At 71.4% G+C, this 112,312-nt stretch carries 111 protein-coding genes and 1 pseudogene (2 of these 112 running past the window's edge); 51 read left to right on the forward strand and 61 right to left on the reverse strand.

Annotated features, from left to right (window positions below):
* Positions 1 to 206, reverse strand: the 5' end (the start) of a protein-coding gene (locus JOD64_RS11465) for an ROK family protein (RefSeq protein WP_204942213.1). The gene continues 565 nt to the left of window position 1, outside the view; only the first 206 of its 771 coding nucleotides appear in the window; it begins with the start codon at positions 204 to 206; its stop codon lies off the left edge, out of view.
* A gap of 62 nt (positions 207 to 268) precedes the next feature.
* On the opposite strand from JOD64_RS11465, the gene JOD64_RS11470 reads away from it, so the two are divergent.
* The 3 genes from JOD64_RS11470 to JOD64_RS11480 all read left to right on the forward strand — a co-directional run bounded on the left by JOD64_RS11470 (position 269) and on the right by JOD64_RS11480 (position 3,228).
* Positions 269 to 1,906 carry an ABC-F family ATP-binding cassette domain-containing protein gene (locus tag JOD64_RS11470; RefSeq protein ID WP_204942214.1) on the forward strand — a complete coding sequence of 546 codons (1,638 nt, stop codon included), beginning with the start codon at positions 269 to 271 and terminating at the stop codon, positions 1,904 to 1,906.
* Positions 1,907 to 1,944: 38 nt separating this feature from the next.
* The gene (locus tag JOD64_RS11475) at positions 1,945 to 2,253 is read left to right on the forward strand and encodes a hypothetical protein (RefSeq protein ID WP_204942215.1); all 309 of its coding nucleotides are present in this window, start codon (positions 1,945 to 1,947) and stop codon (positions 2,251 to 2,253) included.
* A gap of 249 nt (positions 2,254 to 2,502) precedes the next feature.
* Positions 2,503 to 3,228 carry a methyltransferase domain-containing protein gene (locus JOD64_RS11480; protein WP_204942216.1) on the forward strand — a complete coding sequence of 242 codons (726 nt, stop codon included), beginning with the start codon at positions 2,503 to 2,505 and terminating at the stop codon, positions 3,226 to 3,228.
* 171 nt (positions 3,229 to 3,399) lie between these two features.
* On the opposite strand, the gene JOD64_RS11485 is transcribed toward JOD64_RS11480, so the two are convergent.
* Positions 3,400 to 4,407, reverse strand: a complete 1,008-nt coding sequence (locus JOD64_RS11485) for a LacI family DNA-binding transcriptional regulator (RefSeq protein ID WP_204942217.1) — start codon at positions 4,405 to 4,407, stop codon at positions 3,400 to 3,402.
* Positions 4,408 to 4,555: 148 nt separating this feature from the next.
* Here JOD64_RS11485 and arfA point away from each other — a divergent pair, with 148 nt between their 5' ends.
* From arfA to JOD64_RS11510, 5 genes are read left to right on the forward strand one after another with little or no spacing between them, the layout of a single operon-like run.
* Positions 4,556 to 6,070: an arabinosylfuranosidase ArfA gene (arfA, locus tag JOD64_RS11490; RefSeq protein WP_204942218.1), complete on the forward strand. Its 1,515-nt coding sequence runs from the start codon at positions 4,556 to 4,558 to the stop codon at positions 6,068 to 6,070.
* A 60-nt stretch (positions 6,071 to 6,130) separates the two neighbouring features.
* Positions 6,131 to 7,465: an ABC transporter substrate-binding protein gene (locus JOD64_RS11495; protein ID WP_204942219.1), complete on the forward strand. Its 1,335-nt coding sequence runs from the start codon at positions 6,131 to 6,133 to the stop codon at positions 7,463 to 7,465.
* A 6-nt stretch (positions 7,466 to 7,471) separates the two neighbouring features.
* Positions 7,472 to 8,437 (forward strand): carbohydrate ABC transporter permease, encoded by a 966-nt coding sequence (locus JOD64_RS33760; protein ID WP_204942220.1) that lies wholly within the window; start codon positions 7,472 to 7,474, stop codon positions 8,435 to 8,437.
* A gap of 10 nt (positions 8,438 to 8,447) precedes the next feature.
* Positions 8,448 to 9,305 carry a carbohydrate ABC transporter permease gene (locus JOD64_RS11505; protein WP_204942221.1) on the forward strand — a complete coding sequence of 286 codons (858 nt, stop codon included), beginning with the start codon at positions 8,448 to 8,450 and terminating at the stop codon, positions 9,303 to 9,305.
* Positions 9,302 to 10,327: a glycoside hydrolase family 43 protein gene (locus JOD64_RS11510; RefSeq protein ID WP_204942222.1), complete on the forward strand. Its 1,026-nt coding sequence runs from the start codon at positions 9,302 to 9,304 to the stop codon at positions 10,325 to 10,327. The genes JOD64_RS11505 and JOD64_RS11510 overlap by 4 nt, the downstream gene beginning before the upstream one ends.
* A gap of 41 nt (positions 10,328 to 10,368) precedes the next feature.
* On the opposite strand, the gene JOD64_RS11515 is transcribed toward JOD64_RS11510, so the two are convergent.
* A complete protein-coding gene (locus JOD64_RS11515; protein WP_204942223.1) occupies positions 10,369 to 11,865 on the reverse strand; it encodes an amino acid permease in 1,497 nt (498 codons plus the stop codon).
* Positions 11,866 to 12,067: 202 nt separating this feature from the next.
* Between JOD64_RS11515 and JOD64_RS11520 the strand changes: the two genes are divergently transcribed.
* Positions 12,068 to 13,735 (forward strand): glycoside hydrolase family 10-like protein, encoded by a 1,668-nt coding sequence (locus JOD64_RS11520; RefSeq protein WP_204942224.1) that lies wholly within the window; start codon positions 12,068 to 12,070, stop codon positions 13,733 to 13,735.
* 186 nt (positions 13,736 to 13,921) lie between these two features.
* On the forward strand, positions 13,922 to 14,461 hold the full coding sequence (locus JOD64_RS11525) for a phospholipase (RefSeq protein WP_204942225.1): 540 nt from the start codon (positions 13,922 to 13,924) through the stop codon (positions 14,459 to 14,461).
* 125 nt (positions 14,462 to 14,586) lie between these two features.
* Here the strand turns inward: JOD64_RS11525 and JOD64_RS11530 are convergent, their stop codons facing one another.
* Together JOD64_RS11530 and JOD64_RS11535 are read right to left on the reverse strand one after the other, a co-directional pair.
* Positions 14,587 to 17,427: an ATP-binding protein gene (locus tag JOD64_RS11530; RefSeq protein ID WP_204942226.1), complete on the reverse strand. Its 2,841-nt coding sequence runs from the start codon at positions 17,425 to 17,427 to the stop codon at positions 14,587 to 14,589.
* A 152-nt stretch (positions 17,428 to 17,579) separates the two neighbouring features.
* On the reverse strand, positions 17,580 to 17,795 hold the full coding sequence (locus JOD64_RS11535) for an FmdB family zinc ribbon protein (protein ID WP_204942227.1): 216 nt from the start codon (positions 17,793 to 17,795) through the stop codon (positions 17,580 to 17,582).
* A 55-nt stretch (positions 17,796 to 17,850) separates the two neighbouring features.
* Here JOD64_RS11535 and JOD64_RS11540 point away from each other — a divergent pair, with 55 nt between their 5' ends.
* From JOD64_RS11540 to JOD64_RS11550, 3 genes are all read left to right on the forward strand, one after another.
* Positions 17,851 to 19,470 (forward strand): lytic transglycosylase domain-containing protein, encoded by a 1,620-nt coding sequence (locus tag JOD64_RS11540; RefSeq protein WP_307813337.1) that lies wholly within the window; start codon positions 17,851 to 17,853, stop codon positions 19,468 to 19,470.
* Positions 19,471 to 19,542: 72 nt separating this feature from the next.
* Positions 19,543 to 20,559: a GNAT family N-acetyltransferase gene (locus JOD64_RS11545; protein ID WP_204946018.1), complete on the forward strand. Its 1,017-nt coding sequence runs from the start codon at positions 19,543 to 19,545 to the stop codon at positions 20,557 to 20,559.
* A gap of 93 nt (positions 20,560 to 20,652) precedes the next feature.
* The gene (locus JOD64_RS11550) at positions 20,653 to 23,931 is read left to right on the forward strand and encodes a lamin tail domain-containing protein (protein WP_204942229.1); all 3,279 of its coding nucleotides are present in this window, start codon (positions 20,653 to 20,655) and stop codon (positions 23,929 to 23,931) included.
* Between the two features lie 129 nt (positions 23,932 to 24,060).
* On the opposite strand, the gene hemB is transcribed toward JOD64_RS11550, so the two are convergent.
* From hemB to JOD64_RS11575, 5 genes are read right to left on the reverse strand one after another with little or no spacing between them, the layout of a single operon-like run.
* Positions 24,061 to 25,044 (reverse strand): porphobilinogen synthase, encoded by a 984-nt coding sequence (gene hemB, locus JOD64_RS11555; protein ID WP_204942230.1) that lies wholly within the window; start codon positions 25,042 to 25,044, stop codon positions 24,061 to 24,063.
* 22 nt (positions 25,045 to 25,066) lie between these two features.
* On the reverse strand, positions 25,067 to 26,647 hold the full coding sequence (locus JOD64_RS11560) for a bifunctional uroporphyrinogen-III C-methyltransferase/uroporphyrinogen-III synthase (RefSeq protein ID WP_204942231.1): 1,581 nt from the start codon (positions 26,645 to 26,647) through the stop codon (positions 25,067 to 25,069).
* Positions 26,644 to 27,612 carry a hydroxymethylbilane synthase gene (gene hemC / locus JOD64_RS11565; RefSeq protein WP_204942232.1) on the reverse strand — a complete coding sequence of 323 codons (969 nt, stop codon included), beginning with the start codon at positions 27,610 to 27,612 and terminating at the stop codon, positions 26,644 to 26,646. Before hemC ends, JOD64_RS11560 begins: the two co-directional genes overlap by 4 nt.
* Positions 27,609 to 29,006 (reverse strand): glutamyl-tRNA reductase, encoded by a 1,398-nt coding sequence (locus JOD64_RS11570; RefSeq protein ID WP_204942233.1) that lies wholly within the window; start codon positions 29,004 to 29,006, stop codon positions 27,609 to 27,611. The genes hemC and JOD64_RS11570 overlap by 4 nt, the downstream gene beginning before the upstream one ends.
* Positions 29,003 to 29,773, reverse strand: a complete 771-nt coding sequence (locus JOD64_RS11575; RefSeq protein WP_204942234.1) for a redox-sensing transcriptional repressor Rex — start codon at positions 29,771 to 29,773, stop codon at positions 29,003 to 29,005. Before JOD64_RS11575 ends, JOD64_RS11570 begins: the two co-directional genes overlap by 4 nt.
* A 460-nt stretch (positions 29,774 to 30,233) precedes the next feature.
* Here JOD64_RS11575 and JOD64_RS11580 point away from each other — a divergent pair, with 460 nt between their 5' ends.
* Positions 30,234 to 31,538, forward strand: coding sequence for a sensor histidine kinase (locus tag JOD64_RS11580; protein WP_204942235.1), 1,305 nt, complete (start codon positions 30,234 to 30,236; stop codon positions 31,536 to 31,538).
* Between the two features lie 58 nt (positions 31,539 to 31,596).
* Positions 31,597 to 32,247: a response regulator transcription factor gene (locus JOD64_RS11585; protein ID WP_204942236.1), complete on the forward strand. Its 651-nt coding sequence runs from the start codon at positions 31,597 to 31,599 to the stop codon at positions 32,245 to 32,247.
* On the opposite strand, the gene JOD64_RS11590 is transcribed toward JOD64_RS11585, so the two are convergent.
* Both JOD64_RS11590 and JOD64_RS11595 read right to left on the reverse strand, forming a co-directional pair.
* A complete protein-coding gene (locus JOD64_RS11590; protein ID WP_204942237.1) occupies positions 32,228 to 32,890 on the reverse strand; it encodes an HAD family hydrolase in 663 nt (220 codons plus the stop codon). The genes JOD64_RS11585 and JOD64_RS11590 overlap by 20 nt on opposite strands.
* Positions 32,891 to 32,910: 20 nt before the next feature.
* On the reverse strand, positions 32,911 to 33,165 hold the full coding sequence (locus tag JOD64_RS11595) for a glutaredoxin family protein (protein WP_110563209.1): 255 nt from the start codon (positions 33,163 to 33,165) through the stop codon (positions 32,911 to 32,913).
* A 646-nt stretch (positions 33,166 to 33,811) separates the two neighbouring features.
* Here JOD64_RS11595 and JOD64_RS11600 point away from each other — a divergent pair.
* The 3 genes from JOD64_RS11600 to JOD64_RS11610 all read left to right on the forward strand — a co-directional run bounded on the left by JOD64_RS11600 (position 33,812) and on the right by JOD64_RS11610 (position 36,931).
* A complete protein-coding gene (locus JOD64_RS11600) occupies positions 33,812 to 34,768 on the forward strand; it encodes an ECF subfamily RNA polymerase sigma factor, BldN family (protein WP_204942238.1) in 957 nt (318 codons plus the stop codon).
* Between the two features lie 280 nt (positions 34,769 to 35,048).
* Entirely contained in the window at positions 35,049 to 35,936 is an 888-nt protein-coding gene (locus tag JOD64_RS11605; protein WP_204942239.1) for a DUF5667 domain-containing protein, read from the forward strand.
* Between the two features lie 125 nt (positions 35,937 to 36,061).
* Positions 36,062 to 36,931 carry an HAD family hydrolase gene (locus JOD64_RS11610; RefSeq protein WP_204942240.1) on the forward strand — a complete coding sequence of 290 codons (870 nt, stop codon included), beginning with the start codon at positions 36,062 to 36,064 and terminating at the stop codon, positions 36,929 to 36,931.
* A 9-nt stretch (positions 36,932 to 36,940) separates the two neighbouring features.
* On the opposite strand, the gene JOD64_RS11615 is transcribed toward JOD64_RS11610, so the two are convergent.
* The 12 genes from JOD64_RS11615 to JOD64_RS11670 form a co-directional block, all read right to left on the reverse strand.
* Positions 36,941 to 37,798, reverse strand: coding sequence for a lysophospholipid acyltransferase family protein (locus JOD64_RS11615; RefSeq protein WP_204946019.1), 858 nt, complete (start codon positions 37,796 to 37,798; stop codon positions 36,941 to 36,943).
* Positions 37,799 to 38,112: 314 nt separating this feature from the next.
* Positions 38,113 to 39,189, reverse strand: coding sequence for an NAD-dependent epimerase/dehydratase family protein (locus JOD64_RS11620; protein WP_204942241.1), 1,077 nt, complete (start codon positions 39,187 to 39,189; stop codon positions 38,113 to 38,115).
* Positions 39,190 to 39,311: 122 nt separating this feature from the next.
* Complete coding sequence (locus JOD64_RS11625; protein WP_007465623.1) at positions 39,312 to 39,413, reverse strand: 30S ribosomal protein bS22; 102 nt, start codon at positions 39,411 to 39,413, stop codon at positions 39,312 to 39,314.
* 217 nt (positions 39,414 to 39,630) lie between these two features.
* Positions 39,631 to 39,840 carry a helix-turn-helix domain-containing protein gene (locus tag JOD64_RS11630; RefSeq protein WP_110563213.1) on the reverse strand — a complete coding sequence of 70 codons (210 nt, stop codon included), beginning with the start codon at positions 39,838 to 39,840 and terminating at the stop codon, positions 39,631 to 39,633.
* A 209-nt stretch (positions 39,841 to 40,049) separates the two neighbouring features.
* Positions 40,050 to 41,234, reverse strand: a complete 1,185-nt coding sequence (locus JOD64_RS11635; RefSeq protein WP_204942242.1) for an ABC transporter permease — start codon at positions 41,232 to 41,234, stop codon at positions 40,050 to 40,052.
* Entirely contained in the window at positions 41,231 to 42,127 is an 897-nt protein-coding gene (locus JOD64_RS11640) for an ABC transporter ATP-binding protein (RefSeq protein ID WP_204942243.1), read from the reverse strand. The genes JOD64_RS11635 and JOD64_RS11640 overlap by 4 nt, the downstream gene beginning before the upstream one ends.
* Positions 42,124 to 43,515 carry an efflux RND transporter periplasmic adaptor subunit gene (locus JOD64_RS11645; protein ID WP_204942244.1) on the reverse strand — a complete coding sequence of 464 codons (1,392 nt, stop codon included), beginning with the start codon at positions 43,513 to 43,515 and terminating at the stop codon, positions 42,124 to 42,126. Before JOD64_RS11645 ends, JOD64_RS11640 begins: the two co-directional genes overlap by 4 nt.
* Positions 43,516 to 43,557: 42 nt before the next feature.
* The gene (locus tag JOD64_RS11650; protein ID WP_204942245.1) at positions 43,558 to 44,847 is read right to left on the reverse strand and encodes a hypothetical protein; all 1,290 of its coding nucleotides are present in this window, start codon (positions 44,845 to 44,847) and stop codon (positions 43,558 to 43,560) included.
* A 107-nt stretch (positions 44,848 to 44,954) separates the two neighbouring features.
* Positions 44,955 to 45,293, reverse strand: a complete 339-nt coding sequence (locus tag JOD64_RS11655) for a YrdB family protein (RefSeq protein WP_204942246.1) — start codon at positions 45,291 to 45,293, stop codon at positions 44,955 to 44,957.
* Positions 45,290 to 45,889 carry a TetR/AcrR family transcriptional regulator gene (locus JOD64_RS11660; RefSeq protein ID WP_204942247.1) on the reverse strand — a complete coding sequence of 200 codons (600 nt, stop codon included), beginning with the start codon at positions 45,887 to 45,889 and terminating at the stop codon, positions 45,290 to 45,292. Before JOD64_RS11660 ends, JOD64_RS11655 begins: the two co-directional genes overlap by 4 nt.
* Entirely contained in the window at positions 45,882 to 46,682 is an 801-nt protein-coding gene (locus tag JOD64_RS11665; protein WP_204942248.1) for an alpha/beta fold hydrolase, read from the reverse strand. Before JOD64_RS11665 ends, JOD64_RS11660 begins: the two co-directional genes overlap by 8 nt.
* Positions 46,683 to 46,788: 106 nt before the next feature.
* Positions 46,789 to 47,709, reverse strand: coding sequence for a proline dehydrogenase family protein (locus tag JOD64_RS11670; RefSeq protein ID WP_204942249.1), 921 nt, complete (start codon positions 47,707 to 47,709; stop codon positions 46,789 to 46,791).
* Positions 47,710 to 47,881: 172 nt separating this feature from the next.
* On the opposite strand from JOD64_RS11670, the gene JOD64_RS11675 reads away from it, so the two are divergent.
* Positions 47,882 to 48,469 carry a CGNR zinc finger domain-containing protein gene (locus tag JOD64_RS11675; protein WP_204942250.1) on the forward strand — a complete coding sequence of 196 codons (588 nt, stop codon included), beginning with the start codon at positions 47,882 to 47,884 and terminating at the stop codon, positions 48,467 to 48,469.
* 40 nt (positions 48,470 to 48,509) lie between these two features.
* On the opposite strand, the gene JOD64_RS11680 is transcribed toward JOD64_RS11675, so the two are convergent.
* Together JOD64_RS11680 and JOD64_RS11685 are read right to left on the reverse strand one after the other, a co-directional pair.
* The gene (locus JOD64_RS11680; RefSeq protein ID WP_204942251.1) at positions 48,510 to 49,316 is read right to left on the reverse strand and encodes a sugar phosphate isomerase/epimerase family protein; all 807 of its coding nucleotides are present in this window, start codon (positions 49,314 to 49,316) and stop codon (positions 48,510 to 48,512) included.
* Positions 49,317 to 49,391: 75 nt separating this feature from the next.
* Positions 49,392 to 50,336: a Ppx/GppA phosphatase family protein gene (locus tag JOD64_RS11685; RefSeq protein ID WP_204942252.1), complete on the reverse strand. Its 945-nt coding sequence runs from the start codon at positions 50,334 to 50,336 to the stop codon at positions 49,392 to 49,394.
* Positions 50,337 to 50,416: 80 nt separating this feature from the next.
* On the opposite strand from JOD64_RS11685, the gene JOD64_RS11690 reads away from it, so the two are divergent.
* Positions 50,417 to 51,214, forward strand: a complete 798-nt coding sequence (locus JOD64_RS11690; protein ID WP_204946020.1) for a DUF3109 family protein — start codon at positions 50,417 to 50,419, stop codon at positions 51,212 to 51,214.
* A 7-nt stretch (positions 51,215 to 51,221) separates the two neighbouring features.
* On the opposite strand, the gene JOD64_RS11695 is transcribed toward JOD64_RS11690, so the two are convergent.
* Complete coding sequence (locus tag JOD64_RS11695; protein WP_204942253.1) at positions 51,222 to 51,800, reverse strand: TetR/AcrR family transcriptional regulator; 579 nt, start codon at positions 51,798 to 51,800, stop codon at positions 51,222 to 51,224.
* 755 nt (positions 51,801 to 52,555) lie between these two features.
* Between JOD64_RS11695 and JOD64_RS11700 the strand changes: the two genes are divergently transcribed.
* Positions 52,556 to 53,209 carry an NADPH-dependent F420 reductase gene (locus JOD64_RS11700; protein ID WP_204942254.1) on the forward strand — a complete coding sequence of 218 codons (654 nt, stop codon included), beginning with the start codon at positions 52,556 to 52,558 and terminating at the stop codon, positions 53,207 to 53,209.
* Between the two features lie 61 nt (positions 53,210 to 53,270).
* Here the strand turns inward: JOD64_RS11700 and JOD64_RS11705 are convergent, their stop codons facing one another.
* Both JOD64_RS11705 and JOD64_RS11710 read right to left on the reverse strand, forming a co-directional pair.
* A complete protein-coding gene (locus JOD64_RS11705) occupies positions 53,271 to 53,954 on the reverse strand; it encodes a response regulator (RefSeq protein WP_030329696.1) in 684 nt (227 codons plus the stop codon).
* 24 nt (positions 53,955 to 53,978) lie between these two features.
* Entirely contained in the window at positions 53,979 to 55,262 is a 1,284-nt protein-coding gene (locus tag JOD64_RS11710) for a sensor histidine kinase (RefSeq protein WP_204942255.1), read from the reverse strand.
* 205 nt (positions 55,263 to 55,467) lie between these two features.
* Between JOD64_RS11710 and phoU the strand changes: the two genes are divergently transcribed.
* Positions 55,468 to 56,121 (forward strand): phosphate signaling complex protein PhoU, encoded by a 654-nt coding sequence (gene phoU / locus JOD64_RS11715; RefSeq protein WP_204942256.1) that lies wholly within the window; start codon positions 55,468 to 55,470, stop codon positions 56,119 to 56,121.
* Between the two features lie 66 nt (positions 56,122 to 56,187).
* On the opposite strand, the gene JOD64_RS11720 is transcribed toward phoU, so the two are convergent.
* Positions 56,188 to 56,955 (reverse strand): phosphoglyceromutase, encoded by a 768-nt coding sequence (locus JOD64_RS11720; protein ID WP_204942257.1) that lies wholly within the window; start codon positions 56,953 to 56,955, stop codon positions 56,188 to 56,190.
* Positions 56,956 to 57,107: 152 nt separating this feature from the next.
* On the opposite strand from JOD64_RS11720, the gene JOD64_RS11725 reads away from it, so the two are divergent.
* Complete coding sequence (locus JOD64_RS11725) at positions 57,108 to 58,391, forward strand: MDR family MFS transporter (protein ID WP_204942258.1); 1,284 nt, start codon at positions 57,108 to 57,110, stop codon at positions 58,389 to 58,391.
* A 97-nt stretch (positions 58,392 to 58,488) separates the two neighbouring features.
* Positions 58,489 to 59,787 (forward strand): MFS transporter, encoded by a 1,299-nt coding sequence (locus JOD64_RS11730; protein WP_204942259.1) that lies wholly within the window; start codon positions 58,489 to 58,491, stop codon positions 59,785 to 59,787.
* Between the two features lie 402 nt (positions 59,788 to 60,189).
* On the opposite strand, the gene JOD64_RS33765 is transcribed toward JOD64_RS11730, so the two are convergent.
* The 3 genes from JOD64_RS33765 to mshA all read right to left on the reverse strand — a co-directional run bounded on the left by JOD64_RS33765 (position 60,190) and on the right by mshA (position 63,484).
* On the reverse strand, positions 60,190 to 61,080 hold the full coding sequence (locus JOD64_RS33765) for a hypothetical protein (RefSeq protein WP_372434240.1): 891 nt from the start codon (positions 61,078 to 61,080) through the stop codon (positions 60,190 to 60,192).
* A 465-nt stretch (positions 61,081 to 61,545) separates the two neighbouring features.
* On the reverse strand, positions 61,546 to 62,061 hold the full coding sequence (locus JOD64_RS11740; RefSeq protein WP_204942261.1) for a type III secretion system chaperone family protein: 516 nt from the start codon (positions 62,059 to 62,061) through the stop codon (positions 61,546 to 61,548).
* 58 nt (positions 62,062 to 62,119) lie between these two features.
* Positions 62,120 to 63,484, reverse strand: a complete 1,365-nt coding sequence (gene mshA / locus JOD64_RS11745; RefSeq protein WP_204942262.1) for a D-inositol-3-phosphate glycosyltransferase — start codon at positions 63,482 to 63,484, stop codon at positions 62,120 to 62,122.
* A 205-nt stretch (positions 63,485 to 63,689) separates the two neighbouring features.
* Here mshA and JOD64_RS11750 point away from each other — a divergent pair, with 205 nt between their 5' ends.
* Entirely contained in the window at positions 63,690 to 64,451 is a 762-nt protein-coding gene (locus tag JOD64_RS11750; RefSeq protein ID WP_184179006.1) for an SDR family oxidoreductase, read from the forward strand.
* 84 nt (positions 64,452 to 64,535) lie between these two features.
* Positions 64,536 to 65,324, forward strand: coding sequence for a class I SAM-dependent methyltransferase (locus tag JOD64_RS11755; RefSeq protein ID WP_204942263.1), 789 nt, complete (start codon positions 64,536 to 64,538; stop codon positions 65,322 to 65,324).
* 114 nt (positions 65,325 to 65,438) lie between these two features.
* Here the strand turns inward: JOD64_RS11755 and JOD64_RS11760 are convergent, their stop codons facing one another.
* A complete protein-coding gene (locus JOD64_RS11760) occupies positions 65,439 to 66,521 on the reverse strand; it encodes a UDP-N-acetylmuramate dehydrogenase (protein WP_204942264.1) in 1,083 nt (360 codons plus the stop codon).
* Positions 66,522 to 66,590: 69 nt separating this feature from the next.
* Between JOD64_RS11760 and JOD64_RS11765 the strand changes: the two genes are divergently transcribed.
* The 3 genes and pseudogenes from JOD64_RS11765 (at position 66,591) to JOD64_RS11775 (ending at position 68,767) form a co-directional block, all read left to right on the forward strand.
* Positions 66,591 to 67,349 (forward strand): maleylpyruvate isomerase family mycothiol-dependent enzyme, encoded by a 759-nt coding sequence (locus JOD64_RS11765; protein WP_204942265.1) that lies wholly within the window; start codon positions 66,591 to 66,593, stop codon positions 67,347 to 67,349.
* Between the two features lie 163 nt (positions 67,350 to 67,512).
* A pseudogene (locus JOD64_RS11770) lies at positions 67,513 to 67,737 on the forward strand (family 1 glycosylhydrolase); the annotation flags it as partial.
* A gap of 22 nt (positions 67,738 to 67,759) precedes the next feature.
* Complete coding sequence (locus JOD64_RS11775) at positions 67,760 to 68,767, forward strand: LacI family DNA-binding transcriptional regulator (RefSeq protein WP_204942266.1); 1,008 nt, start codon at positions 67,760 to 67,762, stop codon at positions 68,765 to 68,767.
* Between the two features lie 74 nt (positions 68,768 to 68,841).
* Here JOD64_RS11775 and JOD64_RS11780 read toward each other — a convergent pair whose 3' ends face one another.
* Complete coding sequence (locus JOD64_RS11780; protein ID WP_204942267.1) at positions 68,842 to 69,570, reverse strand: hypothetical protein; 729 nt, start codon at positions 69,568 to 69,570, stop codon at positions 68,842 to 68,844.
* Positions 69,571 to 69,738: 168 nt separating this feature from the next.
* Here JOD64_RS11780 and JOD64_RS11785 point away from each other — a divergent pair, with 168 nt between their 5' ends.
* Together JOD64_RS11785 and JOD64_RS11790 are read left to right on the forward strand one after the other, a co-directional pair.
* Positions 69,739 to 70,152 carry a RidA family protein gene (locus JOD64_RS11785; protein ID WP_204942268.1) on the forward strand — a complete coding sequence of 138 codons (414 nt, stop codon included), beginning with the start codon at positions 69,739 to 69,741 and terminating at the stop codon, positions 70,150 to 70,152.
* A 1-nt stretch (position 70,153) separates the two neighbouring features.
* Complete coding sequence (locus JOD64_RS11790) at positions 70,154 to 71,050, forward strand: GNAT family N-acetyltransferase (RefSeq protein WP_204942269.1); 897 nt, start codon at positions 70,154 to 70,156, stop codon at positions 71,048 to 71,050.
* Positions 71,051 to 71,079: 29 nt separating this feature from the next.
* Here the strand turns inward: JOD64_RS11790 and JOD64_RS11795 are convergent, their stop codons facing one another.
* Both JOD64_RS11795 and JOD64_RS11800 read right to left on the reverse strand, forming a co-directional pair.
* Complete coding sequence (locus tag JOD64_RS11795) at positions 71,080 to 71,601, reverse strand: O-acetyl-ADP-ribose deacetylase (RefSeq protein WP_204942270.1); 522 nt, start codon at positions 71,599 to 71,601, stop codon at positions 71,080 to 71,082.
* A 1-nt stretch (position 71,602) separates the two neighbouring features.
* Positions 71,603 to 72,394 (reverse strand): EI24 domain-containing protein, encoded by a 792-nt coding sequence (locus JOD64_RS11800; protein ID WP_204942271.1) that lies wholly within the window; start codon positions 72,392 to 72,394, stop codon positions 71,603 to 71,605.
* Between the two features lie 198 nt (positions 72,395 to 72,592).
* Here JOD64_RS11800 and JOD64_RS11805 point away from each other — a divergent pair, with 198 nt between their 5' ends.
* Genes JOD64_RS11805 through JOD64_RS11825 form a run of 5 tightly spaced genes read left to right on the forward strand, consistent with a single transcriptional unit; the run spans position 72,593 to position 77,159 of the window.
* Complete coding sequence (locus tag JOD64_RS11805; protein ID WP_204942272.1) at positions 72,593 to 73,501, forward strand: ABC transporter ATP-binding protein; 909 nt, start codon at positions 72,593 to 72,595, stop codon at positions 73,499 to 73,501.
* Positions 73,502 to 73,513: 12 nt separating this feature from the next.
* Positions 73,514 to 74,248: an ABC transporter permease gene (locus JOD64_RS11810; protein ID WP_204942273.1), complete on the forward strand. Its 735-nt coding sequence runs from the start codon at positions 73,514 to 73,516 to the stop codon at positions 74,246 to 74,248.
* 11 nt (positions 74,249 to 74,259) lie between these two features.
* Entirely contained in the window at positions 74,260 to 75,528 is a 1,269-nt protein-coding gene (locus tag JOD64_RS11815) for a sensor histidine kinase (RefSeq protein WP_239559482.1), read from the forward strand.
* Positions 75,525 to 76,166: a response regulator gene (locus JOD64_RS11820; protein WP_204942275.1), complete on the forward strand. Its 642-nt coding sequence runs from the start codon at positions 75,525 to 75,527 to the stop codon at positions 76,164 to 76,166. The genes JOD64_RS11815 and JOD64_RS11820 overlap by 4 nt, the downstream gene beginning before the upstream one ends.
* A 24-nt stretch (positions 76,167 to 76,190) precedes the next feature.
* Positions 76,191 to 77,159, forward strand: a complete 969-nt coding sequence (locus JOD64_RS11825; protein ID WP_204942276.1) for a helix-turn-helix transcriptional regulator — start codon at positions 76,191 to 76,193, stop codon at positions 77,157 to 77,159.
* Here the strand turns inward: JOD64_RS11825 and JOD64_RS11830 are convergent.
* The 6 genes from JOD64_RS11830 to JOD64_RS11855 form a co-directional block, all read right to left on the reverse strand.
* On the reverse strand, positions 77,150 to 78,064 hold the full coding sequence (locus tag JOD64_RS11830) for an SDR family oxidoreductase (RefSeq protein ID WP_204942277.1): 915 nt from the start codon (positions 78,062 to 78,064) through the stop codon (positions 77,150 to 77,152). The two genes, JOD64_RS11825 and JOD64_RS11830, sit on opposite strands and share 10 nt — an antisense overlap.
* Positions 78,065 to 78,186: 122 nt before the next feature.
* Complete coding sequence (locus JOD64_RS11835) at positions 78,187 to 78,924, reverse strand: alanyl-tRNA editing protein (protein WP_204942278.1); 738 nt, start codon at positions 78,922 to 78,924, stop codon at positions 78,187 to 78,189.
* A gap of 11 nt (positions 78,925 to 78,935) precedes the next feature.
* Positions 78,936 to 79,823 carry an alpha/beta fold hydrolase gene (locus JOD64_RS11840; protein WP_204942279.1) on the reverse strand — a complete coding sequence of 296 codons (888 nt, stop codon included), beginning with the start codon at positions 79,821 to 79,823 and terminating at the stop codon, positions 78,936 to 78,938.
* Complete coding sequence (locus JOD64_RS11845; RefSeq protein ID WP_088950380.1) at positions 79,820 to 80,134, reverse strand: DUF2516 family protein; 315 nt, start codon at positions 80,132 to 80,134, stop codon at positions 79,820 to 79,822. Before JOD64_RS11845 ends, JOD64_RS11840 begins: the two co-directional genes overlap by 4 nt.
* A gap of 71 nt (positions 80,135 to 80,205) precedes the next feature.
* The gene (locus JOD64_RS11850) at positions 80,206 to 80,958 is read right to left on the reverse strand and encodes a hypothetical protein (RefSeq protein ID WP_204942280.1); all 753 of its coding nucleotides are present in this window, start codon (positions 80,956 to 80,958) and stop codon (positions 80,206 to 80,208) included.
* A complete protein-coding gene (locus JOD64_RS11855) occupies positions 80,955 to 81,620 on the reverse strand; it encodes a helix-turn-helix domain-containing protein (RefSeq protein ID WP_204942281.1) in 666 nt (221 codons plus the stop codon). The genes JOD64_RS11850 and JOD64_RS11855 overlap by 4 nt, the downstream gene beginning before the upstream one ends.
* 111 nt (positions 81,621 to 81,731) lie before the next feature.
* Here JOD64_RS11855 and JOD64_RS11860 point away from each other — a divergent pair, with 111 nt between their 5' ends.
* On the forward strand, positions 81,732 to 82,529 hold the full coding sequence (locus tag JOD64_RS11860) for an alpha/beta fold hydrolase (RefSeq protein WP_204942282.1): 798 nt from the start codon (positions 81,732 to 81,734) through the stop codon (positions 82,527 to 82,529).
* Between the two features lie 165 nt (positions 82,530 to 82,694).
* On the opposite strand, the gene JOD64_RS11865 is transcribed toward JOD64_RS11860, so the two are convergent.
* The 4 genes from JOD64_RS11865 to JOD64_RS11880 form a co-directional block, all read right to left on the reverse strand.
* Entirely contained in the window at positions 82,695 to 83,654 is a 960-nt protein-coding gene (locus JOD64_RS11865) for an asparaginase (protein WP_204942283.1), read from the reverse strand.
* A 94-nt stretch (positions 83,655 to 83,748) separates the two neighbouring features.
* Positions 83,749 to 84,576, reverse strand: a complete 828-nt coding sequence (locus JOD64_RS11870) for a beta-keto acid cleavage family enzyme (protein WP_204942284.1) — start codon at positions 84,574 to 84,576, stop codon at positions 83,749 to 83,751.
* A gap of 23 nt (positions 84,577 to 84,599) precedes the next feature.
* On the reverse strand, positions 84,600 to 85,712 hold the full coding sequence (gene ygfZ / locus JOD64_RS11875) for a CAF17-like 4Fe-4S cluster assembly/insertion protein YgfZ (protein ID WP_204942285.1): 1,113 nt from the start codon (positions 85,710 to 85,712) through the stop codon (positions 84,600 to 84,602).
* Positions 85,709 to 86,137, reverse strand: coding sequence for a Fur family transcriptional regulator (locus JOD64_RS11880; RefSeq protein ID WP_204942286.1), 429 nt, complete (start codon positions 86,135 to 86,137; stop codon positions 85,709 to 85,711). Before JOD64_RS11880 ends, ygfZ begins: the two co-directional genes overlap by 4 nt.
* 69 nt (positions 86,138 to 86,206) lie before the next feature.
* Here JOD64_RS11880 and JOD64_RS11885 point away from each other — a divergent pair, with 69 nt between their 5' ends.
* Positions 86,207 to 87,085: an aminotransferase class IV gene (locus JOD64_RS11885; protein WP_239559483.1), complete on the forward strand. Its 879-nt coding sequence runs from the start codon at positions 86,207 to 86,209 to the stop codon at positions 87,083 to 87,085.
* On the opposite strand, the gene JOD64_RS11890 is transcribed toward JOD64_RS11885, so the two are convergent.
* Together JOD64_RS11890 and mtfM are read right to left on the reverse strand one after the other, a co-directional pair.
* Positions 87,086 to 87,676, reverse strand: a complete 591-nt coding sequence (locus JOD64_RS11890) for a heme-binding beta-barrel domain-containing protein (RefSeq protein WP_204946022.1) — start codon at positions 87,674 to 87,676, stop codon at positions 87,086 to 87,088. It abuts the gene before it with no gap.
* Between the two features lie 2 nt (positions 87,677 to 87,678).
* Positions 87,679 to 87,783, reverse strand: coding sequence for a small membrane protein MtfM (gene mtfM / locus JOD64_RS33465; RefSeq protein ID WP_030327764.1), 105 nt, complete (start codon positions 87,781 to 87,783; stop codon positions 87,679 to 87,681).
* Between the two features lie 12 nt (positions 87,784 to 87,795).
* Here mtfM and JOD64_RS11895 point away from each other — a divergent pair, with 12 nt between their 5' ends.
* The 3 genes from JOD64_RS11895 to JOD64_RS11905 all read left to right on the forward strand — a co-directional run bounded on the left by JOD64_RS11895 (position 87,796) and on the right by JOD64_RS11905 (position 90,680).
* Positions 87,796 to 88,170, forward strand: coding sequence for a DsrE family protein (locus JOD64_RS11895; RefSeq protein WP_204942287.1), 375 nt, complete (start codon positions 87,796 to 87,798; stop codon positions 88,168 to 88,170).
* Between the two features lie 78 nt (positions 88,171 to 88,248).
* The gene (locus JOD64_RS11900) at positions 88,249 to 88,629 is read left to right on the forward strand and encodes an SCP2 sterol-binding domain-containing protein (protein WP_204942288.1); all 381 of its coding nucleotides are present in this window, start codon (positions 88,249 to 88,251) and stop codon (positions 88,627 to 88,629) included.
* Positions 88,626 to 90,680, forward strand: coding sequence for an amylo-alpha-1,6-glucosidase (locus JOD64_RS11905; RefSeq protein WP_204942289.1), 2,055 nt, complete (start codon positions 88,626 to 88,628; stop codon positions 90,678 to 90,680). Before JOD64_RS11900 ends, JOD64_RS11905 begins: the two co-directional genes overlap by 4 nt.
* An 18-nt stretch (positions 90,681 to 90,698) precedes the next feature.
* On the opposite strand, the gene JOD64_RS11910 is transcribed toward JOD64_RS11905, so the two are convergent.
* The 7 genes from JOD64_RS11910 to JOD64_RS11935 form a co-directional block, all read right to left on the reverse strand.
* Positions 90,699 to 91,562, reverse strand: a complete 864-nt coding sequence (locus tag JOD64_RS11910) for a hypothetical protein (protein WP_239559484.1) — start codon at positions 91,560 to 91,562, stop codon at positions 90,699 to 90,701.
* 93 nt (positions 91,563 to 91,655) lie between these two features.
* Positions 91,656 to 92,195, reverse strand: a complete 540-nt coding sequence (locus JOD64_RS11915) for a winged helix-turn-helix domain-containing protein (protein WP_372434136.1) — start codon at positions 92,193 to 92,195, stop codon at positions 91,656 to 91,658.
* 136 nt (positions 92,196 to 92,331) lie between these two features.
* Positions 92,332 to 92,652 carry a DUF1416 domain-containing protein gene (locus tag JOD64_RS11920; protein ID WP_204942291.1) on the reverse strand — a complete coding sequence of 107 codons (321 nt, stop codon included), beginning with the start codon at positions 92,650 to 92,652 and terminating at the stop codon, positions 92,332 to 92,334.
* Between the two features lie 2 nt (positions 92,653 to 92,654).
* Positions 92,655 to 93,503 carry a sulfurtransferase gene (locus JOD64_RS11925; RefSeq protein ID WP_204942292.1) on the reverse strand — a complete coding sequence of 283 codons (849 nt, stop codon included), beginning with the start codon at positions 93,501 to 93,503 and terminating at the stop codon, positions 92,655 to 92,657.
* 206 nt (positions 93,504 to 93,709) lie between these two features.
* Positions 93,710 to 93,787 carry an Ms5788A family Cys-rich leader peptide gene (locus tag JOD64_RS33925; protein ID WP_310503780.1) on the reverse strand — a complete coding sequence of 26 codons (78 nt, stop codon included), beginning with the start codon at positions 93,785 to 93,787 and terminating at the stop codon, positions 93,710 to 93,712.
* Positions 93,788 to 93,869: 82 nt separating this feature from the next.
* The gene (locus tag JOD64_RS11930; protein ID WP_204942293.1) at positions 93,870 to 94,658 is read right to left on the reverse strand and encodes an LmeA family phospholipid-binding protein; all 789 of its coding nucleotides are present in this window, start codon (positions 94,656 to 94,658) and stop codon (positions 93,870 to 93,872) included.
* Between the two features lie 104 nt (positions 94,659 to 94,762).
* A complete protein-coding gene (locus JOD64_RS11935; RefSeq protein ID WP_204942294.1) occupies positions 94,763 to 95,821 on the reverse strand; it encodes a hypothetical protein in 1,059 nt (352 codons plus the stop codon).
* A 241-nt stretch (positions 95,822 to 96,062) separates the two neighbouring features.
* Here JOD64_RS11935 and JOD64_RS11940 point away from each other — a divergent pair, with 241 nt between their 5' ends.
* The 7 genes from JOD64_RS11940 to pstB all read left to right on the forward strand — a co-directional run bounded on the left by JOD64_RS11940 (position 96,063) and on the right by pstB (position 103,314).
* A complete protein-coding gene (locus JOD64_RS11940; RefSeq protein ID WP_184188346.1) occupies positions 96,063 to 96,782 on the forward strand; it encodes a winged helix-turn-helix transcriptional regulator in 720 nt (239 codons plus the stop codon).
* A gap of 194 nt (positions 96,783 to 96,976) precedes the next feature.
* Positions 96,977 to 97,810 carry a polysaccharide deacetylase family protein gene (locus JOD64_RS11945; protein WP_307813343.1) on the forward strand — a complete coding sequence of 278 codons (834 nt, stop codon included), beginning with the start codon at positions 96,977 to 96,979 and terminating at the stop codon, positions 97,808 to 97,810.
* 154 nt (positions 97,811 to 97,964) lie between these two features.
* On the forward strand, positions 97,965 to 98,891 hold the full coding sequence (mshD, locus tag JOD64_RS11950; RefSeq protein WP_204942296.1) for a mycothiol synthase: 927 nt from the start codon (positions 97,965 to 97,967) through the stop codon (positions 98,889 to 98,891).
* Positions 98,892 to 99,197: 306 nt separating this feature from the next.
* The gene (gene pstS, locus JOD64_RS11955; protein ID WP_204942297.1) at positions 99,198 to 100,304 is read left to right on the forward strand and encodes a phosphate ABC transporter substrate-binding protein PstS; all 1,107 of its coding nucleotides are present in this window, start codon (positions 99,198 to 99,200) and stop codon (positions 100,302 to 100,304) included.
* 39 nt (positions 100,305 to 100,343) lie between these two features.
* Positions 100,344 to 101,435 (forward strand): phosphate ABC transporter permease subunit PstC, encoded by a 1,092-nt coding sequence (pstC, locus tag JOD64_RS11960; protein WP_204942298.1) that lies wholly within the window; start codon positions 100,344 to 100,346, stop codon positions 101,433 to 101,435.
* Positions 101,432 to 102,520, forward strand: coding sequence for a phosphate ABC transporter permease PstA (pstA, locus tag JOD64_RS11965; protein WP_204942299.1), 1,089 nt, complete (start codon positions 101,432 to 101,434; stop codon positions 102,518 to 102,520). Before pstC ends, pstA begins: the two co-directional genes overlap by 4 nt.
* A 17-nt stretch (positions 102,521 to 102,537) precedes the next feature.
* Complete coding sequence (gene pstB, locus JOD64_RS11970; RefSeq protein ID WP_204942300.1) at positions 102,538 to 103,314, forward strand: phosphate ABC transporter ATP-binding protein PstB; 777 nt, start codon at positions 102,538 to 102,540, stop codon at positions 103,312 to 103,314.
* Between the two features lie 367 nt (positions 103,315 to 103,681).
* On the opposite strand, the gene JOD64_RS11975 is transcribed toward pstB, so the two are convergent.
* A complete protein-coding gene (locus tag JOD64_RS11975; protein ID WP_204942301.1) occupies positions 103,682 to 104,515 on the reverse strand; it encodes an NUDIX hydrolase in 834 nt (277 codons plus the stop codon).
* 322 nt (positions 104,516 to 104,837) lie between these two features.
* On the opposite strand from JOD64_RS11975, the gene JOD64_RS11980 reads away from it, so the two are divergent.
* Complete coding sequence (locus JOD64_RS11980; RefSeq protein WP_204942302.1) at positions 104,838 to 105,806, forward strand: Gfo/Idh/MocA family protein; 969 nt, start codon at positions 104,838 to 104,840, stop codon at positions 105,804 to 105,806.
* 44 nt (positions 105,807 to 105,850) lie between these two features.
* Here JOD64_RS11980 and JOD64_RS11985 read toward each other — a convergent pair whose 3' ends face one another.
* The 3 genes from JOD64_RS11985 to JOD64_RS11995 all read right to left on the reverse strand — a co-directional run bounded on the left by JOD64_RS11985 (position 105,851) and on the right by JOD64_RS11995 (position 108,563).
* Positions 105,851 to 106,864, reverse strand: coding sequence for an inorganic phosphate transporter (locus JOD64_RS11985; RefSeq protein WP_204942303.1), 1,014 nt, complete (start codon positions 106,862 to 106,864; stop codon positions 105,851 to 105,853).
* Between the two features lie 4 nt (positions 106,865 to 106,868).
* Positions 106,869 to 107,495, reverse strand: a complete 627-nt coding sequence (locus JOD64_RS11990) for a DUF47 domain-containing protein (RefSeq protein ID WP_053655020.1) — start codon at positions 107,493 to 107,495, stop codon at positions 106,869 to 106,871.
* A gap of 126 nt (positions 107,496 to 107,621) precedes the next feature.
* A complete protein-coding gene (locus JOD64_RS11995; RefSeq protein WP_204942304.1) occupies positions 107,622 to 108,563 on the reverse strand; it encodes a PPK2 family polyphosphate kinase in 942 nt (313 codons plus the stop codon).
* 168 nt (positions 108,564 to 108,731) lie between these two features.
* Here JOD64_RS11995 and sigJ point away from each other — a divergent pair, with 168 nt between their 5' ends.
* Positions 108,732 to 109,697 carry an RNA polymerase sigma factor SigJ gene (gene sigJ, locus JOD64_RS12000; RefSeq protein WP_204942305.1) on the forward strand — a complete coding sequence of 322 codons (966 nt, stop codon included), beginning with the start codon at positions 108,732 to 108,734 and terminating at the stop codon, positions 109,695 to 109,697.
* A gap of 24 nt (positions 109,698 to 109,721) precedes the next feature.
* Here sigJ and JOD64_RS12005 read toward each other — a convergent pair whose 3' ends face one another.
* Entirely contained in the window at positions 109,722 to 110,228 is a 507-nt protein-coding gene (locus JOD64_RS12005) for a DUF402 domain-containing protein (protein WP_204942306.1), read from the reverse strand.
* 103 nt (positions 110,229 to 110,331) lie between these two features.
* Between JOD64_RS12005 and JOD64_RS12010 the strand changes: the two genes are divergently transcribed.
* On the forward strand, positions 110,332 to 112,312 hold the 5' portion of the coding sequence (locus JOD64_RS12010; RefSeq protein ID WP_204942307.1) for an ATP-dependent DNA helicase. Its footprint extends 224 nt past the window's final position; only the first 1,981 of its 2,205 coding nucleotides appear in the window; the start codon lies at positions 110,332 to 110,334; its stop codon lies beyond the right edge, outside the window.

Consider the following 112,312-nt stretch of genomic DNA (forward strand, 5'->3'; position numbering starts at 1 on the left):
CGGATCATCCCCGGTACGCCGACCGTCAGCCGGTCCGCCGCCGGCAGGCGCCCGCCCAGATCCAGCAGGGTCCGGACGAACAGCGCAGGCGGCAAAGGGTACGGGGTCGGCACCCGCAGCGGCCGGGCCCGCATCGTCCCCGCCTCGTCGAGCACGGACGCCTTGATGCCTCCGCCGCCACAGTCGATCGCCAGTGTGGTCACCACGCCGTTGAGTCTGCCCGCTGCCGTCTGGTCGTATGCCAGCAGCCGGATAGGCTGCCGTTCTGATGAGCGCCACGATGATCGTCAAGGACCTGGCCGCCGGGCACGGGGACCGCCCACTCTTCGCCGGATTGGACCTGGTGGTCGCCCCCGGTGACGTGGTCGGCCTGGTCGGGCCGAACGGGGCCGGCAAGTCGACGCTGCTGCGTACCCTCGCCGGGTTGTTGCCGGTCGAGGCCGGCACCGTGCGGCTCACCCCGCCCACCGCGAGCGTCGGGCACCTGCCCCAGGAGCCGGAACGGCGGCCGGGTGAGACGGTACGGGACTTCCTGGCCCGGCGGACCGGGGTGACCGCCGCGCAGGCGGCGCTGGACGCGGCGACCGAAGCGCTGACCGCCGGGGCGCCGGGCGCCGACGACGCCTACGGCGACGCGCTGGAGCGTTGGCTCGCCCTCGGCGGCGCGGACCTGGACGAACGCGCCGAGCAGGTGAGCGCGGACCTGGGGCTCGCGGTCGACCTGGACCACCCGACGACCGGGTTGTCCGGCGGCCAGGCGGCCCGCGCCGGGCTGGCCTCGCTGCTGCTCAGCCGCTACGACGTGTTCCTGCTCGACGAGCCGACCAACGACCTGGACCTGGCCGGTCTGGAGCGGCTGGAGGAGTTCGTCACCGGGTTGCGGGCCGGCACGGTGTTGGTCAGCCACGACCGGGAGTTCCTCCTCCGCACGGTGACCCGGGTACTGGAGCTGGACCTGCCGCAGCAGCAGGTGCACCACTACGGCGGCGGCTACGCGGCCTACCTGGAGGAGCGCGAGGTGGCGCGCCGGCACGCCCGCGCCGACTTCGAGGAGTACGCCGACACGAAGGCAGGGCTGGAGGCACGGGCCCGCACCCAGCGCGGGTGGATGGAGAAGGGCGTGAAGAACGCCCGGCGCAAGGCCACCGACAACGACAAGATCGGCCGCAAGTTCCGGAGCGAGGCGAGCGAGAAGCAGGCCGCCAAGGCCAAGCAGACCGAACGGCTGATCGAACGGCTCGACGTGGTCGAGGAGCCCCGCAAGGAGTGGGAGCTGCGGATGGAAATCGCCGCCGCGCCCCGCGCCGGCGCCGTCGTGGCCACGCTGCGAGGTGCGGTGGTACGCCGAGGCGGCTTCACCCTCGGCCCGATCGACCTGCAGATCGACTGGGCGGACCGGGTCGCGGTGACCGGGGCGAACGGCTCGGGCAAGTCCACCCTGCTGGCCGCGCTGCTCGGGCGGCTGCCCTTGGACGCCGGCACCGCCTCGCTCGGCCCCGGAGTGGTGGTGGGCGAGGTGGACCAGGCACGCGGGCTGTTCCTCGGCGACGCGCCGCTGATCGACGCGTTCCAGGCGGCCGTACCCCACATGTCACCGGCGGACGCGCGGACCCTGCTGGCCAAGTTCGGGTTGCGAGCGGCGCACGTACCCCGGCCGGCGGCCACCCTCTCCCCCGGCGAGCGCACCCGGGCGGCGCTGGCTCTGCTCCAGGGGCGCGGAGTCAATCTGCTGGTGCTCGACGAGCCCACCAACCACCTGGACCTGCCCGCCATCGAGCAACTGGAATCGGCGCTGGCCAGCTACCCCGGAACGCTGCTGCTGGTCACCCACGACCGACGAATGCTGGCCGCCATCGAGACGAACCGCCGAATCCGGGTCGACGCCGGGCGGATCGCCGAAGATTGATCCGTGCCAGCGGGCCAGCGCGGGGTGAGAATGACGCCATGCTCAAGTGGGAGTACGCCCTGCTGGTCCGCCGCCGCCAGGCTGCGACCAACGACCTCGGCTGGGAGGTCGTCTTCGTCTGGTACGGCCCGGACGGCTCGATGGTCGACGTGACACCGTACGGCGACACCGCCCTGGCCCACCTGAACCGGGCCGGCGACCAGGGCTGGGAGTTGGTCGCGATGAGCGAGGACCCGTCCCTGCCCGGCAACAACGAGCTGCATCGCTATCACCTCAAACGGCCCAAACCCGCCGCCCCGCAACCCCGCCAGCGGATACGCGGCGGCCGCCGTACCGTCTCGGGCTGACTGAGCCACTCCGGGCGCACCCTGCGGGCGCCAAGGTCATGATCGACACAACATCGCCGACGTTGGTCTATCCCGCGCCGTTGATACCGCAAGATCGGCGATGTCGTGTCGATCATGCGACCCTGCCCGACATGCCCATTGACCGGCCACGCCCGAGCGGATTGACGAGGCCGGCGGGCGGTTGACAAGGCCGACAGGTGGGGCATACCGGGCGCGAATGCGGGTAACGCGCGGCGGGAGGTGACCCGAATGGTCGCGTTGGCACAAACTCCACCCTCGGCCGACCGGCTGCGGGCGATCGACGAATTCCTCGGCCAGGCGTGGGCGGACCAGGTCCGGCACGACGACCGACTCCGGGGCCTGGCGGTCGAGGTGCGGTTCGACCGGGGAGTGGCCCACCTGAGCGGGGAGGTCGCCGAACCCGCCCAGTTGCGCCTCGTACGGGACCTGGTGGGACGACTGGCCGGCGTCTACGGCGTGTGGTGCCGGGTTGGCATCGACGGGCGGGCGCCGGTGGTCGTGGACCTCGGCTGCGGGCCGACCAAGCAGTGGTCGAGCAACCTGGGGCTGGACATCTACCCGGCGCCGGGGGTGGACGCCGTCGCGGACCTGTCCGGTTCGCTACCGCTCGCCGACAACTCGGTGGACGTCCTCTTCGCGGTACACATTCTGGAGCATTTGATCGACTTCCTGCCGCTGGTGGACGAGTGCCACCGGGTGCTCCGGCCAGGCGGTGTGCTGCACGTGATGAGCCCCTGGTGGGGGCACGTCAACGCGGTGGCCGACCCGACTCACGTCCGGCTGATGGACGTGCAGACGTTCAAGGGAATCTGTCAGCTCCGGCCGCCGGGCGCCCCGCGGTGGTACCCGCTGCACGCCGGCTGCGACGGTGCCTCGATCTTCGCGGACCTGACCCCACTCCCCCCAGACGCCAACCCCGCACCCAAGCCCCACCTAGCCCGCTTCTTCGACTAACCCCCACCCCACCCCCACCCACCCCACCCCCACCCACCCCACACCCTGGTCGATCATGAGGTTATAGCCGCGACACGCCGACATCGATGGCAATAACGTCATGATCAACGGCGGCGACGGCGACAGAGGGCCGGAGGGGGAGGGAAGGGAGGGGGGAGGGAAGGGAGGGGGCTAGGGGGCTTGGGTTGATTCGCGGAGTTCTAGGCGGTGGGGGGCCTTCAGCTCTCTGGCGGGGGCGGTGCGGTCGCCGTCCAGGCGATTGGCCAGGAGTTCGACTGCCAGGCGGGCGATCTGCTCCTTGTCGGGGGCGACGGTGCTCAGGGTGGGGATGGAGAACCGGCCGTCCTCGATGTCGTCGAAGCCGACCACCGCCACGTCCTCGGGCACCCGCAGGCCGGCCTCGTGCAGAGCGCGCAGGGCACCCAGCGCGAGCGTGTCGTTGAAGCAGAAGACGGCGTCGGGGCGTACGCCGGAGGTGAGCAGGCCCCGCATGGCGACCGCGCCGTCGGCGCGATGCCAGGCCGCCGCGGGCGCCACCAGGGCCTCGTCGTAGTCGAGCCCGGCGGCGCGCAGCGCCTCGGCGTAGCCGGCCAGTCGCAGGCGGGCGCTGGCGCCTTCGTCGGTGCGCTGCGAGCCGATGGCCGCGATCCGGCGGTGGCCGAGCTGGATCAGGTGGCTGGTGATCTCCCGTGCTGCTGTCACGTTGTCGATGACCACGCGATCCGCGGGGCCGTGTTCGACCCGCTCGCCCAGCAGCACCATGGGGGTGCCGTCCAGGCTGGCGAGGTCTTCGGCGGTGAGCGCCAGCGGGCTGAAGATGAGCCCGTCGATCAGGTGGTCGGTGATGCCGGAGGCGACGACGCGTTCCTGCTCGCGCCGACCGCCGGTCTGGTCGATGAGCACCGTCCAGCCGTAGTTGGCGGCGGCGATGACCACGTGGCGGGCCAATTCGGCGAAGTACGGGATGTCGAGTTCCGGAACGGCCAGCGCGATCACGCCGGTGCGGCCCTTGCGCAGGTGGCGGGCGGAGAGGTTGGGCCGGTAGTTGAGTTCGGCGATCGCCTCCTCGACCCGGGCACGGGTGTCCGGCCGAACGTGCACGTAGCCGTTGACGACGTTGGAGACGGTCTTCACCGACACGCCCGCCCGTTCGGCGACGTCTTTGAGCCTGTGTCGCATTCCGCAACCTCCCCGAGGTAACCCAGCGCACCTTACCCCGTCGGCAGCCCTTTACAACGTTGCCTACAACGTTGTAGAAACGATGGACACCGGGTGAACGGTGACTGCGCTCACCCGGGCAACAGCACTGAGGAAAGGTGGCATCCCCTTGCGGACCGCGCAGCTGACGATCGACCCGGCCTTCTCCATCGGCCCGGCCGACCGACGCCTCTTCGGCTCCTTCGTCGAGCACATGGGGCGGTGCGTCTACGGCGGCATCTACGAGCCCGGCCACCCCACCGCCGACACCCGCGGCCTACGCCGCGACGTGCTGGAACTGACCCGCGAGCTGGGCGTCTCGGTGGTCCGCTACCCGGGCGGCAACTTCGTCTCCGGCTACCGCTGGGAGGACGGCGTCGGCCCGGTCGGCAACCGGCCGCGCCGGCTCGACCTGGCCTGGAAGACGATCGAGACCAACGCGTTCGGGCTGGACGAGTTCATGACCTGGGCCGCCGAGGCCGGCGTCGAGCCGATGATGGCGGTCAACCTCGGCACCCGCGGCGTCCAGGAAGCACTGGACCTGCTGGAGTACGCCAACCACCCGGGCGGCACGGAGTTCTCCGACCTGCGGCGCAAGCACGGCGCCGAGGATCCGTACGGGGTGCGGCTGTGGTGCCTGGGCAACGAGATGGACGGCCCGTGGCAGGTCGGCCACAAGACCGCCGACGAGTACGGTCGCCTCGCCGCCGAGACCGCCCGCGCGATGAAGATGATCGACCCGTCGATCAGCCTGATCGCCTGCGGCAGCTCCAACCGGCGGATGCCCACCTTCGCCTCCTGGGAGGCGACCGTGCTGGAGCACACCTACGAGCACGTCGACTACATCTCGGCGCACACCTACTACGACCCGTCCGACGGCGACCAGGCGAGCATCCTGGCCTCGGCCGTCGACATGGACAACTTCATCACCGAGGTCGTCGCTACCGCCGACCACGTGGCCGCCAAGCAGCGGCACAAGCGCAAGCTGAAGATCTCTTTCGACGAGTGGAACGTCTGGTACGAGTCCCGCCTCCAGGCCGACCTGGACCGGCGCGGCTGGGTCGAGGCTCCCGCTCTGATCGAGGACAACTTCACGGCTGTCGACGCGGTGGTCGTCGGCGACCTGCTGATCACCCTGCTGCGGCACGCGGACCGGGTCGGTGTGGCCGCCCAGGCGCAGCTGGCCAACGTGATCGCGCCGATCCGCACCCGCAACGGCGGCCCGGCCTGGCGGCAGAGCATCTTCCACCCGTTCGCGCTGACCGCCCGGTACGCCCGGGGCACCGTGCTGCGCACCGATCCGGTGTCGCCGCGCTACGACACGAAGAAGTACGGGGACGTGCCGGTGCTCGACACGGTCGCTGTCCACGACGAGGAGACCGGCGAGCTGACCGTGTTCGCGGTCAACCGTGGTGAAACGGACCTCCCGCTGGAGATCGATCTGCGCGGCCTGCCGGCTTTGTCCGGTCTGTCGTTCCAGAGCATCGCTGCCGGGTCTGACCCGTCAGCGACGAACACCGAGGCCGAGCCCGACCGGGTGACGCCTCGGGACCTGCCCACCCCCACCCCCGACGGCGGCCGGTGCACTGTGCGCCTGCCCGCCGTGTCCTGGAACGTGCTGCGTTTCGGCCCGGCCAGCGCCTGAGGTCTCGCCGGGCTTGAGCAGGCACAATTCATACCGTCCCCCCACAAGGAGAGATAAAGCATGATCCAGAACGACATGAGCCGGCGGCGCCTGCTCGGCCTCGGTCTCGGACTCGGCGCTGCGGCCTCGCTGACCCTCGCGGGCTGCGGCGGCGGCGGCGATGACAGCGCCTCCGGGCCGGCCGCCGGAAACGGTGGCAAGGAATACACCGGTCCCAAGGTGGACCTGAAGCTCTGGAACGGCTTCACCGGCGGTGACGGCGACATCTTCAAGGCGCTCGTGAACCAGTTCAACACCGAGCACCAGAACATCGCCGTGTCGGTGGCCACGTACCAGTGGGAGGACTACTACAACAAGCTCCCCGGTGCGGCCTCCAGCGGCAACGGCCCGGACATCGCGGTCATGCACATGGATCAGCTCGCCACCTTCGCCGCCCGCGGCGTGATCAGCGAGTTGGACGACGTGGCCAAGAACCTGGAGCTCTCCGAGGCGGACTTCGCCCCCACGGTGTGGCAGGGCGGGCTCTACAACAACAAGCGGTACGGCATCCCGCTGGACATGCACCCGCTGGGCTTCTACTACAACAAGGCCGTCATGCAGCGGGCCGGCCTGGACCCGAACAAGCCGCCGACCACCAAGGACGACTTCACGGCGGCGCTCGTCGAGTTCAAGAAGTCCGGCGTGCAGGGCTTCTGGATCAGCCCGTTCCAGTTCACCGGCGGCATGACGTTCTACTCCCTGCTCAACCAGTGGGGCGGCACGCTCTTCGACGCCGACGTGGCCAAGGCCACGTTCAACTCCGACCCGGCGGTCGAGGCCTGCACCTGGCTGGTCGACATGATCAAGCAGGGCCACTCGCCGGCCAACGTCGGCCAGGACGCCGAGTACCTGGCGTTCAAGAGCGGCAAGAACGCCTTCACGTTCAACGGCATCTGGCAGATCAACGATCTGTTGAAGAGCCCTGAGGTGCAGTGGGGCGTCGCACCGCTTCCCCAGATCGGCAGCAAGCCGGCGGCCTGGGCCAACTCGCACAACTTCACGATCGTGAAGCAGCGGGCCAACAACGCCAACAAGGTCTCCGGCGCGAAGGTCTTCATCAACTGGCTGAGCCAGCACTCGCTGGACTGGGCCAAGGGCGGCCAGATCCCGGCCCGCAAGGCGGTCCGGGAGAGCGCCGAGTTCAAGGCGCTGCCGGAGATCTCGGCGCTCGCCCCCGAGCTGGAGTACGCGGCGTTCCCGCCGGCGACTCCGGGCCTCGGCGAGGTCATCAAGACCTTCTACGACACGTTCAACGTGGCCGCACTGGGCAAGAAGACGCCCAAGGAGGCGCTCGACGAGGGTGTGGCCAAGGCCAACAAGCAGCTCGAGGAAAACCGCAAGAAGTACGGGAGCTGATAACCAGTGGCGGACGTGATCGAGGTCGGGGCGGCGCGCGGTGACGCGCCGCCCCCGGCGGCCAACGCAGCCCGCCGGGCCGCTTCAGCGGGTCGGACCAGACGGGCGACGCCATACCTGTTCCTTGCCCCGTATCTGGTCCTGTTCGGGGTCTTCGGGCTGTTGCCGATCGTCCTCGGCCTCTGGCTGAGCGTGCACCAGTGGGACTTCCAGCTACCCAACCGCCCGTTCGTCGGGTTGGACAACTACAAGCAGCTCTTCTCCAGCGACTCCGCCATCTACGGCGACTGGTGGCAGAGCGTCCGGGCCACCGCGATCTTCACGGTGCTGTCGGTGCCGCTGCTGGTGGTCGTACCGCTGGGGTTGGCGCTGCTGCTCAACCGCTCCTTCCCGGGTCGGACCTTCTTCCGGGCGGTCTACTTCGCGCCGTACGTGCTGGGTGTCGCGGTGATCGGCCTGCTCTGGCGGTTCCTGCTCGACGCCAACCTGGGCCTGGTCAACCGGCTCCTCGGGGTGGTCGGGCTGCCGTCGGACACCCCCTGGGTGACCAACATGCCGTGGGCGTGGATCTCGCTGGTCGGGGTGACCGTCTGGTGGACCTCCGGCTTCAACGCGGTCATCTACCTGGCTGGCCTGCAGGACATCTCGCCTGAGCTGTACGAGGCCGCCCGGGTGGACGGCGCGAACGCCTGGCAGCGGTTCCGCAACGTCACCCTGCCCGGCCTGCGCCCGGTGCTGCTCTTCGTGATCACGACGACCGTGCTCGCCTCGGCGAACATGTTCGGCCAGTCCTTCCTGATCACCCAGGGAACGCCCGGCACGGAAACCCGCACGGTGGTGTGGTTCATCGTCGAGGAGGGCCTGCGGAACAACAACGCCGGTCGCGCCGCCGCGATGAGCATCGTGTTCGCCCTGCTGCTGGCGGTCGTGAGCATCGCCAACTTCCGCCTCTTCCGCTACCGGGAAGACTGAGGGGACCGCCATGACGACGCCCACGCCGACCACCGACGGCTCCGGATCGGGGCTGCGCCGGGTCGGGCTCTACACCACCCTGGTCGCGCTGGCCCTGATCTTCCTGGTCCCGCTGGTGTGGATGGTCATCACCTCGCTGAAGACCTACACCGCCGCCCAGCAGATCCCGCCGAGCTGGCTGCCGAACCCGATCGCCGGGTACGGCTACGAGCAGATCCTCAACAACTCGGCGAACCCGGTGCTGCGCTGGTTCCTCAACAGCATGGTGGCCGCCACGCTGCACGCGCTGCTGGTGCTGGTGACCGCTTCGATGGCCGCGTACTCCCTGGCTCGACTGCGGTTCCGCGGACGCGGGGTGACCTTCGCCCTGGTCGTCGGGACGCTGTTCATCCCGCCGACCTCGCTGCTCATCCCGAACTTCCTGATCGTCGATCAGCTCAACTGGATCGACACCCTCGCCGTGATCGTGGTGCCCGGCGCCGCCAGCGCATTCGGGGTGTTCTTCCTGCGGCAGTTCTTCCTCTCGTTGCCGAACGAGTTGGAGGAGGCCGCCACGCTCGACGGCGCCAACCAGTGGCAGATCTTCTACAAGGTGGTCCTGCCGCTGTCCAAGCCGGCGCTGGCCACCCTGGCCGTGCTGTCGTTCCTCACCAACTGGAACGACTTCCTCTGGCCGATCTTCGTGCTGTTCAGCCCGGAGAAGCTCACCCTGCCGCCGGGCCTGGGCCTGCTCCAGGGCTCGTACGTCACCGACTACCCGGTGATCATGGCGGGTGCGGTGCTGGCCAGCGTGCCGGTGCTGATCCTCTTCGTGCTCGCCCAGCGGCACATCATCCAGGGCGTCTCCCGTAGCGGCCTGAAGGGATGACGCGCACAACCGTCCGTCGACGTGGCGCGGCGGCGATCGTCCTCGCCGCCGCGTTGCTCGTTCCGGGCTGTGCCGACAGCAGCGAACCCACCCCCACGAGCAGCGGGAGCGACCCCAGCATGTTCACCAACCCCGTCGTGAAGACCGACGCCCCGGACCCGCAGGCCATTCAGGTGGGCGACACCTGGTACCTGTTCCACACCAACTCCGAGGGCCGCAACGTTCCGGTGCACACGTCGACGGACCTGGTCGACTGGACCGAGGCCGAGGACGCCCTGCCGACGCTGCCGGACTGGGCGGACCCCGGCAAGACCTGGGCACCCGAGGCGATCCAGCTGGCACCGGACAAGTTCCTGCTCTACTACACCGTCGCCGGGCGGGAGTCCGGGCGGCAGTGCGTCGGGCGGGCGGTGGCCAGCGCGCCGCAGGGGCCGTACCGGGACGACGCGAGCGGCCCGCTGATCTGCCAGGCCGACCTGGGCGGGGCGATCGACGCCAGCCCGTTCCGGGACACCGACGGCAGCCTCTGGCTGCTGTGGAAGAACGACGGCAACGCGATCGGGGTGGACACCTGGCTCTGGTCCCAGCGCCTCGCCGACGACGGCCTGACCCTCGTCGGCGAGCCGACGAAGCTGCTCAAGCAGACCGAGCCGTGGGAGGGCACCCTGATCGAGGGGCCGTTCTTCCACCGGCAGGACGGTCGGCTGCTCCTGTTCTTCGCCGCCAACGCCTATGACAGGGCGGAGTACGCCGAGGGCTACGCGGTCTGCGAGAGCCCGACCGGCCCGTGTGTGAAGGCCGCCGAGAACCCGATCCTGAAGAGCAGGGACGGTGCCTCGGGCCCCGGTCACGCCTCGATGGTCGTGAAGGACGGCCGGACGTGGCTGCTGTACCACGCCTGGCCGCCCGGCCAGGAGGGCAGCACCGACCCCGGCCGGCAGGTCTGGCTCGACGAGGTGACCTGGGTCGACGGCAAACCGGTGGTCAACGGTCCCACCGCGGCGCCACAGCCCCGCCCCTGAGCTGATCGTGCGGAGGGGCGCTCGGCCCCTCCGCACATCGGTCAGGCGGTCGGCTCACGGGGGGTCGGAGCGACGGCGGGCTCGTGTCGGGCCAGCCGGTTGCGGCGGTGGCCGTAGCCGAAGTAGATCAGCCCGCCGAGCAGCATCCAGGCGAGGAACCGCAGCCAGGTTTCCACCGACAGGTTGAGCATCAGGTAGAAGCAGGCCAGCGCCGAGATGATCGGCAGCACCGGGGAGAACGGCACCCGGAATGGTCGTTCCAGGTCCGGGCGCCTGCGGCGCAGGATCGGCACCGCGATCGACACGAGCACGAACGCGCAGAGCGCGCCGATGCTGACCAGGTCGGCCAACGCGGACAGCGGCAGGAATCCGGCGAGCAGCGCTACCGCGACCGTCATGATCGCCGAGATCCGGTACGGGGTGCCCCAGCGCGGGTGCACGGTCGCGATCGAGGGCGGGATCAACCCGTCCCGGGCGATGGCGAAGCCGATCCGGCCCATCGCCACCAGGTCGACCAGGATGACGCTGGTCAGGCCCGCGACGGCGGCGATGGAGACCAGCACGGCCGCCCAGCCCGCGCCGACCGACTCGAAGGCCGACGCGATCGGGGCGCCCCGGTCGATCTCGGTGTACGGCACCATCCCGACCACCACCAGCGAGACACCGATGTAGAGCACGGTGGAGATCAGCAGCGTGCCGAGCAGACCCAGGGTGAGGTCCCGCTTGGGCTTGCGAGTCTCCTCGCCCAGGTTCGCCACCGCCTCGAAGCCGGTGTACGCGAAGAAGACGACGGCAGCGGCGCTGAGCACCCCGACGAAGCCGAAGACCGACGGTTCCAGCCCGAAGAGCGCCTGCGTGACAGGTTGCTTGATGCCGTCGTCGCCGCCGCCTGCGGGCTCGGCCGGGGGAATGAACGGCGTGAGGTTGGCGGCCCTGACGAAGAACAGGCCGGCCACCACCACGAAGATGCAGATGGCCACCTTGACCAGCACCAACAGGTTGGTGATGCGGGCGGATTCCCGAATGCCGACGATCGCCACGACGCCGAGGATCAGCACGATGGCGATGGCACCGACGTTGACCGTGCTGCCCTCCTCGCCGAACCATCGGGTCGGCAGGTCGAGCAGTTCCGCGAGGTAGCCGGACCAACCTCGCGCCACCACGGCGGCGCCGAGCGCGAACTCCAGCAGCAGGTCCCAGCCGATGATCCAGGCGACGATCTCGCCCATCGTCGCGTACGCGTAGGTGTAGGCGCTGCCGGCGGTCGGCACGCTGGACGCCAACTCGGCGTAGCAGAGCGCGGCGAGCAGGGCCACCAGGCCGGCGATGGCGAAGGAGATCACCACGCCCGGCCCGGCGCTGTCCCGGGCTTCGATGCCGGTGAGCGTGAAGATGCCGGTGCCGATCACGATGCCGATGCCGAAGCCGGTGAGGTCGACCGCGCCGAGCCGTCTCTTCAGCCCCAGCTGACCGTCGCTGCCGTCGGCCTCACCCTGGGCTATCACGTCCTTGATCGGTTTTGTCCGCAGCACGGACATGCGCTCACCCCTCCCACCGTGCGACCACCTCCGCGGCGGCCGGTGACCGGCGTTGCTACCCAGCGGCGGGAATGGTCAACCACGAGCTCTTGCGGTAACGGCCCGATTGTGAAAATTTCCTACCAGCGGTAGATAGCAATCGGCGAATCTTGCCGAGGGTGCCGCCTCATCACACGGGAGCCCCAACGGAGGGACACACCGCATGAAGCCAACTCGCCTCGCAGCCGCCGGGCTGATCACCACCCTGCTCGGCAGCCTCGTCGCCGCCACCCCCGCGAACGCGACACCCGGCCCAGCCAGCACCTCAAGCACCTCAAGCACCACCTGCACCACCGACCCGGCCACGCCGAAACGGCAGTTCCGCGCCATGTGGATCTCGTCGGTGGTCAACATCGACTGGCCCAGCAAGGCGTCCCAGACCAGCCCGGACCAGGTCGCCGCCCAGCAGACCGAGTATCGGGAACTGCTCGACCTCGCCGAGCGGCTGAACCACAACGCAGTCGTGGTGCAGGTCCGGCCCACCGCCGACGCGCTCTGGCCCTCGCCGTACGAGCCGTGGTCGGAATACCTGACCGGCATCCGTGGGAAGGACCCAGGCTGGGATCCCCTAGCCTTCCTGGTCGACGAGGCCCACCGGCGCAACCTGGAATTCCACGCCTGGTTCAACCCGTACCGTGTCTCGATGCCGGCACCCGGCGGCGCCGGCGCGGACCTCGCCCAGCTCGCCCCCAACCACCCGGCCCGGCAGCATCCGGACTGGACCTTCGCCTACCCGCCGGCCGGCGTGGCCGGCAGCCGGCTCTACTACAACCCCGGCATCCCCGAGGTCCGCGAGTTCGTGCAGACCGCGATGATGGACGCGGTCAGCCGGTACGACATCGACGGCGTGCACTTCGACGACTACTTCTACCCCTACCCCAGTGGCACCTACCAGGTGCCGGACGACGCCACCTTCGCGGCCCACAATCGGGGCTTCACCGACCGGGCGGACTGGCGGCGCGACAACATCAACCTGCTGGTCCAGGAGATGAGCGGCAAGATCAAGGCGGCGAAGCCGTGGGTGAAGTTCGGGGTCAGCCCGTTCGGCATCTGGCGCAACAAGGCCGCCGACCCGCTCGGCTCGGACACCACGGGCAGCCAGTCGTACGACATCATCTCCGCCGACACCCGTAAGTGGATCAAGCAGGAGTGGATCGACTACGTGGTGCCGCAGCTCTACTGGTACATCGGCCAGTACCCGGCGGCCGACTACGCGCGACTCGTGCCGTGGTGGGCCGAGACCGTGCGGGGCACCCACGTGCAGCTCTACATCGGCCAGGCCGACTACAAGAGCGGGGACCCGGCGTACGGGCCGTACTGGCAGAACCCGAGTGAACTCTCCGACCACCTGACGCTCAATCGGGCGTACCCGGAGGTGCAGGGCAACGTGCACTTCTCGGCCGTGCAGGTGCGGGCCAACCGGCTCGGTGCCACCGACATCTACGCGGCCGAGCACTACTCCCGCCCGGCGCTCGTACCAGCCATGCCGCAACTGCCGGCCCGCCCACTGCTCTTCCCGGTGGTCACCAAGGCAGCACGGCCGGCTGACGGAGTACGACTGACCTGGCGCCAGCCGGCTGACGGCGTCGGACCGCTCGGCACCGCCACCTCGTACGCGATCTACCGGTTCGACGGCACCGCGGTTCCCGGTCGGTGCGGCACCGCGGACGCCGCACACCTGGTCGACACCGTCCGGGCCACCCCGGGCGGCTCCCAGTCCTGGGTGGACACCTCAGCCGTTCCCGGCCGGCGCTACACCTACCAGCTGACCGCGCTGGATCGATCGGCCAACGAGAGCCCGACAAGCCCCCCGGCCTTCGTCCTGCGCTGACCCGTTCGTCCCTCGCCGAATGCCCCGGGTGCGCCGAGCACCCGGGGCATTCGTCTGTTTCGACGCCTGTCATCAATAGTTGGCGCGGCGCATACCGACCGGTTGATCAGCTGATCGACACTCATCGACATCCGGTAACCCGCCGGTAACTTACGCCCCGCCCGCTCACCCCCGCGGAGGTAACCCGTGCCCCGACGTCTCGCCACCCTGTTCGCCTCGGGCGCGCTCGCGCTGCTAGCCACCCTCGCCATCGCCTCCCCCGCCGCCGCCGTCACCCCCGCCCAGCGGCTCTCCGTGCTGTCCAGTTGGACCCAGACCAGCGCCTCCAGCTACAACTCCTGGAACAGCGCCCGGGTCAATCGGGCCCCCTGGGCCGAGTACAACTTCAACTGGTCCACCGACTACTGCTCGTCCAGCCCGGACAACCCGCTCGGGTTCACCTTCAACCTGGGCTGCTACCGGCACGACTTCGGCTACCGCAACTACAAGGCGGTCGGCCAGTTCCCCGCCAACAAGTCCCGACTGGACAGCGCCTTCTACGAGGACCTGAAGCGCGTCTGCGCCACGTACAACTCGATCGTCCGGCCGGCCTGCTACAGCCTGGCCTGGACCTACTACCAGGCGGTCAGCCTCTTCGGATCGCTGGCGGCCGTACAGCAGGCCGACATCGACCGCGCCGCCCAACTGAAGGCCACCGCCGAACGCCGCACCACCCCCCGCGCCTAACCCCCGACGCCCGCGTTGATCATGAGGTTATTGCCCGTTCACTCGGCGTGTCGCAGCAATAACCTCATGATCGACAACGGTGTGGGGGTGGGGTGGGGGGTGGGGGGTGGGGGTGGGGGTGGGGGTTAGGCGTGTTCGGTGCGGGTGGCTGGGTGGCGGTCTGGGTCGGCGGGACTGAGTGCGGCTGGCTCGGGCACGCTGGTGTTGAAGCGGGTCGAATCCGCTGCCAGGTCCGGGTGCTCCACGTCCAGTGCCAGCGCCGCGGCCTCGTCCAACCCCAACTCGGCACCCTCGCCGTACGCGTCGTCGAAGGCCGCGTCGCCCAGCACCGCGCGCAACTCCGTCTGCTGTTCGGCCCAGTAGCCGCCGTAGATGCCCGGGGTCGCTCGCATGCTCGCCCGGGTGGCCTGCGCCGCTCCGAACAGGCGAGCGGCGGTCAACCGGTCTCCGCCGATCGCGCAGCGCACCGCGATCGCGTTCAACGTGTCGCAGGCCCGGCCGTGGTAGCCATGACCCATTCGAGAACGCAGCGCCACCAACAGGTGTTCATGTGCGGCGATCACGTCACCCCGGGCCAGCGCGACCATCCCGAGCAGCATGTCCACCGAACGCCGACCCCGCTCCACCGGACGGACCGCCTCCACCGGACGGACCGCACCCAGCAGGTCCGCCGCCTCCTCCAGGGCGCCCCGCCGCCAGAGCAACTCGGCCAGGCTGAACACGGCCAACAGTGCTTCGCCGACCACGTCCTGCCCATGCGCCCAGTCGATGACCTCCCGGCACACCCGCTCGGCCTCGACGAACTGCCCCATGTCCACCAGCGGCGCGGCCCGTCCGGCGAGCACCCGGGCCAGCAACCCGGCATCACCCGCCTGTCGAGCGGCCGCCTCGGCCCGCTGGGAGTAGCGCAATTCCTCGGCGAACTCGCCGTCCGCACCGGCGTGCAGAGAATGCATGTGGTAGACCGCCGCCAGCTCCGCCTCGGGGATCCGCTCACCCGTCTCAGCGAGACGCCCGTACAACCGGAACAGCCACAGCCGCCCCTCCCGGGCCAAGCCCCGCTCAAGCCACCACTGGTCCAGGCCACCAGCCAGCCCGAGACCGGCGCGGGCGCTGCCGCCGGTGGCGCACCACCGCAGTGCGGCGCGAAGCTCCCCGGCCAGTGGGTCGAGGGCATACAGCGACAGCGTCACCGGTCGGCCGTCCTGGCCCAGGTGTGCCCGCTCCACCGCGTGCGCTGACCAGGCCACATGCCGGTCCCGGGCAGCCTGCTCCTCACCCGCCTCGACCAATCGCCGCGCCGCGTACGCCCGGATCGGATCGAGCATCCGGTAGGTGCTCCCGGCAGCACGCGGCTCGGCCAACACCATCGACTTGTCCACCAGCACCGAGAGCGGGTCCAGCGGGTCGTCACCCAGCAGCCACTCCACCGTCGCCAGGTCCACCGGCCCGGCGAAGACGGCCAGCCACCGCAGCAGGCGAGCCGCCCGAGGTCCGAGCGTCCGGTACGACCAGGTGACGGTGGCCTGCATGGTCAGGTGCCGCTCGGTGGCTGAGCGCTGCACCGCCCTGCTCGCCGGGGTGGGCGGCGACGTTCCGGCGGCCGCGGCGACCAGGTCCACGGTGTCCTGCTGGTTGCCGGACCACGCCCGCTCCACCGGCGGTGGATCCGGGTCCTCCCGGCCGGCGTCCAATGTGCCGAGAACATCGTCCAGCCGCTCGGCGAGTTGGCCGACAGAGAGCACCCGCAGGCGGGCGGCGGCCAACTCGATGGCGAGCGGCAACCCATCCAGCCGCTGCACCACCCGGCGAAGATCGGCCGACTCGGCTGGGTCCGGCTGTCGACCGCCGCGAGCCGCCGTCGTACGGTCCAGCAACAACGCCACCGCGTCGCTCTCCACACCGTCCGCCTGCGGGTCGACCGAGAGCGGCGGGATCCGCCACACCACCTCGCCCGGCAGGCTGAACGACTCACGACTGGTCGCCAGCACCCGCACGCCGCCCCCGCCGGACAGCAACCGCGCGATCACCTCCGCACAGGCGGCCGGTTGGGTGTCGCAGGTGTCGAGGACGACCAGCATGCGGCGGCCGGCCGCGTGCTCGACCAGGGTGTCCAGTATCGGCCGGCCCGGCTCGGGTCGCAGGCCGAGCACCGCGGCGATCGCGAACGCCACCAGCCCCGGGTCGGTCACCGCGGCGATGTCGACGAACCAAACCCCGTCCGGGTACGCCTCGACCACCCCGCTGGCCAACTCCACCGCGAGCCGGGTCTTGCCCGCGCCGCCCGCGCCCAGCACGGTCACGAGGCGGTGCTGCTCCAGCAACAGCCCCAGCTCGACGCGCTCGGACTGCCGACCAACGAACGAGGTCACCTGGGTCGGCAGGTTGTGCGCCACCGCGTCGGCGGTGCGGGGTCGGGGGAACTGCCGCTCCAGGCCCGGTGCGACCAGTTGGAAGAGTCGTTCCCGGTCGTCGAAGCCGCGCAACCGGTGCAGGCCCAGGTCGAGCAGGGACGCGCCGGGTGGCAACGGATCGGCCCGACGGGCGGTGGACGCCGAACAGAGCACCTGCCCGCCATGCGCCGCGGCGGCCACCCGGGCGGCGCGGTGCACCTCGGGGCTGGCGTAGTCGCCGTCGCGCGGCTCGGCGTAGCCGGTGTGCAGGCCCATCCGCACCCGGGGCGCGGCTTCGGCGGTGGGCCAGTCGTGGCTGGACAACGCACGCTGGGCGGTCAGGCATGCGGTCAGCGCCGCACCCGCGTCCTCGAAGGCCAGGAAGAACGAGTCGCCCTCGGTCAGCAACTCCGCGCCGCCCGTGCTGGCCAGGGTCCGGCGCAGCAGCCGTCGATGCTCCGCGAGCACCGGGCGGTAGTCCGGCCCGAGCAGCTGAGCCAGCCGGGTCGAGCCCTCGATATCGGTGAACACGAAGGTCACCCAACCGCTCGGAAGCTGAATCCGTGGCGACATGCGTGGAACCTCCGCCCGTGACGTCGGGTTCATGCTGCCTGAGTCCGGGGGGTCACACATCGTGAGAACGGCCGGGCAGGTCCCGCCTCAAGGTGCCACTCGGACCCGCTCCCGGCAAGACCAGCCCACCAGGTGGCTGCGAACTGGCCCGATCAACAGCCGCAGGCGCCGCCGCAGCACCCGCCACCGGTGGACGCCGGGGCACCACCGGCGGCACCAGCCCGGCCGGTGACCGCGATCGCGGAGAGCAGCTTGACCGTGTCGGCGTGGCCCTGCGGGCAGGTGGCCGGGTCAGCGGCCGCAGCCATCGAACGGTTGACCTCGAAGGTGTCGCCGCAGGCGCGGCAGCGGAACTCGTACCGGGGCATGGCACCCAGGGTACGTGGATCTGACGTTCGGCGGAGTATGGGTGATACTCGACGGGTGGTGGACGGCGAGGACGACACGCGTGTGCAACCGTTACGACCGGCCGCGCCGCTGGACGGGCCACTGGAGGGCTCGGGAGCCGCGCCCGATCCGGTGCGCGCGGTGCCCCGCCCCCGCCGGCCCTGGTTGAGCGGCCGGTCCGGGGGTGCGTCGACCACACCTGCCGCCCCGTCCAGCCCTACCGATGCCGCCGGATCCGGCCCGGATGCGAGCGTCACCGCTCCCGCCGCGAAGGGCCCAGCCGAACCCGACCCGATCGCCGACACGAAGGCCGAAGGCGCAAAGCCCGAGAGCGCGAAGACCGAAGGCGCGAAGACCGAGAGCCCGAAGGCCGAAGACCCGAAGGCCAAGAGCCCGAAGGCCGAAGACCCGAAGGGCAAGAGCCCGAACAACGAAGGCCCCAAGGTCGAGAGCGCGAACACCGAGAGCCCGAGCACCGGCAGCGCGAAGCCCGGAGGTGCGACGGCCGAGAGCGCCATCGCCGGAATCGCGAAGACTGACGGCGGCGGTGCCGGTGCTCCGGCCGCGCCGAAGTCTGCCGCCGGGTCGAGCGCAGGCGCGCCGGCTGGCGATGCGAAGACCGTGGTCGGCGCGGCAGGCCTGGCGAAAACCAGTGTGGACGAGGTGCCCGTCGTGCCGGCGTCCGCACCCACCCGGCGCCGGCGGGTGCCGTTCGCGCACGCGGTACGGCTGCCGCCGCGCCAGGCGGCAGCCTCCGCCGCCCGTGCGACCCGTGCCTGGGCTCGCCGGCCGAGTGGTCGGCTCACCCTGCCCGGCCTCTTCCTGCTGGCGCTGGTGGCCGCGACCGCTGCGGCGGGCGCGCTGCTCGTGCCGGCCACGATCCGCGCACCCCGTCCGGTCGCGGACGACTCCTCTGCCGGGCCGACCGTAGCCGCACCGCCGGGGGTGCCGTCCGGGCCGGTCCCGACCGGCCCGCTACCCAGCGGCGGGCTACCCAGCGGGCTGCCCAGCGGGCTGCCCAGCGGGCTGCCCAGCGGCGGGCTGCCGACCGGGCAGCCCACCATCGGGCAGGTGACCGGAGTCCGACCCTCGGACGCCCTGGCCGGCTGGGCTCAGCAGGTCGGCACCAAGGTGGGCATCCCGGCCGTCGCCATGCAGGCGTACGGGTACGCCGAGTTGATGCTCAACCAGACCAACCGCAGCTGTGCGCTGAGCTGGACCACGCTCGCCGCGATCGGCCAGGTCGAATCGGGGCACGGCTCGGCCAACCAAGCACGGCTCGGGCAGGACGGCAAGGCGCTGCCGAAGATCATCGGGCTGCCGCTGGACGGCAAGGACGGGCGGATGCGGATCATCGACACCGACCGCGGGCAGCTCGACGAGGACACGACCCTCGACCGGGCGATCGGGCCGATGCAGTTCATCCCGAGCACCTGGCTGGAGATCGGCGCGGACGCGGACAACGACGGGGTCAAGGACCCGCACGACCTGGACGACGCCGCCCTGGCGGCGGGGAACTACCTCTGCAAGGGCGGCCGCAACCTGAGCATCCCGACCGACTGGTGGAACGCGATCTTGTCCTACAACGACGTGCGGCGGTACGCCCAGGACGTCTACGACACCGCGAACCGGTACGGACGGGCCAGTCGCCCGTGACGTGATCGTCTCGATACGTTGGAGAACTAGACACTTCCCCCGGGCACCTGTTAGCGGCAAGCTAGACGGGTGATGGTGCGCGAGTGGGACCCGAGGACCGCGTCGTCCGCCGAGATCGCGTCGCTGCTGGCCACGCTGAACGCGGTCCTGGCGACCGATCTGCCGCACGACCCGCCGTGGCGGGAGACCTCGCTGCGGGAATACCTCGCCGAGGTGATGCCCGGCGAGCGGCGGATCTCCTGGATTGCGCAGGCCGACCCGACCGACCCCGATCATCCGGGCGCGGTGCTCGGCCAGGTCCATGTGCTGCTCCTCGGTGACATCGGCGTGCTCGAGGTGTTGGTGCACCCGTCCGTGCGGCGCAGCCACCTCGGCCGGGACCTGGTGTTGCGCGCCGCCCGCCGGGTCTACCAGGAGGGCTTCCGGTCGATCGGGGTCGAGGTGGTCGGCGACACGCCCGCAGTCGGGTTCTACGAGTCGCTCGGCTTCGCCCGGGAGTACGTGGAGACGCGCAGCGTGCTCGACCTGACCACGGTCGACTGGGCCGAGCTGGCGCAGATGGCCACCGGCGTCGCGGCGGGCTACCACCTGGAGTTCTTCCCTGGTGGGCCACCGGATGACCTGATCGAGGCGTACGCGCGGGCGAAGGCCGAGGTGCGCGACGTCGACGACGGCGAGCTGCGCCCGAGCTCCTACGACCCGGAGCGGCTGCGCGACAGCCTCGACACCCTGCACCGGCGGGGCATGAAACCGTACATCGTGCTCGCCCGGCACGAGCAGAGCGGCGAGGTGGCCGGCCTGACCGAGGTGGTGGTCCCAGCGCAGCACCCGACCCGCGCCGACCAGTACGACACGATCGTCGCGCAGGACCATCGGGGCTACGGCATCGATCGGGCGATCAAGGCTCGGATGCTGCTGGAGCTGCGCTCCTCCGAGCCGGAGCTGATCGAGGTGCAGACCTGGAACGCGCAGGCCAACGAGGCGATGCTGAAGGTCAACGCCGAGCTGGGTTACCGGCCCGACCGGGACTGGTGCGAATACAGCGTCGATGTCGCCGAGCTGGTGCACCGCCTCGACCCGCCCCGCTGAGGGAATTCACGGAACTGTCCACTTGGGGATGGACGGTGGACAGTCGCGCACCTTAACGTGCGTTGACTCCTATCCACCCATCGTGGAGGCCCTATGCGCCCGCGCCGCTCAATCGCCGCGCTCGCGACCGCCACCGCCGCCGTGACCATCACGGCACTCGGCGTCGCACCCACCGCGGCCAGCGCCGCGCCCACCGACCTGTTCATCTCGGAGTACGTCGAAGGTTCGTCGAACAACAAGGCGATCGAGCTGTTCAACGGCACCGGTGCCCCGGTCGACCTGAGCGCCGGTGGCTATCAACTCCAGCTCTACTTCAACGGCTCCACCACGGCCACCACGATCGCGTTGACCGGGAGCGTGGCCGCGGGTGACGCGTTCGTGTTCGCCAGTGCCTCGGCCGGGGCCGCCATCCTCGCCCAGGCCGACCAGACCACCGGGGCGAGCCTGTTCAACGGTGACGACGCGATCGTGTTGCGCCGGGGCACCACCGTGCTCGACTCGATCGGACAGGTGGGCGTCGATCCGGGCAGCGAGTGGGGGGCGGGCGCCACCAGCACCGCGGACAACACCCTGCGCCGGCTGTCGACTGTCACCGCTGGCGACACCGATCCGGCCGACGCGTTCGACCCCGCCGCGCAGTGGGCCGGCTTCCCGGTCGACACCTTCGACGGCCTCGGGACGCACACCGTGGACGGCGGCGGCCCGGTCGACGCGCCGGCCACGCTGACCTGTGGTGGCCCGCTGGTCACCACGGCGGGCACGGCCGCGAGCCGGGAGGTCACCGCCACCGACCCCGATGACACGATCGTCGACCTGGCGGTGACCACGGTCAGCCCGGCCCCGGCCACCGGCGCGATCACCCGCACCGCGTTCACCCCCGCCGAGGGCGTCGGCGGCACCGCCCACGCCACGGTCGGCGCGAGCGCCGACCTCGCCGCCGGGGCCTACACCGTCGCCCTGACCGCGACCGACGCGGGCGGTGGCACCGCCACCTGCACGCTGGTCGTGCAGGTGACCCGGGAGTTGACCGTCGGCGAGGTGCAGGGCCCGACCACCGACGCGGAGTCCGGTCCAACCGACCGGTCGCCGCTCGCACCGGCGAGCGGCAACGGCACGAGCAGCATCCTGTACGACGTACGCGGGGTGATCACCCAGTTGACCCTGGCCCGCACCTCGGCCGGGGCGGAGCAGCACGGCTTCTTCCTGCAGAGCCGGACCGGCGACACCGACGGCGACCCGACCAGTTCCGACGGCATCTTCGTGTTCATGGGCACGTTCACGTCGCTGATCGGCGGCTACGTCCCGACGGTGGGCGACGAGGTCGTGCTCCGGGCCCGGGTGTCCGAATACTTCAACTTCACCCAACTCTCCGGCGCGTCGCTGGTCCGCCGGATCGGCGGCGGCCTGGCCATGGACACCGCGGTCGCGGTCACCGACGCGGTACCACCGGCCGAGTTCACCGACGCGCAGCGTTTCTGGGAGCGGCACGAGGGCAGCCGGATGCGGGTACGCGCAGGCAGCGGCGCGGTGAGCGGACGGGACGTCTTCTCCTCCACCGCCGACGCCGAGCTGTGGGTGGTCGACCGGGACGACCCGCTGTTGGACCGCACCGACCCGTACGCCCGTCGGGTCTTCCGGGACTCGCACCCGCTGGACAACGACCCGACCCGCCGCTTCGACGACGGCAACGGTCAGCGGGTGCTGCTCGGCAGCATGGGCGTGAAGGCCACCGCCGGGGACAGCACCGCGCTGCTCCCGCCGGCGCACACCTTCGACACGTTACGCGCGGACGCGGCCGGCGCGGTCTACTACTCGTTCGAGAAGTACGGCGTCCAGGTCGAGCGGGCGGAGTTCGCCGCCGGGGCCGACCCGTCGAAGAACAACCCGCCCAAGCCGGCCGACCGGTCGCAGGAGGTGGCCGTGGCCACCTACAACGTGGAGAACCTGTACGACTACCGGGACGACCCGTTCGACGGCTGTGACTTCGCCGGTAACACCGGCTGCCCGGGTGTCGACCCCCCGTTCGACTACGTGCCGGGCAGCGAGGCGGACTACCGCGAGCAGTTGGCAGCGCTCGCCGACCAGATCGTCTCCGACCTGCACGCACCGGACCTGATCCTGGTGCAGGAGGCCGAGGACCAGGACATCTGCACGGTCTCGGGGGCAGCGCTGAGCTGCGGCGACACCAACAACGCCGATGGCGCTCCGGACAGCATCCAGGAGTTGGCGCTCACGGTGGCGGCGGCCGGCGGGCCCGCGTACGCCGCCGCCTATGACCGGACCGGCGCGGACGCCCGCGGTATCACCGCCGCCTTCCTGTACCGCACGGACCGGTTGTCGTTGGCGGCCGCGACGGCGAACGACCCGCTGCTCGGCTCGGCACCGACCGTTCAGTACCGCGCAGCGGGGCTGCCGGCCAACTCCGACGTGCAGAACCCGAAGGCGCTCAACGCGGTGCTGCCGTCGGACGTGGACACCTCGACCGGTCGCGACGGTAACAACGTCTTCACCCGCGCTCCCCAGTTGGGCAAGTTCAGCGTGGCCGCGTCACCCGGTTCGACCGAGCGGTTCACCCTGTACGCGCTCAGCAACCACTACTCCTCCGGCCCCGACAGCCGGATCGGGCAGCGGCGGGAGCAGGCACGTTACGGCGCGGCGATCGTCACCGCGATCGAGGCGGCCGACCAGAGCGCCCGGGTGGTCTACGGCGGGGACCTGAACGTCTTCCCCCGCCCGGACGATCCCATCGCCACCGGCGACCAGCCGACACCGTCGGACCAACTCGCACCGCTCTACGAGGCGGGGCTGCACAATCTGTGGGACAACCTCGTCGCCGACGTGCCGGCGTCCGCCTACTCGTACAGCTTCGAGGGTCAGGCGCAGACACTCGACCACCTGTTCGTCAACGACGCGTTCTACGGCGACCTGGTGCAGGTCCGGGCGGCGCACATCAACGCCGACTGGTCGGCGGAGTTCACCGGCGACGGGTCGCGCGGTTCCAGCGACCACGACCCGCAGGTGGCGAGGTTCCGGTCCCGGGCTTCGCTGACCGTCGCCGACACGACGGTGGTCGAGGGCGACAAGGGCAACCGGCAGCTCACCTTCACCGCCACCGTGTCCCGGCCGTTGTCCCAGCCGGTGCTGCTCTGCGCCGCCACCGTCGGCCTCACGGCGCAGGGCGGCTCGGACTTCGACCCGTACGCCGGTTGCAAGGTGTTGGCCGCCGGGCAGACGTCGGTCGCCTTCCCGGTGACCGTGCGTGGTGACCGGAAGCGGGAGTCGGACGAGAAGCTGACCCTGCTCGTGGCGGGCGTGCCCGGCCTACGACTGGCCGACCCGCTGGCGACGGGCACCATCGCCAACGACGACTGAGGTCCGCCCTTTGCATGATCGCGCTCGACCCAGGATGTAGTGGCCTCCGGTGACCAGGAGGCCACTACATCCTTGTTTCAGCACGATCTTGCTGAGGAGGCTCGACCCGCTCGGGCGCGGCCGCGCAGGTCAGTAGCGCTGGCGGAGCAGCTCGGCGGCCTCGACCGCCCAGTAGGTGAGGATGACCTGCGCGCCGGCCCGCTTGATCGAGGTGAGCGTCTCCAGCATCACCCGCTCCCGGTCGATCCAGCCGTTCGCGGCGGCCGCCTCGACCATCGCGTACTCGCCGGAGACCTGGTAGGCGGCGACCGGGACGTCCACCGCGGCCCGGACCGCCGACACCACGTCGAGGTAGGGCAATGCCGGCTTGACCATCACCAGGTCGGCGCCCTCGGCGACGTCGAGCGCCACCTCGCGCAGCGACTCCCGCAGGTTGGCCGGATCCTGCTGGTAGGTGCGCCGGTCGCCCTCCAGCGCCGACTCCACCGCCTCCCGGAACGGGCCGTAGAAGGCAGAGGCGTACTTCACGGCGTACGCCAGCACTGAGACATCCTGGTGCCCGGCGGCGTCGAGCGCCCGACGCACCACGCCGACCTGGCCGTCCATCATCCCGGACGGCCCGACCATGCCGACCCCGGCGGCAGCCTGGGCCACCGCCATCTCGGCGTACGCGGCCAGGGTGGAGTCGTTGTCGACCTCGCCGTCTCCGTTGAGCAGCCCGCAGTGCCCGTGCGAGGTGAACTCGTCCAGGCACAGGTCGCTCATCACCACCGTGGCGTCGCCCACCTCGGCGACCACGTCACGGATGGCGACGTTCAGGATGCCGTTCGGGTCGATGCCGCCGGAGCCGGTCGGGTCCCGCTGCTCCGGCACCCCGAAGAGCATGATCCCGCCGACCCCGGCCTGGACCGCCTCGGCCGCCGCCTTGCGCAGCGAGTCCCGGGAGTGCTGGAGCACCCCCGGGAGCGACGAGATGGCCCGGGGCTCGGTGAGCCCCTCCTTGACGAACATCGGCACGACCAGCTCGGCCGGGTCGACCCGGGTCTCGGACACCAACCGGCGGATCGCCGGGGTGCGGCGCAGACGGCGGGGCCGGATCTCGGGGTACGACATGGAAGGGCCTTCCTGAAGACGACTACCGGAAGCGCAGGGCGGTCGGCCCCTGCACCTTCGAGCCGCGGCGCTGCTTGGCCGGCATGGCGGCCAGCTTCTCGCGCAACTCGACGGCGTAGGCGGCGAGCGCCTCCACCAGGTCGGGCACCGAGGCGTGCGGCGGCTGGACGTCGACCCGCAGGCCGAACTCCGTCGCGGTCTCCGCCGTCTTGGGCCCGATGACGGCAACAACGGTACGCGCGTGCGGCTTCCCGGCGATACCGACGAGGTTCCGCACGGTCGAGGAGGACGTGAACAAGACCGCGTCGAACCCGCCCGACTTGATCGCGTCCCGGATCTCGGCGGGCGGCGGCGCGGCCCGCACCGTCCGGTACGCGGTCACGTCGTCGACCTCCCAGCCGCGCTCGGTGAGCCCGGCGGCGAGCGTCTCGGTGGCGATGTCGGCGCGCGGCAGCAGCACCCGGCCCACCGGGTCGAGGATCTCGTCGTGCGGGGAGAACTCGGCCAGCAGCCCCTCGGAGGACTGCTCCCCCGCGGGGATCAGCTCCGGTTGGATGCCGAACGCGCGGACCGCGTCCGCCGTCGCCTCACCGATGCAGGCGATCTTGACGCCGCCGAAGTGCCGGGCGTCCAGCCCGTGCTCGGCGAACTTCTCCCAGACCGCGCGGACCGCGTTCACCGACGTGAAGATCACCCAGGCGTACCGGCCGTCGACCAGGCCCTTGACCGCCCGCTCCATCTGCGCCGGGGTGCGCGGCGGCTCGACCGCGATGGTCGGCACCTCGCACGGGATCGCCCCGTACGCGCGCAGCCGGGCGCTCATCGCGCCAGCCTGCTCCTTCGTGCGGGGTACGAGCACCTTCCAGCCGTACAACGGGCGGTTCTCCCACCAGCTCAGCTTGTCGCGCTGACCCACACCGACGCCGATGGTGAGCACCACCCGGCCGGTGAAGCCGAGGGCGGCGGCCACGAAGCTGTCGACGGTCGACGTGGTCGTGTACTGGGTCTCGCCGGTGCCGTCGCCGGTCACACCGACGCCGGTGGTGCCGTCGACCCCGGCGGCGAGCAGCCCGTCCCGGACGGCGGCGAGGTCACCGGCGTCCACGGCGAGCGCGAGCGAACCCCGGCCGACGGCCGTGGCCAGCGCCTCGAAGTCCAGTGCGCTGACGTCCTCGACGTCGGCGGCCGTACGCACACCCGGCAGCGGGACACCCGCGTAGGTGGCCACACCCTCGGCCTGGCCCACGCCGGGTACCACCTCGAAGTGGGCGGCGGTGCGGGCGACGGCCTGCACCTCCTTGACCACCGAGTCGTGGCCGAACGGGTCACCGGTGACCAGGTGCACCGCGTTCAACCCGGATCGGGCCGCGGAGATCAACACCTTCGCCACGTCCCCCGGCGCGCCTTCGGCGGGGGTGAACTCGGCATCGTCTCTGGCATCGGCGCGGACGACGGCGAGCAACGACTCGGGGACTCCCCGGTCATAAATCACCTGGTCGGCGTCGACCAGGGCGTCGTGCGCCCGACGGGTCAGCAGACCTGGGTCACCGGGGCCAGCCCCGACGAACGCGATACGGCCGACGGGCTTACGGGTGCGGGTCATTCTGTGCTCCCAAATTGCTGGGTCCCCGGGCCGGTGTGTCCTTCGTGGCCGAGGATCGAGTCGGCGCCGAGTTCGAGGAGTTCGGCGGCGAGTGCCTTACCGATCTCCGCCGCGTCGGCGGGCGTTCCGGTGCGGGACAGCCGGAGGTCACGAGTGCCGTCCGGGCTGATCACCGCCCCGCGCAGGTAGATCTCATCGCCGGTATCGCCCTCGGCGAGTTCCGCATAGGCGGCGACGGGTGCGCTGCACCCGGCCTCCAGGGTTGCCAGCAACGCGCGTTCCGCGGTGACCGCGGCGTGCGACGGTGCATGGTCGAGCACCGCGAGCAGCTCGACCAGGTCCTGGTCGTCGATCCGGCACTCCACGGCCAGCGCACCCTGGGCGGGTGCGGGCAGCATCAGCATCGGATCCAGCGTCTCGGTGATCACGTCGACCCGACCTAGTCGGGCCAGCCCGGCCCGAGCCAGGACGACGGCGTCCAGGTCGGCCTCGGGCCCGAGCACCCGCGCCAGGCGGGTGTCCACGTTGCCGCGGATCGGGGTGACCTCCAGCTGCAGGCCGAGTGCGTGCAGCTGGGCGATACGGCGCAGCGCACCGGTGCCCACGGTCGCCCCGGGCGGCAGCTCGGCGAGCGTCCGGCCGCCCTGGGCGATCAGCGCGTCGCGCGGGTCCTCCCGAGCCGGCACCGCCGCGATGTGCAGCCCGCCGGCGGCAGCCGTGGGCAGATCCTTGTAGGAGTGCACCGCGAAGTCGATCGTCCTGGCGGTCAGCGCGTCGCGCAGCGCGGAGACGAACACCCCGACGCCGAGCCGGTGCACCGGCGCGTTGGAACGGTCACCCGCGGTGACCACCTCGACCAGCTCGACCGGGCGGCCGGTGGCGGCGGTCACCGCCTCGGCGATCTGGCCGGACTGGGCCATCGCCAGGGCGCTGCCCCGGGTGCCGAGACGCAGGGGGGCGGTCATCGCGCACCTCCGGTGGGTGGGGTGGGCTCGGCGACGTCAGCTCCGGACACCTGGTCGATGCCAGGGAGCCCCATGCCGAGGTCGGGGGTGAGCACGTCGGGGACGGTGTCCACCGGTGAGGTCTGCGGCACCTCAAGGTCGAACAGCTCGCGCAGCAGGGCCGCGTACTGGTCGCCGCCGGGCTCCGCGGCCAACTGGCGGACCTTGACGGTGGGTTGGTGCAACAGCCGCTGCACGACCCGGTGCACCGTACGGGCCACCTCGGCCCGCAGGTCGTCGCCGAGGTCGGGGCGACGCTGAGCCAACCGGCGGAGCTCGGCGGTGACCACGTCGTCGGCCCGGCCACGCAGCGCGGCCACGGTGGGTGCGACGTCGGCGCCGCGCAACCAGGTGAGGAATCCCTCCACCTCGCCCAGCACGATCCGTTCGACGGCAGCCGCGTCCGCAGCGGCCGGACCGTCGGCGAGCAGCGCCGCCATCCGGTCGATGTCGATCACCTCGACGCCGGGCAGCTCGGCGACGCCCTCCTCGACGTCGCGCGGGACGGCCAGGTCGAGCAGGACCAGCGGGCCCCGGGCCGGGTCCCGTTCGGCCAGCGCCGCGCTGACCACCGCTCGGGTGAGGACCGGTTCGGTGGACGCGGTGGCGGCCACTACGATGTCCACTGTGGAGAGAGTGTCGACCAGCTCGGTCATCGGCGCGGCACTTGCCCCGTACGACTCGGCGAGCCGGACGGCCCGGTCGGCGCCCCGGTTGCTGACGGTGAGCGGTCCGGCGCCCAGCCGGGACAGCGTGGCCACCCCGAGCGAGCCCATCGCGCCGGCGCCGACCACCAGGGCCGGGTGGCCGGCAAGGTCACCGTCGAGGTGCCCGGCGGCCAGCTCCAGTGCGGCGGTGACGACGCTCTGGCCGGCCCGGTCGATGCCGGTCTCGGCGTGGGCCCGCTTACCGACCCGCAGCGCCTGCTGCATCAGCTCGTGCAGCAGCCGGCCGGCCGAGTCTGCGCCGGTGGCCCAGTGGTACGCGTCACGCAACTGGCCGAGGATCTGCGCCTCGCCGACCACCATCGAGTCCAGGCCGGTGGCGACCCGGAACACGTGATCCACGGCGGCGGTGTCGTAGTGCACGTACAGGTGGCTGGCGAGCGTCGCCGGCGAACTGCCGGCCTGCTCGGCCAGGACGGCGCAGACGTCACCGAGCCCACCGTGGAAACCGGACACGGCGGCGTAGACCTCCACCCGGTTGCAGGTGGAGACGATGACCGCCTCGGCCACGTACGGCTGGGCGATCAGATGATCCAGGGTGCGGGTCAGGTCGGCGGGAGGCACGGCCAGTTGCTCCAGCGTGGCGACCGGGGCGGTCCGATAGGACGCGCCGACGACGAGCAGTTTCACGTGCCGATCGCCTCCTGGGTGTCGGTGGCCGCGAACCCGCCCGGCAGGGCGGTGAGAGCGGACCCGCCGGTGGCGGGCAGCGCGGTCAGCGACGCCTTGCGGTGCTCGTGGAAGGACAGAATCTGCAGCTCGATGGCGAGGTCGACCTTGCGCACGTCGACCCCCTCCGGAACCGAGAGTACGCACGGCGCGAAGTTGAGGATGCTTGTCACGCCGACGGCGACCAGCTGATCGGCGACCTGCTGGGCCGCGGCGGCGGGGGTGGCGATCACGCCGATCGCGAGGGATTCCTCGACCGCGACCGTCGGCAGGTCGTCGACATGCCGGACTACCAGGCCGTTGATCTCCTCGCCGACCAGGGACGGATCGGCGTCGAGCAGTGCGGCGATCCGGAAGCCTCGGCCGGCGAAGCCGTCGTAGCCAGCCAGAGCGTGACCGAGATTACCCACGCCGACCAGGGCGACCGCCCGGCGTTGGGTGAGCCCGAGCACATTCTCGATCTGCTCGATCAGCAGCGCGACGTCGTAGCCGACCCCCCGGGTGCCGTACGAGCCGAGGTGGGAGAGGTCCTTGCGGAGCTTGGCGGAGTTGACGCCGGCGGCGGCGGAGAGACCCTCGCTGGACACCGTCTCGTGGCCGGTGTCGGCGAGGTTGTGCAGCGCGCGCAGGTACTCCGGGAGCCGAGCGACGGTCGCCTCGGGCAGATCGGGGAGCGCCGGTACGGCACCGGCGCGGCCGGGCGCGCCTGGGTGACGGTGCTGACTCATGAGACTCCGTGCGGTGCGATCCTCGGCCAACTCCGCTGGTCGGCCGCTTATGGACTCCCGCTGGCGACCGAGGTTGCCGGCTGTGCTAGCAGGGCGCGTCGGAGTCACAGAGTAGGCGCTTGTGAAGACGTGCACAAATCGCGATCTTGCCGCTGCGTGACGCAACCTCACCAGCACCTCCATTCCACAAGATCGATCCGGCCGGTCCTCGCCATCGCCGCCCGGGCGATTATTGCTCAATCCCGACTTCTCTGACCAATCCCGCGCCGCACCCACCCACCCCGTGATCTTGCACTTCCTGCCCCCGCATCAGGCCCATACCGGACGAGTCGATGACCGAAAGTGCAAGATCGACGCAGCAGAGGGGCGTGCGGGGGCGGGGGGGGTAGGGACAGCACTACAGGGGAGAGGCGGGGCTTCGGGATGGGGGCGGGGAGCACGGATGCCTAGCCTTCTGGGCATGACCGCAGTTGCCGCCACCAGCGACCACCCGATGCTGGCACCGAGCATCCCCCGCCAGCTCTTCGTCGACTCCGGGTACGTGCTGCTCGGCCTGCCGCTGGCGGTGGCCAGCTTCGTCGTCCTCCTGGTCGGCCTGGCGGTCGGCATCGGCCTGGTGGTCACGGTGATCGGCCTGCCGATCCTCAGCGGCACCCTCTACGCCGCCCGTGGGCTGGCCGACATCGAGCGGTTGCGGCTGCCCGCGGTGCTCCGGCAGCCCCGGATCCGGCCGCACTACCGGCTGCCCGAGGCGGGAGCGAACGCCTGGCGGCGGATCTTCGTGCCAATGCGGGACGCCCAGTCCTGGCTCGACCTGGCGCACGGCATCCTGCGGCTGATCGCGGCGGCCGGCACCTTCGTGGTGACCCTGGCCTGGTGGGTCGCGGCCATCGCCGGCTCGCTCTACTGGGCCTACGACTGGGCCCTGCCCCGCGCCGACGGCGAGGGTGACCAGGACCTGGCACAACTGCTCGGCCTGGGCGACTCGACCACCGCCCGGATCGGTCTGTACACCGCGCTCGGTGTGTTCTTCCTGATCACCCTGCCGATCGTGGTTCGGGGTTGCGCGCTGCTCCAGGCCAGCTTCGCGAAGGCCATGCTGACCGGCGTGGCCGAGATGCGCGACCGGATCACCGTGCTGGAGGAGCAGAAACGGGCCGCCGTGTCGGCCGAGGCGTCCGCGCTGCGCCGGTTGGAACGCGACATCCACGACGGCCCCCAGCAGCGCCTGGTGCGCCTGGCGATGGACCTCAGCCGGGCCCGGATGCAGCTCGCCTCCGACCCGGAGGCCGCCGGCCGGACCATCGACGAGGCGGTCGCCCAGACCCGGGACACGCTGGCCGAGCTGCGGGCACTGTCCCGGGGCATCGCCCCGCCGATCCTGGTCGACCGGGGCCTGCCCAGCGCCCTGGCCGCGATCGCCGGACGCGGGCTGATCCCGATCGAGCTCCAGGTGGATCCACAGCTCGGCACCCCGGCAGGGCGGCTCGACCCGGCGGTGGAGAACACCGCGTACTTCGTGGTGTCCGAGGCGCTGACCAACGTCGCCAAGCACAGCCGGGCCACCGAGGCCGTGGTTGCCGTCGCCCGACAGGGCGGCCAACTCCAGGTGCGGGTCGGCGACGACGGGCAGGGCGGCGCGCACCTGGCCAAGGGGCACGGGCTGGCCGGCATCGCCGACCGGGTCCGGGCTGCCGGGGGTGAACTGATGGTGGTCAGCCCTGCCGGCGGTCCCACCGAGATTCGCGCGGAGCTACCGCTGTGACCAATCGGGCACCGCGCCGAGCCCTCGGGGCAGGCCAAGCATGGTAGATAACACAGCCATGCGAATCGTGATCGCCGACGACGCCGTCCTGCTCCGCGAGGGGCTCGTACGGCTGCTGACCGAGAGTGGGCACGAGGTGGTGGCCGCCGTCGGGGACGGCGACGCGCTCGTCGAGGCAGTGGTGCGGCACCAGCCGGACGTGTCGATCGTCGACGTGCGGATGCCGCCGTCACACACCGACGAGGGGCTGCGGGCTGCGGTCGAGGCGCGGCGGTTGGTACCGCGTAGCCCGATCCTGGTGCTCTCCCAGTACGTCGAGGTCTCGTACGCCGATGATCTGCTGGCCACCGGCGGTGCCGGCGGCGGCATCGGCTACCTGCTCAAGGACCGGGTGGCCGCGATCGACGAGTTCCTGGACACGCTGCGCAGGGTTGCGGCCGGCGGCACGGTGCTCGACCCGGAGGTGGTCGGCCAGTTGTTCGCCCGGCGCCGCCGGGACGACCCGCTGCGCGAGCTGACCCCCCGCGAGCGCGAGGTGCTCGCGCTGATGGCGGAGGGCCGCTCGAACACCGCCATCGCCCGTGCTCTGGTGGTCAGCGACGGCGCGGTGGAGAAGCACGTGCGCAACATCTTCACCAAGCTGACCCTGCCACCGGACACCGAGCAGCACCGGCGGGTGCTGGCCGTCCTCACCTATCTGCGGAACTGACCTCCCGGGCCAGCCGCACCGCGTCGGTGAGGGTGTCGGCCACCGGGTGACCGGAGGCGCGCAGGCGGGCCGGGTCGGTGAAACCACCGGTGTAGAGCACCGCACGGCCGCCCACCGCGAGCGCCGCGTCCGCGTCGTCGATGGAGTCGCCGATCAGCACCACCGAGGCGCCGTCCACGTCCAGCTCCGCCAGGTGCAGCTGAAGCGATTCGGCCTTACGGCCGCCCCCGACCGTTTCCCGCAACCCGTCGACCCGGGTGAAGTGGCCGGTCAACCCGTACGTGTGCACCGTCGGCACCAACTCCTCGTGGAACCACATGGAGAGCAGGCTCTGGCTGCCCGGCCAGGCGGCCATCGCGGTGCGCGCGTCGGCGGCCAGCTCACAGGTGGTCAACCCGGTGCGGTACGCGTCGTGGAAGATCCGGTCCAGTCGGCCGAACTCGTCGTCGTCCACGGCCTGTCCGAGCACCTCGGCGTAGTACTCGGCGATCGGCCTGCGGAACCGCACCCGGTGCTCGTCGAGGGTGACCGTCGGCCCACCGAGGCTCGTGAACACGACGTTGGTGGCGGACACCACCAGACTGAGGTCGTTGAGCAGGGTGCCGTTCCAGTCCCACACGAGGTGGGGGTGCGCAGTGTTCATCACAGCACCATAGGCACCGCTCAGAGCTGAGGCGTTGTCAGGTCCCGCAGCAGCCGGTCCTCCTCGACCCGCCAGTAGCCGTGCTCCTTGCCGTCGAGCATCACCACCGGCAGCCGGTCCCCGTACTCCCGCTCCAGCCCTTCGTCGGCGGTGACGTCCCACTCGACCCACTTGTCGCCGGTGACCGCCACCACCCGGTCGAGCGCCGCCTTGGCGTCGTCGCACAGGTGACAGCCGGGTCGGGTGATCAGGGCTAGCCGGGCGTCACTGGACATCGGTTACCTCCGTGGGGTGTCGGCGATCGCCGGTGGGTCGGTCGGCATCGTCGCCGGTCGCCGCGGCGCCGGCACCACGTTACGTCGGCACAGTCTCGTCCGCGCCGGGACGGGGATGTCGCGGAGTCCCGCTGACGGGACTGTCCTGTGTGCCGCCGATGGTCCGATCGGGTCCTGTCGATGGGATGCGCGGCGGCGCCCACGGCCGGTTCGGCCGGGCCCGCGCCGTCACCCGGGGCGGCGGGTCAGCCGAACGGGCAACCCCGCCCCGACCAGGGTATCCATCCTGGAACACCGGGCCGACGGAAAGTCAATCGCACACGACGGACAACCGGTCCGCTGCCGGTACGACAGAGCGGGAAATACTTCCGCCTTGTGTAACGGACTTGCCACGCGCGGGTGACGTTGGCCCTATCATCACTCGGGTCGGGTCACCCCATTTGCCGTGAGTCGACACCCCTCAGCCCGAGGAGGCCCCCGTGCCTGTGAGCGCATTGGACCAGCACCTCCAGGGGAGCTGCCGCCCGTCGGCAACCCCCGCGACCGTCCTGCCCGACCGGCTGCCCGGTCGGTCCGCCCCGACGACACACCGATCCGCCCCGACGCACAAACCGGCCCGTCCGGCCGATCCGACGGGGGCAGGCCGGTGACCACCTTCGGTTATGCGGAACGCCCCATCGGCCTGACCGGTCAACCGGCTCGCTCCCACGTCAACGAGCGACCGGCGGCCCGTGCCCCACTGGACGATCCACACGGCCCCGCCGTGCGGGGCGACGGCGCGGCGCAACGGATCCGCAGCCGGCCACACCACAACGAGCCGCCGCCGCGGCCCGCGGTGCCCGGTGGAAATGCGAGACCGACCGGCGGACGGGTTGCCGTTCCGGCCCGACCGACCATGCCTGCGCAGGGCCGACGGGGCAGCGAGACACCGGTGGCGACCACCGACCCGGCGGCGGGCGAGACAGCGGTGCTCCCGGCGGTGCCGGCCACCACCGCCACCACCCCGACCGGCTTCCCGAGCCGCCCCGACCCGTCCGACCCGGCCACCGAGGTCTGGACGCTGATCGAGCGGGCCCAGGCCGGCGAGTCCGAGGCGTTCGGTCTGATCTACGACCGGTACGTGGACACCGTGTTCCGCTTCGTCTACTTCCGGGTCGGCAACCGCCAACTCGCCGAGGACCTGACCTCGGACACCTTCCTGCGCGCGCTGAAACGGATCGGCAGCTTCACCTGGCAGGGCCGCGACCTCGGTGCCTGGCTGGTGACGATCGCCCGCAACCTCGTCGCGGACCACTTCAAGTCGGGTCGGTACCGACTGGAGGTCACCACCGGCGACGTGCTCGACGCCGATCGGGAGGACCGGGGCCCGGAGGGCAGCCCGGAGGCCGCGGTGGTGGAGCACATCACCAACGTCGCGCTGCTCACCGCCGTGAAGCAACTCAACCCGGAGCAGCAGGAGTGCATCGTGCTCCGCTTCCTGCAGGGCTTCTCGGTCGCCGAGACGGCCCGTGCGATGGGCAAGAACGAGGGTGCCATCAAGGCCCTCCAGTACCGGGCCGTCCGCGCTCTGGCTCGACTCCTGCCTGACGGCTTCCAGCCGTAGTTTGTGCTGGCGGGACCGATGGATGTCGATCGACGTCCGTGCAGCTCAGAGTCGGTCCCGCCCGGTGACGACGATCACTTTCTGTAATTTCCGCCCCGCCAGGCCCGTAACCCGTGCCCGGTCCGCCGCGTTTCTCCGGGTGCGACCGGTGGACGTCCCGGCAGGCCCGGGTCACCGAGGTCCGACCGGCATGCCGGCGGCACCTCACCTCCGTGGTGTCACAATGCCGCCCGGTCGTCGGCAAGGACGGCGGCCGACCGGCCGTGACCAGCGAGAGGAGGTGCCTGCGGTGGACGACATCCTCTTCTCCCGCCGGCGCGCCGAGCGCTTCGCGCAGCTTCTCGACGAGGCCAACGGCGCTCGGCGACACCACGTGCGATCCGGGGTGGACGGTCAACTCGCGCCGCTCGTCGCAGTGGGCCAGCGGCTCAGCGTCGACCCCCCGGCTGTCGAGGTGGACCAGGACTTCCGGACGGGCCTGCGGGCGATGCTGCTCGCAACCGCCGAACGGGAAGGGCTGGGCACCACGCCGGCAGCCAGCGAACCGGCCGCCACGCGTCCCAGCACGACCGTCCGTGGGCGGCTACTGCCGGCGGTCACCGCCCGCCGGGCCCGAGCCCGGGGCGCGATCCTGGTCGGCATCGCCGCCGGCGCCATCGCCGTCTCCGGCATCTCCGCCGCCAGCGAGAACGCGGTGCCCGGCGACGCGCTGTACGGGATGAAGCGCTCGACCGAACGGGCTCAACTCGCCCTGGCCAGCTCCGACATCAGCCGCGGCCAACTCTTCCTGGATTTCGCCCGGACCAGACTCGGCGAGGCCGCCAAGCTGCGCGGTGACCGGATCGGCTACAGCGCGGTCCTCGACGACATGGACGCCGACACCCGGCAGGGCGTTCGCCTGCTGACCACCGCCGCGGTGCAGCGGGCCGAGTCGGGCAGCCTGGACACGCTCAACACCTTCGTCACGAGCCAACGCCGGGCGGTGAGCGGCCTGGTCGACGGGAGCACCCGCGCCGACCGGGACCGGACCCAACGGTCGCTGCACCTCCTGGACAGCATCCGGGAACGCTCGGACACGCTGCGCGCGGCGATTGCCTGCGGCCTCCCGGCGCCGACCGCCAGCGATGCCCTCGGCCCCGACCCGAGCACCTGCCCCGGGGTTCGCTGACCCGCGCCCCTATACCGCACGTCCGACCGGCCGCGTCGCAGTTCGCTGTGTGCCCGGCCGGTCGACTGTTCGCGGCGGCTACCCTCGCTGGAGGCATCCGTCGTACCGGTGAGGAAGGGAGTCGCGTGGCGCGCAGCCGTAAGGTGACGGTCAGTACCGACGCCGAGGGGCACACCGCAGGCTGGGCGGAGACCGACCTGGCCCGGGCCACCGCACCGGACTCGACGGCCGCGGCGTTCTTCGACGTGGACAACACGATGATGCAGGGCGCGTCGATCTACTGGTTCGCCCGTGGGCTCGCCTCCCGAAACTATTTCACCACCACCGACCTGGCCCGATTCGCCTGGCAACAGCTCCGGTTCCGGCTGCTGGCCCGGGAACACGCCGGTGACATGTCCGTGGCCAAGGAGGCCGCGCTGGCCTTCGTCGAGGGGTGGCGGGTCGACGAGGTGGAGCGCCTCGCGGAGGAGATCTTCGACGAGATGATGGCTCCGCGCATCTGGGCCGGCACCCACCAGCTCGCTCAACGTCACCTGGAAGCCGGCCAGCGGGTCTGGCTGGTCAGCGCCGCCCCGGTGGAGATCGGCCGGGTGATCGCCGCCCGGCTCGGCCTGACCGGTGCCATCGGCACGGTGGCCGAGATCCTGGACGGGGCGTACACCGGGCGGTTGGTGGGTGACCTGATGCACGGGCCGGCGAAGGCCGAGGCGGTCACCCAACTCGCCGCGGTGGAAGGGCTCGACCTGACCCGCTGCGCGGCCTACAGCGACTCGGCCAACGATCTGCCGCTGCTCTCCTCCGTGGGCAGGGCGGTGGCCGTCAACCCGGACGGCAGTCTGCTGCGGCAGGCCCGTCAGCACGGCTGGGAGGTGCGGGACTTCCGCACCGGCCGTCGGGCAGTCAAGATCGCCGTACCGTCGACCGCGGCAGCCGGGCTGGTCGCCGGCGCGGTCACCGCCGGCCTGGCACTGCAGCGCCGCCGCCGCGCCGGCTGACTCAGCCGCTCAGGGGCCGAACGGGTCGGGCCGTCGCTCCAGCAGCGTGTGCAGGGTCTGCTGGATGGTCTCCCGCACCTGGTCGGCGAGGTTGAAGACCACCAACGGGTCGTCCGCCGAGTCGGTCAGGTGGGCGGTGGGGATCGGCGGGCAGAACTCGATCAGCCACTTGCTGGGCAGCGGCACCATGCCCAGCGGGCCGAGCCACGGGAAGGTCGGCGTGACCGGGAAGTAGGGCAGCTTGAGCAGCCGTGCCAGGGGCTTGATGTCGGCGAGCATCGGGTAGATCTCCTCGCCACCGACGATGGCGACCGGCACGATCGGGGTGCCGGTGCGCAGCGCCGCCGAAACGAACCCGCCGCGCCCGAACCGTTGCAGCTTGTACCGGTCGGCATAGAGCTTGCCGATGCCCTTGAAACCCTCGGGGAACACACCGACCAGATCGCCGCCGCCGAGCAGCCGCTCGGCATCCGGGTTGCAGGCCACCGTGCCGCCGGTCTTGCGGGCGATCTCGGAGACCACCGGCATCCGGAAGACCAGGTCAGCGCCGAGCAGCCGCAGGTACCGGTGGGCGGGATGTTTGTCGTGCAGCGCCGCCGAGAGGATCAACGCGTCCAGCGCCACCGTCCCCGAGTGGTTGCCGACCACCAGGGCGGGGCCGTCGACCGGCACGTGCTCCACCCCAGTGACCTCGGTGCGGAACCAGTCGCGGTAGAGCAACCGCAGTAACGGGTGGAAGACGGCGTCGGTCAACTCCGAATCGAAGCCGAACTCGTCGACCTCGTAGTCACCGGAGAGCCGTCGACGCAGAAACGCCAGGCCATTCGCGACCTTACGGTCCCAGTGGTCCCCCGGCCGGTCCGGCACCGCCGGCTCGGCCGGCGGGACCTGCGCCGCCGGTCGATGTCCGTTGCGCCGCGCCGGCTCCGGATCCGGTGCGGGCGACCGCTGCGGTACGTCGAAACGCCCGGCCCACTGCGGGTCGCGCCCCTCCCCTGGCCCGGTCACGGCGCCATCTCGGTTCGCGACTGCGGGGCTCGCAAACCCGGCTCACTCCTCACGCTCACGGCGCTACCTCGGTTCGCGACTGCGGGGCTCGCAAACCCGGCTCACTCCTCACGCTCACGGCGCTACCTCGGTTCGCGACTGCGGGGCTCGCAAACCCGGCTCACTCCTCACGCTCACGGCCGTCGCTCCCGCACTGCGGCGCGCACCTGCCGGATGCCCTCCAGGACGAGTTGCTCGGCGGCGGCCAACTGCCCGCGCGTGACCACGACCCCGCCGTGGTGGGCACGAATGAAGTCCTCGAACGCCTCGGCGGTGGAGCGGGGCGTGAAGTCGTACTCCTGCTCAAGCCGGGTGGTGTCGACCACCCGGCCGTGCACGAAGAGGTCCACCTGGTCCAGGCCGTAACGGCCGAAGCCCATGGTGCGGGCCAGCGCGGCGGCACTGGAGAGACTCGGCTCCAGCACCGGCACGGCCACCCGACCGGCTCGCCGGATCGCCTGGGACAGCGACAACACCCCCGGGCCGGCGACGTTGTAGGTGCCGGGATGGTCCTCCACGATCGACCGGTGCAGCACCTCCAACGCATCGTCGAAGTGCAGGAACTGCAGACGGGGGTCGCGGCCGAAGACGGTCGGCACGAACGGTTGCGCGAAGTAGCGGGTCAACGTGGTGTCGGCGGTCGAACCGATGAACGGTGCGAAGCGCAGCACCGTCGCCGTGACGTCGGACCGGCGACGCCGGAAGCCACGGACGTACCCCTCGATGTCGAGGATGTCGCGGCCGAAACCGCCACGCGGCACCTCGCGGGGCTCGGTCTCCTCGGTGAAGACCGCCGGGTCCCGGAACGACACCCCGTACGCGGCGGTCGACGAGCGGACCACGAGCTTGCGCAACCGCGGTGCCCGTTGGCAGGCGGCGAGCATCTGCATGGTGCCGATGACGTTCTGGTCCTTCATGGCGGACCGGCCACCGTGCTGCGAGTCGGGGGCGCTGACCAGGGCGAGGTGCACGACCGCGTCCACGTCCAGGTCGGCGAGGAGGCCACCGATCGAGCCGGAGTCGACGCGGATCCGTTCGACCCGGTCGAGCAGGTCGGTGAACTCGGCGCCGGAGTCCGGCGCGTCGACCCCGATGACCCGTTCGATGCGCGGGTCGGCGGCCAGTCGGGCCGCCACGTGGGCACCCAGATAGCGGCCGACCCCGGTGACGAGGACGACCCCCGGAGCACCTGGGGTGCCACCGGGGGTCATCTGACGCACCTACCCCGGCAGGAAGGATCGAGCCGGGACGACCACGGCCTGATCACCTGAGCCTCCGGGGGTCGACAGTTAGGCAAGTGACGCCGAACGCCGGGCGGTGAGCCCGGCGGCGATCACTTGCCGAGACGGCGACGCTGGACGCGGGTCTTGCGCAGCAGCTTGCGGTGCTTCTTCTTAGCCATGCGCTTACGGCGCTTCTTGACCACCGAGCCCATACGACAGCCTTTCGATACAACGTGCGGGGCGGACCGGATGACACCACGCAGGTGGCGAAGACGGCGACCGCTTGCGGACAACGGACCGGACCAGTCTGGGCGGCGGGGCGCACCGGTGGGGTCTCGGTCGGGCTCCAGGGTAGCCGGAGGGCGTCAGCCGGACCAACGCGCCCCCGTCGATGCCGGTTAGGTGGCACCCGGAGGGCGGGGCGGTGGCTCAGGCGGTCTCTTGAAAAGCACCCCGGAGATATTCGTGCACCGCATGCTCAGGCACCCGGAATGACCGGCCGACCCGGACGGCGGTCAGCTCACCGCTGTGCACCAGGCGATAGACCGTCATCTTCGACACCCGCATGACCGTCGCGACCTCCGCGACGGTCAGGAACCTGACCTCCGACAACCGTCCGTCGGACTGTGACCCGGCCATGGCTCACCAACCCATCCCATGCCCGGCGCGTGCCAACCCGACGGATGCTCCGGGCCGGGCGGCGACGCGCGTGTTACCAGTACGGTAGCGGGGCGGCTGTGACCGGCGCGATCCCTTCGTACAACTGATCATGATTCTCCTCGCCGTTCACCCGATCTGTGCTTCCGGTATCTCCCCGCCTGCACCCGGCGTCCCGGTTGCCCCGCCGTTCACTCGGCGCGCAGCGCGACCACCGGGTCGAGTCGGCCGGCGCGTTGCGCGGGGACGACCCCGAAGACGATGCCCACCACCGCCGATACGCCGAAGGCGAGCGCCAACGACCACCAGGTGATCGCGGCCGGGATCGGCGACAGCGCATCGACCAGCAGGGCGGTCCCCACGCCGAGCGCCATCCCGGTGATCCCACCGATCGTGGTGAGCAGCACCGCTTCCAGCAGGAACTGCACCCCGATGTCGCGGGGGCGCGCACCGACGGCTTTGCGCAGCCCGATCTCCCTGGTCCGTTCCCGGACGCTGACCAGCATGATGTTGGAGACCCCGACGCCGCCGACGAGCAACGAGATGCCGGCGATGGCGGCCAGCACGCCGGTGAGGACTCCGAGGATGTCGCCGAGCACCCCGAGGATCTGCTGCTGGGTGACCGCGCTGAACTCGGTGTCCGGGTGGCGGCGGGTCAGCTCGGCGACGATCCGCTCGCCCAGCTCCTCGATCCGCTCGCGGTCCGGTGCCTTCACCGCGATGCCGTCCACCCGCTGGGTGCCCCAGAGCCGCTGCGCGGCGGTGACCGGCACGTGCACCTCGTCGTCCCGGTCGACCCCGAGGCTCTGCCCGAGTGGCGCGAAGACGCCGATCACCCGGAACCGCACCCCGGCCAGCGCCACTTGCTGGCCCAGCGGGTCCCGGTCGGGGAAGAGGGTGCGGGCCACCGCGTCACCGAGCACCGCCACCCGCCGGCTGGTGTCCACGTCGGTGCCGGTGAGGTAGCGGCCCCGGGCCAGCGACCGCGTGAACACCGCCGGGGTGGTCTCCAGCACCCCCTGCACCGTGGTGAAGTCGGAGTGGTTGCCGGCCCGCGCGGTCGCCCCGGAGGCGATGGTGACCGCCACCCGATCCGGGTCGCCGACCACCCGGCTGACGGCGTCGGCGTCCTTGAGGGTCAGCGGCGAGACCACCGGAGCGTTGCCCACCTCGATCCGCCCGGGGACGACCAGCAGCAGATTGGAGCCGAGGCCCTCGACCTGTTGCTCGACCTTTTGTTTGGTGCCGGTGCCGATGGCCACCAGCAGGACCACCGAGGCCACCCCGATGATCACCCCGAGCATGGTCAGCGCGCTGCGCAACCGGTTGGCCCGCAGGGCGTCCAGCGCCACCCGCCACGCCTCGGCGAGCCTCACGCCGCGCCTCCCGGCCGCTCGACCTCGGGCCGGCCCGGGTCGACCTCCCGCGGAAGGCGCCCGGTGGCTCCGGCGGCGCCACCGGAGCCACCGGACGGGTGCCCCGGACCGCTTCCGGACGCGGACCGGGGCTCCGCGCTGGGAGCGGGGACCAGTGTCGCAGGTCGACCGTGATCGACGGACGGCGGTCGATCATGCGGGTTGTCGCTGTCCGCCACGACCACTCCGTCGCGCATCGTGATCCGGCGCTGGGCCCGGGCCGCCACCTCCTGGTCATGGGTGACCATCACCAGCGCCACCCCGGACTCCACGTTCAACTGCTCCAACAGCTCCAGCACCGCCGCGCCGGTGACGCTGTCCAGGTTGCCGGTGGGTTCGTCGGCCAGCAGCACCGTCGGTTCGGTGACCAGCGCGCGGGCGATCGCCACCCGTTGCTGCTCACCGCCGGACATCTGGTTGGGCCGGTGGTCCAGGCGGTGCCCGAGGCCGACCCGGCCGAGCATCGCCGCCGCCCGCGCTCGACGCTGCCGGGCCGGCACACCCCGGTAGACCAGCGGCAGCGCCACGTTCTCCACCGCCGAGGTGCGCGGCAGCAGGTGGAACGCCTGGAAGACGAAGCCGATCGTCTCGTTGCGCAGGGTGGCCATCTCCGGCGGAGCGAGGGCGTTGACGTCCCGCCCGCCGATCACCAGCCGGCCACCGGTGGGCCGGTCCAGTCCGCCGAGCAGGTGCATGAGGGTGGACTTGCCCGAGCCGGACGGACCGACCAGGGCCACGTAGTCCCCCGCTTGCACGACCAACGACACCCCGCGCAACGCCTCGACGGACACCCCGTCCAGTTGGTACGTCCGGGACACGTCCACCGCCTCGATCGCCGGCGGCGCGTCGGTCACCGCACCTCCTGGCCGTCGCGCACCTGGTCGGTGCCGCGCACCACGATCCGGTCGCCGGGCTGCACGCCGTTGAGGATCTGCACCAGATCCGACCCCTGCACGCCCACGGTGACCGCCGCCCGGCCAGCCTTGCCGTCGTGGACCACCCAGACCGCGTCCCGGCCGTCGGCGGAGAACACCGCCGAAGCGGGGACGGTCACCGCGTCGGCGGCCTCGCGTACCCGCAGGTGCACGATCGCGTTCATGCCCGGCCGGGGGTCGGGGGCCGGCTCGTCCTCGGCCAGCTTCCCGGCGCCCAGTGCGAGGCGCACCCGGTAGGTGACGCCGCCCTGCGCGGAGTTGGTGGGCAGCACGTCCACCGAGCGGACCGTCGCGTCGTAGCTGGCACCGGTGACGGCGTCCAATTCGACGGTGGCGGTCACGCCGGCCTTGACCAGCAGCACGTCGGTTTCGTCCACCTCGGCGAGCAGCCCCAACTGCCCGGTGTCCACCACGGTCAGCACCGGTGTGCCGGCGCTGACCTGGCCGCCGACCGCGACCGCGTCGTCCACCCCGGCGGGCGACCCACCCTGGCTGGGGGCCAGCACGGACGGGTCGATGCCGGCCGCCTGGGCGCCGCCGGCCTGCTCCAGCAGCCCCGCGAGGCCACCGGTCGAGCCACCGCTGGCCCGCGTGCCACCCGGCTGCACCACCCCGGCGATCGGGGCACGCAGGGTCAGCGCGTCGACGGTCGCCTTCGCCAGGTCGTACGCCTGCTGGGCCTGCAACCGTTGCGCCGCGGAGAGCGCGCCGACGGCCGAGCTCAGCCCGCTGATCCCCCGCTGCACCGCGCGAACGGCCTGGTCGGCGCTTCGCGCGGCGGCAGCGTACTGCCGTTGCGCGGACGTCACCTGGGTCAGCAGCGCGTCCCGCAGTTGCGGGTCGGCGATCTTCTCGGCGGCCTTCCGGGCGGCGTCGAACGCCTCGTCGGCCGCCTTGTCGGTGCCGCGCCGGCTGCCGGTCAGGTCACCCGTGGAGACGCCCCGCCCGGCGCGCTTCGCCGCCTCCAACGCCTGCTTCGCCTGCCGAAGCCGCTGCTGCGCCGAGGGCGAGTCGACCACGGCGAGGACCTGACCGCGCTTCACCTGCTGTCCCGGCTGGACACGCAGGCTCACCAGGGTGCCGTCGGCGGGGGCGCTGAGCGTGGAGGCGGCCCGGGCCGTCACGGTCGCGGGCGCGTCGATCACCTCACTGACCTGGCTGCGAGCCGCTGACGCCAGCGCGAGATCGGGGTCGTCGTCGCCGCACGAGGCGGCGGTGGTGACGGTGAGGACGGCGACGGCGGTCAGGGCGGTGAGCAGGCGGGGCCGCGTGACGCTGGGCGGCCGCGGCAACTGGGGGCGGCGCACCCATCGATGGTACGGCTCACCAGCGCACCACCCAGGAGCCCGTCAGGCGGTGGCGGCGCGGACGTACGCGACGCACTCGTCGTGCAGCGTCGACCACTGCTCGCCGAACGCCTCCTCGGCGGCCACGTCGAGGGTCTTGCGCTCGTGCACCACGGCCTTGAAGAAGGTGAGCAGCCGCTGTGGCCCGTACCTGTCGACGAGGTGTCGGACCGCCAGGTAGCCGACGCCGTAGCTGCCGCTGACCTGCTCGGCGGAGGCGTCGTCGGCGGGGTTGATGCCCGCCAACTTGCCATCCCAGTTACCCCGGATCAGTTTCCGCACCTCGGCGAGCCCCTCGTACCGGTCGACCGCCTGACCGCCGGCGCCGGCGAACTCGGCCAGCCCTTCCACCAGCCACCAGGTGGCCTTGCCCGGATAGCCGCGCTCCGGCAGTGAGGCCGCGTGGGTCAACTCGTGTCGGAGCAGATCATCGGTGCCGCTGCTGGGGAGCCCGTCGGCGTTGAGCACCACCTCGTGGTGGCCGCCGCCGACGGTCACCGCGTACCCGCCGGTCCATTCCGGTCGTTCGCCGCCGTACCAGCGCTGCCACTCGGTACGGCCGGCGTAGAAGATCCGGTAGCGATCCGGTGGCGAGCCGGCAACCACGTACCCGTCGGCGATCTTGGCCGCCGCTTCGGCCTGGGCGAGCAGGCCGGGCAGCTTGCCGCGCAGCGCCGGGGTGGTGGCGACGATGGTCCGCGCGCCGATCGCGACGGCCAGGTCGCTGATCTCCCACGGCCGGGTGCCGGTCTCCACCGACTTGGACTCTTCCATCGCGACCAGGCGGGGCTGCTCGCCGTTCTCCCGCCAGCGGGTGCCGATCAGCACCGGGCTGGGCCGGCAGTTCGGTGCGACGAAGCAGTACTGGAAGCGCACGAGCAGGCGCCACTCGCCCGGCTTGCCGACGATCGGCGCGGGCAGACCGCTCGGCTCGGCCCGCCAGACGGTGACCTTGAGCGCGCGCAGCGCGGCGAAGCGGCGGCGCAGGTCGGCGTGCGTGGTCGGATCGGCGACGGCGAGGAAGCCGGCCTGGTCGCCGCCGAGCAGTGCCGTGCCCTGCCGGTCGAGCTGGGCGGTCATCCGGTCGGCCAGCCGTCGGGCCGCCGCGGTGGCCGGGTCGTCGGTCGCCGAGGCGCCGACCCGGCTGATCGTCGACCGGGCACCGCTCTCCCGTACCACTCCCACCACGAGCAGCGCCGGCATGCCGCAGCCCAGCAGGAGGACGATCACCACGAGCCCGGTCCACAGTGGCCAGAGCCGCCGTAGTGATGGCTGATGCACCCCGTCGGTCACCCGGCGAAGGGTACGACCTGCCGGCCGATCGGGCGAGGCCGGCACGCCCCCGACCCACTCCGCGGACCACGGCCAGGGACGCCGCCGGGCCCGGCCAGGGGTGCCACTCAGGCCTGGCGGCCAGCGCGGCGGAGCAGGATGGTGACGACCGCCCAGACGACGACCAGGGCGAAGCCGAGCCACGGCTGCCCGAGCAGGGCGAGCATCCCGCCGCCCAGCACGAACCAGCCGGCCTGGAAGGCGTGCTTGGCCGGTGGGCGCAGCGGGACCCGGGCACGAGGTGAGCCGAGGACACCCCAGAGCCCGGCGAGCAGCAGCGGCACACCGACAGCGGCGAGCAGTCGGACGGCCGTGGGTACGTCCAGGGACCAGCCCCACCGAGCACCGACGGCCAGGACGGCCAACTCCAGCAGGAAGACCAGGAACAGCCCGAACGCCCGGATCACGGCTGGTCCGCCTGATCGACGATGCCGCGAACGCGGGGCCAGGAGCGGAACGTGACGTCCAAGCCAGCGATGAGTTGGTGGTACGAGCGGTCGACGTCGCGGGGCAGGCCGAAGCCGCCGGCAGCCTCCAGGGAGACGAACCCGTGCAGAGCGCTGCGCAGCGCCCGGGTCGCGTCCACCGCGTCGTCGTCGGTGAGCCCGTACCCGCGCAGCACGGCGAAGATGGCGCCGACCGCGCGCTCACCCGCCTCGACGTGCTCCGGGTCGGCCGGATCGGGCACCCGCTGGGTGACCGGGTAGCGACCGGGATGCCGGTGGGCGTAGCCACGGTAGGCGTCGGCAATCGCCCGGAGGGCGTCGCCGCCGGCCCGGCCGACGGCGGCGGTGGTCATCTCCGTGGCCAGCTCGCCGGTGGCCAGCGCGGAGAGCTTCTGGTCCAGCGCGTCCGCTCCCCGCACGTGCTTGTAGAGGCTGGGCAGCGCGACGCCGAGTCGGCTGGCGAGCGCGGCGAGGGTGAGCTGCTGGTAGCCGACCTCGTCGGCCAGCCGGGCCGCCTCCCGCACCACGGTCTGCTGGTTGAGGCCGACCCTAGGCACCGGCGCACACCGCCAGAAAGCCGAGCAGCTCGTCGGCGGTGCGCTGTGGCCGGTCGGCGTGCGGGTAGTGGCCGGCCTCCTCGATCATCCGGGCTTCGGCGATGCGGAAGAGCCGGCGGGCTGCCCGCGCCTCGGCGCCCGGGTCGGGGAAATCCGGGTCCTTGGCACCCATCAGCACCAGCACCGGTTGCCGGACCTGCGGCGCGCGGGCGGTCCAGTGGGGCTCGACCGGCTCGCTCACGCCGCGCATCGCGGCCATCCGGCCGGGCTCGCGCAGGGTGGCCACCATCGACTTGCGGTACGCGACGTCGTCGGCGGGCCGGTGCACCGGGAAGAGCGTGCTGTGGAACATCCCGAACAGTCGAGGGCTGCGCAGCACGGCCGCCATCGCCACCCGCAGCAGCGGGTTGAGCTTCGCCTGACCGACGAACGCGCCGATCTGCACGATGCCAGTGACCGACTCGGGCGCGTCGGTCGCGGCGAAGACCACCGCCGCCGCGCTGGACGAGCTGCCGACCAGCACGGCCGGCCCGGCGTCGAGGTCCCGGACCACGGCCAGCAGGTCGGCGCCGACCTCCGCTGGGGCGTACGTCGGCCATCCGACGCTGGACTCGCCGTGCCCCCGAACGTCCACCGAGGCGACCCGGTGGCCGGCCGCGACCAGCAGCGGCACGAGGTGCCGGAAGCTCGCCTTGTTCTCGCCCATGCCGTGCGCGAGGACGACCAACGGCCCCTCGCCCTGCACCTCGTACGCGATGTGTCCGCCGTCCCGCCGCACCTGGCTAGTTGTCATAGCCTTTAGGCTAAGGGTATTAGCCAGAGTTGGCAAGTCGGTTACGCGAAACGGGCCGACGGTGACCCGAGGGGTCGCCGCCGGCCCGTCGACCGAACCGGAGAGATTACTTCTTGGAGATCAGGGCACGGCCGAAGAAGACCAGGTTGGCCGGGCGCTCGGCGAGACGGCGCATCAGGTAGCCGTACCACTCGTCGCCGTACGGGACGTAGGTGCGGACGGTGTAACCCTCGCCGGCCAGGCGAGCCTGCTCCTCGGGGCGGATGCCGTAGAGCATCTGGAACTCGAACCGCTCCGGCCCCCGGTCGAACCAGCGGGCCCGATCCTCGCCGATGGCGATCATCCGAGGGTCGTGGGTCGCCAGCATCGGGTAGCCGTCGCCGGACATCAGGATGTTCATGCAGCGCACGTAGGACCTGTCCACCTCGCGGGCGGACTGGTACGCCACCGACTCCGGCTCCTTGTAGGCACCCTTGCACAGCCGCACCCGCGACCCCGCCGAGGAGAGCTCCCGGCAGTCCGACTCGGTCCGGCGCAGGTACGCCTGGAGCACCGCACCTGTCGACGGGAAGTCCTTGCGCAGCCGGCCCAGCACCTCCAGCGTCGAGTCGGTGGTGGTGTGGTCCTCCATGTCCAGGGTGACCGTGGTGCCCGCCGCATCGGCCGCCACGCAGATCGCCCGGGCGTTGTCGTACGCCAACTGCTCGTCGAACATCTGGCCGAGAGCGGAGAGCTTCACGCTCACCTCGGCGGCCGGGGTGAGCCCCGCGCCGCCGAGCATCTTCAACAACTTCAGGTATTCGTCGCGCGTGGCGGTGGCCTGCTCGGGGGTGACGGTGTCCTCACCCAGGTGGTCGAGGGTGACCGCGAGACCGTCGTCGACGAGCCCGCGGGTCGCGCGCAACGCGTCGTCGGTGGCAGCGCCGGCGACGAACCGGCGAACGACGTCCCGGGTGTACGGGGCGGTCGCGACAAGCCGCTCGACCTGGGATGACCGGGAGGCGGCGAGGATGACGGAACGGAGCATGAGCCGAGCGTAACGCCCCTGCCAGGACCCCCGCCGAGGGGCGGCCGGGGCACCCCGACCTCCGGAGCGGGGGTGCGGGAGAGCGCCAGCCTGATCACCGACGGCTACCCGCGCTTTCTGCCGCACTACATCGACGCGGCACGCACCCCATGAGTCGTCTACCGTTGGGGGCGTGAACTTCGACGCGTACGCCCGGACCGGCGTTGACTTGGTCAACGCCCGTCTGGACGACCTCGACGACCTGCGGGCCCTGTTTCCCGACGACAACGCCTGGATGCGCGACGAAGTCGCCGACCGGGACGTCGCGATCTTCCGACGGGCGCAGAAGCGGTTGCGCGATGTCTTCGAATACGGCACCTCGGGTCGTGACGCCCGAGCGGTCACCGAGCTGAACGCGCTGCTCGAAGCGTTCCCGGTGCAGCCGCGAATCTCCGGGCACGACTCCAGCGACTGGCACATGCACGTGACCAGCCGGGGTGCCTCGGTCAGTGCGGAATACCTGGCCGGCGCGGTCTGGGGGCTGTCGGTCTGGCTCTGTGAGTACGGCAGCGCACGGTTCGGGGTCTGCGCCGACGAGCGGTGCGGCAACGTCTACCTGGACACGTCGTCCAACTGCTGCCGGCGGTTCTGCTCGGAGCGCTGCGCCACCCGCTCGCACGTGGCCGCGCACCGGGCCCGCAAGCGGGCGGCGGTCGGCGAGCAGGTGACGGTCGCCGCGCAGCCCACCGTGAGCGCCGACTCACTCTCGCCGGTCAGCTGACACCGCCACCGCCCTGTCTTCGAGGGCGGGACCGGCCAGGTCAGACGTCGGCCGGGGACGGCGCGGTCAGGTGCTGACGGGCGAACTCCAGTGCGGCGCGCAGGTCCGCCTCGCGCACCGCGCGGCTCTTCGCGCCCCGGGTGGCGACCTCCACCGCCACCGCCCCGGTGAAGCCACGTCCGGCCAGCGAGGAGAGCAGCTCACCACAGGGTTGCGTGCCACGGCCGGGCACCAGGTGCTCGTCGCGGCCCTCACCGGTGCCGTCGCCGAGGTGCACGTGGGCCAAACCGGCACCCATCCGGTCGGCCATCGCGAGGGGGTCGCTGTGCGAGGCCGCGCAGTGCGACAGATCCAGCGTGTACGACGGGTAGCCGGTGTCGGTGGGATCCCAACCCGGCACGTACGGAACGAACTGCCGACCTGCCATCCGCACCGGGTACATGTTCTCCACCGCGAACCGCAGCCCGGTGAACCGGGCCGCGACCGTGGCCAACCCCTCGGCGAAGTTACGTGCGTAGTCCCGTTGCCAGGTGAACGGTGGGTGCACCACGACAGTCGGCGCCTCCAGCGTCTCGGCCAGCTCGGCGGCCTTGCGCAGCCGCTCCCACGGGTCCGGGCTCCACACCCGCTGGGTGACCAGCAGGCAGGGCGCGTGCACGGAAAGCACCGGCGTGCCGTAGTGCTTGGAGAGGCCGCGCAGCGCGCCCGCGTCCTGGCTGACCACGTCGGTCCAGACCATCACCTCGACGCCGTCGTAACCGAGTGCCGCGGCCAGTTGGAACGCCGCCGCGGTCGGCTCGGGAAAGACCGACGAGCTGGACAGGAGCACGGGAACGCGGGAAGTCACATCAGTCAGCGTAGCCCGGCGACGCAGGGGGCATCGTGACGAGCGCTGGCGAATCAGCCTAAACCGCGCGTCCGATCAGATCGGTTCGAGTTGATCGAGTCGGCGGAGAATGACGCCTTCCCGCAGCGCCCACGGGCAGATGTCCAGCGAGTCCAGATCCAGGCGGCGCATCACCGCCTCGGCGACCACAGCGCCGGCCAGCAACTGGTGGGCACGGCCCGAGCTGACCCCCTCCAACTCCATCAACTGGGCCGGTGGGATGTGTCGGATGAAGCCGATGACCTGCCGTAGACCGGCGCGGGTCAGGCTGCGCCGCGCCCAGAGCCCGGCACCGGACGGTGCCGCCCCCGCCAGCCGGGCCAGGGTACGGAACGTCTTCGAAGTGGCCACCGCGCGACCCCAACCCACCTCGGTCATCTGGTCGACCACCTTGTCCAGCCGACCTTCCACGTACTCCCGCAGCTTGTCGACAGCCTCGGCGGACGGCGGCGTCGCGCTGCCCGGGTCGACGCGCAGCCGCTCCCGGGTCAGCCGCCCTGCGCCGAGCGGCAGCGAGACCGCCGCGTCCGGGTCCTCGTCGATGCCGGCGGCGATCTCCAGGGAGCCACCGCCGATGTCGAGCACCAGCAGCCGCCCCGCCGACCAGCCGAACCAACGCCGTACCGCCAGGAACGTCAGCCGCGCCTCGTCGGCCCCGGAGAGCACCGCGAGGCGTACGCCGGTCTCGTCACGGACCCGCGCCAGCACCTCGGCCGCGTTGGTGGCGTCGCGCACCGCGGACGTGGCGAACGCGATCAGGTCGTCGGCCTCCAGCCCGGTGGCGGCCGCCTTGGCCATGCCCACGGCCTTGACGAGGCCGTCCGCTCCCGCGTCGGTCAGCGCGCCGTCGGGGCCGATCTGCTCGGCCAGCCGGAGCACCACCTTCTCGGAGTGCGCCGGCCATGGGTGCGCGCCGTGGTGCGCGTCCACCACAAGGAGGTGCACCGTGTTGGAACCGACGTCGAGGACACCCAGTCGCATGGTGAAGACCCTAGGTGCAACACGTTTGCGCGGCTCGCGGGCCCGTGGACGTCACCGCGCGTACGCTGGTCCGGGTGACGATGGAGCTCCGTGTGCTGGTGGACGACCCGGGCGACCCGCGCAGTCGCGAGGTGCCGTTGGACTTCCCCCGAGAGTGGATCGAGTTCGCCGACCCGGCTGACGAGACGCACCTGATCCGCGCCGACCTGACCTGGCTGCTCTCCCGCTGGACCTGCATCTTCGGGAAGGGCTGCCACGGCATCATCGCTGGGCGGGCCGCCGACGGTTGCTGCTCGCACGGTGCGTTCTTCACCGACTCGGACGACGAGAAGCGGGTCCGCAACGCCGTCAAGCGGCTCACCCCGTCGACCTGGCAGCACTTCCAGCGTGGGTTCAAGAACTGGACCGACGAGGACACCATCGACGGCAAGAACCCAGCCCGCCGTACCGCCACCCAGGGCGCCGACGGTCCGTGTGTGTTCCTCAACGACGCCGACTTCGCCGGCGGTGGTGGCTGCGCGCTGCACGCCCAGGCGTTGCGCGACGGGGTGCACCCGTTGGAATACAAACCGGACGTCTGCTGGCAGTTGCCGATCCGCCGAGATCAGGACTGGGTCAAGCGGCCGGACAACACAAAGGTGCTGGTTTCCACGCTGTCCGAGTTCGATCGGCGGGGCTGGGGGGCCGGCGGGCACGACCTGGACTGGTGGTGCACCTCCTCGACGGACGCGCACGTCGGCACCGAACCGATGTACCTGTCGTACTCCCCGGAGCTGACCGCGCTGATCGGCGCTGCCGCTTACGAGCGGCTGGCCGAGCTGTGCGCGGCCCGAACGAAGCAGGGCATGGTCGCCCCGCACCCGGCCGACGAGTCCTGAGCGCCGCTCAGCGCAGGGCGTCGTCGACCAGTGTGCGAGCGCTGCGCCGGGCCGCGTCGGCGATCAGCGGGTCGCCATCCAGCACACCGCCGGCGAGCCCGCCGTCCAGCAGCAGGGTGAGTTGCCGGGCGAGCAGTTCCGGGTCGGCCGCGCCGGCCTGACGGGCCAGCTCGGTCACCCAGGCCCGTACCACGACTTTGTGCTCGACCGTCCGGGCGTGCACCGGGCCACCGGCGGACGATTCGGCGGCGGTGTTGATGAACGCGCAGCCGTGGTAACCCTCCCGGCGGCAGGCGCCGGCCAGTGCGTCGAACATCCCGACCAACTGGTCGCGCGGCTCGTCGCCGGCGTCCCGGGCCGCGGACCGCAGCGCGCCGAACCACGCCTGGTCGACCCGATCGAGGTACGCCAGCACGAGATCGTCCTTGCGCGGAAAGTGCTTGTAGAGCGTCGCCTTGGCCACGCCCGACTCGGCGATCACCGTGTCCACCCCCACGCCGCGCGGCCCGTGCGCGTAGAAGAGCCGGAACGCGGTGTCCAGGATCCGGTCCCTGGCCGAGCCGGCCGGAGTGCGGGGCGCGGGCATCGGTACTCCCTCAATCTGCTGGTGGCGGCACAGATCCTACAGACAGTTCCGTCTACATCTCCCGTCGCGTCAGCGGACAGGCACCACCTGGGCAGGGCCGGCTTGACGTCCCACCATCATTGACACGTCCACTGCCGGCCTCCGCTGCCAGCCTCCGGTCCACCGTCCATGGCCACCGACCCACCCTGGGGCGCCCCTGTAGAGCTGCCCCACAAATGGGGCGGTTCTCCGGACGGAGTGAGACTCGTCCGAGCAGGAGGAGGCGCGCGAGCAGGCGGAAGCGCGTCCGAGCAGGCGGAAGCGCGTCCGAGCAGGCGGAAGCGCGTCCGAGCAGGTGCCACGCTTCTCCCGCAGCAGACGAAGCTTGTCCGAACAGGCGACACGCGGCCCGCGCAGGCGGAGGCACGTCCGAACCGACGGCACCCGACCCCGCGCAGACAGAGGCACGTCGGAGCAGACGACACGCACCCTGTGCAGCAGGCGGCATGCGGCGTCCAGCCCCTTCCGAGGGCCGTGCCGGTTGAGCCGCCCCATATCTGGGGCAGCTCTACAGGCGCAGGAAGACCCCACCCCACCCACCCACCCGCCGGCCCGCCCGCCGGCCCGCCCGCCCGCCCGCCCGTCGCGCAAGCCCCAGCAGGTGACATCGGCACACACGACGCCTCTTCGAGGGGCCAGCAATAGACAGACCTGTCTGTTAGCCTGCTCGCAATCGGCACGAGCCCATTCGATGTCCCGACGGAGGATCGATCGACATGCGTATCGCAGTTCTCGGCACTGGCTCGGTCGGTCGAGCCATCGCCGCCCGCGCGGCGGAGCTGGGTCACCAGGTGACCATCGGCACCCGCGATGTCGCGGCCATTCGGTCCGGCGAACACGCCCACTGGGCGGCGCAGCACCCCGAGGTCGGCCTGGCGACCCTCGCCGAAGCCGCCGGCGCCGCCGAACTCGTGGTGAACGCCACCAACGGCAACGGCTCGCTACCCGCGCTGGCCGCGGCCGGTGCACCGAACCTGGCCGGCAAGGTTCTGCTCGACATCGCCAACCCGCTCGACTTCGGTGCGGGCTTTCCGCCCACCCTGTCGGTGCACAACACCGACTCCCTCGCTGAACGCATCCAGCGCGAGTTTCCGCAGACCATGGTGGTCAAGTCGCTCAACACGCTCACCGCCGAGCTGATGGTGCATCCGCGTCAGCTCGCCGGCGGCGAGCACAGCGTCTTCGTCTCCGGTGACGACGCGGAGGCCAAGCGGATCGTCACCGGACTGCTCATCAGCTTCGGGCACACCGACGTGATCGACCTCGGTGACCTCTCCACCGCGCGGGGCACCGAGATGCTGCTGCCACTCTGGTTACGGCTCTACGGGCGACTCGACACCGCCATCTTCAACATCAAGGTCGTCCGCTGACCAAGCCCGAACAGCCCGAAGGGGGCCTGCGCCGAACGCAGACCCCCTTCGGGTACGCCGATCACGGCTCGAACTTGTAGCCCAGGCCCCGAACGGTGACGATGAAGCGCGGCGCGGACGGCTCCGGCTCGATCTTGGAACGCAGCCGCTTGACGTGCACGTCCAACGTCTTGGTGTCACCGACGTAGTCGGCGCCCCAGACCCGGTCGATGAGCTGGCCGCGGGTGAGCACCCGGCCCGCGTTGCGCAGGAGCAGTTCCAGCAGCTCGAATTCCTTCAGCGGCAGCTGCACGGCCCCGCCATCGACGGTCACCACGTGCCGTTCGATGTCCATCCGCACAGGCCCGGCGGCAAGCGTCGGAGCGCCCGCTTCGGCCACCTCCGGGCTCTGCCGGCGCAGCACCGCCCGGATCCGGGCAACCAGTTCCCGCGGCGAGTACGGCTTGGTGACGTAGTCGTCGGCGCCGATCTCCAGCCCGACCACCTTGTCGATCTCGCTGTCCCGGGCCGTGACCATGATGATCGGCACGGCCGACCGCTGCCGCAGTTGCCGGCAGACCTCGGTCCCGGACATCTCTGGCAACATCAGGTCGAGCAGCACGATGTCGGCGCCGGTCCGGTCGAACTCGGTGAGGGCGTCAGTGCCGGTCGCAGCGACCGAAACCTCGAAGCCCTCCTTACGGAGCATGTACGACAAGGCGTCGGAGAACGACTCCTCGTCCTCGACCACCAGAACGCGGCTCAACGGGGACTTCCTTTCCATTTGCTGTCAGACCTGCCGTAGCCCAGCCGGACCGGACTCGATCCCAACCGGCGGCAGTGTCGCCAGCAGGTCATCCGGGGGACTGGCGGGCAGCCGGAGGGTGAACGTCGATCCACCACCAAGAGTGCTCGACACCTCGACCCGTCCGCCATGGTTGCTCGCGATGTGTTTCACGATCGCCAGGCCGAGCCCAGTGCCGCCGGTGGCACGCGAACGGGCCTGGTCTGCCCGGTAGAACCGCTCGAAGATGCGATCCACGTCGGTGGGGGCGATGCCGATGCCCTGGTCGGCGACCGCGATCTCGACGTGCTCGTCGTCACCGCGGAGGGTGACCCGCACAACGGTGTCCTCGCCCGAGTAGTTGATGGCGTTCTCCACGAGATTCGCCACCGCCGTGGCGAGTTGGGAGTCGCTGCCGTACGCGGTGAGGCCACGCTCACCGTCGACGCTCACCTCGACACCGCGGGCGGAAGCTGTGGTGCGGGTCCGGTCGACCACCTCGGCGATCACCCAGTCCAACGCGACCGGCTCGGGTGGCGGCTGCGGTTCGGCGCCCTGCAACCGGGTCAGCTCCAGCAACTCCTGCACCAGCCGGCCCAGCCGGGTCGACTCGTGCTGGATCCGTTCGGCGAACCGGCGGGCGGCCACCAGGTCCTCGGAGAGGTCGGGTGCCGCGGCGTCGGCCGGCTCGGTCGCGTCCAGCAGTGCCTCGGCGAGCAGTTGCAGCGCCCCGATCGGGGTCTTGAGCTCGTGGCTCACGTTGGCCACGAAATCGCGTCGTACGCGGGTCAGCCGGTGTGACTCGGTCACGTCGACCGCCTCCACCGCGATGAAGCCATTGCCGAGGCCCATTGCTCGCAGGTGCACGCCGAGCGGGTTCTCCCCCGCGCTGTCGCGACCTCGGGGCAGGTCCAGCTCGATCTCGCGCCGCACACCGGTGCGTCGTACCTGACCGGCAAGGGTGCGGATCAGCGGGTGCGCCGCGATCGAGCCGGGGCGACTGCCGGTACGCAGAAGCCCCATCGCGCGGGCGGCCGGATTGATCAGCACGGGCACGTCGTCGTTGTCCAGTACCACGACACCGGCGCGGAGTGAGTCGATCGTCCGGCGGCCGAGTCCGGCCTGCTGCTCGTCGGCTATCGCGGGCCTCCCCCTGCTCCAGCGGGAGCTCGCGCTGCCCGTCGACGTGGAGCGACCGTCCCGCGCCGGCAGGAACCGGGGCAGCACGAAACCGGCGGCCAACCCGGCCACCAACGCCACGGCCACCACGACCGCCACCGCCCACTCCACCCGGCGATCGTAGGGTCATTGTTAACCTGGCTACCACACAGACCGGGACGAATCACCCTCACTTTCAGAATTGTTCACCCCTGCGTCTGGCGTCGTTCACCGTGGTTCATCCGGGGTCCGCCCGCGCGCCCTACCGTTGGCGTCGCACCTGCTCAACCCCCCTGCGCCGGCACCCGTCGGCGGCGACCGACCACAGGACGTGATGATGCGCGACGAGTTCCGGGCCGACCTCCAGATCGTCAGCCAACTGCTGGTGGACATGGCGGAGGGCGTCCGCGCCGCCATGCGCCAGGCCACCCGGGCCCTGCTCACCGCCGACCGGCAGGCCGCCGAGACGGTCATTGAGCGGGACGCCGAGATCGACGACCTCTACCGGCACGTCGAGGAGCGGGTCTGTGACCTGCTCGCCCGACAGGCGCCGGTCGCCTCCGACCTCCGAGCAATGATCACCGCGCTGCACGTTGCCGCGGACCTGGAGCGAATGGGCGACCTCGCCGAGCACGTGGGCAAGACCGCGCTGCGCCGGCACCCCTCCCCCGCCGTCCCCGCCGAACTGCGGACGGTCTTCACCGAAATGTCCGAGATCGCCGACCGGATGGCCGTGAAGATCGGCTCGGTGCTGGCGAAGCCCGACGCCGACCTCGCTGGCGAGCTGGACAGCGACGACGATGCCATGGACGAGCTGCACAAGAACCTGTTCGCAATGCTGCTCGGCGACGAGTGGCCGTACGGGGTGGAGACCGCGATCGACGCCACCCTGCTGGGCCGCTACTACGAGCGCTTCGCCGACCACGCGGTCAACGCCGGCGAGCACGTGATCTACCTGATCACCGGGGAGAACACGCCCACCGGCAGCTGAGCCCCGATCGGGATCGGGGCCCCTCGTCAGCGCTCACGCGCTGACGAGGGGCCCCTTTTCAGCAGCTCAGCGACCCTGGTTCGCCACCGCGGCGGCGGCTTCCTTCGCGGCGGTCGGGTCGAGGTAGGTGCCACCCAGCGTGAGCGGGCGCAGGTGCGGATCGAGGTCGTAGCGCAGCGGGATGCCCGTCGGGATGTTCAGCTTGGCGATCGCCTCGTCGGAGATCTGGTCGAGGTGCTTGACCAGGGCGCGCAGCGAGTTGCCGTGCGCGGCCACCAGCACCGTCCGGCCGGCCAGGATGTCCGGCACGATCGAGTCGTACCAGTAGGGCAGCATCCGGTCGACGACGTCCTTGAGGCATTCGGTACGCGGCATCAGCTCGGTCGGCAGCAGCGCGTAGCGGGGGTCACCGACCTGCGACCACTTGTCGTTGTCGTCGATCGGCGGCGGTGGGGTGTCGTACGACCGGCGCCAGAGCATGAACTGCTCCTCGCCGTACTCATCCAGGGTCTGCTTCTTGTTCTTGCCCTGCAGGGCGCCGTAGTGCCGCTCATTGAGCCGCCACGACCGGCGCACCGCGATCCAGTGCCGGTCGGCGGCGCTGAGCGCCAACTCGGCGGTGCGGATCGCACGGCGCAGCACGCTGGTGTGCACGACGTCCGGCAGCAGGCTGTGCTCGCGCATCAGCTCGCCACCGCGCCGCGCCTCGCCCTCGCCCTTCTCGGTCAGGTCGACGTCCACCCAGCCGGTGAAGAGGTTCTTGGCATTCCAGTCGCTCTCACCGTGCCGCAGCAGGACCAGCGTCCCGACGGTGGGCCCTTCGCTCGCAGTCATGCGGATCATCCTGCCTCAACCGTCCCTGGGACACGCGGGCAGCCGTCGTGACGACCACCACGTGAAAACGCGGGTGACCAGCGGATCCACCCGCCGCTAGGGTTGTAAGGCACGACAGTCACATCGGTCATTACTTTCGAGCGGGGCGCCATATGCGGACGATGCGGAGTTGGTTCCGGGACACCACCGGCGGCCTGCCGACCACTTTCTGGTACCTGTGGTCAGGCACCCTGATCAACCGGCTCGGCTCGTTCGTCCTCGTCTTCCTCGCCATCTACCTGACCCAGGAGCGCGGTTTCTCGGCCTCCCAGGCTGGCCTGGTGATCGGCCTGTGGGGCGTCGGCGGGGCGTTCGGCACCACCGCCGGCGGCACGTTGGCAGACCGGTGGGGCCGCCGACCGACGTTGCTCACCGCACACGTGGGCGCCGCCGCCATGATGCTCGCGCTCGGGCTGGCCCGGGACCTCTGGGCGGTGGCGCTGGGCGCCCTCCTGCTCGGCATGTTCGCCGAGGCGGCCCGGCCCGCGTTCGGGGCGATGATGATCGACGTGGTCCCGGCGAAGGACCGACTACGCGCCTTCTCGCTCAACTACTGGGCGATCAACCTTGGCTTCGCCTGCGCCGCCGTGCTCGCCGGCCTCGCCGCACAGGCCGACTACCTGCTGCTGTTCGTGGTCGACGCGGGCACCATGCTGGTAACCGCGCTGATCATCTTCATGCGGGTGCCGGAGACCCGGCAGGCCGGTTCCGCCAGCACCGCAACGGCGAGTGCCCCACGCGGCGCCCTACGCACGATCCTCAGCGACCGCGTCTTCCTGGGCTTCGTGGCCCTCAACCTGTTCTCCGCGCTGGTCTTCCTCCAGCACATCTCGATGCTGCCGATCGCCATGGGTGACGACGGCCTGAGCCCGGCCACCTACGGCACGGTCATCGCGCTCAACGGCGTCCTCATCGTGGTCGGCCAGCTCTTCGTACCCCGACTGATCAGGGGTCGGAGCCGCTCGTACGTGCTCGCGCTGGCGGCCGTGGTGATGGGTGTCGGGTTCGGGCTGACCGCGTTCGCCGGCACCGCCTGGTTCTACGGGCTGACCGTGCTGATCTGGACGCTCGGCGAGATGCTGAACTCGCCGTCCAACTCCACGCTGATCGCCGAGCTTTCCCCGGCCGAGTTGCGCGGCCGCTACCAGGGCGTGTTCTCCCTCTCGTGGCAGATCGCCGGAGCCAGCGCACCGATCCTCGGCGGTCTGGTGCGCGAACACGCCGGCAACGACACCCTCTGGTACGGCTGCGCGATGCTCGGCGTTCTGACCGCGGTGGCCCACCTGGTGTCGGGGCCGGCCCGGGAACGGCGTGCCGTCGCGCTGCGCCGCTCCGGCGAAGCGCTGGCACCGGTCACCGCCCACCGGGGGCCCCAGCCCGCCGAAGCAACCGCCTGACGAAAGACCGAAGATCAAGATAACGGCTGGCGCAATGGCCCCCGACTTCCTACCGTGCACAGGAAACGGTTAGGAAACCGAACTGTCGGGAGGTCGGGTGTACGCCCTGCGGCGCTGGTGGCACGACACCGCGGGCGGTCTCCCCGCCACCTTCTGGTACCTCTGGGCCGGCCTGCTGATCAACCGGGCCGGTGCCTTCGCCATGCTGTTCCTCTCGCTCTACCTCACCGACGTACGCGGAGCGAGCGTTGGGCTGGCCGGAACGGTGGTCGGCGCGTACGGGGCCGGTGGGGCAGCCGGTGTGCTGCTCGGCGGGGTGCTGGCCGACCGGTGGGGCCGCCGGGCAACCCTCCTCGCCGCGCACCTGGTCACGGCCGGCCTGATGGTGGCGCTCGCCTTCAGCCGGCCGCTGCTCCTGATCGCGGTGCTCTCCGCGCTGATCGGCGTGGTCCACTCGATGCCCAGCCCGGCGTTCGTCGCGGCGATCGTCGACGTGGTGCCCGCCGAACGGCGTTCGCGCGCGTTCAACCTCCAGTTCTGGGCGTTCAACCTGGGAATGGCGGTCGCGTCGTTGCTCGCCGGGGTGCTGGCCGAGGCGAGCTTCACCGCGCTCTTCCTGGTCGACGCCGGTGCCACCCTGACGGCCGCCGCCGTGATCGGCTGGAAGGTGCCGGAGACTCTGCGCATTGCCGCGCCGGCCGTCGACCTTCAGCCGCCGGCACCCTCGGCGCCGACGTCCGTCCGGCCCCGCCGTCCGGGGCTGCACACCGCGCTCACGGACCGCACGTTCCTGGTCTTCGTCGGGCTCACCTTCGTGCTCGCCGTGCTCACCATGCAGACCTCCACGATCATGCCGCTGGCGATGAGCGCGGACGGCCTGGGCCCATCGGCGTACGGGTTGGTGGTGGCGCTCGGTGGCGCGCTGATCGTGGTTGGGCAACTGTTCGTGCCCCGGCTGATCGACCGGCACCGCAAGGACGTCGTGCTGGCCGTCTCCACCGCGCTGCTCGCGCTCGGTTTCGGCGTACTCGCCGTCGCCGACGGGCTGGCCATCTACCTCGGTGCCGCGGCGGTCTGGACGGTCGGTTCGATGCTCGCCGCCCCGCCCAACGCGCAGATCAACGCCGACCTGGCCCCGCCGCAGCTACGCGCCCGGTACCAGTCGGTCTTCTACCTGACGTTTCCGGCCGCGGCGTTCGTCGCTCCCACGCTCGGCGGGTTGAGCCTGCAGCACCTCGGGGACCGGCACTGGCTGATCGTGGGTGGGCTCGGCATGGTGGCCGCACTCGGGCACCTGTTCGCCGGACCACCCCGGGAGCGACACGTGGCCGCGCTCCGCCGGGCCGCCGAGCGGAAGCCGGTAACACCCGTCGACGACCGCGCGCCGATCGCATAAGGGCGTTTATCGCATAAGGGCGTTTACGGTACGCAACGTTTCACGCAAAGCGCCCACCACGTCCCTAAGGTCGTGGTGGGCGCCCGCCGGTGGGGCCGGCGGCGGCGGGCAACACTCACCCCCGTAAGCGTCGCCCGCTCAGCCGCCGGTCCAAACAGGTGGGCACCGTCCCCCAACGGTAGATCCACCCGTCCCCTCGCGCCTCGCCTGGTGCGCGGATCTGATCGATCCGCCGCTCCCCCGAACGTTTCCAAGCGTGGCGCGGTGCAATAAAGCTAGTTCGCCCGGATTCTGGATTCAACCCAGAACGCTGTCTCGCCGGTCACAACTGGCGAGTATCCGCTGCTCCGGTCTCGCTGTTTGGCAACAGCCGCGTACCCCTCAGCCATTCCCGCAAACACCTCAACCGTCTTCCCGATCGGGTGACTCGGTCCGGAAGAAGTTGCTCTGCCGGCCGTCACGCAGCTGTTCCTGATAAATCAGGTTCAGCCGGCGCAGGTCAAAGGTGTAGAACCAGTCATCCCAGGTGATCTCGCGAATTCGGCTGCTTTCCCGATATCCGGGAATGTTGAAGGTCAGAACTCCCGCCCGGCCGTCCCGCTCGGTGCCGGCGATGGTCGCCGGCTTCGCCCCGCGCTCCCGGGCCCAACGCTGAATCACCTCATGATTCGCGGTGATCAAGCTCCGGCCCGGACGCTCCGGCCGGTCCGACAGCGACGAGATCACCTGCGAGCTGCGGACCGACCGTCCGGTACTCCGTCCGGTCCGGATCCCAACAGCACCCATCCCGCTGCCGGCCGACGGTGGCGCCGCACGCTTGGCGGGCGCCGCGCGCTGGGCCGTCGTGCGCTTGGCGGGCGCCGCGCGCTTCGCCGCCGGCCGCGCTGGCGCCTTCTTGGCCGCTGCCTTCCGCGCGGGTCCGGTCGACCTGGTCGCCGCTGTCTTCCGTGCGGCGGTCGTCTTCTTCGCGGCGGTCGTCTTCTTCGCCGCCGTCGTTCTCTTGGCCGCAGTCGTTTTCTTCGCCGCCGTCGTTCTCTTGGCCGCAGTCGTCTTCTTCGCCGCCGCCGTGGTCTTCTTGGCGGCGGTCGTCTTCTTCGCCGCGGTCGTCTTCTTGGCCGCGGCCCGCTTCGCGGGAGCACTCTTGTTCGCCGGTGCGGCCTTCGCGCGACTCGGTGCCGCCTTCGACGCCGACTTCTTCGTCGCGGAGGCCCTACCGGCCGATGCCCTGGTGCCGGTGGCCCGACCAGCCGGTCCAGTGCTGCGCCGGCCCGCGCCACCGGCATCGGAAACCAGCGAGCGCACCAACTGTTTCACCAGGTCGGGCTTGCGCAGGGCGGAGATCCCAGAGACCCCACGTTTGCGCAACTGCCCGCGGATGTCGTCCACCCGCATCCGGGAAATCTCCGACTCGGAGATCCCGGGAGTACCCGGCGTCTGGTTGCCGCCCTGTCGTTTGGTCCTGGTCGCAGTCCCGCCGCGACCTGAGCTGTTCCGCTGAGCCATGGGACGCTCACGCTCCTCGACACTCCGTCCTCGGCGCGCGGGGGTCCCTTGCCGCACCGCGCGGTGCGGCATACCCGTCAGGAGCAGTCCGAACCCACCGTCAGTTCGCCATGATCGTGCTGGATCCAGGATCGAGTGGCATCAGCGTTCAACGAGGCCACTACTTCCTGGTTCGAGCGCGATCTTGGGGTGTGGGGTGTGGGGCGCGGGGCGCGCGGCACGCAGAGCGCGCAGGGCGCGCGGCGGCGCTGGGGGTCAGGTTGGATCGGGGCCGGCGCCGGAGGGCTCGAAGAGATGGGCGAACGCGGCCAGGTTGGCGGTCGACTCGCCACGCTTGACCCGCCACTCGTACTCCCGCCGGATCGAACTGCCGAAGCCGATCTCCAGCATCGTGTCGAACGACTCGTCGGCGTACGTGAGGACGGCGCCGAGTAGCCGGTCCAACTCGTCGGCGTCCACACCGGCCGGGTTGACGCGCCCGGTCAGGTACACGTCGCCGACCGCGTCGGTGGAGAAGGAGACGCCGTACATGCGGGCATTGCGCTGTAGCAGCCAGGCCCACAGCTCTTCACGGCGCTCGTCCGGTTGGCGCATCACGAACGCCTCGACCCGCAGCGCGTGCTCGCCGACGATCAGGTTGCAGACCGTCTTGAGCTTGTGGGTGCCCGGCAGGGTCACCGCGTACGAGTTGGGGCCGGTCGACTCGCAGGCCAGGTCCCGCTCGGCACAGACCGACTCGATCAGGGTCGCGAGATCGCTCTTCGGGCTCACCGGGCCTACTTTACGACCGACCTGGCCGGCGCACCGGTTGGCGACCGACGCCCCCCGGTCACCAGGAGCAGGAGAGTGCGGGGTCGGCCGCCAGGTCGGCCGCGAGCCGGGCGCGGTGCGCGGCGATCGCCTCGCCGTAGACGCCGAGCAGACCGGCGACCGTACGGTCCCAGGAGAAGTGCCGGGCGTGCTGCTCGGCGCCCCGGGCAAGCACCGCCCGGAGGGCCTGGTCCGGCAGCAGCCGGCCCAGCGCCGTGGCCCAGTCGACCGGGTCATGCCCGTCGATCAGTACGCCACTCACGTGATCCCGCACGGCAGTGACCAGACCTCCGACGGCGGCGGCCAGCACCGGCGTACCGCAGGCCTGTGCCTCCAGGGCGACCAGCCCGAACGATTCGTTGTGTGACGGCACCGCGACGAGGTCGGCCGCCCGGTACAGGGCTGGCAGGTCGTCCCCGGTGAGCGGCGGCAGGAACCGCACCCCGTCGCTGACCCCGAGCTTGGCGGCCAGCTCGATCAGCGCGGTCGGCCGGTCCAGCCCACTGCCGCTGGGCCCGCCGCAGATCACCACGGTCACCTGGGCGGCCAGCGCCGGGTCGCGCTCCCGGAGGGCGGCGATGGCGCGGATCAGCACGTCGGGGGCTTTGAGTGGTTGGATCCGGCCGACGAAGGCGACGACGTACCCATTGGTCGGCAGGCCCAGCCGGCGGCGAGCCTCGTGGGTCGCCGCGGACCGGTCGCCCGGTGCGGGCCGGAACCGGTCCAGGTCGACGCCCGGTTGCACCACGGAGACCCGGGCCGGGTCGGCGTCGTACCGATCGAGGAGGTCGCTGGCCTCGACCCGGGTGTTGGCGACCAGCCGGTCCGCCTCGGCGACCACCTGCTCCTCGCCGATCACCCGGGCCTTGGGCTCCGGCCGGTCGCCGGCCGCGAGCTGGGCGTTCTTGACCTTCGCCAGGGTGTGCGCGGTGTGCACCAGCGGCACACCCCAACGCTCCTTGGCCAGCCAACCGACCTGGCCGGACAGCCAGTAGTGGGAGTGGATCAGGTCGTAGTGCCCGGGCGGGCGGGACGCCTCGGCGCGCAGCACCCCGGCGGTGAAGGCGCAGAGCTGGCCGGGCAACTCTTCCTTGGTGAGGCCCTCCAGCGGGCCGGACGTGATGTGCCGGACCTGCACGCCGGGCGCCATCTCGACGACCGGGGGCAGGTCACCGGAGGTGGCCCGGGTGAAGATCTCCACCTCGACGTTGGCCTCGGCGAGTCGCCGGGCGACCTCGAGGATGTAGACGTTCATGCCACCGGCGTCGCCCGTGCCGGGCTGGTGCAGGGGCGAGGTGTGCACCGAAAGGGTGGCGATGCGGCGAGGCCGAGGCCACGGTCGGGCACCTCGCTGACGCCCGACACCGGTGTGCATTTCCGCCACATCCGCTCCTTTGTCACGGTTAATGCCGTCTCGCACGACCGGCGCTTCTCGGTCAACCTCTACGCCGGATGCCATCTTCCCCATCGGGCTTCGGAAATTCCCCGCCACGGCCCCCGGGCGTGACGGACCTCATCACCGCACGCCCGTCAATGACGGCACGACGCCCGGTCGGGACGGGTTGCGCGGTCGGGGTGAGAATGTCGGGATGACCTCTGTCGCCATCGTCACCGGAGCATCCAGCGGGATCGGCGCCGCCACCGCCCGCCGACTCGCCGCCGAGGGCTTCCACGTGCTCGCCGCCGCCCGCCGCGCCGAGCGGCTCGCCGACCTGGTCGCCGAAATCACCGCCGCTGGCGGGCAGGCCACCGCGGTGACCTGCGACATCACGTCGGACGAATCGGTAGCCGGGCTGGCCGAGGCCGCCGCCCAGGCACCCGGGCCGGTCACCCTGCTGGTCAACAACGCCGGCGGGGCGCGTGGGCTGGACCCGGTGGAGTCCGGCTCGGTCGCCGACTGGCAGTGGATGTACGACGTCAACGTGCTCGGCACACTGCGGGTCACCCAGGCCCTGCTACCGGCCCTGGAGGCGTCAGGCTCCGGCACCATCGTGGTGGTCTCCTCCACCGCCGGCCTGACCGTCTACGAAGGCGGGGGCGGCTACACCGCGGCAAAGCACGCGCAGACCGCCATCGCCGGCACGCTCCGCCTGGAACTGTGCGGTCGCCCCCTGCGGGTGATCGAGATCGACCCGGGCATGGTGAAGACCGACGAGTTCGGGCTGGTCCGGTTCGAGGGTGACGCGGAACGGGCGGCCGCCGTCTACGCCGGAGTGCCGGGGCCGCTGGTCGCCGAGGACGTGGCCGACTGCATCGCCTGGTGCGCCACCCGCCCCGAGCACGTCAACATCGACCGGCTGGTGGTCCGACCGCGGGCCCAGGCCGCCCAGCACAAGGTGCACCGGGTCTAGCGGTACGCGCGAAGTGAGCCGGGTCTGCGAGCCCGCAGTCGCGAACGGAGACCGGCACTGGGGTCGTCGACCGGGAGGGGCGGTATGAGCGGCGCGGCACGACACCGGCCGCTCGGCGTGGTCACGAGAGGCACCACCAACCCGAACCGGCTCCGCCGGGTGGACAACTGGATCGTCGCCACGTGCGCCGACCGGCTGTTGGCGGCGGCCGACCCCCTGGTGGTCGACCTCGGCTACGGTGCCACCCCGGTGACCGCGGTGGAATTGCGCGCCCGGCTGGCGGCGGGAGTGCGTCCAGACGTACGGCTGGTGGGGCTGGAGATCGACGCGGCCCGGGTGGCCGCGGCCACACCGGCCGCCGACCCGCCCGGCCTGACGTTCGCCCGAGGCGGGTTCGAGCTGGCCGGGCTCCGGCCGGTGCTGGTCCGCGCGTTCAACGTGCTGCGACAGTACGACGAGAGCGAGGTGCCCGACGCCTGGCGGACGATGACCACCGCGCTCGCCCCGGGTGGGGTGCTCGTCGAGGGCACGTGCGACGAGTTGGGGCGGCTCGCCAGTTGGCTGCTGATCGACGCCGACGGCCCCCGCACGCTGACCCTGGCCGCGAAGCTCACCACGCTGGGCAGCCCCGCCGAGTTGGCCGAGCGGCTACCCAAGGCGCTGATCCATCACAACGTCCCCGGCGAACCGATCCACGATCTGATCCGCGCGCTCGACGACGCCTGGCAGGCCGCCGCGCCCTACGCCACCTTCGGCCCCCGCCAACGCTGGCTGAGCGCGGTAACCCGTCTCCGCGAGACCGGCTGGCCCATCCTGAACGGCCCGAACCGCTGGCGCCAAGGAGAGCTGACCCTCCCCTGGCCCCCACCCTGACCCCACGCCCCCGCGATCTTGCAGGTCCTGTCGTTGATTTACGGCTTTACGCCCCGTATGTCGTGACAGAAGCTGCAAGATCGCCGAGGTGAGGGTGGCGCGTGGGCGGTGGGTCTAGAGGGTGCAGTTGATTAGGACCGGTTCGGGGTGGAGGGTTACGCCGAAGCGGGCGTGCACCGTGTCGCGGATGTCGCGGGCCAGGGTCAGCAGGTCGGCGGTGCGGGCTCTGCCGCTGTGGTTGGTGAGGGCCAGGGTGTGCTTGCTGGAGATGGTTACCCCGCCCGCACCGGCATGGCCCTTGCTGAAGCCGGCCTTGTCGATCAGCCAGGCCGCGCTCACCTTGACCAGGCCGTCGGCCCCTGGCCAGGCGGGCGGGTCGCCCAGCTCGGCGGCACGCTCCAGGAGCAGCTCGTACGTCGCCTGGTCGAGCACCGGGTTGGTGAAGAAGGAGCCGACCGACCGAGTGTCCGGGTCGGTGGCGTCGAGCACCATGCCCTTGCCCGCGCGCAGCCGCAGCACCGCGGCTCGGGCGTCGGCCAGAGGCACCCGGTCGCCCACCTCGACACCGAGCGCACGGGCCAGTTCGGCGTAACGCACCGGGCCGGAGATCGGGGACCGGGCAAGCCGGAAGTCGACCGCGAGCACCACCCAACGGTCCCCGTACTTGAAGATGCTGCCCCGGTAGGCGAACCCGCAGTCGGCGGCGGGGATGACGTGGCGGGTGCCCTTGGCGCGGTCGTACACCTCGACGCCGGTGATCGTCTCGGCGACCTCCTGGCCGTACGCGCCGACGTTCTGGATCGGGGTGGCACCGGTCGAGCCGGGGATGCCGGAGAGGCACTCCAGGCCAGCCCAGCCGTTGGCCACCGTGGCGGCGACCAGGTCGTCCCACGGCTCGCCGGCGTCGACCCGTACGGTGACCGATCCGGCGTCCTCGGCGAGGACGTGCAGGCCACGGGAGCGCACCAGGACGACGGTGCCGGGGAAGCCGGAGTCGCCGATCACCACGTTGCTGCCGCCGGCCAGGATCAGGAGTGGCTCCTCCGCCGCCCGGACCGCCCGAACGATCTCGTCAGCACTGCCGGCGGCCACGATCCGCTCGGCCGACCCACCCATCCGCAGAGTGGTGTGGCTGGCCAGTGGACCAGGGATGGCACGATCGGCTTCGGTTGTCGGCTGGGCGGAGGCGTCTGGCACGCCCTTCACCTTAGGCTGAGTAATAGCCGTGGCACCCACTGGTCGCCCGGCACCCCCGGGAGGATGGCGATGAGCAGACTGCAGGGCAGCAAGGATTTCTGGATCGGGGCGCTCCGGGCGGAGGGGCCGGCTTTCGCGGCGGCGGTGGCCGAGGCGCCGCCGGAGACACCGGTTCTGTCCTGTCCGGGCTGGACGGTCAACGACCTCACACTGCATCTCGCTCGGATCTACCACTGGGTTTCGTCGTTCGCCGGCGCCGGGCTGACCACCCGGCCGGAGCGCCAGGACCGGGCCGAACTGGAAGCGGGCGTGAATCCGCTCCAACTGTGGCGCCAGGGGTACGACCAGCTGATGACCGTCTTCGACGGGCTCGACCCGGAGGCACCGGCGTGGAACTGGGCTCCGCAGCCGAAGAAGGCCGGTTTCTGGCCGCGTCGAATGGCGCACGAGACGGCGGTGCACCGCTGGGACGCCCAGCTCGCCATCGCGGCCGGCGAGCCGGTGGAGGCGAAGCTCGCGGCCGACGGGGTGAGTGAGGTGCTGGACACCTGGCTGCCCGCGGGTCGGCGGCGGACGCCGGGCGGCTGGCACGGGGTGGTGCAGCTCACCGCCACGGATGCGGCTCAGGAGTGGTATCTGCGGCTGCGTGGCGAGGGGGTGGCGCTGCTCGACACCGCGACCATCTTCGACCACGACGACCACCACGCCCGGGCCCAGGTCAGCGGCACCGCGAGCGACCTGCTGTTGGCGCTCTGGGGTCGGGTGAGCTTCGAGACGCTGGACGTCGCCGGCGATCGCACCCTGCTGGAGGGTCTGCGTACCCGCTGATCGGCTCTGCCACGACGAGGGCGTCACCCCGCCGGGGGTGGCGTCCTCGATCTCCTTCGGGTTCGAGCCGACAGGTCTGGGAGAGCGCTCTCTTGACACGACACGGACCCACCCACCACCCTGACGTGAGAGCGCTCTGGTCAGTCCATCTCGGACACCTTCAGCCGCACTCCGGGCAAGGCGTACCAAGTCACTGCCGATCACCGAGGCGACTTCCCGGGGCGTGGACCTGGGCGGTTATCTCGTATGGTCAATCCTGGACAACGTCGAACAGGCGGAGGGTTACCGCAAGCGGTTCGGGATCGCGCACGTCGACCACCTGACCCAGCGGCGCACACCGAAGGCCAGCGCCCGGTGGGACCACGAAACGGTCTCCCGGAACGGGCTGCGACGAGCGGGGGGAAGGCACGATGACGACGGCGCAGCGGCCGACGCTCGAAGCAGTGGCGGCGCGGGCCGGGGTGTCCCGGGCGACGGTGTCCCGTGTGGTCAACGGCTCCACCACCGTCGCCGAGCCGATCCGCGAGGCGGTCACCCGGGCGGTCGCCGAACTGGGGTACGTCCCCAATCTCGCCGCCCGCAGCCTGGTCACCCAACGCACCGACTCGATCGCCCTGGTCATGCCGGAGGCGGCCACCCGGGTCTTCTCCGACGACCAGGTCTTCCCCGGCATCATCCGCGGTGTCAGCCAGGAGTTGGAAGCGGCCGACAAACAACTGGTGCTGATGCTCGCCGGTTCACCGGCAGGCCACCATCGGGTCGAGCGCTACACCACCGGCCGGCACGTCGACGGGGTGCTCTTCGCCTCGCTGCACGGCGCCGACCCGCTGCCCGGCACGCTCGCCCGGCTCGGCATCCCGGTGGTGGTCAGCGGCCGGCCGCTCGGCGACGTGCCCGTGCCGTACGTCGACGTCGACCACGTCGGCGGGGTGACCGCAGCCGTACGACACATGATCGACAGCGGTCGCCGCCGGATCGCCACCATCGCCGGGCCACAGGACATGGTCGCCGGGATCGAACGGCTCCGCGGCTACCGCGCCACGGTCGCCGACGCGGGGCTGCCCGAGCTGATCGCCGTCGGCGACTTCACCCGCGAGTCCGGGTCGGCGGCGATGCGACGGTTGCTCGCCGAGCACCCCGACCTGGACGGCGTCTTCGCCGCCTCCGACCTGATGGCGCACGCCGCCCTGCGTACGCTGCGCGAGGCCGGCCGTCGGGTGCCGGAGGATGTCGCCGTGGTCGGCTTCGACGACATCGAGACCGCCGCCTACACCGAGCCGCCGCTGACGACCGTCCGGCAGCCGATCGTGGAGCTGGGCCGGCGGATGACCCGACAACTGCTCCGGCTGGCCGCCGGGGAGACCATCGAGCAGGCGATCATGCTCCCCACCGAGCTGATCCGGCGCGACTCGGCGTAGCCGGGGGCCCTCCTCCACGAGGAGAGCCCCCGGGACCCGCTAGCAGTTGCGGGTCCGATGCCCGTGCTGGCCGATCAGCTCTCCGCGTCCCGGCGGCGCCGCACGGCGATCAACGTGGCGCCGAGCGCCACCGCACCGATTCCGAGGATGGCCATCGGGATCAGCCCGCTGCCCGCCGACGTGCCGGTGATCGGCAGGTGGCTCTTCGTCGGGGTCGTGGGCGGCGCGCTTGTGGGCGGCGCGCTGGTGGGCGGCTGGGTGGGCGGCGCCGTGGTGGGCGGCGCCGTGGTGGGCGGCGCCGTGGTGGGCGGTGGCGTGGTCGGCTGACCGCTGGCGGCACAGGTGTGGGTCAGCACGAAGAACTCCGCCGTACCGGTGATCACCGCGGTGGCGTCGGTCAGTGTCCAGCCGGCGGGCAGCCGGATCCATGCCTTGCTGGTGCCCATGCCGTTGACGATCGCCCCACCGTCGGTAGGGATCGTCCGGGTCACGGTGCCGTCGTTCGGGATGCTCCAGGTGCCAGTGACCGTGACGAACTGACCGGAGGTCCCCGGGTTGCCTGGCAGGTTGAACACCCACACGTCCTGGTCCGGGAACGGCCCACCGCCGAGGTTCGGCTCGCAGCTCTGCGTGAACGCGGCCGCGGTCGTGGGGACGTTGCCCGGGTTGATGTCGATGTTGCTGACCTGAGGCGGCGGCTGGGTCGGATCGGTCGGCTGGGCGAGCGCCGCGCCTCCCGCCCCGACCAGAAACGCACCGGCTGTGGCACCGGTGGCGACGAGCTTGACGAGTAAAGCTCTCACATTTCCCCCATGATCGATGTGACGATTTACGAACTTTTGAGCCGGTAAAGGAGAATAGTATGATTTGCACCTTTTGCGGGTCTTGTTCATTGCTTTCGCACCCGTGCGGGCGCGTGTGCAGCCGTTAATCCGTCGCCCGGGGACCCGATCGTCGTTAGCCTCGCCGCCATGCCGGATCCTGACGCGCTGTTGCACGTCCCCGCCCTCTCCGACGCAGCCGAGTACGCGTACGCGGCCACCGTCGATCCACCCGCCCGGCTGGTCTTCACCGCCGGCGCGTGCCCGCTGGACGCCGAGGGGCGCACGGTCGCGCCGGGCGATCACGCCGCGCAGGCCCGGCAGGTGATGACGAACCTGGCGACCGCTCTCGACGCCGCCGGCGCGCGGCTGACCGACGTCGTCAAGACCACGGTCTATGTGGCGTCCTCGCACCAGGTCGACCTGGTGACCGTCTGGGAGGTGGTGCGGGACTTCTTCGGCGACCACGACCCGCCCAGCACCCTGCTCGGGGTGACCGTGCTCGGCTACACCGACCAACTGGTCGAGGTCGAGGCCGTCGCGGCCGTACGGATGGGGGCCTGACATGCGCATTCGTGTGGCGCAGCCGGATGATGCCCCGGCCGTGGTGGCCCTGCGGGCGATGGTCTACCCGTACCAGGTGCGCGGCGTCGAGTCGACCCGGAAAATGATCGCCGAGCCGGTACCGGGCAGGGACTGGCTCGCCTTCGTGGCCGAGGTCGATGCCCAGGTCGTCGGTTGGGTGACGGCCCAACGCAACGACTCGACCTCGACGGCGAACTTCGGTGACATCACCCTCCTGCACGTCCACCCGGAGCACCGGCGGCGCGGCATCGGCACCGCGCTGCTGACGGCCGCGACAGGTCACCTCGCCCCGCTGGGGGTCCGCCGGCTCCGCACCTTCGCCCAGCCGGACGCGCTGCCGTTCGCCCGTCGGCACGGCTACGAGCCCAGTCGTGAGCTGCGCTTCTCCGCGCTCGATCTGAATCCGGCACCCGCGTTGCCCGACCCGCCGCCGGGCGTACGGCTGCTCCCGATCTCCGACCTCGACCCGCATCTGCTGTACGCGGCCGACGTGGCCGCAGCCGCCGACGAGCCGGGCGACGTGCCGGTCGACTCGATCAGTTACGAGAGCTGGCAGTACGACGTCTGGGACAACCTCGGTCTGGACAAGACGGCCAGCATCGCTGCCGAAGTCGATGGTGAGGTCGCCGCCTTCAGCCTGGTGAAGCGGGACGGGGACCGGATGTGGTCGGATTTCACCGGCAGTCTCCCGGCGTACCGGGGGCGGGGCCTCGCCCGGCTCGCCAAGACGGCCGCGCTGCACCGGGCTGCCACGAACGGTGTACGCGTCGCGTACACCTCGAACGACGAGGCGAACGGACCGATGCTCGCGATCAACACCCGGCTGGGCTACCGCCCGGTGGCAGCCGAGTGGAGCTGCCTGGCCGACCTGACCTGATCAGCGGTCAACTACTCCCACCAGAACCCCTACGCGACGGGGTTGTCGTAGACCTGGCGGGCGACGGCGTGGGTGTCGGCGCCGAAGAGCACCAGGCGGGCATCGGTGACGGTGGTCGGGGTGGCCGAGCGCAGCACGGCCAGCGCCTGACCGACCGCGTCGTCGACCGGCCAGCCGTAGATGCCGGCGGAGATCAGCGGAAAGGCCACCGTGGTCGCGCCCACCTCGTCGGCCACCCGGAGACTGTTGGCGTAGCAGTCGCGCAGCAGCGCCGACCGGTCCTCGCTGGCCGACCAGACCGGCCCCACGGTGTGGATCACCCAGCGGGCCGGTAGCTCCCCGGCCGTGGTCGCGACCGCCTGGCCGGTGGGCAGGCCCCTGCCGTAGTGGGACGCCCGCAGCGCCCGGCACTCGGCCAGGATCGCCGGCCCGCCGCGCCGGTGGATGGCACCGTCGACCCCACCGCCACCGAGCAGGGACGAGTTCGCGGCGTTCACGATGGCGTCCACCTGCTGGGTGGTGATGTCCCCCTCGACCAGGGTGATCTCCATGTCAGCTCTTCTCGATCGGCTGGCCGAGCGAGCGGCGGGCCAGCAGAGTGGCGCCGGCGACCGCAGCCGGCATGATCAGCACTGCGCCGAGCGGAATGAGGAAGCAGAGGAAGACGGCCACCCCGAAGCCGAGTGCGGCGGGTCGGTCGGCCTTCAGGATCGTCCGGCGCTGCGGCAGCCGCATACCGCGCCGGTAGAACGGTGCCCCGACCAACTCCACCGCGAGGAACCAGCCGCCCACCGCCGCCCCGATCACCGGGACGACGGTCTGGCCGACCACCGGGATGAAGCCGGCGAGGAACAGCGGGATGCCGACCAGCGCGGTGAGAGCCACCAGCCGTACCGAGTCGGCGAGGCTGCGGCGCAACGACGACCAGAAGGGCACGTCCACCGCGTTCGGCGTGCCGCCGTACCGCTGCTCGACCTGCTCGGAGATCTTCTCGTAGAACGGGTCGCCGATGACCAGGGTCACCGCGGTGAAGGTGAGCACTCCGAGCAGGCCGCCGAGACCCAGGAAGGCCAGCCCGGCGATCACCCGGACCAGGCTGCGGGCGGTGGTCGACCAGTCGTCGGCGAACGGGGTGACGAGCGCGGCGAGGTCGTCCACGAAATACACCAGGGTGGCGAGCGCGGCCACGAAGAGCGCTCCCGAGATCAGCGCCGGCACGACGCCGAGCAGCATCAACCCCGGGCTGCGGACGTAGAGGCCCAGCCCCCGCAGGAGCAGGGCCGCCCCGGCGAAGAAGCGTGCGACGACCCCGGTCACCGGGCTGGCGATTCTGCTGACGTCCACGATCGAGCAGCCTAACGAGCGGTGATCGAATCCGCCGGGCGGAGCGCTGGCAGCGACTCTCGTCGTACACATCAACCAGTTGATGGACGCGGGTGATCCACCGGCGACGTCGGTGATCGTCGCCGACCGGTCGATTCGCCGCCGGGTCACCCCGACAACCCTTGAGGAGGTACGAAGCCAGCGGCGGAAGGCGGCACGATGCCGGTCATCGAGGTGACCCACCTGAAGAAGACGTACGGCGATCTGGTGGCGGTGGGCGACGTCTCGTTCACCGTGGAGGCGGGAGAGATCTTCGGCGTCCTCGGCCCGAACGGCGCCGGCAAGACCACCACCGTCGAGTGTGTCGCCGGGCTGCGCGTCCCCGACGGGGGCGGGGTGTCGGTCCTCGGGCTCGACCCGCGCCGGGACGCGGCCCAGCTTCGGCAGCGGGTCGGGGTGCAACTCCAGGAGAGTCAACTGCCGGACCGGCTCCGGGTCGCGGAGGCGCTGGAGCTGTACGCCTCGTTCTACCGCAACCCGGCCGACCCGGCCGCCTTGATCGACAAGCTGGGCCTCGGCGAGAAGCGGAACACCGCGTACAAGAAGCTCTCCGGCGGTCAGAAGCAGCGGCTCTCCATCGCGCTGGCTCTGGTGGGCAACCCGGAGATCGCCATTCTCGACGAGTTGACCACCGGGCTGGACCCGCAGGCCCGCCGGGACACCTGGGGCCTCATCGAGCAGGTCCGCGACAGCGGGGTGACGATTGTGCTGGTCACCCACTTCATGGAGGAGGCCGAGCGGCTCTGCGACCGGGTCGCGGTGATCGATCAGGGCCGGGTGGTCGCCCTGGACAGCCCGGCGGGCCTGGTCTCGACGGTGGCTCCGGAGCAGCGGATCCGGTTCCGGCCCTCGGCCCCGGTCGACGACCGGCTCCTCACCGACCTGCCCGAGGTGTCCGCCGTGCAGCGCACCGGTAGCCAGGTGGTGGTGAGCGGCACTGGCGAGTTGCTGCACGCCGTCACGTCGGTGCTCGCCCGCCACCAGATCGTCGCCGCGGACCTGCGGCTGGAGCAGTCCACCCTCGATGACGCCTTCGTCGAGCTGACCGGGCACCGGCCCGCCAACTGAGAAGGAGCCAGCATGCACGCCTTTCGCCAGATCCTGCGGATCGAGGCGCGGCTCTACCTGCGGGACCTGCCGACGCTGCTCGCCACCGTCGGGATGCCCACCCTGATCCTGACGGTGCTCGGGCTGATCCCCGCGCTCCGCGAGCCGGACCCGACCTTCGACGGGCAGACCTTCGTCAGCTACTTCGCACCGTCCCTGCTGGTGGTCACCCTGGTCATGGTCGGGGTGAACACCCTGCCCGCCGTGTTGGCCACCTACCGGGAACGCGGTGTGCTGCGCCGGCTGGCGACCACCCCGGCGCACCCGGCGGCTCTGCTCGCCGCCCAACTGGTGCTAGCCCTGGCCGGGATCCTGGCCAGCGCGCTGCTGCTCATCGTCGTCGCCCGGCTGGCTTTCGGGGTGCCGCTCCCCCGGCATCCGCTCGGCTTCGCGCTGGCGTTCGTGCTCGGTACGGCGGCGCTGCTGGCACTCGGCCTGCTGGTCGCCGCCGTGGCCCGGACGACGAAGGCGGCCCAGGCCCTGGCCGTGCCGCTGTTCCTGGTCACCATGTTCTTCGGCGGGGCCTACCTGCCCCGGTTCCTGCTCCCAGACTTCGTGGCGCGGATCGGTGACTACACCCCGCCGGGTGTGCAGGCGCTACTCGACGCCTGGACCGGCACGTCGCCGCAGCCGCTGCACCTGACGATAATGGCGGTGATCGCGGTGACGGCCGGCGCCAGCGCGGCGAAACTGTTCCGCTGGGAGTGAGCGAGGAATCGATGACCTGCAGCGGTGGGCCCGACCGTCTGACCAGTTGGCGAGAGCGCGAGGCGAGCCTCTATCGAGTGTTCCCCTATGGCGGGCTGGCCCTGGGCACCGTGTTGGCCCTCGTCGCACCGGCACCCCGGGCCCTCGCCACCGCGCCCACCCTCGCCATCGCCGTGACGGCCGGGTGCTGGGTCGCCTGGTTCATCACCCTGCATCCCGGCTGGCAGAGCCGGCGCGGGTTGATGGCGGTCTACTACGCCGGGCTGCTCGCGTTCGCCGCGGTGCTGGTGGCCGCCAATCCGTGGTACGGCTTTTTCGCCTGGGTCGGATACACCCACGCCTTTCCGGTGCTCCGCACTCGCTGGCGGATCGCCGGGGTGATCACCACGGCCACCCTGGTCGCCACGTCGCAGGGCGGCGGTCTGTCGGTGGTGACGTCGCACCTGCCGCTCTGGCTGGTGCTGGTGCTCTTCAATCTGGTGGTGGCCGGCTCGTTGAGCTGGTTCGCGATGGTCGCCGAGCAGGAGGACGCCAGACGCAAGCGGTTGATGGCGGAACTCGGCGAGGCCAACCGCCAACTCACCGAGACGGTCAGGGAGAACGCCGGGCTGCACGCCCAACTGCTCACGCAGGCCCGGGAGGCCGGTGTGCTGGACGAGCGTCAGCGGATGGCACGGGAGATCCACGACACCCTGGCGCAAGGGCTGACCGGCATCATCACCCAACTAGAGGCGGCCGAGCAGACCCGTGACCGGTCCGCCGACTGGCGCCGGCACGTCGACAACGCCCTCGCCCTGGCCCGGGAGAGCCTCACCGAGGCCCGCCGGTCGGTGCGCGCGGTCCGCCCGGAGCCGTTGGAGACCGCCCGACTGCCGGACGCCCTCGTCGAGCTGAGCGGGCGCTGGTCGGCCCGGAACGGGGTACGGGCCGAGGTCGCCACCACCGGAACGCCCCGCCCCCTGCACCCGGAGGTCGAGGTGACCCTGCTCCGGGCCGCCCAGGAGGCGCTGGCCAACGTGGCCCGGCACGCCGCCGCGTCACGGGTCGGGCTGACCCTGTCCTACATGGCGGACGTGGTCACGCTGGACGTTCGCGACGACGGGACGGGCTTCGACGTCACCGGCCAGCCGGCGCCCCGCGAGCCGGGCGGCGGATACGGGCTGACCGCGATGCGGCAGCGGGTGACCCGCGTCGGTGGCGAGTTGGCCGTCGAATCCGAACCGGGAGGCGGCACCGCCATTTCGGCGTCGGTCCCCGCGCTGCCGGGAGGTGCCGGTTGACCGCCCCGATACGGCTGCTGATCGTCGACGACCATCCGGTGGTGCGCGACGGGTTGCGCGGGATGTTCACCGGCGACCCCGGGTTCGAGGTGGTCGGCGAGGCTGCGGACGGCGCGGAGGCGTTGGCCCTGGTCGAGACGGTGCGGCCGGACGTGGTGCTGATGGACCTGCGGATGCCCGGAATGAACGGGGTGACCGCCATCGGCAGGCTGGCCCGCTCCAGCAGCACCGCCCGGGTGCTGGTGCTCACCACGTACGACACGGACGCCGACGTGCTGCCCGCCATCGAGGCCGGTGCCACCGGCTACCTGCTCAAGGACACGCCCCGCGAGGAACTAGTCCGCGCCGTACGGGCCGCCGCCCGGGGCGAGTCGGTGCTCGCGCCGAGCGTCGCCGGGCGGCTGATGGGCCGGCTACGTGCACCGGTCGAGGAGCCGCTCAGCCAGCGTGAGCTGGAGGTGCTCACCCTGGTGGCCCGTGGTGCCTCCAACCGGGAGGCGGCGGCTCGGCTGTTCATCAGCGAGGCCACCGTCAAGACGCACCTGCTGCACGTGTACGCCAAGCTCGGGGTCAACGACCGGGCCGCCGCAGTGGCCACCGCGTACGACAAAGGGTTGCTGACCCCCGGCGGGCGGTGAGTGAGGGCCGGGCAGGATGGGCGGGTGCGCGCCTCCCGACTGATCTCGCTGCTCCTGTTGTTGCAGGCGCGCGGGTCGATGACGGCGGGTGAGCTGGCGCGGGAGCTGGAGGTCTCCGAGCGGACCGTCTACCGGGACGTGCTGGCACTCTCCGCCGCCGGGGTGCCGGTCTACGCCGATCGCGGCCGGGCCGGCGGGTACCGCCTGCTCGGCGGCTATCGGACCCGGTTGACCGGGTTGACCCGGGACGAGGCCGAGGCGCTCTTCCTCGCCGGGCTACCCGGACCGGCCGGTGACATGGGGCTCGCCGACGCGGTCGCCGCAGCCGAGCTGAAGGTGCTCGCCGCGCTTCCGCCAGCCCTGCGCGACGCCCCGGCCCGCGCCGGGCAGCGGTTCCACCTGGACGTCCCGGGCTGGTTCCGGGAGACCGCGCCGCCGCCGTGGCTCACCGAGCTGGCGCGGGCGGTCTGGCGGGACCGGGTGGTGGAGTTGCGCTACCGACGCGGCGACCGGGAGGTGAGCCGCCGGGTCCAGCCCTACGGTCTGGTCCTCAAAAGCGCGGTCTGGTACCTGGTCGGCCGGGTCGGCGACGACACCCGCACCTACCGGGTGGACCGGGTGACCGGGGTCGAGGTGGGCGAGGAGAGCTTCGACCGCGACGGGGACTTCGACCTGGCCGGGCACTGGCGCGAGCAGGCCGGGTCGTTCCTGCGAACCATGCTGCGGGCCGAGGTGACCGTCCGGCTCAGCACGGCCGGCCTGCGCCAGCTCCGGCACCTGGTCGATGCCCCCAACGTGTACGACGAGGTGGTCGCCGCCGCCGGAGCACCCGACGGGCTGGGCTGGGTGGTGGCCCGATTGCCCGTCGAGTCCGTCGAGGTTGCCTATCACCAGCTGTTGGGGCTCGGCCCCGAGGTGGAGGTGCTCGACCCACCCGAGCTGCGACGGTTGTTCACCGAGGCGGCCGACCGCCTCGGCGCGCTCTACCGGTAGCCGGTGACGTCCGCCGGTTTGCCGGCGTCGACCACCTCGACGATGTAGCGGAAGCCCTCCGGCTGGCTGCCGTCGAGGTCGGTGAACCCGTACACCTTGGACAGCGTGCCAGCATCGACGGACTCGCCGTTCCAGCGGGCCTTCTCCTCGTCGGCGGCGAGTGCGGCCACCGCGCGGCCGACGAACGCCGGGGTCTCCGAGATGAGGAAGTTCGGGTCGGTGGCGGCGCCGTCGCGCCAGTTCTCCTCAGTCACGCCGAAGTGCTCCAGCATCGCCTCCGAGCGGATCCACCCGGGGGTGAGCGCCACGGCAGTGCAGGCGTGCGGCCTCAGCTCGTGTGCCTGGCTGAAGGCGAGGCGGTTGACCGAAACCTTGGCCAGGTCGTAGAAGACGGAGAGCCGGTAGTTCGCGTCGTTGTACGCCTTGGTGCCGTCGCCCATCTCCACCACCAGACCACCGGGCTTGCGGATCAGCAGCGGCAGCGCGAAGTGGCTGGTGATGATGTGGGTGTCGATGGCCAGTCGCAGGGTCCGGAAGCCCGCGTCCAGCGGCTGCTCCCAGACCGGCTTGTCCCAGGTGACCAGCGGGTCGCCACCCCAGATGTCGTTGACCAGAACGTCGAGTTGGCCCTGCTCGGCGTCGATCCGGGCGACGAGTTCGCGGACCTGCTCGGGCACCAGGTGGTCGACCTGGACGGCGATACCGGTGCCACCGGCGGCGGTGACCAGCTCGGCGGTCTCCTCGATGGTCTCCGGGCGGTTCATCTCGGAGCGGCCGGCGCTGCTGCTGCGGCCGGTGGCGTACACGGTGGCACCGGCGGCACCGAGCTGGATCGCAATCTGTCGACCGGCACCCCGGGTGGCACCAGCGACGAGCGCGATCTTTCCTGCGAGCGGTTGTGTCATACCTGCGAGGTTGTCAGCGATACCTGACAACCGGCGTCCGAATTCCCGGACCGCTCTGGCGAACCGCAGGCGACCCCTACATGTCGAGCGACCGCGAGTCTGTTGGGCTCCGAACCTGCCCCTCAGTCCACCAGGCGGACGCGGACCCGGCGATTGGCCCGGCCCTTGCTCTCCACCTTGACGACCTGCACCTTGCCGATCTGGGCGGTGGACGCGACGTGGGTGCCGCCGTCGGCCTGCACGTCCAGCCCGACGATGTCGACGATCCGGACCTCCTGCTCATCCGGTGGGATGAGGTTGGACTGGGTGCGGATGATGTCCGGCAGGGCCAACGCCTCGGTGCGCGGCAGCACCCGGGTGGCGACCGAGCGGTCGGCGGCCACCTCGGCGTTGACCAGCTCCTCGATGCGGCTCTTGAAGTCCGGGGGGACCTCGGGGAGGTTGAAGTCCATCCGGGCCTCGCCCGGCTCCATGTTGCCGCCGGTCACGAGCGCGCCGAAGTCGCGGAACACCACACCGCAGAGCACATGCAGCCCGGAGTGGGTACGCATCAGCCGGGTGCGGCGCTCGTCCTCCACCGCGCCGACAACCTCGGTGCCGACCGGCGGCAGCGGGTCACCCTCGGCGGGTATCAGGTACGGGTCGTCGCCCTTGCGGGTGCCGACGATCCGGGTTTGCACGCCCTGCCAGAGCAGCACGCCGTGGTCGGGTGGTTGGCCGCCGCCGCCCGGGTAGAACGCCGAGCGGTCCAGCACGATGCCCTGCTCCGCATCGGCGTGCAGGACCGTGCACGTCCACTCGCGCAGGGTCGGGTCGGCGAGGTCGAGCCGGTGCGTCCGGCCATGCTGTGTGACGCCCATGACAGGGCAGGTTACTCGTTCAGGAAGCCGGAGATGCGGTCCCGCAGGTCGGCGCGTTCCGTCCAGAGGACACCGGGCCGGTCGTACACGTGCAGGGTGGCCTGGGGAAGCGCGACGGCGAGCCGCTCGGCGACCTCGACCGGGTGCAGGTCGTCGCCCGCGCAGCCGATCACCAGCGCCGGAGCGGTGACCGCCGACAGAGCACTGATGTCGCCCAGCGACGTCTGCTCCGCCAACGTGGCCAGACCTTCCGCCAAACCGTCGCGGAGCAGCTGGTCGAGCCGCTGCCGAAGGTACGCCCAGCCAGCGGGGGTGTTGCGCACCGCCGCGGGCATCTCCAGTGAGACGACATCCGCGACCGCCGAGGCGTCCCCGCTCTCCACCGCCTCCAGCAGATCCGTGATCCGTTCGCGGGCGACCGGCCCGCGCGGCTCGTCGAGCACCGCAGGCAGGAAGAAGACCAACTTCTCGAAACGCTCCGGGCTCTCCGCGAGCAGTCGGCAGAGGGCACCCGCACCGAGGCTCGCGCCGAACGCCCGGCTGGCCCCGCCGAGGTCCGCTATCGCGCGCAGATCCCGGGCCAGGTCCAGGTAGTTCCACGGCCCGTCCGGGGCGTCGGAGCGACCGTGCCCACGGAACTGGAAGAAGACCTTGCGACCGGTCACTCCGCTGCCGAACGGGCGGGTGGTGGCGATGCCGTTGCCCAGCCCGTGCGCGAAGACGGTGACCGGATCACCGGTGCCGGTGACCAGCCGCTCCAGCCGTACGCCGTGCGGGGTGGTGACCAACTCGGTCTCCGGTTCGGGCAACGCCGGTCGACCGGTACGCGGCCCACCCGGGCCGGGCCCCCAGGTGCGGGGCCCGCTGTCCGGTGGGGGTGGCCAGCGGAAACCTCTCACCAGAACCCTTTGCCGTCGCTCAGATCGCGCAGACCGACCCGAACATCGAGGAGGTAGATCAGGCCGGCGGCGATACCGATCAGTCCGAAGAGGCTGATCGGACCGAAGCCGAGCAGGGTCAGCACGAGACAGACGGCGAGAATGGCGATCCAGCCGCCCTTCGGAAGGGTGCCAATGGCGGGGAAAGCGTCGGAGCGCTGGGTGATCGCGTGCACCAGGGCGACGCCCTGGACGATCAGCGCGAAGACGAGCAGGATCAGCTCGATCACGTAGCGGACTTCGAACGCGAAGATCGGCGCGGCGTTGGCCATGCCGGCAAGCTTATGTCGAGGACCCCGGCTACGTCCGACAAGGACGCCGCCGGGGTCGTCGACATGACGAACTACTCGGCCGCCGGACGGGTCTGCTTGGTGGCCCGGGGAAGCTTCGCCGACGGGGTCGCGGCGGGCTTGGGAGCCTTCGGTGCGCGGGCGGCCTTCTTGACGGCGACCGGCTTGGCCTCGGCGATCTCGGCCACGTCGGCCGGCGTCGGCACGTCGGTCGCGGTCGGCACGTCGGTCGCGGTCGGCACGTCGGTCGCGGTCGGCACGTCGGCCGGCGTCGGCACGTCAGCCGCGGTCACCGCCTGGGTCGCCTCGATGTCGGCGTTGACCGTCTCGGCGGCCTCCAGCACGCCGGCACCGACAACCCGCTCACCGCGGGCGACCAGAGCGTCGTACGCGGCGAACGCCCGCTCCTGGGCGGCCTGGGCGGTCGCGAACACCATTACGGCGTTGCGGGTCGCGGCGGCGCGCAGCTTGTCAAGATCGGCGACCTCGCGCAGCTTGGTCAGGTCGGCAGCCTCGCGCAGCTTGCTCAGGTCGGCCGACTCGCGCAGCTTGGCCAGGTCGAGCTCGGCCTGCGCCCGGCCGCGCAGGGTGCCGGCGGTCTCATTGGCGGTACGCAGCGTCTCGGTGGCCTTCTGACGCAGCTCGAAGCCGGTCAACACGGCCCGACCGCCCAGGTCGGCGATGACCCGGGTGCCGAGGACGCCGACCACGGCCGGCAGCTTGCGCAAGTGCTCGATGGCCAGCTCACCGGCGCCGGCGGCGGCGTAGATCGGGGCGGGGATCCGGTTGGTCTTCGGCTCGCTCATGACGTCTCCTCTTCGGCCGCCTCGGCGGCCTTCCGGACCGCCGGACCGGCGGCCTTCTTCTCGGGGGTGCTGGTGCTGGTGCTGCTCGGGGCGGGAGCGGTGCCCGCCTCGGTGACGGCAACCGACTCGAGTACGGCCTCGGTCGGGGTGCCGCCTGCGGTGGTGGGGCCGGTGGCGGCCAGGTTGGCCACGTCGGCCGGCTGGTCGGCGACGTCCGTCGGGGTGGTCGCCCCGGCCGTGCCGCCGGGGGTACCGGTGCGCTCGGCGGCCTGGGCTTCGGTCGTGCTGGCCCTCTCGGCCTCGGCCTGGGCCTCGGCGAGCCGGGTGTTCTCCCGGCGGAACGTCTCGTAGATCTGGCTGAGCGACTGCTTCTGCGCCATCGTCAGGTCGGCGTCCACGGCGATGGCGGCGAGCACACCGTGGCCCTCCTTGTCGTCGAGCAGCCCGGCGCGCAGGTACATCGCCGGGGTGGAGACCCGCAGCGCGCTCGCCAGTTGCTGAAGCACCTCGGCGCTGGGCTTGCGCAGGCCGCGTTCGATCTGACTGAGGTACGGGTTGCTGACCCCCGCCTGCTCGGCGAGCTGCCTCAGCGAGATCTTGGCGTTGCGCCGCAGATCGCGGATGAACCCGCCGACGTCGGGAAGGTCCTTCGGTGTGGCCATGACGCGACGCTAACCCGGCGCGCTAACTCTTGCAAGCAAAACGCTAGCCATAGTTAGCAACGTCTCAGCGTCCTGTTTGCGCGCCGCCCGTGCGATCCGTACCGTCCGGCCGTGCACAGGATCACAGTCAATGGAGCAAGCATCGCGTACGACGAGGCCGGCACCGGTTCACCCGTCGTACTGCTGCACGCCGGCATCACCGACCGGCGAATGTGGCGCGGACAGCTCGCCGCGCTCGCCACCCGGCACCGGGTGATCGTTCCGGACCTTCGCGGCTACGGTGACTCGGAGCTGCCCCCGGCCCCGTTCGCGCACCACGACGACGTGGTCGGGCTGCTGGACGCGCTCGACCTGCCCCGGGCCGCCCTGGTTGGCTGCTCCTTCGGTGGGTCGGTCGCCATCGACACCGCGCTGGCCCACCCCGACCGGGTGAGCGCGCTCGCGCTGTTCGACACGGCGGTCTCCGGCAACGAGTGGTCCGAGGAGGCGAACGACCTCTGGGACGACCTGGTCGGCGAAGTCGACCCCGACGACTTCGTCGCCGGCGCGGCCGGCGAGGTGCGGTTCTGGGTCGTCGGCCCGGGCCGCCAGCCCGAGGACGTGGACCCCGAACTGATCGCGTTCGCGCAGGAGATGGACCAACGCGCGCTCGCCGCCGAGCTGGCGCTCGGCGCGGTCGAAGTGGGCGAACTGACGCCGCCGGCAATCGACCGCCTCAGCGAGTTGAAGGTGCCTGTCCTGGTCACCGCCGGGGCCGCGGACGTGCCGGACATCATTCTGCTCGCCGACCGGATCGCGGCCGAGGTCCCCGGCGCGGTACGACTGCCCGACGTGCCGGACGCCGCACACCTGCTGCCGCTGGAGCGTCCGGAGCCGGTCAACGCCGCCCTGCTCGACTTCCTGGGCTGACGGCGCGCGGCGCCGGCGCCACGACAAGGCCCGAGGCCGACGAGGCCCGCACGCCGACGAGCGGTATACCTCAGAGTCATCTTTATGCCTGTGAGGTATACCGCTCCACAGGAAGTTGGCCTCCGCGTGAGGAGGTCGGACCCACCGCCCGGTGGGTCGGCGGTGTCACCAGAGCGGGCGGACCGCGCCGACCGGGACGCCACCGCCGAACAGCGGCACCTCCGCGTACTCGGTCAGCACCGGGGCGTCCACGCCGAGCCGGCGCAGAGCCGAGACCAGCACCGGCATCCGGGCGCGGTCGGCGCCGTCGTCGATCTTCAGGGCTACGGCGCCGACGCCGGGCAGCGCCACCGCGATCACGCCCTCGGCACCGACCTTGGCCAGCAGATCCGGCACACCACGCATCAGCCGGGTGTCGTCCGCCTGGGTGCCACCGACGATCTCCGGGTGCGCGCGCATGGCGTCGGCCACGGTGCGCGGCACCGTGCCGGGCTCGGCGTCGACCAGTCGGAGGAACGCCCCGGCGAGGCCGGTCAGCGACACGGCGAGCACCGGGGCGCCGCAGCCGTCCACGCCCACCGCCGCCGCCTGCTCGCCGGTGAACTCCTCGATGGCCGCCCGCAACCGCTGTTGCAGCGGGTGCTCCGGCCGCCAGTAGCCCTCCAGCGGCCAGCCGGCGGCCGCACAGGTCAGCAGCATTCCGCTGTGCTTGCCGGAACAGTTCATCTGCACCCTGGTGGGGCCGCCACCAGCGCGCAGCACCGCCTCCCGGGCCGCAACGCCCACCGGCAGGTCGGGCGGGCAGTGCAGCGCCGAAGCGTCCAGCCCGGCACGCTGCAACAACGCACCGACCCGGGCCAGGTGGAAGTCCTCACCCGCGTGGCTCGCCGACACCATCGCCAGGTCGGCCGGGTCGGTCAACGCCAGGCCGGCACGGAGCATCCCGATCGCCTGCATCGGCTTGCTGGCCGAACGGGGAAAGACCGGCGAGGTCACGTCCCCGGCGGAGGCCACCGGCACACCGGCGGCGTCCAGCACCACCACCGAGCCGCGGTGCGCGCCCTCCACGAACCCGGACCGGACCACCTCGGCGAGCGGCGCGCCGCCCTCGTACGTCTTCGTCACGCGCTGGACGGTACCGACGGTCCGGGGGTGCCCGTCGGCGGGGTGACCAGGAGGTCCACCGCCCGGGTGACAGGGGCGTGGGACATGCCTGGCCTTACAGCCCGAGCAGCTCGCGGGCCTCGGTGGTGGTCAGCGGCGGGCGCTGCGCGAGCTGGGCGAAACCGACCGCGCGGGCGACCAGTTGCATGTTGGACTCCACCGGGCGGCCCTTCGCGTACGTCACGGTGTCTTCCATGCCGACCCGCAGGTGCCCGCCGGTCGACAGCGCGGCCAGCAGCACCGCGATGGTGCTGCGGCCGACACCTGTGGCCGAGAAGGTCGTGCCCTCGGGCAGGTCCCGCAGCATCCGGTGGGCCGCGACAAGCGTCTCGGTGGTGCCCGGCATTCCGCCCGGCACACCCATCACGAAGTCGACGTGCACGTGCCCGCCGGCCGGAAGCCCGTACTTGCCGAGCAACCGCTGCAACGCGGACAGGTGGCCGAGGTCGAAGATCTCGTACTCCGGCACGATCCCGCGCTCCTGCATCCGGGTGTGCAGGTCGACGATGAACTCCCAGCGGTTGAGGAAGACGTCGTCACCGAAGTTGACCGTGCCCATGGTGCAGGAGGCCATGTCCGGCCGGGCGTCGAGCACGGCGAGCCGGGCGGCCTCCGGGTCGGTCACCGCGCCACCGGAGGAGAGCTGCACGATCAGGTCGGTGCTCTCCCGCAGCGCCGCCACGGTGTCGGCGAGGCGCACCGGGTCGAGGGTGGGCCGCGCCTCGTCGTCGCGGATGTGGACGTGGATCACGGCGGCGCCGAGCGCCTCACACTCCTTGGCGGTGAGCAGTAGCTCGTCGAGGGTCACCGGCAGCGCCGGCACCTCCGCCTTGGCCGACTCAGCGCCGGTCGGGGCCACCGTGATCAACGTCCCTGTCGTCATGCCGGCGATCCTAGACGCCCCGCTCAGGACGGGTCGATCGCCGCCGCGGTCTCGCCGATCAGCAACGCGGCGTCGTCCGGGACGTTGCGCTTCAACACCGCGAGGGCGACCTGACCCAGCTCGTGGTGCAGCACGGCGGTGCCGACGAAGCCGACCGCCCGACCGTCGAGGGTCACCGGCGTACCGGCCACCGGCGGCTGGTCGGTGGTCACCCCGTCCAGGTGCAGCAGCACCAGGCGACGCGGCGGCCGGCCCATGTTGTGCACCCGGGCCACCGTCTCCTGCCCCCGGTAGCAACCCTTGTCGAGATGCACCGCCGGGGCGATCAGGTCGACCTCCGCCGGAATGGTCCGGTGGTCGGTGTCCACCCCGACCCGGGGCTGCCGGGCGGCCACCCGGATCGCCTCGTACGCCCAGAGCCCCGCGACCGGCACGCCGGCGCCGCGCAACTCCGCCACCACCTGCTCCATCGCCGACCGGGGCACCAGCAGGTCCACCCCGAGCGGACCACGTCGGGCCCAGCCGCCGATCGGCAGCGGTCGTACGTCGTACCGAGCGCTCGCCCGGGGTGGCACGGCACCGTGCGGGAACTTCGGACCCGGCACCGCGACCACGTCCGGTGCGGCGAGCCCGGTCACGCCGAGCGTGCCGAGCGCCTCCATGGCCGCCGGCCCGACCAGCGACAACAGCGCGCGCTCGGCCGTCGCGTCGCGCGGCTCGACCTTGCTGAAGAACCGCATCTTCTCCAGGTAGGTCAGCAGGCCCTGGGTCGCACCGGGCTCGGTGTCCAGCCAGGTGGTCTCACCGTCCTCCGCGACCAGGGCGTGCTGCTCGACGTGGCCGTGCGGGGACAGCACCAGCAGTTCGGTGCCCTCGTTGGCGGCCAGCGTGGTCAGGTGCTGCGAGGTGACCGTGTGCAGCCAACTGGCCCGCTCTTCCCCGGGCACCGCGATGACCCCTCGGTGCGACCGGTCGACCAGGCCGACCTCGGTGTCGAGGGTGCGCTGCTCGCGCAGCGGGTCGCCGTAGTGCGCGGCCACCCCCCGCACCCCGGCCGCGACGTGCGCCGGATCCGGCTGGTCGCGGCTCGCCTCGTCGATGCTCTCGACGGCTACCGCACCCGCGATGTCGATCATTTATCGTCCCCGTTCTCGCAGCGTACGCAGACGCCGAAGAGTGATACGTGCCCGATGTCCACCCGGAACCCCCGCTGCGCTGCCAACTCGTCGGCGAGCGGGCGGAGGAGTTCGGGATCGATCTCGTCGATCGCTCCGCACTCCCGGCAGACCAGGTGGACGTGCTGGTGCTCACCCGCCGCGTGGTAGGTCGGCGAGCCGTGCGACAGGTGCGTGTGCGTGACCAGGCCGAGCCGTTCCAGCAGCTCAAGCGTGCGATAGATGGTGGTGATGTTGACGCCGGCGGCGACCTCCCGGACGGCGGTGTGCACCTGCTCCGGGCTGGCGTGCCCCAGATCGAGCACCGCCTGAAGGATGAGCTGCCGCTGGGCCGTCAGCCGCAGCCCACGGGCCCGCAGCATTTCCGCGAGGGAGGATTCGGACACCGTCCGATCATAGTTCGGCCACCATGCCGGTCTGCGCATCGCGACCGACCGCCGCTACGCTCGACGGTCATGATGATGCCGTCCGTCGGGAAGGTCGCGGCCGACCCGACCGCGCGGATCGTCGTCCTCGGGCGCGGCCCGGTGCCCGCCGGAGACCCCGTGCTCCGTGGCGACGACCTCGGCGTGCTCCGTGGCGACGGCCTCTTCGAGACCATGCACCTGCGTCAGGGCCGGCCGTGGCTACGCGACGAACACCTGGCCCGCCTGGTCGCGGCGGCCAATGCCGTCGAGCTGGCCCTGCCCCCCACCGCGGCGCTGATCGACCTGCTCGACGAGGTGCGCCAAGGCTGGCCAGCGCGGGTGGAAGGGGCACTTCGGCTGGTCTGCACGCGGGGCCCGGAAGCCGGCGGCCCACCGACGGTCTACGCCACCCTGGCCGAGGTGCCGGCGGCCTCCCGGGCCGCCCGGCGGAACGGGATCAGCGTGGCCACGTTGCCGCTGGGGGTGCCCGCCGACGCCCGCAACGGGCTGAGCTGGCTGCCGGCCGGGATCAAATCCACGTCGTACGCGGTCAACAGCGCCGCCCGCCGGTGGGCCGACCGGGCCGGCGTGGACGACGTGCTCTGGATCTCCTCGGACGGCTACGCCCTGGAGGGCCCGACGGCCAACGTGGTGTGGCTCACCGACGGCACGCTCTGCACGGTGCCGGCCGCCACCACCGGCATCCTTGCCGGCACGACCGTGGCCTGGCTGCTCACCCACGCCGCCGAACTGGGCCTCGACGCCGCCGAGCGGATGGTCACCACGGGTGACCTGCACGCGGCGGACGGCGTGTGGTTCACCTCATCGGTACGCGGGGCCGCCGAGGTCCACACGCTGGACGGGGTGCGCCGGGCCCACTGCCCCCGCACCCCCGCCCTGCAGGCCCTGCTGGGGTTCCCCGTCTAGTCAGCCGCCGACCCGGACGAGCCGGGCGGAGAGGTGCGGGCTCAGCCCGTGCCCCATGGCGGCCATCTCCTGGGCATAGAGCAGCGCGCCCTCGACGATGCCGAAGAGCCGGTGCCCGCCGGTGACCTCCTTGGCGGTCGGAGTCCGGATCACCGCGTCGGTGGCGAACTCGACCTGGGTGCCGGTGCGCTTGCCCAGGTGCAGCTCCATCACCCCCGACGGGGTGGTCAGCAGCGCCTCCAGCTCATCGGTTGCCCGGCCGTCCACCAGCACCGGCCGCCACCAGCCGACCTCGCGGCCCGCCGGACGGACCGGCTTGCTCTGCTCGTCCAGGATCCAGGCACGGGACTCGTAGTGCAGGAACGGCCGGCCGTCGTGGCTGATCCGGATCTCCTGCGCGTAGTCGAAATCCTCGATGGTGGGGAAACCGCCCTTGCCCCGGCCGCGCCACAGGCCGATGTAGGGCAGCAGAGCATCCAGCGCTGGGTGCAGCTTCGGCCCGACCCGCAGGTCGTGACTCTCCTCGAACGGGTACTCCTCGACCGGCGGCGCGTTCAGCCACGGCGGCTGCAGCGGATTCTCGCTCACCAGCGTCACCAACGTCCTCTCGAAATGCGTACGGCCAGGTAGACGAGGCCACCGGCGAGCCCGCCCAGGCCAGCGACCAGCAGGCTGACAAACCCGATCTCGGTAACCATCCCGGCCATCCTATGCTGGGCCACATGGCCCGCACTCTCGTCGTCAAGGTCACCGCGGGGGCGGACGCCCCGGAGCGGTGTGCGCAGGCATTCACGGTCGCCGCGACGGCGGTCGCGGCCGGAGTGGACGTGTCGCTCTGGCTGACCGGTGAGTCCACCTGGTTCGCGCTGCCCGGTCGCGCCCAGCAGTTCGAGCTGCCGCACTCGGCACCGTTGGCCGAGTTGTTGCACGTCATCCTGACCAGCGGCCGGGTGACCGCCTGCACCCAGTGCGCGGCCCGGCGGGAGATCGGCCCGGACGACGTACTGCCCGGTGTTCGGATCGCGGGCGCCGCGGTCTTCGTCGAGGAGGCAATGGCCGAGGGCGCGCAGGCGCTGGTCTACTGACCACTGGGCGGGGTTGGTCGAGTCGAGCGGAGTGCCGATACCGACCCGACATCTCGGACAGCTGCCTACCATTCGGATGTGACCGAGGCGACGCAGAGGTTCTTCGACTCACTGCCTTCGCGCGCCCCTGATCTCCTGGGCGGCCTGACCGACGGAACCCTCCAGATCGACCTTGGCAGTGACCACCAGACCGAGCACTGGCTGGTTCGGATGCGACCCGGGTCGGTGCAGATCAGCCGTGAGCGTGGGCCGGCCGACGCCATCTGGTTCAGCAGCGCGGCCCTCTTCGACCGACTGATCACCGGTGAGGCCCAGGGTGTCGCGGCGGTGCTGCGCAACGAGAGCACGTTCAGCGGGAACGTGGTGCTCTTCCTCGCCTTCCGCCGGTTCTTCCCGAACCCGCCCGGCACCCGCGACCCCCGCGAAGCGGCCCGCAGAGCGGCCGGACGACCCGCGTGAAGGAACTCGTCAGCATCCTGGACGGCAACACCTTCCTGGTCAGCGACCGGCGGGGAGACATCGAGCCGTCCTACGACTTCCCCACCGGGTTGTTCTCCTTCGACACCCGATTCCTGTCCAGTTGGGTGCTCACCCTGAACGGCGAGCGGTTGCACGCCCTCTCCGTCGACGACACCGAGTCGTACCGCACCAAGTTCTTCCTCGCACCCGGTGAACCCACGCACTATCTGGACGCGAAGGCATCGGTGATCCGCAGCCGGGCGATCGTGGGCAGCTTCGAGGAGGAGCTGACCGTGCTGAACCACAGCGGCGCGGAGGTCGAGTGCACCGTCCGAATCGAGATCGGCGCCGATTTCGCCGACCTGTTCGAAATCAAGCGTCCCCGGGAGAAGCTCGGTAAGACGACCGTCTCGGTCTCGGCGGACGAGTTGCGGATGACCTACCGCAGGGAGGCGTTCCACCGGGAGACGCTGGTCAAGACCAGTGTGCCGGCGCAGGTCGACGCCAACGGGATGACCTTTCGGATCCGGATCGCCCGCAACAGCAGATGGACCACCCGGCTACACGTGTCCAGCGTCGTCTACGGGGCGCGTGGTGAGGACATCCGGGCCACCCTGCCGTACGGGGGCAGCCGCAGCGCGGACGCGATCCGCGCCGAGCAGCAGGAGTTGATCGACCGGGCGCCGAAGCTCGGCTGCGACTGCCAGCCGCTGGCCGGGGCGTACCGGCGCAGCCTCAACGACCTGGCCGCTCTGCGCTACGAGTCGATCGCCCTGGGCGTGCGGCTGCTCGCCGCGGGGCTGCCCTGGTTCATGACACTGTTCGGCCGGGACAGCATCATCACCTCGTTGCAGGTGCTGCCGTTCCTGCCGGAGCTGGTGCCGCCGACCATCCTGATGCTGGCCGGACTGCAGGGGCACCGGGTGGACGACTTCCGGGACGAGGAGCCCGGCAAGATCCTGCACGAGCTGCGGTACGGGGAGACCGCCGGCTTCGAGGAGCAGCCGCACTCGCCGTACTACGGTTCGGCCGACGCCACGCCACTGTTCATCATCCTGATCGACGAGTACGAGCGTTGGACGGGCGACGCCGCGCTGGTCCGCCGGTTGGAGCCGCAGGTCCGCGCGGCACTGGAGTGGATCGACACCTACGGTGACCTGCTCGGCACCGGCTACCTCTGGTACCAGACCCGCAACCCGGAGACCGGTCTGCAGAACCAGTGCTGGAAGGACTCCTGGGACGGCATCTCGTACGCCGACGGGCAACTGCCCGGCTTCCCCCGGGCGACCTGCGAGCTGCAGGGCTACGCGTACGACGCGAAGATCCGGGCCGCCCGACTGGCCCGGACCTTCTGGAACGACCCGGAGTACGCCGACAAGCTGGAGCGGGAGGCCGCCGATCTCAAGCATCGGTTCGACCGCGACTTCTGGATGGACGACCGCGGGTACTACGCGCTCGCACTGGATGCCGACGGCCGGCAGGTGGACGCGCTGACCTCGAACATCGGGCACCTGCTGTGGAGCGGCATCGTGGACGAGTCCCGTGCCGCCAAGGTCGTCGAACACCTGCTCGGACCACGCCTGTTCTCCGGCTGGGGGGTGCGGACGCTCGCCGAGGACGAGGGGCGGTACAACCCGATCGGCTACCACGTCGGCACCGTCTGGCCGTTCGACAACTCGATCATCGCCTGGGGGTTGTGGCGGTACGGCTTCCGGGACGAGGCCGGGGTGATCTGCGACGCGATGCTGGCGGCGTCCGAATTCTTCGACGGGCGGCTGCCGGAGGCGTTCGCCGGTTACGCCCACGACCTCACCGAATACCCGGTGGAGTACCCGACCGCGTGCAGCCCGCAGGCCTGGTCGACCGGTACGCCGCTGCTGCTGCTCCGGGTGATCCTCGGGTTGGAGCCGCAGGGCGAGCACCTGATCATCGACCCGGTCGTGCCACCGGGCATGGGTCGGGTCGAGCTGCTGGACATCCCCGGCCGGTGGGGCATGGTCGACGCGCTGGGTCGCAGCCGTGGCCCGGAGGAGCAGCCGCGCGACGGCTGACCGGAGGAAACGCCCGATTCAGCCCGGGCAGCCGACGGTGGCGGCCAGGCGGGTGGCATCGGGGCTGAGCTCTGCCAGCACCGTGACCGGGCCGGTGCGGTACGCGTACACCGGGGGTTTGTCCAGCAGTGGGGCCTCGCCGGCCAGCGGGGCGAGGGCGTCCGTCGACGGGGCCGGGCCGGGACCGCCCGCGGACCGCGCGGTGCGGGCCATCCCGCCGCCCGGGCAGGGCGCGGTGACCAGCTCCGGTACGGCGTCGCTCGACCGGCCGAGCGCGCCCAGCGCGGCGGTCAGGGCGGCAGCCTCCGCGCCGGCAGCGGTCGTCGGGGCTGCCGTGTAGCCGGTGCCGACCGGCCGGCAACCGGTGTCGACGATCAATCGCACCCGACCGTCGACGGTCGGCAGCCCCTCGACGGCCACGAACTCCCCGGCGTCGGCGTGCAGCTCGGGGCCGTCCAGTCCGGGCCCGACCTCGGCCCGCCAACTCGCCGGAAGCCGCTCGGCGATGCCGACCAGCACGGCCCGCTCGGTGCCGGTGGGCGCGAGCACGCCGACCTCGCGCCGCAGCCTTGCTCCGTCAGCGAACGGGGTGACCCGGCAGCCCGACGCGACCCGCGCTGGGCTCAGCTCCAGCAGACCGGCTGCGCCGGCCGCCCGGGAAAGCTCGCCGACCGCCCGGTCGACCACCGGGCCAGCCTGGCCGAGGGTGCGTTGCTCGCGCACGGTCGGCGGGTCGTTGCGGACCGACATCCAGGTGAGCAGGGCCAGCAACGCGGCCCAGGCCGCGGTCGCGGCCAGCAGCCGACGCCGCCACGGCCGGGCCGGCGCCGGCGTGGCGGGACCGGCCGACGAAGGCCAACCCGTCTGGACAGCACCGCTCATCCGGCCATGGTGTCACGGGCGATCCGCCGGCCCGGCGGCGGAGGACGTCGGGCGGTGGGGCGGTGGTCGGCCGAACGGCGCGGCGACCGGCGGTCAGGCTGACCGGGGCGGCGGGCCGAGCCGGTAGCCGACCCCCTGAACAGGGTGCACGCGCGGTCCGCCCGGCAGATCGCGCAGCTTGTGCCGGAGCTGATCGATCACGGAGTGCAGGATCGCCTCGCCCCGGTACGGACCACCCCACACCGCGGCGAAGAGCTGTTCGTAGCTCCACACCACCAGCGGCGGGCCGATGAGCCGGACCAGCAGCTCTCGTTCGACGGGGGCGAGCGGAAGCGTGTCGCCGCGCCAGGTGACCAGGTGGCCGGCCCGGTCGACGACCAACTCGCCCCAGCTGACCGGCCCCTGCGACACCGCCGGTGGGGCGAGCGGCCCGACGGCCGGCGTCGAGCCCTCGGGTGACGGAAACAGCACCGCCCGCAGCTGCGTCAGGTCGGCGCAGCTCACCACCGAATCGGCCCCGTCGAGCTGTCTCAGCACCCGCTCGAGCACCGAGGCATCCGCGCTGACGCAGAAGACGATGGGAACCCCTTCATCAGACACGCCGCCGCCACCCGCACCAACCGTGATCTCCACCCGTAGATAGTGACGCATGCCGATGCCTTTCGGAGGCCTGCGCGACTGCCCCTACCGAGACGCCACCCGCACCCGCGCAACGACCAGGGCCGGTCGCCCGTGCGGGAGACCGGCCCTGGTCGATCAGAGCAGTGGGTCAGGCGACAGTGACGCCAACCTCGTTGACACCCCGGCCGGCGGTGATGGCCGTGTCGCCGTTGCCGTGCCGGGACAGCGCCCGGAGCGTCCAGGAACCCGGCGCGGCGAAGAACCGGAACTGGCCGGCCGCCGAGGTCACCACCTCGGCGGTGAACTCACCCGTCGAGTCGAGTAGCCGGACGTACGCGCCCGCCACCGGCTCGTCCTCAGCGGAGCGGACGATGCCGGTGATCACGGTTTCCTTCTCCAGATCCAGGCTGGCAGGCAGCGGCGCGGCCTGATCCGGTGCGGCGCAACCCGCGGCGATGGGAAGACTCATGATCAGACCTCCCCGGGTTCGTCGCCGAGCGCGACCGGCACGCCGACCAGCGACCCGTACTCGGTCCAGGAACCGTCGTAGTTCTTGACGTTGCGGTGGCCCAGCAGCTCCTGCAGCACGAACCAGGTGTGCGAGGAGCGCTCACCGATGCGGCAGTAGGCGATGGTCCCCTTGCCGTCGTCGAGCCCCGCGTCGCCGTAGATCCGGCGCAGCTCGTCGTCGGACCGGAAGGTGCCGTCCTCGTTGGCCGCCTTCGACCACGGGACGCTGATCGCGGTGGGGATGTGACCGGCCCGCTGCGCCTGCTCCTGCGGCAGGTGGGCGGGGGCGAGCAGCCGGCCGGCGAACTCGTCGGGGCTGCGTACGTCGACCAGGTTCTTGGTGCCGATCGCGGCGACCACCTCGTCACGGAAGGCCCGGATGGAGGTGTCCGGCTCCTGCGCGACGTACTGGGTCGCCGGGCGGGACACCGCGTCGGTGACCAGCGGGCGAGCATCCAGCTCCCACTTCTTGCGACCGCCGTCGAGCAGCTTCACGTCGCCGTGTCCGTAGAGCTTGAAGTACCAGTAGGCGTACGCGGCGAACCAGTTGTTGTTGCCGCCATAGAGGATGACGGTGTCGTCGTTGCTGATGCCCCGCTCCGAGAGCAGCGCCTCGAACTGGGTCTTGTTGACGAAGTCCCGGCGGACCTGGTCCTGCAGGTCGGTCTTCCAGTCAATCTTGATGGCACCTGCGATGTGCCCGGTGTCGTAGGCCGAGGTGTCCTCGTCGACCTCGACGAAGACGACGCCCGGGGCGCCGAGGTTCTTCTCGGCCCACTCGGCCGAAACGAGTGCGGTGTCGCGACTCATCGAATCACTCCCTGGTGAGGATGGATGGTGAGCCAACGCGCGAGTATCGATGAATGCAACTGTCGCACCACGCGCGGGACCCAGCGGAAGGACGGGATCACGGGTTCGTGCGACGGCGCCGCTGCCGGTCGTTCGGTGGGATCACCGGAGGGTGCGAGAACCCTGTGCCGGTGGCCGCCGTCAGGCGGCCGGAGACAGCCCCGCCGTCAGATGACGGGGCGACACAGGCAGGTGGCCACGCGGCACAGGTCGACCGCGCGCCGTTTGGTGAGGTGGGTCCCCATGGGCAGGGAGCCTACCAGCCGGTGACCGTGCTGCCACTGAGTCGACCACCATCCGGGAAGGACCCGACCCGCCGGCCGAACCTCAGCCAGCGGAATTGATCGGTACGTTCTTCGCGTCGGCGGTGACCGCCAACCCTTCCGGCAGCGGTCGGACCTCCCGGACAGCTAGCTGAAACGGCAGGTCGGGCAGGGGCACGTCGATGGAGATGCTCTTGGCGAAGTTGTTCAGGAAGGTGCGGGCCAGCGGCAGGTTCGGCAGACCCGCGGCGTCCAGGTCGTTGAACCGCAGGGCGACCGCGCCGTTGTCGGCGACGGTGACGTCGGCGGTGCCGCTGATCGTGATCTTCTGACCGAGGATGTCGGCCGGGCCCGTGACGGCGAGCTTGCCGTTCTGCTCGCCGAGGGTCAGGCCGGGCCGTTTCAGCAGTGCGGCGAGACTGTCGTAGCTGATCGTGCCCGTGCCGTTGACGGTGTCCGCGACGACGTCCCCCTGGCCGGTGCGCAGAGTGTCCAGCGAGGCACGCACGTTGCGGGCGTCCACATCGAGCACCGACAACCGGACGGTCTGGTCCTCGACCGGGGCCTGCACGTCCCGCAGCTTGATCGAGATCCGCTGGTAGCGGCCGTCGACCACCTGGGTGAGGAACGGAACGCCCGCGACCTCCACCTCCGGCGCGGTGGACTGCGCGCCCTGCTTGGCGATTTCCTGACGGACACGGTCGGCGATGGTCCGCTCCGCCACCCCGACCGCTACCCGATCCGCGACCACCAGCAACCCCGCCACCAACACGAGCAGGACGACGAGGGTGATGAGCACCTTGCGACCACGCCGCCGGGGCCGGACCTCACTCGCCGGACGATCCTGCGCCACGCCGCCTCCTGTCTTGACCCGTCGAGGTGCGACGGGTCGTCCGTGCCGATGCCGCAGCGCGGCGCACCCATAGGTACCCGACCGGGTTCGGGCTCAACCGTGACTCAGAGGAAGAGCATGCACATGGCGTACGCGGCCGGCGCGGCGAGAGCGAAGCCACCGAGCGGACCCTGCATGTGCCGGGCCACCCACATCGTGGGCGGCTCACCGGCCATCAGGCGGCCCGCCTCGGCGTACCCCACGGCGAGATCGGAGAGGACGGCGGTGACCGCCGCGACCAGGCCGATCACGGCGGCCCGGGTCGGCGTGAAGGGAGCCACCAGGTAGCTGCCGAGGAGTGCGCTGGTGAGCGTGCCGACCATCGCGCCGGCCACCACCCCGGCAGCCCCCCGGGGCACCTGCGGAGCCAGCCGGGGCCAGGGCAGAACGGCGTCGGTGAGCCGGGCGACGGTCAGCGCGACACCGCTCGCGGACAGGCAGACGGTGATCGCCTGGGTGCCGGCCGGGATCCGGCTGAGCACGATCAGGGTGCCGAAGGCCACCACCCCGACCACGATGAGCAGCGTGGCGCCGAGTGAGTCGGTGACCCGGACCCGGTCGACCCGGCGGACCAACTGGCCGAGCACCGCGGCGAGGAAACCGCCGACGGCCAGGTAGCCCAGCGGAGCCAGGCCGGCGATGTCGGTCTGCACCGCGGCGATGTCCGCGAGCGCCGCGACCGTGGCGCTGATCCCGCCGACCACCAGCAGCGCGGGCGGTCGCATGGCCATCGTCCAGGCGAGCACGAACAGCAACTGGACGCCGAAGATGATGAAGGCGAACGGCAACCGGTGACCGGGGCCCGACGTCTGCGCGCCGAGCACCAGGCCGACACCGAGCAGCGCGGCGAAGCCGGCGATGGTCATCGCCAACTGGCGGCGCACCTCGACCGGGGGTACGACCTCCTCTTCCGGCTCGTCGATCTCGTCCTCGGATCGGCGAGCCGGCTCGCCGGCACGACGGGCGCGGCGAGGCCCACCCCGTTCGCGACGATCGCCGTCGGCGGTGGCCGGGCCGGTACGCGGGGCGGGCGGGTGGCCGCGGGTCGGTGCGGCGGCCGGACCCGGGTGTGGCCCAGCGGGCCACGATTCGCGGCCCGCCTCGGGCGAGGTGGAGGGAAACACGACCCGATCGTGCCAGACCGACCGCCCGGCGCGATGGTCACGGGTTTCAGCAACGTTAAAAACTATGCCGCGATCAGGGGCAAGCTGGGCAAACGGTAAATGGCCTGACGGCGCGGCCGAGGCGATCGGTTACGCTCAACCCGTTACCCGCCCGTCAGCGACGCCGGGACCACGCAATTTCTCAGCGCACTCCACCGTGGGTGTGTCTGGTCGCGTGCGGCCCCGCGCCGCCGGGACGGAGGTGATCGTGGAGATCCTGTTGCTGGTGACCGCGCGCGCAGGCGAACCGTCGGCTGTACTGCCGGCACTCGACCTGCTGCCGCATTCGGTCCGCACCGCGCCGCGCGACGTCCGCACCCTGGTCGCGGGCCCCAGCCCGGACGCGGTGATGGTGGACGCCCGGTCCGAGTTGAGCGAGGCCCGCGCGACCTGCCGAATGCTGCACGCCACCGGGCTCGGCGTGCCGCTGGTCGCGGTGGTGACCGAGGCCGGCCTGATCGCGCTGAACGCCGACTGGGGCGTCGACGACGTCATCCTCGCCTCGGCCGGCCCTGCCGAAGTTGAGGCACGGCTGCGGCTGGCGGTGGGCCGGCTGAGCAACGCGACGGCCGGCGCGGGCGGCTCGATCCGGGCCGGCGAGCTGACCATCGATCCGGACACGTACGCGGCCAAGCTCAAGGGTCGCCCACTCGACCTCACCTACAAGGAGTTCGAGCTGCTGAAGTTCCTGGCCCAGCACCCGGGTCGGGTGTTCACCCGGGACCAGCTCCTGCGCGAGGTCTGGGGCTACGACTACTTCGGCGGCACCCGCACGGTGGACGTGCACGTCCGGCGACTACGCGCCAAGCTCGGCTCGGAGTACGAGTCGATGATCGGCACCGTTCGCCAGGTCGGCTACAAGTTCGTCGTCCCGCCGTCCCGCTCGCTGGCTGAGGCGGAGCACGCGCCCCTGCCGGTCTGATCGGCGGAGTCGCACCGGGCGATTTCCCATATGCCCTTTTTGCGCAGCTTGCCAGTCCTATTCTGACTGCCGGGTTTGTCGTAGAAAGGGGCGACGGTGCGCGCAGTGACCACGGGGGCGACGGGCCGGCCTGAACGGCCAACCAGGCGGAAGCCGTGAATCGGGGCGACTCGACCGCGAGGGCGGCGGGAATCGTGACGCTGGTGGTGGCAGCCCTGCTCGGCTCGGCGTACGTGCTGGGCCGCAGTCTCGTCCCCGACCAGCAGCCCCAACGACACTCCACCGGGATCACGTCGAACGCCGACGCGCCGGACTATGCCGACCAACCCAACGGCGGTGAGCCGACCGCCGCCCCGAGCGCCAGCGGGAGCACCGGCCCCACCGAAGCCGGTCAGGACGGGTCGGGACGAGACGCCGGGGGCGACAAGCTGTTCGGCGCACACGCCACCACCGGCTCCCCCCGGCTCGCGCTGACCTTCGACGACGGACCGGACCCGCAGTACACCCCGCAGGTCCTCGCCACGCTGCGCGAATTCGGCGTACGGGCCACCTTCTGCGTGGTCGGCGAGAACGCCCAGAACCACCCCGACCTGATCCAGGCGATCGTCAACGACGGGCACACCCTGTGCAACCACTCCTGGCAACACGACGTCGGCCTGGGCGCTCGATCGACCGACGCGATCCGCTCCGACCTCCTGCGCACCAACGAGGCGATCCGGGCGGCGGTGCCGGACGCACCGATCGTCTGGTACCGCCAGCCCGGCGGCGCCTGGACGTACCCGGTGGTGTCGGTGGCGAGCCAGCTCGGCATGACCCCGCTGCACTGGTCGGTGGACCCGTCGGACTGGGACCTGCCCGGCGCCGGCAAGATCACCGCCACGGTGTTGACCCAGGCCGAACCGGGCTCGGTGGTGCTGCTGCACGACGCCGGCGGGAACCGCCAGGGCACGGTGGACGCGCTGCGCCGGATCCTGCCCGACCTGACCTCGCGGTTCGAGCTGGAGGCGCTGCCCACCGACCCGACGTGAGGCGACCGGGCCGGCCGCCCACGGGTTGGCGAGAGTCGGCGCGTCGACCAACACCTCGCCCACCAGCGCCCTCCGCAGCCTCCACCGCACGCCGCCCACCGCTTGTCTCGGCGACGGACCGGGCGCCACGACACGCAGCGACTACGGTGACGGGATGAGCAGCGCGGAGCCGACCAGCGACCAGGTGACCCGGACCGACCGACTGGCACCGGCGGAAATCGCCGACGTGCTGGCCCTTGCCAGCTCTGCGGGCGACACCGACGGCGCGAACCCGCTCGACGAGCACGTCCTGCTCCGACTGCGTGACCCGGACGCCCCAGCCCTGCACCTGATCGCCCGCGCCGACGACGGCACCCTCACCGGGTACGCGCACCTGGACACCACCGACCCGGTCGGCGGGATCGGAGTCGAGCTGGTGGTGCACCCCGCGTTCCGGCGGCGGGGCACCGGTCGCGCGCTGGCCCGGGGTGTGCTCGCCTCGGCGACCGGGCCGCTGCGGGCGTGGGCGCACGGCGACCACCCCTCGGCCGCGGCGCTCGGCGTCGACCTCGGGTTCACCCGGGCGCGGGTGCTCTGGCAGCTGCGCCGGCCGCTGGCCGCTCCGCTGGGCGAGCCGCGCCTGCCCGACGGGGTGGCGCTGCGCGAGTTCCGGCCCGGGGCGGACGACGCGGCCTGGCTGACCCTCAACTCACGGGCCTTCGCCGAGCACCCCGAGCAGGGGCGGTGGACCTCGGACGACCTGCGGGTCCGTCTCGCCGAACCGTGGTTCGACCCGGCCGGCTTCCTGCTCGCCGAGGAGACCGGAACCGGCCGGCTGCTCGGCTTCCACTGGACCAAGGTGCACGAGCGTCCGGGGTCGGCCCGGATCGGCGAGGTGTACGTCCTGGGCGTGGAGCCGACCGCGCACGGCGGCGGGCTCGGCCGGGCGTTGACCACCGCCGGGCTGGCGTACCTGCGGGACAAGCGCGGCCTGGACCGGGTGATGCTCTACGTGGACGAGTCGAACACCGGGGCGGTCGCGCTCTATGAACGGCTGGGTTTCGCCCGCTGGTCCGCGCACATCAACTACCACCTCGGCTGACCGCCGACCGCCAGAGCATTCGATCGGGCGGAGTGCCGGTCACCGGCGGGTAACGGTCGGGCGTCGGCGGGATCACGGCGAACCGGAAATATACCCATACTTCCGACAGGTGTACCCGGGTTCACTTAACGGACAACTCACCCTCGGCAAGCGGTCACCTGGGCGGCCGTACGTGTTCACCTTGCGTTCACTTGCGACCGGCGAACCGGCTACCTGGCACTTCTAACTTTCGTGTCAGCCGGTCAGTGCCGGTCCTCGGGCCCCGGGATCGGGGTGCCAAGTCAGACGCGAAGGGAAACCCCTCAGGTGAAGCTCCAGCGGTACGGCACTATTGCCTGCCTCGCTCTTGCCGCGACGCTCGGCCTCAGTGCATGCGGCTCGGACAACAACGAGCCCGCCACCGGCGCCAGCGCTTCGGGCTCGGCCGCCGCGGTCGACTGCGCCACCGGAACGCTGAACGCCCAGGGCTCGTCGGCGCAGAAGAACGCCATGGCCGAGTGGATCAAGGCGTACCAGACGAAGTGCCAGGGCACCACGATCAACTACGAGCCGACCGGCTCGGGCGCCGGCATCCAGGCGTTCATCGCCGGGACCGCCGACTTCGCCGGCTCCGACTCCGCGCTCAAGCCGGAGGAGCAGCCGCAGGCCGACGCCAAGTGCGTCGGTGGCAAGGCCATCCACCTGCCGATGGTGGTCGGCCCGGTGGCCATCGCCTACAACGTCAGCGGCGTGGACAACCTCCAGCTCAAGCCGGCCACCCTGGCGAAGATCTTCGCTGGCACGGTCACCAAGTGGGACGACGCGGCGATCAAGGCCGACAACCCGGACGCCAAGCTGCCTGCGACCACCATCCAGACCGTCCACCGCTCGGACGAGTCGGGCACCACCGACAACTTCACCAACTTCCTGTCCAAGACCGCCGAGGCGGACTGGACCCTGGGCAAGGCCAAGGCCTGGAAGGCCCCGGGCGGCACCGGTGCCAAGGGCTCGGACGGCGTGGCCAGCCGGGTCAAGGCTGGCGACGGCTCCATCGGTTACATGGAGTGGTCGTTCGCCGAGAACGCCGGTCTGAAGATGTCCAAGATCGGTAACGGCAACGGCGAGTTCGCCGCGCTGACCGCCGAGGCCGCTGGCAAGACCATCGCCGGCGCCAAGGTCGAGGGCCAGGGCGACGACCTCAAGCTGTCGATCGACTACAACACCAAGGAGGCCGGGGCCTACCCGATCGTCCTGGCGACGTACGAGATCGTCTGCAGCAAGGGCCTCGCGGCCGACAAGTTGAAGCTGGTCAAGGGTCTGCTGGGCTACGCCGCCAGCGCCGAGGGCCAGAACTCGCTGACCGACCTGGGCTACGCCCCGCTGCCGGAGACGGTCCGCACCAAGGTCGAGACCGCGGTCAAGAACCTCTCCTGACCCGACCCCACCACCTCCGCAACCGAATCGAGCGAGCAGATGGGTGAAACCCCTCACCGCTCGGCCGACGCCGGCACCGGCGGGACGCGCGTGACCCAGAGTCACGAGTGGCCCGCCGGTGCCTCGGCGCGTGTGGCCGAGGCACCAGTCAGCACCCGTTCCCCGGGCGGCACCGGGCTGGGCGGCGGCGGCGCGCTGCCGCGCAGCCGTAAGTTCGGCGCCGAGCGGGCCTTCCGCGGTCTCACCCTGGCCGCCGGCACCGCCGTTCTGGTCATCATCGCCGCCATCGCGATCTTCCTGGTCGCGAAGGCGGTGCCGGCCCTGCGCGCCAACACCGAAAACTTCTGGTCCTACGAGGGCTGGTCCCCGAACGAGACGCAGCCGAAGTTCGGCATCGGTGCACTCGCCTTCGGCACCGTGCTCAGCTCGGCGCTCGCGCTGCTGATCGCGGTGCCGGTGGCGCTGGGCATCGCGCTCTACCTCTCGCACTACGCACCCCGCCGGCTGGGCACCGCGCTCGGCTTCCTGGTCGACCTGCTCGCCGCCGTGCCGAGTGTGGTCTTCGGCCTCTGGGGGCGAGACGTCTTCAGCAGCCCGGTCCGGGACTTCTCGCTCTGGCTGAACCACCACTTCGGTTGGATCCCGCTCTTCGGCGGCGACGGCCCGTTCGGCGCGTCCGTCATGCTGGGCGCCCTGGTGCTCGCGATCATGGTGTTGCCGATCATCACCTCGCTCTCCCGCGAGGTGTTCCTCCAGACGCCGACCGCGAACGAGGAGGCCGCCCTCGCCCTGGGCGCCACCCGTTGGGAGATGCTCCGCACCGCGGTGCTCCCGTACGGCCGCCCCGGCATCATCGCCGCGATGATGCTCGGCCTCGGCCGGGCGCTTGGCGAGACCATCGCCCTGGCGCTGACCCTCGGCATCACCTTCAACGTCTCGTTCAACCTCATCCAGAACGGCGGCAACACCATCGCCGCCAACATCGCCAACGCGTTCGGCGAGGCGAACGAGACCGGCCGGGGCGCACTGATCGCCTCCGGCCTGGTGCTGTTCACCATCACGCTGATCGTCAACATCACGGCGCGGGCGATCATCTACCGCCGCCGGGAGTTCACGGAGTCGGCCGCATGACCACAACCGTCACCTCCCACCGCTCCCGCCCGCCGGCCCAGCCCGTCTCGCTGCGGGCCCGGCGGCTGCCCTGGTACGCCGCTCCGGCCATCGCCGTGGCGGCTCTGGTGCTCTCCGCCGTGCTCGTCTACGGCACCGACATCGGGGGCCCGGTCCTCGTGGTCGTCCTCGGCGCGGTGCTCTACCTGGTCGGGCTCTTCGTCGCGGCCAACGTGGTCGAGGGGCGCCGATCGGCCCGCAACCGCACCTGGAGCGCGCTGATCCACTCTGCGTTCGTGCTGGCGGTGCTGCCGCTGGTGTCCGTGGTCTGGACGCTGGTCAGCAAGGGCGCCGAGCGGCTGGACGGCAACTTCTTCCAGACCTCGATGAACAACATCGGGGCCCGGGACGCCACCGGCGGCGCGTACCACGCGATCGTCGGCACGCTGGAGCAGGTCGGCATCGCCACCCTGATCACCGTGCCGCTCGGCATCCTCTGCGCCATCTACATCGTCGAGTACGGCCGGGGCAAGTTCGCCTTCGCGATCCGGTTCTTCGTGGACGTGATGACCGGCATCCCGTCGATCGTCTCCGGCCTCTTCGTGCTGGCGTTCTGGGTGCTGGTCGTGTCGCCGTGGTTCAACGACGGCCGGCCCAGCTTCTCCGGCTTCGCCGCCGCGCTCGCGTTGAGCGTGCTGATGCTGCCGACCATCGTCCGGTCCACCGAGGAGATGCTCCGCCTCGTCCCGCCGCCGCTGCGCGAGGGCGCCTACGCGCTCGGCGTACCCAAGTGGAAGACCATCCTGCGGGTGGTGCTGCCGACGGCGCTGCCCGGCATTGTCACCGGCGTGATGCTCGCCATCGCCCGTGCGGCCGGCGAGACCGCGCCGGTGCTGCTGGTCGCCGGCGGCGGTGCCGCGATCAACACCAACCCCTTCGAGAACAACCAGTCGTCGCTGTCCCTCTTCGTCTACCAGCAGGCCGGTGACGCGTCGAAGTACGCACCGGCACGGGCGTGGACCGCGGCACTCACCCTGGTCGCCCTCGTGCTCATCCTGACGATCGCGGCGAAGCTGCTGGCCCGCCGCAACAGGCTCAGCCGATGAACCCCGGAGGTTCCACCATGGCCAAGCGTGTCCAAGCCGCGAACGTCACCGCCTACTACGGTGGCTTCAAGGCGATCGAGAACATCAACCTGACCGTCGAGCCGAAGACGGTCACCGCCCTGATCGGCCCGTCCGGCTGCGGCAAGTCCACCTTCCTGCGGTCGATCAACCGCATGCACGAGGTGCTGCCGGGGGCCCGGGTCGAGGGCAGCCTGACCATCGACGACCAGGACATCTACGACCGGGACGTGGACGTCACCGCGGTCCGGCGCACGATCGGCATGGTCTTCCAGCGGCCGAACCCGTTCCCCACCATGAGCATCTTCGAGAACGTGGTGGCCGGGCTGAAGCTCAACGGGGTCCGCAAGAAGTCGATCCTGGAGGACGCGGCCGAGAAGGCCCTGCTCGCCGCGAACCTGTGGGGCGAGGTCAAGGACCGGCTGGGCAAGCCCGGCGCGGGCCTCTCCGGCGGTCAGCAGCAGCGGCTCTGCATCGCCCGGACCATCGCGGTCGAGCCGCAGGTCGTCCTGATGGACGAGCCGTGCTCCGCCCTGGACCCGATCTCCACGCTGGCGATCGAGGACCTGATGTTCCAGCTCAAGGACAAGTTCACGATCATCATCGTGACGCACAACATGCAGCAGGCAGCGCGTGTGTCGGACCGGACCGCCTTCTTCTCGATCGAGAAGACCGGCGACCCGGGTCGGTTGATCGAGTACGACAACACTCAGAAGATCTTCAGCAACCCGAGCGTGAAGAAGACCGAGGACTACATCACCGGCCGCTTCGGCTGAGCCGCTGGCTCCCAGTCCGCCAGGGGCGTCGGTCAACCTGACCGGCGCCCCTTCTGCGTACCCTGACGTGGTCACGGCGCGACCCAGCCCGGCACGGCACGTCCAAGATCGTGCTCGATCAAGAATGCAGTGGTCTCACCCCGCAACGGAGGCCACTACCTCCATGTTCGAGCGCGATCTCCGGGTAGAGCGGGCCTGCGCTCCAGACCGCGCCCAAGATCTGCCCAACTACCCGGATACTGCTGTCTCCCACGAGTCCGAGGCAGCAGGATCCCTGAAGTTGCGCGGATCTTGACGGCACGCCGGACGCGCGCCCAAAGGCGAGGGCGCCGCAGCACGGGCAGCGCGAGGGCAGTGTGGGCAGCGGTCAGCCCAGGACGAAGCGGGGTTCGCCGTTCGGCGGCAGGTCCAGGCGTGGGGTGACCGGGGTGGCCGCGTCCCGTTCGGCCGCCGCTCGCGCCACTCCGGCCAGGTCGCCGGCCGCCGTCACCTGCGCCAGCGTGACCAGGGTCGGCGGCAGCATGGTCAGCTCCCCGGCCTGGGCCCGGGCCAACGCGTCCGCCGGCCGGATCCACAGGGTGTGGTCGGCCTCGCCGGAGACGTCGCGGGTCCGCTGCCCGACCGGCAACAGGGCGATGAAGAAGTACGTGTCGAAGCGGCGCGGCTCGAACTCGGGAGTGATCCACCGGCTCCAGGGCAGCAGCAGGTCCGACCGCAGGGTGAGTTGACGCTCGGCGAGCAGCGCGGCGAAGCCCAGCCGGCGCCCCTCCAGGTCCTGCCGCGCGGCCTCCCAGTCGTCGCCGCTGACGTCGCCCACCACGGTGTCGCGGTTCGGGCCGGCGAGCAGTACGCCGGCCTCCTCGAAGACCTCCCGCGCGGCGGCGCAGACCACCGACTGCGCGGCCTGCGGGGCCACGCCGAGCCGGTCCGCCCACTCGCCCGGGGTCGGGCCGGCCCAGTCCAGGTGCGCCTCCGAGTCGGAGCGGTCCACCCCGCCTCCGGGGAAGGCGTACATCCCGCCGAAGGTCATCGCGGCGACCCGGCGGATGACGTACACCTCGAAGTCGCCGTCGGTCGGACGCAGCAGCAACACGGTGGCCGCGACCCGCGGCGTCGCCGGGGTGCCACCCTCGGCCTGGAACCGGCGGGCGTGCTCGACCAGGGCGGCCGGGGCTGCGAAGCCAGCACTGTCGATCGTCATACCGCGAGCCTAGTTCCCGACAGCGCGATTGCCTTCCGCGCGCCAAGCCACGAAGAGGTCGGCTCGGTCGGGCCCGGTCCACGACTTGAGCGGTATACCTCTGCGGTATGAATATGCCTCAGAGGTATACCGCTCGTCAGGGTGCCAGGCCCGAGGCGCGCGCCGGTCGGGGCGTGGTCGCGGTTGCGGTCGCGCTCGCCGCCGAACGAGATGGCGTCGGGGGCAGGGCACATGGCCGGGCAGCGCGAGCCGGGCCCCGGCGAGCCCGGCAGCAGCAGGCCGGACAGCCGGAGGTTCACCTCGGTCGGCTAGCGTGCCCGGCATGACTCGTTGGGGCATCCTGGCCACCGGCCACATCGCCAGCCGTTTCGCCGAAGACCTCCGGCTGGTGCCGGACGCCGAACTGGTCGCGGTCGGCTCCCGTGCCGAGGAGAGCGCGCGGCGCTTCGCCGACACGTACGGCGCGAAGCGCGCGTACGGCTCCTGGGTGGAGTTGGCCGCCGACCCGGAGGTCGACGCGATCTACGTGGCGACTCCGCATTCGGCGCACTACGAGGCGGCGATGACCTGCCTGACCGCCGGCCGCGCGGTGCTGCTGGAGAAGCCGTTCACCCTCGACCTGGCCACCAGCACCGAGTTGGTCGACACCGCCCGCGCCGCCGGGGTCTTCCTGATGGAGGCCATGTGGATGCGGACCAACCCGCTGATCCTGCGCGCGGCTGAGCTGATCGCGGAGGGTGCCATCGGCACGGTGAGCAGCGTCCGGGCCGACTTCGGGGTTCCCGGGCCGTTCCCGCCGGAGCACCGGATGCGGTCCGCTGTGCTGGGCGGGGGTGCCCTGCTCGACCTGGGGATCTATCCGATCAGCCTGGCCCACCTGCTGCTCGGCGTGCCACAACACATCCGGTCCTGGGCGAAGCTCGGCCCGGAGGGCACCGATGAGAACACCGGCATCCTGTTCGGCTACGACACCGGTGCTCTGGCCGCGCTGAGCTGCGGCATGGTGGGGTCGAGTGAGCTGTCCGCCTCGATCACCGGCAGCACGGGCCGGATCGACCTGCCGGAGCCGTTCTTCCGGCCGGGTTCGCTGACCCTGCATCGGGCCGGCGCGGAGCCGGAGACGATCACCGCCGACGGAGCCGGCAACGGCTACCAGTACGAGGCGATCGAGGTGCAGCGCTGCCTCGCCGCCGGGCTCACCGAGAGCCCGCTGGTGCCGCACGCCGCCACCCTCGAGGTGATGGCGCTACTGGACGCGGTCCGCGAACAGATCGGCGTGCGCTACGCGTGACGGAAAGGGCCCCTCTTCGAAGAGGGGCCCTTTCTTCACGACGGTCAGCCGAACAGCGGCCGGACCACCAGGTAGGTGACACAGGCGATCAGCGCGGCGGCCGGGAACGTGATGATCCAGGCGAGCACGATGTTGCCGGCGACGTTCCAGCGGACCGCGGAGAGCCGCTTGGTCGCGCCCACGCCCATGATCGCCGATGTGATCGTGTGCGTGGTGGAGATCGGCGCCTTCAGCACCAGGGCGTTGAAGTAGAGCACCGCGCTGGCAACCGTCTCGGCGGCGAAGCCCTCCGGCGGCCCCAGGTCGATGATCTTACGACCGAGGGTGCGGATGATCCGCCAACCACCGGCGTACGTGCCGAGGGCCAGCATGGTCGCCGACGTCCAGAACACCCAGCCCGGGATGTGCGTCTTGCTCTCCTGGAACCCGCCGGTGTAGAGCGCCAGCACCACGATGCCCATGGTCTTGGCGGCATCCTGCATGCCGTGGCCGACCGACATGGCGGCCGCCGACGCGGTCTGCGCCCAGCGGAAGCCCCGGTTTAGCTTGCCCGGCTGCCCCTTCCGGAACAGCCAGAGGATGGCCAGCATCAGCAGGTAGCCGAGGGTGAGGCCGACGATCGGCGACAGCACCATCGGCAGCAGCACCTTCTCGCCGATGTTGGCCCACTGCACGATGCCGCCGGTGGAGACCAGGGTCGCGCCGACCAGGCCACCGAAGAGCGCGTGCGAGGACGACGACGGCAGACCGAAGTACCAGGTGATGAGGTTCCAGGCGATCGCGCCGAGTACCCCGGCAAAGACCACTCCGAGGCTGCTCACCCCGGTGGGGAGGGTCACCAGTCCGTCACCGACGGTCTTGGCCACCCCGGCGCCGAAGTGCGCGCCGACGAAGTTGCCGACCGCGGCGAGCCCCAGGGCGATCCGGGGTGTCAGCGCCCGGGTGGAGACGCTTGTCGCGATCGCGTTGGCGGCGTCGTGGAAGCCGTTGGTGTAGTCGAACGCCAGGGCCACCGCGATCACCGCCAGGACGGCGATGAGTTCGGGGGTGAAAGTCACCGGCTCAGGACTCCTTGACGGCGATGGTCTCGACCGTGTTGGCCACGTGCTCGAAGGCGTCGCAGGCGGCCTCCAACTCGTCGGCGACCTCCTTCATCTTCAGCACCGTCAACGCGTCGTACTCGCCGGAGAACAGTCGGACGAGCAACTGCCGGTTGATCCGGTCGCCCTCGTTCTCCAGCCGGTTGCACTCGATCCAGTAGTCCTCGAGATCCTTCATCGACTTCAGCCGGGGCATCGCGTCGGCGGTCAGCTTGGCCTGCTGGTCGAGCACGTTGACCATCTCGTGCAGCTCGCGGGGCAGTGCCGGCAGCTCGGTCAACCCGTACAGGTAGAGCAGGTCGCCGACCGCCTCCAGGTGATCCATCACGTCGTCGAGCAGCGAGCCGAGCCGGTAGATGTCCTCCCGGTCGAACGGGGTGATGAAGGTCGAGTTGATCTTCTTGTACAGGTCGTGGGTGATCTGGTCGCTGTCGTGCTCGACCTCGGTCAGCCGCTCGCTGACAGACTGCACATCCACGCCGGGCAGGGCCAGCTCGTTGAGCAGCGCGGTGCCGCGGACCAGGTTCTGCGCGGCCCTGGTGAAGAGCTCATAGAAGGCGCCCTCGGTGGGGCGGAAGGAAAACTTCACAGCACAGACCTCGTCGCGTCGGTGGAAGGGTGGCACCCCGTCGGGCACCCGCTCGGTGAATGCTAGGAAACGACAGAACCGCGAATTCGCCGGCCCACCCCAGGCCAGGCGGCATTCACCGCTCGTTCATCTGCTGTTCATCTCGGCCGTCCCACCCGCACCCGCTCCCCCAGCGGACAGCCGCTCCCGCTCCCGCTCGACGTCAAAATCGGCAGCCGGATACCCCAAGCCGAGGGTGTCGAACGTCTCACGCAGCAGATGGGCCACCGCCCAGTCCCGGTACCACTTGCGGTCCGCCGGCACCACGAACCAGGGCGCGGCGTCCGTGCCGCACCGGCTGAGTGCTTCGGCGTACGCGGTCTGGTAGTCGTCCCAGTGGGACCGGGAGTCGACGTCGGACGGGTTGTACTTCCAGTGTTTGCGCGGGTCGGTGAGCCGTTCCAGCAGGCGCTTGCCCTGCTCGGCGTACGAGATGTGCAGCATCACCTTGATCAGGGTCAGGTGGCCCTCGGTCAACTCCCGCTCGAACGAGTTGATCTCGTCGTAGCGAGCCCGCCAGGTCGCCTCCGGCACCAGCGAGCCGACCCGGGCGATCAGCACGTCCTCGTACTGCGAGCGGTTGAACATCCCCACGTACCCGGGCGGCGGCAACTCGCGACGGATCCGCCAGAGGAAGTCGTGCCGCAACTCCTGGCGGGTCGGCGGCCCGAACGAGCGGATGTGCAGGCCCAGCGGGTTCATCGCGCCGGCCACCCGCTTGATCGTGCCGTCCTTGCCGCCGCAGTCCATCGCCTGGAGCACCAGCAGCACCCGACGTGCCGGCCGGTCCAGCCCGGTCTTGGCCATCGCGAAGAGCATCTCCTGCTGTCGGCCCAACTCGCCGCCGACCAGCGCCACCTGCTCTCGTGCCCAGGCCTTACGGTGCTCGCCGCGCCCGGCCGTGCTCGGCAGGCCGGGCGTGGACCGTGGATCGATCGCGCCGAGATCCACAGGTGCGCCGACCCGCAGCAGTTCCCGTACCGAGCCGCCGTCGGGTGCCACGATCCGCCCTTGCTGGGGTGCACTCATCCACGGATCATCGCCCACCCGCAGGCGATTCGCCCGCCGAGGACCACCCCACACCACCACCGGTCGGTGCGGACCGTTTGATGCACCGGCTGCCCCCGGGGCTGCCGGGGCGTCCAGTGGCGGGAGGATGTACGCCAGAACAATGCGGACCGGGGAGGGTGGTGGGTCGTGCAGGACCTGGCGACGGAGTTCGAGACCGAGCGAGGGCGGCTGCTCGCGGTGGCCCACCGGATGCTGGGCAGTCGCAGTGAGGCCGAGGACGCGGTGCAGGAGACCTGGCTGCGCTACGCCGGGGCGCTCGCCGCCCCGGCGGCCCGCGCCGAGATCCGCGAACTGTCCGCGTGGCTGACCACCACCTGCGGTCGGATCTGCCTGGACGTGCTCCGCTCGGCCCGGGTCCGGCGGGAGGCGTACCCCGGGCAGTGGCTGCCGGAGCCGGTGGTGAGCCAGTTGGGCGCTGGGTCGCCGACGGACGGGTACGCACCTGACCCGGAGGAGCGGGCGGTCCGCACCGACCAGGTCGGCACGGCTCTGCTTGTGGTGTTGGAGCGGCTCACACCGGAGCAGCGGGTCGCCCTCGTGCTGCACGACGTGTTCGCGGTGCCGTTCGCCCGGGTCGCCGACGTGCTCGGCACCACCGACGTGGCCGCTCGGCAGCTCGCCGTCCGTGCACGTCGGGCGGTCACCGCGCCGGACGTACCCCGGCACACCGCTGACCCGGGCGAGCAGCGCCGGGTGCTCGAAGCGTTCGTCGCCGCCACCGATTCCGGTGAGCTGGACCAACTGCTCAAGGTGCTCGCGCCGGACGTGGTCTTCGCCGGTGACTCGGGCGGGCACTTCCCCACGGCCCGCCAGCCGGTGCTCGGCGCGGACGCCGTGGGTCGCTTCGCCCTGGGCCTCTTCGGCCAGGCCGGCCGGTACGCCGGCCGGGTGCTGGCCCGGCCCGTGCTCGTCGACGGCGTGCTCGGCCTGCAGATGGAGGCGGTGCACAGTGACGGGCGGCCGATCCGCCTGGTCACCGCCTTCGCGGTGGACCAGGGCCGGGTCACCGCCATCTACAACCAGCTCAACCCGGAGAAACTGGCCGACCTGCCGCCGCTTGGTGACGACGACCGCTGGCCACCGCGCTGGTGAGCCGGCCCGGCCGGGCGTGCGGGATCAAACCACCAGGGCCAACCACTTGCGGTACGAGGTGGCGAACGGCTCGGTGCCGTCGCCGAGCGCCCCGAACAACCGCTGGGCTGCGGCTTCGGCCTCGACCACCACGTCGTCCGGGTAGCCGAATCGTGCCCGGTGCTCGGCGAACTCGTCCTCGTCGAGCAACTCCACCAGGCCGGTGGCGCGACGCCGGACGACGTCCAGGTCCAGGTCGATCAGGTGGACCGTGTCGTCGGATTCCCAGTGGGCCGGGGTGGCGATGTCGCAGTAGACCTCGCTGGTGCGGGGCGGTGGGTTGAACATGGCCGTCCACCAGGCGCGATGCGGCACCAGCAGCACGAACGGGATCTTCTCCACCGACGGCCGGCCGTGGTAGACCGACTCGGTGCCCTGCGGCACGCCGAGCCAGACGCCGAGGTCGTCCTCGGTGAGCCGGCGGGCCGGGTAGTCGCGGTGGGCGCTGCCGTCGTACTTGCGGTAGATCACTCGGACCATGTCGCTCGGCATGATTCGCACCCTAACCGATACTGCCCACGCGTCGTAGCGCGGCCGTAACCGGACGGCGCGGACCCGCGACGACCAGCTGGCCCGGCAGCACGCCACGCGGCGGATGGGCGCAGCCCGTGTCGGCGGCGGCGGGTACCGTCGCACGGTGACTCCGCCCCGCACCGCCACCGGTTCCGCCACCCCATCGGCCCGTGCCGGGAGCCGGCGGCGGGGCGCCCGGCCCAGTGGCACGGAGTTGCTGGCGGCGGCGGTCGGCGCGGTCCCGGGCGGCGCGGAACGCCCCGGCCAGCAGCAGATGACCACGGCCATCGAGGAGTGCGTGGCCGGCGGCGAGCATCTGCTCGTGCAGGCGGGCACCGGCACCGGCAAGTCGTTGGCCTACCTCGCGCCGGCGCTCACCGTGGACGGCCCGGTAGTGGTCTCCACCGCGACCCTGGCGTTGCAGTCCCAGTTGGTCGACCACGATCTGCCCCGGCTGGCCGACGCGGTGGAGCCGCTGCTGGGCCGCCGGCCCACCTTCGCGGTGCTCAAGGGTCGCCACCACTACCTCTGCCTTGCCCGACTGGACAACTCCACCGAGGAGGAACCGGAGGACACCCTCTTCGACGCCCCCGCGGCTCGCCCCGGCGGCGGGACGAAGTGGCTCGGTGAGGCAGGCCGGTTGGGCAAGCAGGTCGAGCGGCTGCGTGACTGGGCCGAACGGACGGCCACCGGCGACCGGGACGAGCTGGACCCAGGCGTCGACGATCAGGCCTGGCGGCTGGTGTCGATGCCGGCCCGGGAGTGCGTCGGGGCGGCCCGCTGCCCGTTCGGGCAGGAGTGCTTCGCCGAAGCTTCGCGGGCCCGGGCCCGCGAGGCCGACATCGTGGTGACCAACCACAGCCTGCTCGCGGTCGACATGCTCGCCGACCGGCACATCGTGCCGCCGCACAAGCTGCTCATCGTCGACGAGGCGCACGAGCTCGCCGACCGGGTCTCCTCCGCGGCCCAGGCCGAGCTGGTGCCGGAGCTGATCGACCGGACCACCCGGCGGGCACGCCCGCTGCTGCGGCCGGAGACCGCCGACGCGCTCACCGCCGCCGGCGACGCCCTCGCGGTCGGGCTGGCCGAGGCGCCGGCCGGGCGGATCACCGCCGGGCTGCCGACACCGCTGCGGGAAGCGTGCACGCTGCTCGACGCGGCGACCCGGTCCGCCCTGGACGCGATCGGTGACATCAAGTCCGACGATCCCGACCCGGTCCGCAAGCAGCAGGCCAAGGCAGCGCTCGACGAACTCTCCACCACCGCACAGCGCCTCCTGGAGGAGGCCGACCACGACGTGGCCTGGGTGGAGAAGAACGACAGCGGCAACCGCCGGGCCCTGGTCGTCGCGCCGCTGTCGGTGGCCGGCACCCTCGCCACCCACCTGTACGACGAACGCACCGTCGTCGCCACCTCGGCGACCCTGGCGCTGGGCGGCCGGTTCGACACGGTGGCCCGCGCCCTCGGGCTGGACGCGCCGCCACCCGCCCCGCCGTCCGCCGCCGCAGCCGCACTGGCGGCCCGCACCGGCCCGGGCCGCCCGGCCGCCGAGGCGCCGGGCCGTCGCCTGGCCGGCGACGTCACACCGAATGCCGTCGTACCGGCCACCGAAGGCCCCGGTTGGCGGTCGCTCGACGTTGGTTCGCCGTTCGACTACGCCCGGCAGGGCATCCTGTACGTCGCCGCGCACCTGCCCCGGCCCAGCGTCTCCGGGCTACCCGACGCCGCTGGGGAGGAGCTGCTCGAGCTGGTCGGAGCGCTCGGTGGTCGTACTCTCGGGCTCTTCTCCTCCCGGCGGGCCGCGCAGCAGGCGGCGGAGCTGCTCCGCGCGCGGACCGACCTGCCGGTGCTGTTGCAGGGCGAGGAGGCCCTGCCACTGCTGGTCCGCCGCTTCCGGGAGGAACGTGCCAGCTGTCTGTTCGGGGTGATGTCGCTCTGGCAGGGGGTGGATGTGCCGGGTGACGCCTGTCAGCTCGTGGTCATCGACCGGCTGCCCTTCCCGCGACCGGACGAGCCGCTTGCGGCGGCTCGTGCCGCCGCCGTGGATGCGGGCGGCGGCTCCG

The organism is Micromonospora luteifusca (assembly GCF_016907275.1).
In the GTDB taxonomy this organism is placed as follows: Bacteria; Actinomycetota; Actinomycetes; order Mycobacteriales; family Micromonosporaceae; genus Micromonospora; species Micromonospora luteifusca.

Excerpts from the sequence above, each read along its gene's own strand:
- JOD64_RS11625 (WP_007465623.1), bottom strand. The coding sequence starts at position 39,413 with ATGGGCTCGGTGGTCAAGAAGCGCCGTAAGCGCATGGCTAAGAAGAAG.
- JOD64_RS11975 (WP_204942301.1), bottom strand. The coding sequence starts at position 104,515 with ATGACGATCGACAGTGCTGGCTTCGCAGCCCCGGCCGCCCTGGTCGAG.
- JOD64_RS11845 (WP_088950380.1), bottom strand. The coding sequence starts at position 80,134 with ATGGCCAACGCCGCGCCGATCTTCGCGTTCGAAGTCCGCTACGTGATC.
- hemC (WP_204942232.1), bottom strand. The coding sequence starts at position 27,612 with ATGACCGCCCCCCTGCGTCTCGGCACCCGGGGCAGCGCCCTGGCGATG.
- JOD64_RS11550 (WP_204942229.1), top strand. The coding sequence starts at position 20,653 with ATGCGCCCGCGCCGCTCAATCGCCGCGCTCGCGACCGCCACCGCCGCC.
- JOD64_RS11545 (WP_204946018.1), top strand. The coding sequence starts at position 19,543 with ATGGTGCGCGAGTGGGACCCGAGGACCGCGTCGTCCGCCGAGATCGCG.
- JOD64_RS11750 (WP_184179006.1), top strand. The coding sequence starts at position 63,690 with ATGACCTCTGTCGCCATCGTCACCGGAGCATCCAGCGGGATCGGCGCC.
- JOD64_RS11995 (WP_204942304.1), bottom strand. The coding sequence starts at position 108,563 with ATGAGTGCACCCCAGCAAGGGCGGATCGTGGCACCCGACGGCGGCTCG.
- JOD64_RS11695 (WP_204942253.1), bottom strand. The coding sequence starts at position 51,800 with ATGCCCGCGCCCCGCACTCCGGCCGGCTCGGCCAGGGACCGGATCCTG.
- JOD64_RS11630 (WP_110563213.1), bottom strand. The coding sequence starts at position 39,840 with ATGGCCGGGTCACAGTCCGACGGACGGTTGTCGGAGGTCAGGTTCCTG.
- JOD64_RS11510 (WP_204942222.1), top strand. The coding sequence starts at position 9,302 with ATGACGCGCACAACCGTCCGTCGACGTGGCGCGGCGGCGATCGTCCTC.
- JOD64_RS11835 (WP_204942278.1), bottom strand. The coding sequence starts at position 78,924 with ATGGGCGTCACACAGCATGGCCGGACGCACCGGCTCGACCTCGCCGAC.
- JOD64_RS11920 (WP_204942291.1), bottom strand. The coding sequence starts at position 92,652 with ATGAGTCTTCCCATCGCCGCGGGTTGCGCCGCACCGGATCAGGCCGCG.
- JOD64_RS11560 (WP_204942231.1), bottom strand. The coding sequence starts at position 26,647 with ATGACCCGCACCCGTAAGCCCGTCGGCCGTATCGCGTTCGTCGGGGCT.
- JOD64_RS11530 (WP_204942226.1), bottom strand. The coding sequence starts at position 17,427 with ATGTCGCCACGGATTCAGCTTCCGAGCGGTTGGGTGACCTTCGTGTTC.
- pstC (WP_204942298.1), top strand. The coding sequence starts at position 100,344 with ATGGGTGAAACCCCTCACCGCTCGGCCGACGCCGGCACCGGCGGGACG.
- JOD64_RS11515 (WP_204942223.1), bottom strand. The coding sequence starts at position 11,865 with ATGTCCGTGCTGCGGACAAAACCGATCAAGGACGTGATAGCCCAGGGT.
- JOD64_RS11505 (WP_204942221.1), top strand. The coding sequence starts at position 8,448 with ATGACGACGCCCACGCCGACCACCGACGGCTCCGGATCGGGGCTGCGC.
- JOD64_RS11595 (WP_110563209.1), bottom strand. The coding sequence starts at position 33,165 with ATGTCCAGTGACGCCCGGCTAGCCCTGATCACCCGACCCGGCTGTCAC.
- JOD64_RS11885 (WP_239559483.1), top strand. The coding sequence starts at position 86,207 with ATGATGATGCCGTCCGTCGGGAAGGTCGCGGCCGACCCGACCGCGCGG.
- JOD64_RS11830 (WP_204942277.1), bottom strand. The coding sequence starts at position 78,064 with ATGACACAACCGCTCGCAGGAAAGATCGCGCTCGTCGCTGGTGCCACC.
- JOD64_RS11910 (WP_239559484.1), bottom strand. The coding sequence starts at position 91,562 with ATGAGCGGTGCTGTCCAGACGGGTTGGCCTTCGTCGGCCGGTCCCGCC.
- pstA (WP_204942299.1), top strand. The coding sequence starts at position 101,432 with ATGACCACAACCGTCACCTCCCACCGCTCCCGCCCGCCGGCCCAGCCC.
- ygfZ (WP_204942285.1), bottom strand. The coding sequence starts at position 85,712 with ATGATCGACATCGCGGGTGCGGTAGCCGTCGAGAGCATCGACGAGGCG.
- JOD64_RS33925 (WP_310503780.1), bottom strand. The coding sequence starts at position 93,787 with ATGGGGACCCACCTCACCAAACGGCGCGCGGTCGACCTGTGCCGCGTG.
- JOD64_RS11870 (WP_204942284.1), bottom strand. The coding sequence starts at position 84,576 with ATGACGACAGGGACGTTGATCACGGTGGCCCCGACCGGCGCTGAGTCG.
- JOD64_RS11535 (WP_204942227.1), bottom strand. The coding sequence starts at position 17,795 with ATGCCCCGGTACGAGTTCCGCTGCCGCGCCTGCGGCGACACCTTCGAG.
- JOD64_RS11795 (WP_204942270.1), bottom strand. The coding sequence starts at position 71,601 with ATGGAGATCACCCTGGTCGAGGGGGACATCACCACCCAGCAGGTGGAC.
- mshD (WP_204942296.1), top strand. The coding sequence starts at position 97,965 with ATGAGCAGCGCGGAGCCGACCAGCGACCAGGTGACCCGGACCGACCGA.
- JOD64_RS11755 (WP_204942263.1), top strand. The coding sequence starts at position 64,536 with ATGAGCGGCGCGGCACGACACCGGCCGCTCGGCGTGGTCACGAGAGGC.
- mtfM (WP_030327764.1), bottom strand. The coding sequence starts at position 87,783 with ATGGTTACCGAGATCGGGTTTGTCAGCCTGCTGGTCGCTGGCCTGGGC.
- JOD64_RS11575 (WP_204942234.1), bottom strand. The coding sequence starts at position 29,773 with ATGAGTCAGCACCGTCACCCAGGCGCGCCCGGCCGCGCCGGTGCCGTA.
- JOD64_RS11485 (WP_204942217.1), bottom strand. The coding sequence starts at position 4,407 with ATGCGACACAGGCTCAAAGACGTCGCCGAACGGGCGGGCGTGTCGGTG.
- JOD64_RS11855 (WP_204942281.1), bottom strand. The coding sequence starts at position 81,620 with ATGGCCACACCGAAGGACCTTCCCGACGTCGGCGGGTTCATCCGCGAT.
- JOD64_RS11665 (WP_204942248.1), bottom strand. The coding sequence starts at position 46,682 with ATGACAACTAGCCAGGTGCGGCGGGACGGCGGACACATCGCGTACGAG.
- JOD64_RS11520 (WP_204942224.1), top strand. The coding sequence starts at position 12,068 with ATGAAGCCAACTCGCCTCGCAGCCGCCGGGCTGATCACCACCCTGCTC.
- JOD64_RS11775 (WP_204942266.1), top strand. The coding sequence starts at position 67,760 with ATGACGACGGCGCAGCGGCCGACGCTCGAAGCAGTGGCGGCGCGGGCC.
- JOD64_RS11785 (WP_204942268.1), top strand. The coding sequence starts at position 69,739 with ATGCCGGATCCTGACGCGCTGTTGCACGTCCCCGCCCTCTCCGACGCA.
- JOD64_RS11895 (WP_204942287.1), top strand. The coding sequence starts at position 87,796 with ATGCTGGGCCACATGGCCCGCACTCTCGTCGTCAAGGTCACCGCGGGG.
- JOD64_RS11810 (WP_204942273.1), top strand. The coding sequence starts at position 73,514 with ATGCACGCCTTTCGCCAGATCCTGCGGATCGAGGCGCGGCTCTACCTG.
- JOD64_RS11590 (WP_204942237.1), bottom strand. The coding sequence starts at position 32,890 with ATGAACACTGCGCACCCCCACCTCGTGTGGGACTGGAACGGCACCCTG.
- JOD64_RS11670 (WP_204942249.1), bottom strand. The coding sequence starts at position 47,709 with ATGCTCCGTTCCGTCATCCTCGCCGCCTCCCGGTCATCCCAGGTCGAG.
- JOD64_RS11685 (WP_204942252.1), bottom strand. The coding sequence starts at position 50,336 with ATGCGACTGGGTGTCCTCGACGTCGGTTCCAACACGGTGCACCTCCTT.
- JOD64_RS11725 (WP_204942258.1), top strand. The coding sequence starts at position 57,108 with ATGCGGACGATGCGGAGTTGGTTCCGGGACACCACCGGCGGCCTGCCG.
- JOD64_RS11765 (WP_204942265.1), top strand. The coding sequence starts at position 66,591 with ATGAGCAGACTGCAGGGCAGCAAGGATTTCTGGATCGGGGCGCTCCGG.
- JOD64_RS11980 (WP_204942302.1), top strand. The coding sequence starts at position 104,838 with ATGACTCGTTGGGGCATCCTGGCCACCGGCCACATCGCCAGCCGTTTC.
- JOD64_RS11700 (WP_204942254.1), top strand. The coding sequence starts at position 52,556 with ATGCGTATCGCAGTTCTCGGCACTGGCTCGGTCGGTCGAGCCATCGCC.
- JOD64_RS11850 (WP_204942280.1), bottom strand. The coding sequence starts at position 80,958 with ATGAGCGAGCCGAAGACCAACCGGATCCCCGCCCCGATCTACGCCGCC.
- JOD64_RS11620 (WP_204942241.1), bottom strand. The coding sequence starts at position 39,189 with ATGACCCCCGGTGGCACCCCAGGTGCTCCGGGGGTCGTCCTCGTCACC.
- JOD64_RS11495 (WP_204942219.1), top strand. The coding sequence starts at position 6,131 with ATGATCCAGAACGACATGAGCCGGCGGCGCCTGCTCGGCCTCGGTCTC.
- JOD64_RS11925 (WP_204942292.1), bottom strand. The coding sequence starts at position 93,503 with ATGAGTCGCGACACCGCACTCGTTTCGGCCGAGTGGGCCGAGAAGAAC.
- JOD64_RS11475 (WP_204942215.1), top strand. The coding sequence starts at position 1,945 with ATGCTCAAGTGGGAGTACGCCCTGCTGGTCCGCCGCCGCCAGGCTGCG.
- JOD64_RS11585 (WP_204942236.1), top strand. The coding sequence starts at position 31,597 with ATGCGAATCGTGATCGCCGACGACGCCGTCCTGCTCCGCGAGGGGCTC.
- phoU (WP_204942256.1), top strand. The coding sequence starts at position 55,468 with ATGCGCGACGAGTTCCGGGCCGACCTCCAGATCGTCAGCCAACTGCTG.
- JOD64_RS11690 (WP_204946020.1), top strand. The coding sequence starts at position 50,417 with ATGGAGCTCCGTGTGCTGGTGGACGACCCGGGCGACCCGCGCAGTCGC.
- JOD64_RS12005 (WP_204942306.1), bottom strand. The coding sequence starts at position 110,228 with ATGCCGAGCGACATGGTCCGAGTGATCTACCGCAAGTACGACGGCAGC.
- pstB (WP_204942300.1), top strand. The coding sequence starts at position 102,538 with ATGGCCAAGCGTGTCCAAGCCGCGAACGTCACCGCCTACTACGGTGGC.
- JOD64_RS11480 (WP_204942216.1), top strand. The coding sequence starts at position 2,503 with ATGGTCGCGTTGGCACAAACTCCACCCTCGGCCGACCGGCTGCGGGCG.
- JOD64_RS11580 (WP_204942235.1), top strand. The coding sequence starts at position 30,234 with ATGACCGCAGTTGCCGCCACCAGCGACCACCCGATGCTGGCACCGAGC.
- JOD64_RS11815 (WP_239559482.1), top strand. The coding sequence starts at position 74,260 with ATGACCTGCAGCGGTGGGCCCGACCGTCTGACCAGTTGGCGAGAGCGC.
- JOD64_RS11805 (WP_204942272.1), top strand. The coding sequence starts at position 72,593 with ATGCCGGTCATCGAGGTGACCCACCTGAAGAAGACGTACGGCGATCTG.
- JOD64_RS11790 (WP_204942269.1), top strand. The coding sequence starts at position 70,154 with ATGCGCATTCGTGTGGCGCAGCCGGATGATGCCCCGGCCGTGGTGGCC.
- JOD64_RS11720 (WP_204942257.1), bottom strand. The coding sequence starts at position 56,955 with ATGACTGCGAGCGAAGGGCCCACCGTCGGGACGCTGGTCCTGCTGCGG.
- hemB (WP_204942230.1), bottom strand. The coding sequence starts at position 25,044 with ATGTCGTACCCCGAGATCCGGCCCCGCCGTCTGCGCCGCACCCCGGCG.
- JOD64_RS11470 (WP_204942214.1), top strand. The coding sequence starts at position 269 with ATGAGCGCCACGATGATCGTCAAGGACCTGGCCGCCGGGCACGGGGAC.